The organism is Paracoccus aerius (assembly GCF_014656455.1).
In the GTDB taxonomy this organism is placed as follows: domain Bacteria; phylum Pseudomonadota; class Alphaproteobacteria; order Rhodobacterales; family Rhodobacteraceae; genus Paracoccus; species Paracoccus aerius.
The window spans coordinates 1-109973 of sequence record NZ_BNCL01000001.1 but is presented as its reverse complement, the minus strand read 5'-3'; the positions used below and the strand labels follow the sequence as shown (position 1 = coordinate 109973).

General features: G+C 65.9%; 115 protein-coding genes and 1 tRNA gene (1 of these 116 running past the window's edge). 76 read left to right on the top strand and 40 right to left on the bottom strand.

Annotated elements, in window-relative coordinates; all coding sequences use genetic code 11:
* Positions 1-495, top strand: partial view of a WecB/TagA/CpsF family glycosyltransferase gene (locus tag IE224_RS00580; protein WP_191307183.1) — the 3' portion only. 255 nt of this gene lie to the left of the window's left edge; 495 of the gene's 750 nt are visible here — the last part of the coding sequence; its start codon lies beyond the left edge, outside the window; the stop codon is at positions 493-495.
* Here IE224_RS00580 and IE224_RS00575 read toward each other — a convergent pair whose 3' ends face one another.
* Complete coding sequence (locus IE224_RS00575) at positions 496-1173, bottom strand: sugar transferase (protein WP_167621906.1); 678 nt, start codon at positions 1171-1173, stop codon at positions 496-498. It lies immediately after the preceding gene.
* A 341-nt stretch (positions 1174-1514) separates the two neighbouring features.
* On the opposite strand from IE224_RS00575, the gene IE224_RS00570 reads away from it, so the two are divergent.
* The 9 genes from IE224_RS00570 to lexA all read left to right on the top strand — a co-directional run bounded on the left by IE224_RS00570 (position 1515) and on the right by lexA (position 10353).
* On the top strand, positions 1515-2687 hold the full coding sequence (locus IE224_RS00570; protein WP_191307181.1) for a toxic anion resistance protein: 1173 nt from the start codon (positions 1515-1517) through the stop codon (positions 2685-2687).
* On the top strand, positions 2684-3718 hold the full coding sequence (locus tag IE224_RS00565; protein ID WP_229849182.1) for a DUF2927 domain-containing protein: 1035 nt from the start codon (positions 2684-2686) through the stop codon (positions 3716-3718). Before IE224_RS00570 ends, IE224_RS00565 begins: the two co-directional genes overlap by 4 nt.
* Positions 3719-3774: 56 nt before the next feature.
* Complete coding sequence (locus IE224_RS00560; RefSeq protein WP_191307180.1) at positions 3775-4884, top strand: SPFH domain-containing protein; 1110 nt, start codon at positions 3775-3777, stop codon at positions 4882-4884.
* Positions 4885-4887: 3 nt separating this feature from the next.
* Entirely contained in the window at positions 4888-6132 is a 1245-nt protein-coding gene (locus IE224_RS00555) for a TFIIB-type zinc ribbon-containing protein (protein ID WP_191307178.1), read from the top strand.
* Between the two features lie 9 nt (positions 6133-6141).
* On the top strand, positions 6142-7053 hold the full coding sequence (locus IE224_RS00550) for a carbohydrate kinase family protein (RefSeq protein WP_191307618.1): 912 nt from the start codon (positions 6142-6144) through the stop codon (positions 7051-7053).
* Between the two features lie 41 nt (positions 7054-7094).
* The gene (gene trpC / locus IE224_RS00545) at positions 7095-7886 is read left to right on the top strand and encodes an indole-3-glycerol phosphate synthase TrpC (RefSeq protein ID WP_191307176.1); all 792 of its coding nucleotides are present in this window, start codon (positions 7095-7097) and stop codon (positions 7884-7886) included.
* Positions 7883-8356: a cyclic pyranopterin monophosphate synthase MoaC gene (moaC, locus tag IE224_RS00540; protein WP_191307174.1), complete on the top strand. Its 474-nt coding sequence runs from the start codon at positions 7883-7885 to the stop codon at positions 8354-8356. The genes trpC and moaC overlap by 4 nt, the downstream gene beginning before the upstream one ends.
* Positions 8353-9531, top strand: a complete 1179-nt coding sequence (locus IE224_RS00535; RefSeq protein WP_191307172.1) for a molybdopterin molybdotransferase MoeA — start codon at positions 8353-8355, stop codon at positions 9529-9531. The genes moaC and IE224_RS00535 overlap by 4 nt, the downstream gene beginning before the upstream one ends.
* Positions 9532-9633: 102 nt before the next feature.
* Entirely contained in the window at positions 9634-10353 is a 720-nt protein-coding gene (lexA, locus tag IE224_RS00530) for a transcriptional repressor LexA (protein WP_167621899.1), read from the top strand.
* A gap of 15 nt (positions 10354-10368) precedes the next feature.
* On the opposite strand, the gene hemC is transcribed toward lexA, so the two are convergent.
* Positions 10369-11310 (bottom strand): hydroxymethylbilane synthase, encoded by a 942-nt coding sequence (gene hemC / locus IE224_RS00525; RefSeq protein WP_191307170.1) that lies wholly within the window; start codon positions 11308-11310, stop codon positions 10369-10371.
* Between the two features lie 74 nt (positions 11311-11384).
* On the opposite strand from hemC, the gene hemE reads away from it, so the two are divergent.
* Positions 11385-12413: a uroporphyrinogen decarboxylase gene (gene hemE, locus IE224_RS00520; protein ID WP_191307168.1), complete on the top strand. Its 1029-nt coding sequence runs from the start codon at positions 11385-11387 to the stop codon at positions 12411-12413.
* The gene (locus IE224_RS00515) at positions 12410-13288 is read left to right on the top strand and encodes an EamA family transporter (RefSeq protein WP_191307166.1); all 879 of its coding nucleotides are present in this window, start codon (positions 12410-12412) and stop codon (positions 13286-13288) included. The genes hemE and IE224_RS00515 overlap by 4 nt, the downstream gene beginning before the upstream one ends.
* 6 nt (positions 13289-13294) lie before the next feature.
* On the opposite strand, the gene hemF is transcribed toward IE224_RS00515, so the two are convergent.
* Positions 13295-14149, bottom strand: a complete 855-nt coding sequence (hemF, locus tag IE224_RS00510; RefSeq protein WP_191307164.1) for an oxygen-dependent coproporphyrinogen oxidase — start codon at positions 14147-14149, stop codon at positions 13295-13297.
* Positions 14150-14225: 76 nt separating this feature from the next.
* Here hemF and IE224_RS00505 point away from each other — a divergent pair, with 76 nt between their 5' ends.
* Positions 14226-14645: a hypothetical protein gene (locus IE224_RS00505; RefSeq protein WP_191307162.1), complete on the top strand. Its 420-nt coding sequence runs from the start codon at positions 14226-14228 to the stop codon at positions 14643-14645.
* Here the strand turns inward: IE224_RS00505 and IE224_RS00500 are convergent.
* From IE224_RS00500 to clpS, 3 genes are read right to left on the bottom strand one after another with little or no spacing between them, the layout of a single operon-like run.
* On the bottom strand, positions 14642-15448 hold the full coding sequence (locus tag IE224_RS00500) for an SDR family NAD(P)-dependent oxidoreductase (protein WP_191307160.1): 807 nt from the start codon (positions 15446-15448) through the stop codon (positions 14642-14644). The two genes, IE224_RS00505 and IE224_RS00500, sit on opposite strands and share 4 nt — an antisense overlap.
* Positions 15448-16452 carry a class I SAM-dependent methyltransferase gene (locus tag IE224_RS00495; RefSeq protein WP_191307158.1) on the bottom strand — a complete coding sequence of 335 codons (1005 nt, stop codon included), beginning with the start codon at positions 16450-16452 and terminating at the stop codon, positions 15448-15450. The genes IE224_RS00500 and IE224_RS00495 overlap by 1 nt, the downstream gene beginning before the upstream one ends.
* Before the next feature lie 2 nt (positions 16453-16454).
* Positions 16455-16772 (bottom strand): ATP-dependent Clp protease adapter ClpS, encoded by a 318-nt coding sequence (clpS, locus tag IE224_RS00490; protein ID WP_167621891.1) that lies wholly within the window; start codon positions 16770-16772, stop codon positions 16455-16457.
* Positions 16773-16988: 216 nt separating this feature from the next.
* On the opposite strand from clpS, the gene IE224_RS00485 reads away from it, so the two are divergent.
* The gene (locus IE224_RS00485) at positions 16989-18647 is read left to right on the top strand and encodes a D-alanyl-D-alanine carboxypeptidase family protein (protein WP_229849181.1); all 1659 of its coding nucleotides are present in this window, start codon (positions 16989-16991) and stop codon (positions 18645-18647) included.
* Between the two features lie 70 nt (positions 18648-18717).
* Here the strand turns inward: IE224_RS00485 and ccoS are convergent, their stop codons facing one another.
* The 4 genes from ccoS to IE224_RS00465 are packed head-to-tail and all read right to left on the bottom strand — an operon-like array spanning position 18718 to position 23099.
* Positions 18718-18879: a cbb3-type cytochrome oxidase assembly protein CcoS gene (gene ccoS / locus IE224_RS00480; protein WP_191307154.1), complete on the bottom strand. Its 162-nt coding sequence runs from the start codon at positions 18877-18879 to the stop codon at positions 18718-18720.
* A 12-nt stretch (positions 18880-18891) separates the two neighbouring features.
* A complete protein-coding gene (locus IE224_RS00475) occupies positions 18892-21078 on the bottom strand; it encodes a heavy metal translocating P-type ATPase (protein ID WP_191307152.1) in 2187 nt (728 codons plus the stop codon).
* A 1-nt stretch (position 21079) separates the two neighbouring features.
* The gene (locus IE224_RS00470) at positions 21080-21547 is read right to left on the bottom strand and encodes a FixH family protein (protein WP_191307150.1); all 468 of its coding nucleotides are present in this window, start codon (positions 21545-21547) and stop codon (positions 21080-21082) included.
* 1 nt (position 21548) lies between these two features.
* Positions 21549-23099, bottom strand: a complete 1551-nt coding sequence (locus IE224_RS00465) for an RdxA/RdxB/FixG family protein (protein ID WP_191307148.1) — start codon at positions 23097-23099, stop codon at positions 21549-21551.
* A 173-nt stretch (positions 23100-23272) separates the two neighbouring features.
* Between IE224_RS00465 and IE224_RS00460 the strand changes: the two genes are divergently transcribed.
* The 5 genes from IE224_RS00460 (at position 23273) to IE224_RS00440 (ending at position 27761) form a co-directional block, all read left to right on the top strand.
* A complete protein-coding gene (locus tag IE224_RS00460) occupies positions 23273-23932 on the top strand; it encodes a glutathione S-transferase family protein (protein WP_191307146.1) in 660 nt (219 codons plus the stop codon).
* 103 nt (positions 23933-24035) lie between these two features.
* The gene (parE, locus tag IE224_RS00455) at positions 24036-25994 is read left to right on the top strand and encodes a DNA topoisomerase IV subunit B (protein ID WP_191307144.1); all 1959 of its coding nucleotides are present in this window, start codon (positions 24036-24038) and stop codon (positions 25992-25994) included.
* A gap of 1 nt (position 25995) precedes the next feature.
* On the top strand, positions 25996-26829 hold the full coding sequence (locus tag IE224_RS00450; protein WP_191307142.1) for a thymidylate synthase: 834 nt from the start codon (positions 25996-25998) through the stop codon (positions 26827-26829).
* A gap of 3 nt (positions 26830-26832) precedes the next feature.
* A complete protein-coding gene (locus IE224_RS00445) occupies positions 26833-27312 on the top strand; it encodes a dihydrofolate reductase (RefSeq protein WP_191307140.1) in 480 nt (159 codons plus the stop codon).
* A 20-nt stretch (positions 27313-27332) separates the two neighbouring features.
* Complete coding sequence (locus tag IE224_RS00440) at positions 27333-27761, top strand: VOC family protein (RefSeq protein WP_191307138.1); 429 nt, start codon at positions 27333-27335, stop codon at positions 27759-27761.
* Positions 27762-27772: 11 nt separating this feature from the next.
* On the opposite strand, the gene IE224_RS00435 is transcribed toward IE224_RS00440, so the two are convergent.
* Together IE224_RS00435 and IE224_RS00430 are read right to left on the bottom strand one after the other, a co-directional pair.
* Positions 27773-28273, bottom strand: a complete 501-nt coding sequence (locus tag IE224_RS00435; protein WP_191307616.1) for a MarR family winged helix-turn-helix transcriptional regulator — start codon at positions 28271-28273, stop codon at positions 27773-27775.
* A gap of 127 nt (positions 28274-28400) precedes the next feature.
* The gene (locus tag IE224_RS00430; RefSeq protein ID WP_191307136.1) at positions 28401-28691 is read right to left on the bottom strand and encodes a succinate dehydrogenase assembly factor 2; all 291 of its coding nucleotides are present in this window, start codon (positions 28689-28691) and stop codon (positions 28401-28403) included.
* An 85-nt stretch (positions 28692-28776) separates the two neighbouring features.
* On the opposite strand from IE224_RS00430, the gene IE224_RS00425 reads away from it, so the two are divergent.
* Positions 28777-29979: a pyridoxal phosphate-dependent aminotransferase gene (locus tag IE224_RS00425; RefSeq protein ID WP_191307134.1), complete on the top strand. Its 1203-nt coding sequence runs from the start codon at positions 28777-28779 to the stop codon at positions 29977-29979.
* A 47-nt stretch (positions 29980-30026) separates the two neighbouring features.
* Entirely contained in the window at positions 30027-30410 is a 384-nt protein-coding gene (locus tag IE224_RS00420; RefSeq protein WP_191307132.1) for a baeRF12 domain-containing protein, read from the top strand.
* Positions 30411-30441: 31 nt separating this feature from the next.
* Here the strand turns inward: IE224_RS00420 and IE224_RS00415 are convergent, their stop codons facing one another.
* The gene (locus IE224_RS00415) at positions 30442-31224 is read right to left on the bottom strand and encodes a 3-hydroxybutyrate dehydrogenase (RefSeq protein ID WP_191307130.1); all 783 of its coding nucleotides are present in this window, start codon (positions 31222-31224) and stop codon (positions 30442-30444) included.
* Positions 31225-31516: 292 nt separating this feature from the next.
* Here IE224_RS00415 and IE224_RS00410 point away from each other — a divergent pair, with 292 nt between their 5' ends.
* Together IE224_RS00410 and IE224_RS00405 are read left to right on the top strand one after the other, a co-directional pair.
* A complete protein-coding gene (locus IE224_RS00410) occupies positions 31517-33352 on the top strand; it encodes an extracellular solute-binding protein (protein ID WP_191307129.1) in 1836 nt (611 codons plus the stop codon).
* 124 nt (positions 33353-33476) lie between these two features.
* Positions 33477-33818: a hypothetical protein gene (locus IE224_RS00405; protein ID WP_167621875.1), complete on the top strand. Its 342-nt coding sequence runs from the start codon at positions 33477-33479 to the stop codon at positions 33816-33818.
* Between the two features lie 11 nt (positions 33819-33829).
* Here IE224_RS00405 and IE224_RS00400 read toward each other — a convergent pair whose 3' ends face one another.
* Positions 33830-34156 carry a YnfA family protein gene (locus IE224_RS00400; protein WP_191307127.1) on the bottom strand — a complete coding sequence of 109 codons (327 nt, stop codon included), beginning with the start codon at positions 34154-34156 and terminating at the stop codon, positions 33830-33832.
* A gap of 117 nt (positions 34157-34273) precedes the next feature.
* Between IE224_RS00400 and IE224_RS00395 the strand changes: the two genes are divergently transcribed.
* Complete coding sequence (locus IE224_RS00395) at positions 34274-35161, top strand: cation diffusion facilitator family transporter (RefSeq protein WP_167621873.1); 888 nt, start codon at positions 34274-34276, stop codon at positions 35159-35161.
* On the opposite strand, the gene xth is transcribed toward IE224_RS00395, so the two are convergent.
* A complete protein-coding gene (gene xth, locus IE224_RS00390) occupies positions 35158-35943 on the bottom strand; it encodes an exodeoxyribonuclease III (protein ID WP_191307125.1) in 786 nt (261 codons plus the stop codon). The genes IE224_RS00395 and xth overlap by 4 nt on opposite strands.
* Positions 35944-36009: 66 nt before the next feature.
* On the opposite strand from xth, the gene IE224_RS00385 reads away from it, so the two are divergent.
* Positions 36010-36651 carry a hypothetical protein gene (locus IE224_RS00385; protein WP_191307123.1) on the top strand — a complete coding sequence of 214 codons (642 nt, stop codon included), beginning with the start codon at positions 36010-36012 and terminating at the stop codon, positions 36649-36651.
* Here IE224_RS00385 and IE224_RS00380 read toward each other — a convergent pair.
* Positions 36648-36971, bottom strand: a complete 324-nt coding sequence (locus IE224_RS00380; protein WP_167621870.1) for a HesB/IscA family protein — start codon at positions 36969-36971, stop codon at positions 36648-36650. The two genes, IE224_RS00385 and IE224_RS00380, sit on opposite strands and share 4 nt — an antisense overlap.
* A 77-nt stretch (positions 36972-37048) precedes the next feature.
* Between IE224_RS00380 and IE224_RS00375 the strand changes: the two genes are divergently transcribed.
* From IE224_RS00375 to IE224_RS00345, 7 genes are all read left to right on the top strand, one after another.
* A complete protein-coding gene (locus IE224_RS00375; protein WP_191307121.1) occupies positions 37049-38215 on the top strand; it encodes a deoxyguanosinetriphosphate triphosphohydrolase in 1167 nt (388 codons plus the stop codon).
* A gap of 76 nt (positions 38216-38291) precedes the next feature.
* Positions 38292-38714: an OsmC family protein gene (locus IE224_RS00370; RefSeq protein ID WP_191307119.1), complete on the top strand. Its 423-nt coding sequence runs from the start codon at positions 38292-38294 to the stop codon at positions 38712-38714.
* A complete protein-coding gene (locus IE224_RS00365; RefSeq protein WP_191307117.1) occupies positions 38714-39556 on the top strand; it encodes a transglutaminase-like domain-containing protein in 843 nt (280 codons plus the stop codon). The genes IE224_RS00370 and IE224_RS00365 overlap by 1 nt, the downstream gene beginning before the upstream one ends.
* Positions 39557-39613: 57 nt before the next feature.
* Positions 39614-40513 (top strand): dihydrodipicolinate synthase family protein, encoded by a 900-nt coding sequence (locus IE224_RS00360; protein ID WP_191307115.1) that lies wholly within the window; start codon positions 39614-39616, stop codon positions 40511-40513.
* Between the two features lie 74 nt (positions 40514-40587).
* Positions 40588-41982: a class II fumarate hydratase gene (gene fumC / locus IE224_RS00355; RefSeq protein WP_191307113.1), complete on the top strand. Its 1395-nt coding sequence runs from the start codon at positions 40588-40590 to the stop codon at positions 41980-41982.
* A gap of 65 nt (positions 41983-42047) precedes the next feature.
* Positions 42048-42239 carry a DUF4169 family protein gene (locus IE224_RS00350; RefSeq protein WP_167621864.1) on the top strand — a complete coding sequence of 64 codons (192 nt, stop codon included), beginning with the start codon at positions 42048-42050 and terminating at the stop codon, positions 42237-42239.
* Positions 42199-42462: a ribbon-helix-helix domain-containing protein gene (locus IE224_RS00345; RefSeq protein ID WP_229849180.1), complete on the top strand. Its 264-nt coding sequence runs from the start codon at positions 42199-42201 to the stop codon at positions 42460-42462. The genes IE224_RS00350 and IE224_RS00345 overlap by 41 nt, the downstream gene beginning before the upstream one ends.
* Before the next feature lie 112 nt (positions 42463-42574).
* Here the strand turns inward: IE224_RS00345 and pheT are convergent, their stop codons facing one another.
* Entirely contained in the window at positions 42575-44962 is a 2388-nt protein-coding gene (gene pheT, locus IE224_RS00340) for a phenylalanine--tRNA ligase subunit beta (RefSeq protein ID WP_191307111.1), read from the bottom strand.
* Positions 44963-45153: 191 nt separating this feature from the next.
* On the opposite strand from pheT, the gene IE224_RS00335 reads away from it, so the two are divergent.
* Both IE224_RS00335 and IE224_RS00330 read left to right on the top strand, forming a co-directional pair.
* Positions 45154-46437, top strand: a complete 1284-nt coding sequence (locus IE224_RS00335) for a PPC domain-containing protein (protein ID WP_191307109.1) — start codon at positions 45154-45156, stop codon at positions 46435-46437.
* Positions 46438-46522: 85 nt separating this feature from the next.
* Positions 46523-46840: a TM2 domain-containing protein gene (locus IE224_RS00330; protein WP_229849179.1), complete on the top strand. Its 318-nt coding sequence runs from the start codon at positions 46523-46525 to the stop codon at positions 46838-46840.
* Positions 46841-46916: 76 nt separating this feature from the next.
* Here the strand turns inward: IE224_RS00330 and infC are convergent, their stop codons facing one another.
* Positions 46917-47456 (bottom strand): translation initiation factor IF-3, encoded by a 540-nt coding sequence (infC, locus tag IE224_RS00325; protein WP_210254097.1) that lies wholly within the window; start codon positions 47454-47456, stop codon positions 46917-46919.
* 189 nt (positions 47457-47645) lie between these two features.
* Here infC and IE224_RS00320 point away from each other — a divergent pair, with 189 nt between their 5' ends.
* The 9 genes from IE224_RS00320 to IE224_RS00280 all read left to right on the top strand — a co-directional run bounded on the left by IE224_RS00320 (position 47646) and on the right by IE224_RS00280 (position 55219).
* Positions 47646-48332: a hypothetical protein gene (locus tag IE224_RS00320; protein WP_191307108.1), complete on the top strand. Its 687-nt coding sequence runs from the start codon at positions 47646-47648 to the stop codon at positions 48330-48332.
* Complete coding sequence (locus IE224_RS00315; RefSeq protein WP_191307106.1) at positions 48329-49198, top strand: glycosyltransferase family 2 protein; 870 nt, start codon at positions 48329-48331, stop codon at positions 49196-49198. The genes IE224_RS00320 and IE224_RS00315 overlap by 4 nt, the downstream gene beginning before the upstream one ends.
* 186 nt (positions 49199-49384) lie before the next feature.
* Positions 49385-50917: an acyl-CoA carboxylase subunit beta gene (locus IE224_RS00310; protein WP_191307104.1), complete on the top strand. Its 1533-nt coding sequence runs from the start codon at positions 49385-49387 to the stop codon at positions 50915-50917.
* Positions 50918-51122: 205 nt separating this feature from the next.
* Entirely contained in the window at positions 51123-51269 is a 147-nt protein-coding gene (locus IE224_RS00305; RefSeq protein ID WP_167621858.1) for a hypothetical protein, read from the top strand.
* A 99-nt stretch (positions 51270-51368) separates the two neighbouring features.
* Positions 51369-51788 carry a hypothetical protein gene (locus IE224_RS00300; RefSeq protein ID WP_191307102.1) on the top strand — a complete coding sequence of 140 codons (420 nt, stop codon included), beginning with the start codon at positions 51369-51371 and terminating at the stop codon, positions 51786-51788.
* A gap of 130 nt (positions 51789-51918) precedes the next feature.
* Complete coding sequence (locus IE224_RS00295) at positions 51919-52161, top strand: hypothetical protein (protein ID WP_167621856.1); 243 nt, start codon at positions 51919-51921, stop codon at positions 52159-52161.
* Between the two features lie 75 nt (positions 52162-52236).
* Complete coding sequence (locus IE224_RS00290; RefSeq protein ID WP_191307101.1) at positions 52237-52449, top strand: YMGG-like glycine zipper-containing protein; 213 nt, start codon at positions 52237-52239, stop codon at positions 52447-52449.
* A 98-nt stretch (positions 52450-52547) separates the two neighbouring features.
* A complete protein-coding gene (locus tag IE224_RS00285; protein WP_191307099.1) occupies positions 52548-54545 on the top strand; it encodes an acetyl-CoA carboxylase biotin carboxylase subunit in 1998 nt (665 codons plus the stop codon).
* Entirely contained in the window at positions 54542-55219 is a 678-nt protein-coding gene (locus IE224_RS00280) for a hypothetical protein (RefSeq protein ID WP_191307097.1), read from the top strand. The genes IE224_RS00285 and IE224_RS00280 overlap by 4 nt, the downstream gene beginning before the upstream one ends.
* A gap of 89 nt (positions 55220-55308) precedes the next feature.
* Here IE224_RS00280 and IE224_RS00275 read toward each other — a convergent pair whose 3' ends face one another.
* Positions 55309-55839, bottom strand: a complete 531-nt coding sequence (locus IE224_RS00275; RefSeq protein WP_167621852.1) for a DUF4174 domain-containing protein — start codon at positions 55837-55839, stop codon at positions 55309-55311.
* Between the two features lie 57 nt (positions 55840-55896).
* Here IE224_RS00275 and scpA point away from each other — a divergent pair, with 57 nt between their 5' ends.
* From scpA to IE224_RS00255, 4 genes are all read left to right on the top strand, one after another.
* Positions 55897-58032, top strand: a complete 2136-nt coding sequence (gene scpA / locus IE224_RS00270; protein WP_167621851.1) for a methylmalonyl-CoA mutase — start codon at positions 55897-55899, stop codon at positions 58030-58032.
* A gap of 194 nt (positions 58033-58226) precedes the next feature.
* Entirely contained in the window at positions 58227-59039 is an 813-nt protein-coding gene (locus tag IE224_RS00265) for a glycosyl transferase (RefSeq protein WP_191307095.1), read from the top strand.
* Position 59040: 1 nt separating this feature from the next.
* A complete protein-coding gene (locus tag IE224_RS00260) occupies positions 59041-59556 on the top strand; it encodes a hypothetical protein (protein WP_191307094.1) in 516 nt (171 codons plus the stop codon).
* Positions 59557-59711: 155 nt separating this feature from the next.
* Positions 59712-61016, top strand: coding sequence for a homoserine dehydrogenase (locus IE224_RS00255; protein WP_191307092.1), 1305 nt, complete (start codon positions 59712-59714; stop codon positions 61014-61016).
* A gap of 9 nt (positions 61017-61025) precedes the next feature.
* Here IE224_RS00255 and IE224_RS00250 read toward each other — a convergent pair whose 3' ends face one another.
* The gene (locus IE224_RS00250; RefSeq protein WP_191307090.1) at positions 61026-62129 is read right to left on the bottom strand and encodes a glycosyltransferase family 2 protein; all 1104 of its coding nucleotides are present in this window, start codon (positions 62127-62129) and stop codon (positions 61026-61028) included.
* A 174-nt stretch (positions 62130-62303) separates the two neighbouring features.
* Positions 62304-62933, bottom strand: coding sequence for a lytic transglycosylase domain-containing protein (locus tag IE224_RS00245; protein ID WP_167621847.1), 630 nt, complete (start codon positions 62931-62933; stop codon positions 62304-62306).
* Between the two features lie 185 nt (positions 62934-63118).
* On the opposite strand from IE224_RS00245, the gene ssb reads away from it, so the two are divergent.
* The gene (gene ssb, locus IE224_RS00240) at positions 63119-63604 is read left to right on the top strand and encodes a single-stranded DNA-binding protein (protein WP_191307088.1); all 486 of its coding nucleotides are present in this window, start codon (positions 63119-63121) and stop codon (positions 63602-63604) included.
* Positions 63605-63620: 16 nt separating this feature from the next.
* On the opposite strand, the gene aroB is transcribed toward ssb, so the two are convergent.
* Both aroB and IE224_RS00230 read right to left on the bottom strand, forming a co-directional pair.
* Entirely contained in the window at positions 63621-64736 is a 1116-nt protein-coding gene (gene aroB / locus IE224_RS00235) for a 3-dehydroquinate synthase (protein WP_191307086.1), read from the bottom strand.
* A complete protein-coding gene (locus IE224_RS00230) occupies positions 64733-65284 on the bottom strand; it encodes a shikimate kinase (RefSeq protein ID WP_191307084.1) in 552 nt (183 codons plus the stop codon). Before IE224_RS00230 ends, aroB begins: the two co-directional genes overlap by 4 nt.
* A 124-nt stretch (positions 65285-65408) precedes the next feature.
* Between IE224_RS00230 and IE224_RS00225 the strand changes: the two genes are divergently transcribed.
* The 6 genes from IE224_RS00225 (at position 65409) to IE224_RS00200 (ending at position 70943) form a co-directional block, all read left to right on the top strand.
* Complete coding sequence (locus IE224_RS00225) at positions 65409-65600, top strand: hypothetical protein (protein ID WP_191307697.1); 192 nt, start codon at positions 65409-65411, stop codon at positions 65598-65600.
* A complete protein-coding gene (locus IE224_RS00220) occupies positions 65597-67051 on the top strand; it encodes a hypothetical protein (protein WP_191307082.1) in 1455 nt (484 codons plus the stop codon). Before IE224_RS00225 ends, IE224_RS00220 begins: the two co-directional genes overlap by 4 nt.
* Positions 67048-67989, top strand: coding sequence for a site-specific tyrosine recombinase XerD (locus IE224_RS00215; protein WP_191307081.1), 942 nt, complete (start codon positions 67048-67050; stop codon positions 67987-67989). The genes IE224_RS00220 and IE224_RS00215 overlap by 4 nt, the downstream gene beginning before the upstream one ends.
* Positions 67990-68053: 64 nt before the next feature.
* On the top strand, positions 68054-68941 hold the full coding sequence (locus IE224_RS00210) for a DMT family transporter (RefSeq protein WP_191307079.1): 888 nt from the start codon (positions 68054-68056) through the stop codon (positions 68939-68941).
* Complete coding sequence (locus tag IE224_RS00205) at positions 68941-69813, top strand: lysophospholipid acyltransferase family protein (RefSeq protein ID WP_191307077.1); 873 nt, start codon at positions 68941-68943, stop codon at positions 69811-69813. Before IE224_RS00210 ends, IE224_RS00205 begins: the two co-directional genes overlap by 1 nt.
* Before the next feature lie 110 nt (positions 69814-69923).
* The gene (locus IE224_RS00200; protein WP_191307075.1) at positions 69924-70943 is read left to right on the top strand and encodes an LLM class flavin-dependent oxidoreductase; all 1020 of its coding nucleotides are present in this window, start codon (positions 69924-69926) and stop codon (positions 70941-70943) included.
* On the opposite strand, the gene IE224_RS00195 is transcribed toward IE224_RS00200, so the two are convergent.
* Both IE224_RS00195 and IE224_RS00190 read right to left on the bottom strand, forming a co-directional pair.
* Entirely contained in the window at positions 70940-71296 is a 357-nt protein-coding gene (locus tag IE224_RS00195) for a YigZ family protein (RefSeq protein WP_191307073.1), read from the bottom strand. The two genes, IE224_RS00200 and IE224_RS00195, sit on opposite strands and share 4 nt — an antisense overlap.
* A 6-nt stretch (positions 71297-71302) precedes the next feature.
* Positions 71303-71722 carry a Fur family transcriptional regulator gene (locus IE224_RS00190; RefSeq protein WP_191307071.1) on the bottom strand — a complete coding sequence of 140 codons (420 nt, stop codon included), beginning with the start codon at positions 71720-71722 and terminating at the stop codon, positions 71303-71305.
* Between the two features lie 111 nt (positions 71723-71833).
* Between IE224_RS00190 and IE224_RS00185 the strand changes: the two genes are divergently transcribed.
* From IE224_RS00185 to IE224_RS00170, 4 genes are all read left to right on the top strand, one after another.
* Positions 71834-72709, top strand: a complete 876-nt coding sequence (locus tag IE224_RS00185) for a metal ABC transporter substrate-binding protein (RefSeq protein ID WP_191307069.1) — start codon at positions 71834-71836, stop codon at positions 72707-72709.
* On the top strand, positions 72706-73551 hold the full coding sequence (locus tag IE224_RS00180) for a manganese/iron ABC transporter ATP-binding protein (RefSeq protein WP_191307067.1): 846 nt from the start codon (positions 72706-72708) through the stop codon (positions 73549-73551). Before IE224_RS00185 ends, IE224_RS00180 begins: the two co-directional genes overlap by 4 nt.
* An 88-nt stretch (positions 73552-73639) precedes the next feature.
* Positions 73640-74491, top strand: coding sequence for a metal ABC transporter permease (locus IE224_RS00175; RefSeq protein ID WP_167621834.1), 852 nt, complete (start codon positions 73640-73642; stop codon positions 74489-74491).
* Positions 74488-75312 (top strand): metal ABC transporter permease, encoded by an 825-nt coding sequence (locus IE224_RS00170; RefSeq protein ID WP_191307065.1) that lies wholly within the window; start codon positions 74488-74490, stop codon positions 75310-75312. Before IE224_RS00175 ends, IE224_RS00170 begins: the two co-directional genes overlap by 4 nt.
* Before the next feature lie 38 nt (positions 75313-75350).
* On the opposite strand, the gene IE224_RS00165 is transcribed toward IE224_RS00170, so the two are convergent.
* Positions 75351-75509, bottom strand: coding sequence for a hypothetical protein (locus tag IE224_RS00165; protein WP_191307063.1), 159 nt, complete (start codon positions 75507-75509; stop codon positions 75351-75353).
* Positions 75510-75646: 137 nt separating this feature from the next.
* On the opposite strand from IE224_RS00165, the gene IE224_RS00160 reads away from it, so the two are divergent.
* The 6 genes from IE224_RS00160 (at position 75647) to IE224_RS00135 (ending at position 80420) form a co-directional block, all read left to right on the top strand.
* Complete coding sequence (locus IE224_RS00160; RefSeq protein ID WP_191307061.1) at positions 75647-75811, top strand: apolipoprotein acyltransferase; 165 nt, start codon at positions 75647-75649, stop codon at positions 75809-75811.
* Complete coding sequence (locus tag IE224_RS00155) at positions 75811-76992, top strand: vWA domain-containing protein (protein WP_191307059.1); 1182 nt, start codon at positions 75811-75813, stop codon at positions 76990-76992. Before IE224_RS00160 ends, IE224_RS00155 begins: the two co-directional genes overlap by 1 nt.
* Before the next feature lie 39 nt (positions 76993-77031).
* A complete protein-coding gene (locus IE224_RS00150) occupies positions 77032-77712 on the top strand; it encodes a M48 family metallopeptidase (RefSeq protein WP_167621830.1) in 681 nt (226 codons plus the stop codon).
* Positions 77713-77770: 58 nt separating this feature from the next.
* Entirely contained in the window at positions 77771-78961 is a 1191-nt protein-coding gene (locus IE224_RS00145; RefSeq protein ID WP_191307057.1) for an alpha/beta hydrolase, read from the top strand.
* A complete protein-coding gene (locus IE224_RS00140) occupies positions 78958-80310 on the top strand; it encodes a cytochrome P450 (RefSeq protein ID WP_191307055.1) in 1353 nt (450 codons plus the stop codon). Before IE224_RS00145 ends, IE224_RS00140 begins: the two co-directional genes overlap by 4 nt.
* A gap of 34 nt (positions 80311-80344) precedes the next feature.
* Positions 80345-80420: transfer RNA gene (locus tag IE224_RS00135), tRNA-Ala, on the top strand.
* A 158-nt stretch (positions 80421-80578) separates the two neighbouring features.
* Here IE224_RS00135 and IE224_RS00130 read toward each other — a convergent pair.
* A complete protein-coding gene (locus tag IE224_RS00130; protein ID WP_191307052.1) occupies positions 80579-81985 on the bottom strand; it encodes a class II 3-deoxy-7-phosphoheptulonate synthase in 1407 nt (468 codons plus the stop codon).
* Between the two features lie 131 nt (positions 81986-82116).
* Between IE224_RS00130 and IE224_RS00125 the strand changes: the two genes are divergently transcribed.
* Entirely contained in the window at positions 82117-83094 is a 978-nt protein-coding gene (locus IE224_RS00125) for a GlxA family transcriptional regulator (protein WP_167621826.1), read from the top strand.
* Between the two features lie 53 nt (positions 83095-83147).
* Here IE224_RS00125 and IE224_RS00120 read toward each other — a convergent pair whose 3' ends face one another.
* From IE224_RS00120 to IE224_RS00095, 6 genes are all read right to left on the bottom strand, one after another.
* Positions 83148-83597 carry a F0F1 ATP synthase subunit epsilon gene (locus tag IE224_RS00120; RefSeq protein ID WP_191307051.1) on the bottom strand — a complete coding sequence of 150 codons (450 nt, stop codon included), beginning with the start codon at positions 83595-83597 and terminating at the stop codon, positions 83148-83150.
* A 9-nt stretch (positions 83598-83606) separates the two neighbouring features.
* Positions 83607-85031 carry a F0F1 ATP synthase subunit beta gene (gene atpD, locus IE224_RS00115; protein WP_167621824.1) on the bottom strand — a complete coding sequence of 475 codons (1425 nt, stop codon included), beginning with the start codon at positions 85029-85031 and terminating at the stop codon, positions 83607-83609.
* Positions 85032-85048: 17 nt separating this feature from the next.
* Positions 85049-85927, bottom strand: a complete 879-nt coding sequence (locus IE224_RS00110) for a F0F1 ATP synthase subunit gamma (protein WP_191307049.1) — start codon at positions 85925-85927, stop codon at positions 85049-85051.
* A gap of 12 nt (positions 85928-85939) precedes the next feature.
* On the bottom strand, positions 85940-87475 hold the full coding sequence (atpA, locus tag IE224_RS00105; protein ID WP_167621822.1) for a F0F1 ATP synthase subunit alpha: 1536 nt from the start codon (positions 87473-87475) through the stop codon (positions 85940-85942).
* On the bottom strand, positions 87475-88041 hold the full coding sequence (locus tag IE224_RS00100; protein WP_167621821.1) for a F0F1 ATP synthase subunit delta: 567 nt from the start codon (positions 88039-88041) through the stop codon (positions 87475-87477). Before IE224_RS00100 ends, atpA begins: the two co-directional genes overlap by 1 nt.
* A gap of 494 nt (positions 88042-88535) precedes the next feature.
* Positions 88536-89360, bottom strand: a complete 825-nt coding sequence (locus tag IE224_RS00095; protein ID WP_191307047.1) for a methyltransferase domain-containing protein — start codon at positions 89358-89360, stop codon at positions 88536-88538.
* A gap of 58 nt (positions 89361-89418) precedes the next feature.
* Between IE224_RS00095 and gloB the strand changes: the two genes are divergently transcribed.
* A complete protein-coding gene (gene gloB / locus IE224_RS00090) occupies positions 89419-90165 on the top strand; it encodes a hydroxyacylglutathione hydrolase (RefSeq protein WP_191307045.1) in 747 nt (248 codons plus the stop codon).
* 209 nt (positions 90166-90374) lie between these two features.
* Entirely contained in the window at positions 90375-92696 is a 2322-nt protein-coding gene (gene clpA, locus IE224_RS00085; RefSeq protein WP_167621818.1) for an ATP-dependent Clp protease ATP-binding subunit ClpA, read from the top strand.
* A gap of 122 nt (positions 92697-92818) precedes the next feature.
* Here clpA and IE224_RS00080 read toward each other — a convergent pair whose 3' ends face one another.
* Genes IE224_RS00080 through IE224_RS00065 form a run of 4 tightly spaced genes read right to left on the bottom strand, consistent with a single transcriptional unit; the run spans position 92819 to position 98606 of the window.
* Positions 92819-93454, bottom strand: a complete 636-nt coding sequence (locus IE224_RS00080) for an aminotransferase class IV family protein (RefSeq protein WP_229849178.1) — start codon at positions 93452-93454, stop codon at positions 92819-92821.
* A complete protein-coding gene (locus IE224_RS00075) occupies positions 93415-94542 on the bottom strand; it encodes an aminodeoxychorismate synthase component I (RefSeq protein WP_191307043.1) in 1128 nt (375 codons plus the stop codon). The genes IE224_RS00080 and IE224_RS00075 overlap by 40 nt, the downstream gene beginning before the upstream one ends.
* Positions 94539-97997 carry a transcription-repair coupling factor gene (gene mfd / locus IE224_RS00070; RefSeq protein ID WP_191307041.1) on the bottom strand — a complete coding sequence of 1153 codons (3459 nt, stop codon included), beginning with the start codon at positions 97995-97997 and terminating at the stop codon, positions 94539-94541. The genes IE224_RS00075 and mfd overlap by 4 nt, the downstream gene beginning before the upstream one ends.
* A 36-nt stretch (positions 97998-98033) precedes the next feature.
* Positions 98034-98606, bottom strand: a complete 573-nt coding sequence (locus tag IE224_RS00065) for a hypothetical protein (protein ID WP_191307039.1) — start codon at positions 98604-98606, stop codon at positions 98034-98036.
* 82 nt (positions 98607-98688) lie between these two features.
* Between IE224_RS00065 and hemB the strand changes: the two genes are divergently transcribed.
* Both hemB and IE224_RS00055 read left to right on the top strand, forming a co-directional pair.
* Positions 98689-99693, top strand: a complete 1005-nt coding sequence (gene hemB, locus IE224_RS00060) for a porphobilinogen synthase (protein ID WP_191307037.1) — start codon at positions 98689-98691, stop codon at positions 99691-99693.
* A gap of 110 nt (positions 99694-99803) precedes the next feature.
* Positions 99804-100463 carry a lipid-binding SYLF domain-containing protein gene (locus IE224_RS00055; RefSeq protein ID WP_167621812.1) on the top strand — a complete coding sequence of 220 codons (660 nt, stop codon included), beginning with the start codon at positions 99804-99806 and terminating at the stop codon, positions 100461-100463.
* Between the two features lie 9 nt (positions 100464-100472).
* Here IE224_RS00055 and IE224_RS00050 read toward each other — a convergent pair whose 3' ends face one another.
* Together IE224_RS00050 and IE224_RS00045 are read right to left on the bottom strand one after the other, a co-directional pair.
* On the bottom strand, positions 100473-101120 hold the full coding sequence (locus tag IE224_RS00050) for a GntR family transcriptional regulator (protein ID WP_167621811.1): 648 nt from the start codon (positions 101118-101120) through the stop codon (positions 100473-100475).
* Between the two features lie 31 nt (positions 101121-101151).
* Positions 101152-101850 (bottom strand): M48 family metallopeptidase, encoded by a 699-nt coding sequence (locus tag IE224_RS00045; protein ID WP_191307036.1) that lies wholly within the window; start codon positions 101848-101850, stop codon positions 101152-101154.
* Between the two features lie 112 nt (positions 101851-101962).
* Between IE224_RS00045 and IE224_RS00040 the strand changes: the two genes are divergently transcribed.
* Positions 101963-102277: an FYDLN acid domain-containing protein gene (locus IE224_RS00040; RefSeq protein WP_167621809.1), complete on the top strand. Its 315-nt coding sequence runs from the start codon at positions 101963-101965 to the stop codon at positions 102275-102277.
* Positions 102278-102316: 39 nt separating this feature from the next.
* Here IE224_RS00040 and guaB read toward each other — a convergent pair whose 3' ends face one another.
* Positions 102317-103765, bottom strand: a complete 1449-nt coding sequence (guaB, locus tag IE224_RS00035) for an IMP dehydrogenase (protein ID WP_167621808.1) — start codon at positions 103763-103765, stop codon at positions 102317-102319.
* Positions 103766-104013: 248 nt separating this feature from the next.
* Between guaB and IE224_RS00030 the strand changes: the two genes are divergently transcribed.
* From IE224_RS00030 to IE224_RS00005, 6 genes are all read left to right on the top strand, one after another.
* Positions 104014-105192, top strand: coding sequence for an OmpP1/FadL family transporter (locus tag IE224_RS00030; protein WP_191307034.1), 1179 nt, complete (start codon positions 104014-104016; stop codon positions 105190-105192).
* Between the two features lie 100 nt (positions 105193-105292).
* Positions 105293-106153: an ATPase gene (locus tag IE224_RS00025; RefSeq protein WP_191307032.1), complete on the top strand. Its 861-nt coding sequence runs from the start codon at positions 105293-105295 to the stop codon at positions 106151-106153.
* A 4-nt stretch (positions 106154-106157) separates the two neighbouring features.
* Positions 106158-107084, top strand: coding sequence for a homoserine O-succinyltransferase (locus tag IE224_RS00020; protein ID WP_167621805.1), 927 nt, complete (start codon positions 106158-106160; stop codon positions 107082-107084).
* 3 nt (positions 107085-107087) lie between these two features.
* On the top strand, positions 107088-107966 hold the full coding sequence (ppk2, locus tag IE224_RS00015) for a polyphosphate kinase 2 (protein ID WP_191307030.1): 879 nt from the start codon (positions 107088-107090) through the stop codon (positions 107964-107966).
* A gap of 9 nt (positions 107967-107975) precedes the next feature.
* Positions 107976-108698, top strand: a complete 723-nt coding sequence (locus IE224_RS00010; RefSeq protein WP_191307028.1) for an SDR family NAD(P)-dependent oxidoreductase — start codon at positions 107976-107978, stop codon at positions 108696-108698.
* A 94-nt stretch (positions 108699-108792) separates the two neighbouring features.
* Positions 108793-109833 carry an ABC transporter substrate-binding protein gene (locus tag IE224_RS00005; protein ID WP_191307026.1) on the top strand — a complete coding sequence of 347 codons (1041 nt, stop codon included), beginning with the start codon at positions 108793-108795 and terminating at the stop codon, positions 109831-109833.
* The last annotated feature ends 140 nt before the right edge of the window (positions 109834-109973 follow it).

The window sequence follows — 109973 nt, the reverse complement described above, 5'->3', positions numbered from 1 at the left end:
GGATCGGATCTGGTCGTTCCCCTGACCCAGCTTGCCGCGGCCGAGGATGTCGGCGTGGCCCTTGTCGGCACGACGGAAGCGGCGCTGACCGCCGCAGCCGACGAAATCGCCCGCCGCGCCCCCGGATGCCGGATCGTGGCCCGCATCGCCCCGCCCATGGGTTTTGATCCCGACAGCGAGGCTGCCCGAGATCTGCTGCTGCAAGTCCGCGACAGCGGGGCGCGGCTGTGCCTTCTGGCGCTTGGCGCGCCCAAGCAGGAACGGCTGGCAGCACGCGGCCGGTCCGTGGCGCCCGAAGTGGGCTTCGCCTCGATCGGCGCGGGCTTGGATTTCCTGGCTGGCAATCAGACCCGTGCACCGCGATGGGTCCGGCGGATCGCGATGGAATGGGCCTGGAGGATGGGGTCGGCACCCAAGCGCCTTGTCCCCCGCTATGCGAAATGCGCCGCCATCCTCCCGTCCGAGGCGATGGCGGCCTTCAGGCAGCGTCGCTGATCAGCAGCCCGTCCGCCCCAGGACAACCGACACTGTGCGGACCAGGATCGACAGGTCGCTTGCGAAGGACAGGCCGCGTTCGTAGCGGTCGTCATACCAGGCGCGGGCGGCGAAGGTGGTCTTGTTGCGACCGGCCGTCTGCCAGAAGCCGGTGATGCCGGGACGGAGGCGGTAATATCCCTCGCCCGAATACAGGACTTCCTGGTCCGGCATCATGGGACGCGGGCCGACCAGGCTCATGTCGCCGGAAACGACGTTCCACAGTTGCGGCAGTTCGTCCAGGGAACTGGCGCGCAGCATCTTGCCAAAGGCCGTGACGCGGGGATCGTCGCGCAGTTTCTGGGTTTCGTCCCATTCCTTGCGGGCCTGGGGGTTCTCGGACAGATAGGCTTCCAGGCGCTGATCTGCGCCCTGGACCATGCTGCGCAGCTTCCACATCCGGAAAACCCGGCCGTTCCTGCCGATCCGCTGTTGCGAATAGAAGGGATTCTTCCCGTCCATCATGACGATCAATGCCAAAAGCAGCACCAGCGGAAGAACCACCGGCGAACTGAGCAGGACGACAATCACGTCCAGCGGGCGCTTGACCAGGCTGCGATACAGCCAGGGACGCGAATTTTCAATGGAGGGGGCAGCCGCAACATGGGCCAGGGCAACAGACTGAGTCTTAACCTGCATCACTACCTGCACTAACACTTTTTAAAAATGCCCCCGAAAACACCAAGGGCGGCCACTGATAACGAGATCGACACTAGCATCCCTGCAACCGGATGGACATGCATAAAGTTTGATTTAACTGGGTTAATGACCTGACATTTTAGATAGGATGGACATGGCAAGGCCAATTTCGCCCGGCTTCGGCGACCAAATGCAGGCGAAGATTCGGGCCAGGAATCATCCATGCGGGCTGGCTGCACGGCGCTTTGCTATTTCTCCTGCTGTTTGGTTGAACTGCGCCGCGTTCAGCCTATGCTGCGCTGCAACATGCCTGCCCAAGCCGGGACAAGGAAGGAAACGCCATGACCGATGAAACACGCCGCCGTGCCGAAGACATCCGTAGCGAAATCGAGAAGGTGACTTCTGCGGTCCTGCCACAACCCCAGCCCGAACCCGTATCGGTTCGCGCCGCCGATCCCCAGCTTCAGGCCGAGATCAGGCGCCGGATGGACGAGATCGACCTGGGCGATTCCGGCTCGATCGTCCGTTTCGGCACCCGCGCCCAGGCCGGCTTGCAGGAAATCAGCCAGAAGATGCTGGCGGATGTCAAAAGCAAGGACGTGGGACCGGCGGGCGAAAGCCTGCGTGGCATCGTCACGACGATCCGCGGCTTCTCGACTTCCGAACTGGACATGCGGCGCACCCGAAGCTGGTGGGAAAAGCTGCTGGGCCGGTCCGCCCCCTTCGCGAAGTTCGTGGCGAATTACGAACAGGTCCAGACCCAGATCGACCGCATCACCGTCGAGCTTGAGCGGCACGAACAGACGCTGCTGAAGGACATCAAGGCGTTGGACCAGCTTTATGACCACACGCTGAACTTCTATGACGAACTTGCCCTCTACATCGCCGCGGGCGAGGAAAAGCTGCAGGAACTGGACAGTAAGGCCATTCCCGAACTGGAGGCGACCGTCGGCGCCGCGCCGGAGGACGACCAGGTGATGAAGGCCCAGGCCCTGCGCGATCTGCGGGCCGTTCGCGACGACTTGGAACGCCGGGTCCATGACCTGAAACTGACGCGGCAGGTGACGATGCAGTCCCTGCCCTCGATCCGGCTGGTGCAGGAAAACGACAAGTCGCTGGTCACCAAGATCAACTCGACCCTGGTGAACACCGTGCCGCTTTGGGAAACCCAGCTTGCCCAGGCGGTCACCATCCAGCGCAGCGCCGAGGCTGCCCGCGCCGTCAAGGAAGCCAGCGACCTGACCAATGATCTGCTGACGCGCAATGCCGACAACCTGCGGCAGGCCAATGTGCAGATCCGCACCCAGACGGAACGCGGCGTCTTCGACATCAACTCGGTCAAGGCGGCCAACGCCCAGTTGATCGCCACGATCGAGGACAGCCTGCGCATCGCCGACGAAGGCCGCGCCCGCCGCGCCGCCGCCGAAAGCGAGTTGACGAAGATGGAGGCCGACCTGCGCGACACCCTGGCTCGCGCGACTGCGCAGCGGCAGGAAGGACCCGCCCGGCGATGATGGCTGCACCGACCATGACCGGCTTCTGGCGCAGCTTGCCGCTGCTGGGCCTCTTGACCCTGGCCGCCTGCCAAGCGCCCGCGCCCGGTCCGCAGGCAACGCCCTCGCCCCGGCCGCAGCCCCGCCCCGAGGAGGCGGGCGCCAGCCAGGCCGAACTGCGCAAGGCCCGCGCGGAACGCAATCGCGCCGCCAATGCCGCCGCGGCCGAGGCGCTGACAAAGGCCAGTCTTGCCAGCAATGCCCAACGCGACTTCTATGCCCGGGCCGAGCTTGCCTTGCGCGACCGGGGCCGCCTTCGCCGCGACCGCGTGCCCCAGGACGCACCGATCGACGTGGAAACCCTGACCCGCAACTTCGTGGCCATCGCGCTGCGCGATGAATACGGATCGGGCGGGATGCGCGCGACAGGCGGCGGCGGTCCCGCGCCCTTGCGGCGTTGGGGTGAACCCGTGCGCCTGCAGATGGAGTTCGGCACGGTCGTCGATGTAGCCGCGCGCCGCGCCTATCGGGTCGAGGTCAGCCAGTTCGCAGCCCGCCTTGCCGGGGCCACCGGCCATCCCGTCTCGCTGGCGGAAGGCAACGGCAACTTCGTGGTGATGGTCCTGTCCGATGACGAACGCCGCGCCATCGGACCCAGGCTGGCGCAGTTGGTGCCAGGCATTCCCGCGCAGGACATCGCGGTGATGCAGGGGCTGGATCCCGACAATTTCTGCACGGTTTTCGCCTATTCGCGCGGGGCCGAGCCGGTCTATTCCAACGCCGTCGCCCTGATCCGGGCGGAACTTCCGCCCCTGCTTCAGACCTCTTGCATCCACGAGGAACTGGCCCAGGGCATGGGACTGGCCAATGACAGCCCGGCCGCGCGTCCCTCGGTCTTCAATGACGACGAGGAATTTGCCCTGCTGACGCGGCATGACGAACTGCTGCTGCAGATCCTTTACGACCCGCGCCTGCGCCCCGGCATGACGCAGGCCGAGGCCGAGCCGATCGTGCGCCAGATCGCCGGAGAGCTTCTGGCGCAAAGCATCTGACTTGCGCCCCGCCTGGCCTTGGCCGCATACATGACTGACATCCTGCGGAGGCGATCATGGCGATCTTCGACATTCTCGGCGGCGAATTCATCGAAGTCATCGAATGGACCGATGACACGCGCGACACGATGGTCTGGCGCTATCCCACCGTCGGCAACGCGATCAAATACGGCGCCAAACTGACCGTCCGCGAAGGCCAGTCGGCCGTCTTCGTCCATGAAGGCCAGCTTGCGGACACCTTCGGCCCTGGCCTCTACATGCTGGAAACGAACAACCTGCCGATCCTGACGCGGCTTCAGCACTGGGACCACGGCTTCCGCAGCCCCTTCAAGTCCGAGGTCTATTTCGTCAGCACGACGCGTTTCAACGACCTGAAGTGGGGCACCCGCAATCCGATCATGGCCCGCGACCCCGAGTTCGGGCCGGTCCGCCTGCGGGCCTTCGGCACCTATTCTATGCGCGTGACCGACCCCGCCCGCTTCATGACCGAGATCGTGGGCACAGACGGCGAGTTCACCCGCGACGAGATCGCCTTCCAGATCCGCAACGTGATCGTGCAGGAGTTTTCCCGCGTGATCGCCGGCTCGGGGATCCCCGTCCTCGACATGGCGGCCAATACCGGCGACCTGGGGAAGCTGGTTTCCCAGGCCATCGAACCCACCATCGCCGCCTATGGCATCTCGATCCCCGAGTTCTACATCGAGAATATCAGCCTGCCCCAGGAGGTCGAGAAGATGCTGGACAAGCGGACCTCGATGGGAATCCTGGGCGATCTCGACCGCTTCGGCCAATATGCGACAAGCGAGGCGATGGTGAACGCAAGCCAGAACCCCGGCGGCGCGGGTGCCGGCATGGGGGCCGCAATGGGCGCGGCGCTTGGCGCGGGGATGGCAAGCCGTCCCGTATCCGGACCTTGGGGCAGCATTCCGCAAGCTGGCGCAACGCCGCCCCCCTTGACGCAGGCCGATGCTGCCTGGCACGTGGCGCTGAACGGCAAGGCCGAGGGACCGTTCGACCGCGCGGGCCTGGAACGGCTGGCGTCCGAGGGACGGTTCGGCGCCGAGACCCTGGTCTGGACGGCAGGCCAGGATGGCTGGCGCAAGGCGGGCGACATTCCGGATCTTGCGCGCCTGTTTCCCCCGATGCCGCCGCCCCTGCCCGGATAGGCGATGCCCACGCCCCAGGCCGAACACCGCTATCCCTGCGAACAATGCGGGGCCAGCCTGCGCTTCCAGCCGGGCCAGCAGGTGCTGGTCTGCGACTGGTGCGGGCACCGTCAAGCCATCGGCGACGGTCCGACCCGCGCCCCTGCGCGTCAGCCTCACGGCGGGGCCGAGGCGGCGGATGCGATCCTGGCCGATCCCGAGACGGGCCGGGCGCTGCAATGGGATGCGGGGCACAAGTCGCCCGACCTGGCCGAGATCCCCTTGGAACATGGCCTGCGGCTAGAGGCGGGGTCCGACCTCGCGCAGACGGTCCGTCTGCTGTCCTGTCCGAACTGCGGCGCGCAGATCGAACGTGACGACGCGACCCATTCAAGCGCCTGCCCCTTCTGCGCAACGCCCGTCGTCACCGACACCGGCACAAGCCGCAAGATCAAGCCGCAGGGCGTCCTGCCCTTCCTCCTGACCGAGGATCAGGCCCACCGCGCCATGCAGGACTGGCTGGGAAGCCTGTGGTTCGCGCCGTCCGGCCTGACGGCCTATGCCAGGCGCGGGCGCAAGATGCGCGGCGTCTATTCGCCATACTGGACCTTCGATGCCCGCACGCGGTCCAGCTATGTCGGGCAGCGCGGCGATCACTACTATGAAACGGTCTGGGTCACGCAGCAGATCAACGGCCGCAGCCAGAGGGTGGCCCAGCAGGTCCGCCGCACCCGCTGGCGAGCCGCCTCGGGACAGGTCGCACGGGATTTCAACGATGTGCTGGTGCTGGCCTCGGCCTCGCTGCCGCGCAGGTTCGTGGACGCGCTGACCCCCTGGGACCTGTCGCACCTGCGCCCCTATCGCCCCGATTACCTGGCGGGCCTTGAGTCCGAGGCCTATACGATTCCCCTGGCGCAGGGCCACCAGACAGCCCGGGAACAGATGGCCGGGGTGATCCTGAACGATGCGCGCCGCGACATCGGCGGCGATGAACAGCGCGTCGACCATCTCCAGACGCAACACAGCGACGAGACGTTCAAGCACATCCTGCTGCCGATCTGGACCGCCGCCTATCGTTACAACGGCAAGGGCTACCGCTTTGTCGTGAATGGCCAGTCCGGCCGGGTCATGGGCGAACGGCCCTGGTCCGCCTGGAAGATCGCCATGGCCGTCATTGCCGCTCTGGTAGCGATAACGGCTTTCATGTATCTGGCCGAGGCAGGCGGCTATGTCGACCTGCAATTGGGGGATGTGGTCCAAGGTTACTAGGAGGGAATGATGATCCTGTGCGCGGGCGAATCGCTGATCGACATGGTGCCGGAAGACGGCGCGTTCCGCCCACTGGCCGGCGGATCGGTCTATAACACCGCCATCGCCCTTGGCCGGTTGGGCGAGGATGTCGCCTATCTCTGGCCGATCAGCCGCGACCCCTTCGGCGACGTCCTGCTGCGCCCCTTGTCGGAAGCAGGCGTCAACACCGACCTTTGCCCGCGAACCGACCGTCTGACCACGCTGGCCCTTGTGACGCTGAGCGGTGGCGAGGCGCGGTATTCGTTCTATGACGAAGGCTCGGCCGGGCGGATGCTGACGCCCCAGGACATTCCTGCCCTGCCCTCCAGCATCATGGCCTTGTTCGCAGGCGGCATCAGCCTTGTCCCCGATCCCTGCGGCGCCGCGATCGAGTCGCTGATCGCACGTGACGGCGACCGTCTGCCGGTGATGCTGGACCCAAATATCCGCCCGTTCTTCATAGCCGATCCGGCCTCGTACCGGGCGCGCCTGTCCCGGCTGATCGCAAGGGCCGATATCGTCAAGCTGTCGGGCGACGACCTGGAATGGATGTATCCGGACATGGCCCCTGCGGACGCGGCGCGGCAGGTGCTGGCCGAAGGGCCGCGCCTGGTCCTGCAAACGGGCGGGGCAGAAGGCGCGCGTGCGCACTGGGCAGGCGAAATGATCCAGGTGCCCGCGATCCGCACCACGGTGGCCGACACGATCGGGGCGGGCGACACGTTCAACGCCGCCGTCCTTGCCAGCCTGCGCCGCCAGGGCGTGTTGTCCAAGGCCGGACTTGCCTCGATCAACGGCGCTCAAATCGTCGCTGCCCTGACGCTGGGCGCCCAGGCTGCCGCGATCACCGTGTCACGGCCCGGTGCCAATCCGCCCTGGTCACACGAAATGCCGGGTTGAACGCACTTCCCCAACCGTTCCCACGGCGCTAGAACCGTCGCATGGATATTCTGGACAAGATCAAGGCCTACAAGCTGGACGAAGTCGCCGCCGCCAAGGCTGCCCGTCCCCTGGCCGATGTCGAGGCTGCGGCACGCGCTGCCTCCGCCCCCCGCGGCTTTGCACGCGCCCTGACGGCAAAGGCCGAGACCGGTCCCGCATTGATTGCCGAGATCAAGAAGGCCAGTCCCTCCAAGGGCCTGATCCGTCCGGACTTCGACCCGCCTGCCTTGGCCCGGGCCTATCAGGCGGGCGGCGCCGCTTGCCTGTCGGTCCTGACGGACGGTCCCAGTTTCCAAGGCTCGCCCGATTTTTTGACTGCGGCGCGCGACGCTTGCGACCTGCCTGTCCTGCGCAAGGATTTCCTTTACGACACCTACCAGGTCGCCGAGGCGCGAGGCTTGGGCGCGGACTGCATCCTGATCATCATGGCCTCGGTCGAGGATGGCCTTGCCGCCGAACTTGAAGACGCTGCGTTTCAATGGCGCATGGACGCCTTGCTAGAGGTCCATGACGCGCATGAACTTGACCGGGCGCTGCTTCTGAAATCGCCTCTTATTGGAATAAACAACCGTAATCTCAAGACCTTCGACCTTAGTCTTAATGTGACGCGTGAACTTGCGCCTCGCATTCCTGCGGGCCGTGACATTGTCTGCGAAAGCGGCCTGTTCACCAGCCAGGACGTGGCGTCGATGATGGCGGTCGGCGCGCGCCGGTTCCTGATCGGCGAAAGCCTGATGCGCCAAGCCGACGTGACGGCGGCGACGCGCCAGATCCTGGATTTGGCAGCATGAGCCTGACGCATTTCGACGCCAGCGGGCAGGCGCATATGGTCGATGTCTCCGGCAAGGACGTCACGGCGCGCGAGGCGGTGGCCGAAGGCTGCGTGATCATGTCGAACGAAGCCTTAAACCTTGCCCAAGGTGGCGCCGCCAAGGGCGACGTGACGGGCGTCGCTCGACTGGCCGGGATCATGGCGGCCAAGCGAACATCCGGCCTTATCCCGCTTTGCCACCCCCTGCCGATCAGCAAGGTATCGCTGGACCTTGTGCCCGACCCGGCCCTGCCCGGCCTGCGGGTCAGCGCAACCGTTCGAACAACCGGCCAGACCGGTGTCGAGATGGAGGCACTGACGGCAGTCTCGGTCGCCTGCCTTACCATCTATGACATGCTGAAGGCGGTCGAGAAATCGATGGTCATCACCAATATCCGCCTCCGCAGCAAAAGCGGCGGAAAATCGGGCGACTACGAGGCAGGCGAGTGATCTCGGTCGAGGAGGCGCTTGCCAAGGTCCTGGCGCTGGCCCCCGACTCGCAGCCCGAGGAGGTGCCTCTGGCAGAAGCCTGGGACCGCGTGCTGCTCAAGCCCGCGGTATCGCGCATGACGCAACCGCCCTTCGACGCCTCGGCCATGGACGGCTACGCGATCCGGAACGAGGACATTGGCCGGACCTTGACGGTCGTCGGCGAGGCTGCGGCAGGCCATCCCTATCCCGGAACCGCCTCACCCGGCACGGCGGTTCGCATCTTCACCGGCGCCCCCGTTCCCCCGGGTTTCGACCGCGTTATCATGCAGGAAAACGTCGTCCGGAACAAAGACGGCATCACCATTGCCGATCCGTCGGGTGGCAACAATATCCGGCCCGCGGGCGACGACTTCCACGAAGGCACGACCCTTGCGGCCGGCCGTCGTCTGCGCGCGGCCGACATCGGCCTTCTGGCCGCGATGAACGTGCCAAAGGTTACCTTGGCCAAGCGTCCGCGCGTCGCGATCCTGGCGGGGGGCGATGAATTGGTCCCGCCCGGCGCGATGCCCGGTCCGGGCCAGATCATCAGCTCGAACGACCTGGCGATCGCAGGTCTGATCCGGCAGGTTGGCGGTGATCCGGTGATCTTGCCCATTGCCCGCGACACCGAGGAGAGCATCCGGCAGGCGCTTCAAGGCGCGCAGGACGCTGATCTTCTGGTGACCATCGGCGGAGCATCGGTCGGAGATCACGATCTGATCGGAAAGGTGGCGGACGGTTTGGGCATGCAGCAGGCCTTCTACAAGGTCGCAATGCGTCCGGGCAAGCCGTTGATGGCCGGAATGCTGGCCCAAACGCCGATGATCGGACTGCCGGGAAACCCCGTTTCGGCAATGGTTTGCGGCATCATCTTCATGCAGCCTCTCATCATGCGAATGCAGGGCTTGCGCCACAGGACTGGCTTATTCCACGCCCGCCTCGCAACCGACCTGCCTGCCGAAGGGCCGCGCCAGCACTACCTTCGCGCCACGATTGAAGATGGTGATGGGCTTCCCCTGATCCGACCGTTTTCCAGCCAGGATTCGGCGCGCCTGTCCCTCATGGCCGATGCCGACGCCTTGCTTGTCCGCAAGCCAGGCGAGGCGGCGCGGAAGGCCGGAGACATCGTCGAGTTCCTGCCGCTGCGCGGTTGAGGGATTAACGAAATTTTCAGTTCCCCATGGTCTGTTCATTGACGCGATTCTGCTTGTGCGATAGAACATACACGGAACAATACGATGTCGGGGATGAACCAGATGCTGACCAAGAAGCAAATCCAGTTGCTGGATTTCATCCAGAAGCGTCTGGCACGCGACGGGGTGCCGCCCTCCTTCGATGAAATGAAGGAAGCACTGGACCTGCGGTCGAAGTCCGGCATCCATCGCCTCGTGACCGCGCTTGAGGAGCGGGGCTTCATCCGCCGCCTGCCGCACCGTGCCCGCGCGCTGGAGATCGTGCGGCTGCCTGATGCCTTGCTTGCCGAAACGAAGACCGAAGGCACATCGGCGGCGCAGGGCGGCTTCACCCCGCGTGTCATTGCCAACCCCAAGCCCGCTCGTCCACGCGGTGCGATCTCGATTGTCGACAGCCCTGCCGTCGAGTTGCCGCTGATGGGGCGGATCGCGGCGGGTGTGCCCATCGAGGCGATTTCGGAAGTGTCCCACCATGTCGCCGTTCCCGGAACGATGCTTTCGGGGCGCGAACACCACTATGCGCTCGAGGTGCAGGGGGATTCGATGATCGAAGCCGGGATCAACGACGGCGACGTCGTCGTGATCCGGGAACAGGACACCGCCGATAATGGCGACATCATCGTGGCCCTTGTGGACGGGTCGGAGGCGACGCTGAAACGCTATCGCCGCCGGGGCGGAATGATCGCGCTTGAAGCTGCCAATCCCGCTTATGAACCGCGCATCCTGCCCGAGGATCGGGTGCGCATCCAGGGCCGTCTGGTGGGGCTGATCCGCAGCTATTGAGGATCGGGGCGGGGATCAAAGGTGATCAAAGAACCCCGCGCCTGCCCTTCCCAGAAGTTCTTCGGCCAGATCGGCACCCATCTGCGGGCCGTCCTGCAACGTGCCTTCGCGATGTCCACTGATCGCGGCCGATCCATCCGGACGAAGGATCTCGCCCCGCAGCAGCAGCGTGCCATCCCTGATTTCGGCAAGCCCAGCAATCGGCGTCTGGCAGGATCCGTCCAGGCGGGTCAGGAAAGCGCGCTCTGCAGCAATGCGATCCCCGGTTGGTTGGTGATGAATGGGGGCCAGAAGGGCAGCCGCCGAGTCGTCATGCGCCCGACGCTCGATCCCGATGGCGCCTTGGGCGACAGCAGGCAGCATCTCGGCGGGATCGATGGGACTGCGGGCAACGTGCAGCATGTCCAGCCGGGATAGGCCTGCCATCGCAAGGAAGCTGGCCGTGGCCACGCCTTCCTCCAGCTTTCTCAGACGGGTCTGCACATTGCCGCGAAATTCGACCAACTGCAGGTCGGGTCTCCGATGCGCAAGCTGTGCCCTGCGGCGCAGGCTGGAACTGCCCACAACCGCGCCTGCCGGAAGCTCTGCAATGGACGCATGGATCGGGCTGACAAAGGCGTCGCGCACGTCCTCTCGCGGCAGCAGGCAGTCGATCAACAACCCGGTGGGCTGAAGGGTCGGCATGTCCTTCATCGAATGGACAGCGATGTCGATATCGCCCGACACAAGCGCATCCTCGATCTCGCGGGTGAACAGGCCCTTCCCCCCGATCTCCTTAAGGGGGCGGTCGGTGATCCGGTCGCCGGTCGTCTTGATGACCACGATCTCGAAAGCCTCGGGTGGCAGGCCGTGGGCTGCGGCCAGGCGGTCGCGGGTCTCGTGCGCCTGGGCAAGCGCAAGCATCGAGCCGCGCGTTCCGATCTTGAGGGGGCGAGTGGGGTCGGGCATCCGTGTCATGGCTCCGGCATAGCGACAGGCAGGCAGCTTGACAACGCCCCCCGCCTCGCCTTGAACGGGCCGCAGGAGGCCCCATGACCAAACTTCTGTTGCGCGCCCTGGCGGGTGAAAGCCTGCCCACCCCACCGATCTGGATGATGCGCCAGGCCGGCCGCTATCTTCCCGAATACCGGGCGACGCGGGCGCAGGCGGGGGATTTCCTGTCGCTCTGCTACAATCCCGATCTTGCGGCCGAGGTCACGCTGCAGCCGATCCGGCGCTTTGGCTTCGATGCGGCGATCCTGTTTGCAGATATTCTGCTGGTCCCGCAGGCGCTAGGCGCGGACCTTTGGTTCGTGACGGGTGAGGGTCCACGGCTGTCGACCGTGACGGGGCCCGAGGGCATGGCACGCCTGAAACCCGCCGATCAGATCCACGAACGCCTTGCACCGGTCTACGAGACCGTTCGGATCCTGGCGCGAGAGCTGCCGGGCGAGACGACCCTGATCGGGTTCGCGGGTGCGCCCTGGACGGTTGCGACCTACATGATTGCCGGGCGCGGGACACCCGACCAAGGCCCCGCGCACAAGCTGAAGGACCAGGACCGGACGACGTTCACCGCGCTGATCGAGCGCATCACCGAGGCCACGATCCTTTATCTTTCCGCGCAGATCGAGGCGGGGGCCGAGGCCGTCAAGCTGTTCGACAGCTGGGCTGGCAGCCTGAAAGGCGCGGATTTCGACGATTTCGCGGTGACCCCCACCCGGCGCATCATCGCAGCCCTGAAGGAACGCCATCCCACCATCCCGGTCATCGCCTTCCCGCGAGAGGCTGGCGAACGCTATATCGGCTTCGCCCGCGCCACGGGGGCGGATTGCGTCGCGATCGACAATTCGGTTAGCGCGGAATGGGCGGCGCAGCATGTCCAACCTGACGGATGCGTGCAGGGCAACATGGACCCGCGTCACATGGTCACGGGTGGCCCCGCCCTTGTGGCCGAGGCGCAGCGGATCACCCGCGCGCTGCGCGGCGGCCCGCATATCTTCAACCTGGGCCACGGCATCACCCCGGACGCCGATCCTGCCAATGTCGCCGCCATGATCGAGGCTGTTCGCACCGCATGATCTGGGTCGCGGCAACGCTGATCGCGGCCACCGCGCAGACCGCGCGCAATGCCGCACAGGCGGGTCTGACGCGGCAGGTCGGCACGATGGGCGCGACGGCCGTGCGTTTTGTCTTCGGCTTTCCTTTCGCGGCCGCCGCGCTTGGCCTTGCTGCGATCTGGCTGCCGATTCCTCGCCCCGACCTTTCCGTGCTGGGCTGGGCCACCCTTGGCGCCCTCGCCCAGATCGCGGCGACAGCCTTCATGCTGGTCACCATGCGCGGACAGGGCTTCGGCGTCGCGACGGCCTTGATGAAAACCGAGCCGGTGACGCTGGCGGTCATCAGCGCCATTGTTCTGGCCGAGCCGCTGGGCGCCGCCCGGATGGGCGCGATCGGGCTGGCGACGCTGGGCGTCGTCCTGGCATCCGGCGTAAGCTGGGGCCGCGCGGGCTGGGGATCGGTGGCGACGGGGGTTCTTGCCGGGGCGCTGTTCGGACTGTCGGCCATCGGCTTTCGCGGCGCGCTTCTGGCGCTGCCGGATGGGGGCTATGTCCTGCGCGCCGTGACGATCCTTGCGATTACGCTGGGGATCCAGTCGGCCGTGATGATGGCCTGGCTGGCCCTTCGCGACCGCCGCGGCCTGTCGGGGATCATGCGGGAATGGCGGGTCTCGCTGGGGGCAGGCTTCCTGGGGACCTTTGCCTCGCTGTTCTGGTTCATCGGCTTTGCGCTGACGCCCGCCGCCAATGTCCGGACCCTGGCCCTGGTCGAGGTGGTCATGGCGCAAGTTCTGTCAGGCAGGCTGTTCCGCCAAAGGGCCGCACCCCTGCAACTGCTGGGAATGGGCCTGATTCTGGCCGGAGTAGGCTGGCTGCTGGCGGTGGCCGCCGCCTAAGGGCCGTCAAACCCATTTCGCCAGCGGCGGCAGGCTCATCAGCACGGCATCGGCGTTGTGGCCTGTCTCAAGGCCGAACTTGGTGCCGCGGTCATAGACCAGGTTGTATTCGGCATAAAGCCCGCGATGGATCAGCTGCGTGTCGCGGTCGGCGTCTGTGAAGGGCGTCGTCATCCGCGCCTCTGCCAAGGGCAGGAAAGCGGGCATGAAAGCCTCGCCCACGGCGCGGGTAAAGGCGAAATCGTCCTGCCAGCTGCCGGTGTTCAGGTCGTCGAAGAAAATGCCGCCCACGCCCCGGGCACGGCCGCGGTGAGGGATGAAGAAATACTCGTCCGCCCAGGCCTTGAAGCGGTCGTAATAGGTCGTGTCATGGGCATCGCAGGCCGCGCGCAAGGTGGCGTGGAAATGCGCCGTGTCATCGGCATATTCGATGCAGGGGTTCAGGTCCGCCCCGCCACCGAACCACCAGGCGCCGGGGGTCCAGAACATCCGCGTGTTCATGTGCACCGCCGGGGCATGGGGATTCTGCATATGCGCGACAAGGCTGATGCCGCTGGCCCAGAAGCGCGGATCGCCGTCGATCCCCGGCACCCCGCGCGAGGCCATGGCCGCCTGCGCGCGCGGGGCCAGCGTGCCATGAACCTCGGACCAGTTGACGCCGACCTTTTCGAAGACGCGGCCGCCCCGCATGACCGACATCAGGCCGCCACCGCCGTCCTGGTCGCGCAGGGTCGGCGTCACCTCGAACCGGCCCGCAGATGCAGGGCCCTGCCCCCGGTCCTCGAGTTCTTCGAAAGCCGCAACGATCCGGTCGCGCAGGCTGCGGAACCATGCGGCGGCGGTGCTGCGTTCCTGTTCCATCGACGTTCCCCAAACTTGATTTGCCAGCCGTCGGGCGCGGCGCTAGCATCCACCACCCGCTGTAATGAGACAGGCCATGACCCGCAACACCGCCCTTGCCGCGACCCTTTCCCTGCCGCTTCTGATTGCGGCCTGCGGCACCCCCCAGGAACGCTGCATCAGCAACAATACCAGCGAATACCGGACGGTCAGCCGCCTTCTGGCCGAGGTCGAGGGGAACCTGGCGCGGGGCTATGCGTGGGAGGAGCGGCAGGTCGTGCGGGACCGGCTGACCCAGTGCCGGCGCGTCTGGCGCGACCGTGACGGGCGCGCGGTCGTGGGATACGAGCCGTGCTGGCAGGACTATGTCGAGACCGAACGATACCGGGTGCCGATCGACCCGGCTTCCGAGCAGCGCAAGCGCGACAACCTGGCAGGGCGGCAGGCCCAGTTGGCCGACCGGGCCGCATCGGTCGTCCAGGCTTGCAAGGCAGCCTTTCCCGAACAGCAGGGCTAGGCCGTCTGCACCGCCACGCGGTCGGCAAGGCTGCGCCCGCCATCGACGGTCACGATCTGGCCCGTGACGAAGCGCGCGGCATCGCTGACCAGGTAAAGCACCGTATCCACCAGTTCGTCCGCAGGGGCGATGCGGCCCATCGGGGTGGCCGCGATGATGCGGTCGCGCAGTTCGGGCTTGTCGCGCAGAGAATCCTTCAGTTCGTGCGACATGACGCTGCCGAAGCGGATGCCGTTCACGCGGATCCTATGGGGCGCAAGCGCCAGGGCCATGCCGCGAGTCGCCTGTTCCTGCGCGGCATAGGCGATGGAATAGCCCAGCATCGTCGGCACCGGATGCAGCGCAGCCAAGGTCGAGATGTTGACGATGGCGCCTGCCGTGCCCGAATCCGGCTCGGCCTCGGCCTGCTTGATCATTCGCTTGGCCACGATCTGCGTCATCCGCAAGCCGGCCATCATGTTCTGGCGAAGAAGCTGCTCCAGCACCTCAAGGTCGGTATCAAGGGGGTCAGACGCCTTTACCAGCCGGTGCGCGTTCACCAGGATGTCCACCCGGTCAAAGGCATCCAGCGTCGCCGACAGCAGATTCGCCGTGGCCAGCTTTTCCGTCATCCGCCCCGCGAAGCAGCGGACATGGGGATCACGCTCGTCATAATCCGACATAGCAGCGGCCAGGGCGGTCTCATCCGTGTCCGCAAACATGACATTGGCGCCGCGTTCGACGAAATAGCGCGCCACGGCCAGGCCGATGCCGCGCCCGGCCCCGGTGACGATGGCGGTCTTGCCCTGGATCGACAGGCCCATCAGCGGCGGCCCTTGCGCGCGGCGCCCCGGCCCGCGCCCGTTGCCTCGATCACCTTGAAGCGGTTGTCGCCCCGCAACTCGGTTACTTGCGCGAAATGCTGGGTCAGGACGGTTTCGTAAGGAAGATGTCGGTTGGCCACCATCCACAGCCGCCCCGCACCCGTCAGCAATCGGGCAGCAGCCGCGATGAAATCGCCCCCGATCCGGGGATCCGCCACGCGGCCGTCGTGAAAGGGCGGGTTCATGATGACGCCGTTCACGGGATCGGGCAATGTGAAGTCGCGCGCATCGGCCCAGTGGAAGACCGCACGCGGATCCGTGATGTTGTCCTTGGCGGACTCGAGGGCGGCATGGTCGGCCTCGACCAGGTGGATCACTTCGATGCCGGGGCGGGCAAGCGCCTGCGCCGACAACCAGCCCCAGCCCGCGCCCAGATCGACGATACGGGTGGGCAGCCGGTCGGGCAGCGCGGCCGCAAGCATGGCCGATCCGGGGTCGATGCCGTCGGCGGAAAAGACCCCGGGCCGGGTGACGAAGCCCGGCACCACCTCATGCGCCGCGCTGGCCCAGCCGGGTGGAAGCCAATCGCCCGACGGAATGGTCACGCGAAAGATCTTGCCGTGGGCCTTGCTGTAAACTTCGTTCACGGGGGCGAGCCTGCGCAATTCCTTCAGGACCGAATCGACGCCGTCCGTCTTTTGCCCGTCGATCCACAGGGGCGCATAGGGTGAAAGGCGCGCGGCGGCATCGGCGATCCGGGCATGAGCCTCGGCCTTGGCGCGGGGCAGGATCACAAGGGCCGCGTCGAACCGCCCCTCGACCACAGGCGCCACCTGATAGCCGCGCGCGGTCAGGGCGCGATGATCGGGAAAATGGCCCTGCTGGACGCGGGTTCGCGCAGGATCCAGGGGCGAAAGATCATCGGACCCCTTGGCGCCGATCACAAGAAATTCCCCTTCGGGCGCGTTCCCCGAAAGGGCAAGGTCCAGGCGTGTCGTTGTCACTGTTATTCTTTTTCCATGGTGCATTGCAGCGGATGTTGCTGCCGCCGCGCCAGTTCCATCACCTGCGCGACCTTGGTTTCCGCGACCTCGTGCGAAAAGACGCCGACAACCGCCACACCCTTGCGATGGACGGTCAGCATGATCTCGATCGCCTGGGCATGCGTCATGTTGAACAGCCGTTCAAGGACATGGACCACGAACTCCATCGGCGTGAAGTCGTCGTTCAACATCAGCACCTTGTACATCGGGGGGCGCTGCGTGCGCGTGCGCGGTTTGACAACCAGTTCAATCTGATCATCGGGTCCGTCGCCGTCTGTCATCCACTGCGCCATAGGTCCAGTCTGGTCATGCTGATCACGTTACGGACACAATATAATCCATTTCACCGCTGATGAAACCCCGCCCAAAGGTGAGCAGGGCAGGCAAAATACACCAAATCAGCGGTTACATGGCCGTGAATGTCATGCTATTATCCGAATATTAAGCAAGGGCATGCAACAAACGACATGCCGTCCCGAGGCAGAGAGACCGCGACAGTGATCCCAATTTCCCTGACAGCCCGGCTGTGGGCTTTTCTCCTGCTGGCCATCGTGGCCCCGGCCACAGTTACGGCGGCGCCCTTTGCCGCCTATGTGATCGACGCCCGCACAGGCCAGCCCATCTACAAGCAGAACGAGGATACGCGGCTGCATCCCGCGTCCCTCACGAAGATGATGACGCTCTACATGGCCTTCACGGCAATCGAGCGTGGACAGGTCCGGCTGGATTCCCAGTTCCCGGTCTCGACCAATGCCGCGTCCGAGCCTCCGTCGAAGCTGGGTCTGAAGGCGGGCCAGCGAATCGAGCTTCGCTATCTGATCCGCGCCGCCGCGATCAAATCGGCCAACGACGCCGCCACCGCCATCGGCGAGGGTCTGGCAGGGTCCGAGGAGGCCTTTGCGCAGCAGATGACCCAGATGGCGCGCGCCCTAGGGATGCGGAACAGTAATTTCCGCAACGCGCATGGCCTGACGCAGGAAGGGCACTATTCCTCGGCCCATGACATGACGATCCTGGGGCGGCGGCTGTTCTATGATTTCCCGCAATATTACAACATCTTCTCGCGCCGGTCGGCGGATGCGGGGATTGCGCAGGTATCGTCGACCAACAAGCGGTTCCTGGACGCCTACGAAGGCGCGGACGGGATCAAGACGGGCTATACTCGTGCGGCAGGCTTCAACCTGACGGCATCGGCGCAGCGCGGCAACAAGCGGCTGGTGGCCACGGTCTTCGGCGGCACCTCGACGGCGCATCGCAACCAGGTGATGGCGCAGTTGCTGGATTCGGGCTTTACCCGGGTGCCGAACCGCGTCCGCGAAGTCCGGCCCGAAGCGCCGCGCCTGCTGGCGCAGCGCGTGGTCCGTCGCGCGCAGGTCGAACCCACCGCCGCCGCGACGGCGCCGCAGACGCAGCGGTTGGTGCTGTCGGCATCTGCCCCCCCGGCGCGCGTCAGCCGTCCGGCCCAGGCCTCGACCGCAGCCGTTGCCCAAGCCCCGCAAGCGGCGCCCGAGGCTGTGGCCGTCGGCGGCCTGACCCTTGCCGCCAGTGTGCGGCCGGTCAGCAGGCGCGCGGAACCGGCAGTTGCCGAAGCCGCCGCCCCCGACGCAGCCCAACCGCAATCGGCAAGCCTTGCGGCGCCGGTCCTTGCTGCGTCGGCCCGCCCTGCCCCGGCGCCGCGTTCGCGCACGGCCAGCATCGCCGCCGTGGCCGAGGCGTCCGAGGCAGGCAATCCCGGCGCCGATCCCGAAGCGATCGCGCGCGCCGTGGCCGAGGCTGTGCCGCAGGCCGGGGGCGCCTCGATGTCGCTGCTGGCCTCGCCCGCGCCGAAGCCGCGGTCGGAAACGGTCATCTTGGCCGCGATGGGCGAAGGCGACCGTTCGAACCCCGAAGAGCTCGAGATCGTTTCGCGCCCCGCCAACAGCGGCCGCAGCTGGGGCGTGACGCTGGGCATGTTCTCGTCCAAGGCCGAAGCCGAAAAGCTGCTGCTGCGCAGCGCGCTGCAAGACGGCGCGATCCTGGGCGGTGCACAGCGCCATGTCGCGGACACGAAGCGCGGCTTCCAGCCCAGCTTCGCGAACTTGACCAAGGGCAATGCAGAACTGATTTGCGAACGCTTCCTCAGCCGGTCCCAGGAATGCCAGGTGGTCGGCCGCTGACCCTTTGGGAAAAGCAGAACAGGACAAAGGGGCGGGCAAGTTTCCGCCCCTTTTGCTTTCCAGATGTCGGTCAGTCGGGCTTCGGCCGGTCGTCCCACTTGTCGCTGAGGATCCGTTCGGCATCGCCTTTCGGATCCTCGAACTGCCGCGAGCGTAGGGCCCAGATGAACGCGACAAGGCCCGCCGTGCCAAGGCCCAGCGAAACCGGGATGAGGATCGAGAGCATCTCCATGGGGCCGTCCTTTCAATCGCGCAGCCGCAGCGCGTTCAGCGTCACCGTGATCGAGCTTAGCGACATCGCCAGCGCTGCGATCAGCGGCGTCACCATCCCTGCCACGGCCAGCGGCACCGCCACGATGTTATAGGCGATCGAGATCGCAAAGTTCTGCCGAATCCGCCGCGTCGCCAGCCGGGCCAAGGCGACCGCCTCGGCCACGGGCACCAGGTCGCTGCCGGTCAGCACCATGTCGCTGGCAACCCGCGCCGCATCCAGGGCACTTGCCGGAGAGATCGAGGCATGGGCCCGGGCAAGCGCCGCCGTATCGTTCAGACCGTCCCCCACCATCAGGACATGCCCGCCCTGTGCCGCAAGATCGGCCACCATCGCTTCTTTTCCCTGGGGATCGACCGCGGCGCGGTGGTCGTCGATGCCCAGCCGGGCGGCCAGATCGGCAACCGCCGCCGGCCGGTCGCCCGAGATCAGCAGCACCCGGAGCCCCGCCTTGCGAAGGCGCGCCACGCAATCGGCAGCGCCGGGGCGCAGCTCGTCGGTGAACTCCAACCGCACCGGGGCCTGCCGCTCGACCGCAAGCCAGGTCGCGCTTGTGGGGCGATCCTCGTGATCCGACACGCCCAGCCAATCGGCACGGCCCAGCCGGACTGGACGCCCCCCCCAGCGGGCCGAGACGCCGAAGCCCGGATGCTCGGTCACCTCCGACAGCTCGGCCGGTTCATCCGTCAGCGCCGCGGCAAGCGCGACCGACAGGGGATGAGCCGAGGCCTGCGCCAAGGCGCGCGCCACCGGGCGCAGATCGGCAGGCAGCGGATCGTCGCTGACCAGCGTTGGCCGGCCAAGGGTCAGGGTGCCCGTCTTGTCGAAGACGACGGTGTCGACCTCGGCCAGCCGCTCAAGCGCGGTGCCGTCCTTGATCAGCAGCCCGCGCCGGAACAGCCGTCCCGACGCCGCCGTCGCCACTGCTGGAACCGCCAGGCCAAGCGCGCAGGGGCAGGTCACGATCAGCACCGCCGCCGCGATGTTCACCGCCAGGCGCAAGTCGCCCGTCATCCACATCCAGCCGGCAAAGCTGCACAACGCCATCAGGTGAACGCTGGGCGAATAAAGCCGCGACGCCCGTTCCGCCAGCGAGGTATAGCGTCCGCGCGCGGCCTCGGCAGCCTCGACCAGGGTGGTCAGGCGGGCCAGCGACGAATCCCGCCCCGCCGCCGTCACCCTCAGGGTCAGGGGGCCGGTTAGGTTCACCTCGCCTGCCGACAGCATCTGGCCGGGCTGGGCCAGCACGGGCAGCGTCTCGCCGGTCAACAGGGCGCGGTCGATCTCGGACCGGCCCTCGACGATCTCGCCATCGGCGGGAATGCGCGCGCCGGGGCGGACCCGGATCAGGTCTCCGGGGCGCAGGCTGGCAACGGGAACGGTCTGTTCGGCCCCGTCCACCAGCAGCGCGGCGCGCGGAACCTCCAGCGCGGTCAGTTCGGCCGCGGCGGATCTGGCGATCGCGCGCGTGCGGTGGTCCAGATAGCGCCCGATCAGCAGGAAGAAGCACAGCATCGCCGCCGCGTCGAAATAGGCGTGGTGGCCCGATTCCATCGTTTCATAGACCGAGATCGCACTGGCCAGGATCAGCGCCAGCGAGATCGGCACGTCCATGCCCAGCCGTCCAACCCGGATCGCAGCCCATGCGCTGCGGAAGAAGGGCTGCCCTGCAAAGAATACGGTGGGCAGAGCAATGGCGCCGCTGATCCAGTGGAACAGGTCACGCGTCGCGGATTCGGCCCCCGACCAGACGGCCACAGACAGGATCATGATGTTCATCATCGCGAATCCCGACACGCCGATCCGCATCAGCAGGTCGCGCCCCTGACGGTCGGCCGTGGTGGCCGACAGGGCGTCGGGATCCAATTCATGCGCCTCGTATCCCACCCTCGCCAGAACGGGGATCAGGTCGTCGGCGGCAAGACCTGGCGCCTCCACCGTGACGCGACGCAGGGTCAGGTTGACGCGGGCGTTGCGAACGCCCGGATGAGCGGTCAGCGCGGTTTCGACATCGGTGATGCAAGTCGCGCAATGGGCGGTCGGCAGGGACAGGATCACCGTTCCCTGCGCCACCTCGGCCCGGTCCGCCAGACGTTGCGCCAAGGGCGCCGCGTCGCAGGCGGGACAGGCGCTGAAGCCCGATGCGGTCAGGTCGGCCATGTCAGTTCACCATCGCCCCGGCATAATGATCCAGCCGCTGCCGGAACGTGGTTCCATCCGGCGCGACTGCCTGGACGTGGATGTTCCAGACCCCCGGCTCCAGCACCAGGGGGGCGCGGTAGATGCCGCCGCCTGCAACTTCGAAATGCGGCGTCACATCCGCGCGCTTGTGCGTGGGGCGCCCTATGGTGGCCGTGAAATCCCGCAGGACAGGATGGGTGCCCTGCCCATCCACGATCTCGATCGTGATGCGGGCGCCGTCATAGCTGGCCCTGGCCGTCCAGCCCAGGCTCTCCTGCGCCTGCCGGTCCCGGTCGAAGTGCTGCGAGGCGACATAGCTGTTCTTCACCTCGAGCCCCGGGAAGCTGCCCACGGCCAGGAAAGCCATGACCAGGTTGACGGCGATGATGACGCCAAAGGCCGCCAGCGTGATCACCAGGACATGGCGTCCGGTCAGTTCCCGTGTCATCCTATTCATCCTTTCCGTGGAAGATCGTGCCGACCGATGCGGTCATTCCGTCGACTTCGTCACGCACGACCAGATTCAGGGGCGTCGTGGCCCTTGCGGCAAGATCGGATCCCGCCGGTGCAGTCACATAAAGCCTGCTGCCGAGGGTCTCGTCCGCGGGCACACGGACGATCCCCGCAGGCGCGCCCTCGACCGCGACGGTCAGGCCGTCCGCCCCTTCAACCGCAAAGCTGAAGTCGCAGTCATCATGCTGCTTGTTGCGCAGCCGCACCTCGTAGGTGTTGCGGATTGCCCCGTCCGACATGGTCACGAACAGCGGGTTGCGCACCGGCGAGACGTTCAGGTCGAAGGGGGACCGCATGAACAGCGCGACGATCAGCGCCACCCCGATCCCGGACCACAGCGTGAAATACAGGATCGTCCGTGGCCGGAAGATGTGCCGCCAGACCGACTTGGGCTGGGCGCCCGCGCGTTCGGCAGTCTCGTCCTTAAGCGCCATGTAGTCGATCAGCCCGCGCGGCTTGCCGATCTTGTCCATGATCTCGTCGCAGGCGTCGATGCATAGCGCGCAGGTGATGCATTCCATCTGCTGGCCCTCGCGGATGTCGATGCCCATCGGGCAGACATTCACGCAGGCCAGGCAGTCGATGCAGTCCCCGCCGGACATGGCGGGGATCGGTCCGCCGACGCCGGTAGGCAGGCCAGGATAGGGCGTGGGCGGATATGTGGCGCCTGCGGCCGGACCCGCGACCCTGCTGGTAACCTCGGCCGCAGCAGCGACGGCCGCCGGGCGGTGGCGGACGTTGGTCTTGCCGCGCGGCTCGCCCCGCCATTCGCGATAGGCGACGGTCAACGTGTCCTCGTCCATCATGGCGGCCTGGATGCGCGGCCAGGGGCAGGCATAGATGCAGATCTGTTCGCGGGCAAAGCCGCCGAAGAGGAAGGTCGTCGCGGTCAGGATCGTCATTGTGATGTAGGCTACCGGATGAGCTTGTCCCGCCAGCAGGTTTCCCAGCAGCGTCGGCGCGTCGGTGAAATAGAAGATCCAGGCGCCCCCCGTCAGCAGCGCGATCACCAGCCAGGCCGCCCATTTCAGCGCCCACAGCCGGATCTTCTGCGCGTCCCAGTGCTGGCGGTGCAGGCGGATGCGGGCGTTGCGGTCACCCTCGATCCAGCGTTCCACCAGGATGAACAGGTCGGTCCAGACCGTCTGCGGGCAGGCATAGCCGCACCACACGCGTCCCAAGGCACTGGTGAACAGGAACAGGCCCAGTCCGGCCATCACCAGAAGGCCCGCCACGAAATAGAATTCGTGGGGCCAGATCTCGATCCAGAAGAAGAAGAACCTCCGGTTGGCCAGATCGACCAGGACGGCCTGGTCCGGCATGGTCGGGCCGCGGTCCCACCGGATCCAGGGCAGGATGTAATAGATCGCCAGGCTTATGCCCATGACGATCCACTTGAGGGTCCTGAACCGCCCGGCGACACGCTTGGGGAAGATCGGCTCCCGCTTGGCGTAAAGGCTGGGATGGTCCAATTCGGGATTGGACATCTGAAGAATCGCTCCTGTTTCGCGGGTCCGGTCTAGACCCGGCGGCAGCGGGATTCCTTGACCTGCATCAAATGCGGCCGCCCGTCCCCGTCCCTCGCTTGCGTCACATCTGATGATCCGGCATTCCTGTCGCAGGAAGGTCGCATCCCGTCCGACCGGCAAAGGAGCTTCACATGCTGACCATCCACGGCGTCACCCGATCGCGCGCGTCCCGCATCATCTGGCTTTGCCACGAGATCGGGCTGGAGTTCCGCCAGAACCCCGTGATCCAGGCCTATCGGCTGGCCGATCCCGATGCGCCCGACGCCCCGCTGAACACCCATTCCCCGGCCTTCCTGGCCCTGTCGCCCGCCGGCACCATTCCCGTGATCGAGGATGACGGTCTGGTCCTGGGCGAGTCCCTGGCAGCGACCTTGTATCTGGCGCGCAAATACGGTGGCGATCTTGGCCCCGCCGATCTGGCCGAAGATGCCCAGATGATGCAGTGGAGCTTCTATGCCGCCACCAGCGTCGAACCCGACGCGCTGACGATTCTGTTCCTGCACGCGCCGTCCCGCCTCCAGTCCGGAGACGACCAGGCCATTGTCGCCAATTCCGCCGAACGGCTGGTCCGGCCCCTCAAGGTGATCGAGGGGCATCTTGCCACCCATGAACATCTGGTCGGGGGCCGCTTCACCGTGGCCGACCTCAACCTGGCCGAGATCCTGCGCTATGCCCAGGGCTACGGTGAGTTGATGGGGCAGTTTCCGGCGGTCATGGCATGGCTTGAACGCTGTCAGGCCCGCCCGGCCTTCCGCAAGATGTGGGACGCGCGCCTGGCCAAACCGGAATAGCCCCGGTCCCGGGACGACCGGCCGAATTGGCAGGCGGGGTTGGCAAAAGCCTTCGCCGCATGAGATAACCGCCGCATCCGCACCAAGAACAAGAGCAGAACCGATGGCCGACGACCTTCTTTCCGCAGTCGATGCGACCGACAGCTATTCCGCCGCCTCGATCGAGGTGCTGGAAGGGCTGGAGCCCGTGCGCAAGCGACCCGGCATGTATATCGGCGGCACGGACGAACGCGCGCTGCATCACCTGGTGGCGGAAATCCTCGACAACTCGATGGACGAGGCGGTGGCGGGCCATGCGACGCGGATCGAGGTAGAGCTTCTGGCCGACTACAGCGTCAGCGTCCGCGACAATGGCCGCGGCATCCCTATCGACCCGCACCCGAAGTTTCCGGGCAAGTCAGCGCTCGAGGTGATCCTGTGCACGCTGCACGCGGGGGGCAAGTTTTCAGGTGATACCTACCAGACCTCGGGCGGGTTGCACGGGGTCGGCGCCTCGGTCGTGAACGCGCTGTCGGACATCATGGTCGTGCAGGTCGCCCGCAACAAGGAACTGTTCGAGCAGCGGTTCTCGCGCGGGGTGCCGCAGGGGCCGGTGGCCAGGATCGGCGCGGCCCCGAACCGGCGCGGCACGACCGTGGTCTTCCACGCGGATGAAGACATCTTCGGCCATCACCGCTTCAAGCCGGCGCGGCTTCTGAAGATGGTCAAGTCCAAGGCCTATCTGTTCAGCGGCGTCGAAATCCGCTGGAAGTCGGAAATAGACGACGGCGAAACCCCGCGAGAGGCCACCTTCCATTTCCCCGGCGGTCTGGCGGATTACCTTGCCGAGACCCTGACAGGCGCCAGCACCTATGCCGACCGCCCCTTCGCGGGCAGCGTCGATTTCCGCCGCCAGGGCGCGCCGGGCAAAGTGGACTGGGCGATCAACTGGACGCCCTCCCGCGACGGATTCATCCAGTCCTATTGCAACACGGTCCCCACGCCCGAGGGCGGCACCCACGAGGCTGGCTTCTGGTCGGCGATCCTGAAGGGCGTGCGGGCCTATGGCGAGCGGATCAACAACAAGAAGGCCGCGCAGATCACCCGGGAAGACCTGCTGACCGGCGGCTGCGCGCTTGTGTCCTGCTTCATCCGAGAGCCGGAATTCGTGGGCCAGACCAAGGACCGCCTTGCCACGACCGAGGCCGCCCGCCTGGTCGAGAACGCCGTGCGCGACCACTTCGACACCTGGCTTGCGGCCGACACGAAATCGGCGGGCGCGATCCTGGACTTCCTGATCCTGCGGGCGGATGAACGCCTGCGCCGCAAGCAGGAAAAGGAAACCGCCCGCAAGACGGCGACGAAAAAGCTGCGCCTGCCCGGCAAGCTGGTCGATTGCAGCGCCACCAGCCGGGACGGCACCGAACTGTTCATCGTCGAAGGCGACAGCGCGGGCGGGTCGGCCAAGATGGCGCGCGACCGCACCAACCAGGCGCTGCTGCCGCTGCGGGGCAAGATCCTGAACGTGCTGGGCGCGGCCTCGACCAAGATGGGGGCCAACCAGGAAATCAGCAATCTTTGTCAGGCCCTTGGCGTCGGAATGGGATCCAAGTTCAAGGTCGACGACCTTCGCTATGACAAGGTCATCATCATGACCGATGCCGACGTGGACGGGGCGCATATCGCCAGCCTGCTGATGACCTTCTTCTTCACGCAGATGCGGCCGATGATCGACAAGGGCCACCTGTATCTGGCCTGCCCGCCGCTGTATCGCCTTACCCAAGGGGCGCACCGGATCTATGTGGCCGATGACGCCGAGAAGGAACGGATGCTGGCCAAGGGCTTGGGCGGGCGCGGCAAGATCGACGTGCAACGCTTCAAGGGCCTGGGTGAAATGGACGCCAAGGACCTGAAGGACACGACCATGAACCCCAAGACGCGCAAGCTGATCCGGGTCAGCATCGACGATGACGAAGGGGGCGAGACCGGCGACCTAGTCGAACGCCTGATGGGCAAGAAGCCCGAACTGCGCTTCGAATACATCCAGGAGAACGCCCGCTTCGCAGAAGAGCTGGACGTCTGAGATGCGGCAGTATCACGACGCCCTGCGCACGGTTCTGGAACAGGGCCAGGAAAGCACCGACCGGACCGGAACCGGCACGATCAGCCATTTCGGGCTGCAGTGCCGCTATCCGCTGGCCGACGGCTTTCCGCTGGTCACCACCAAGAAGCTGCACCTGAAGTCGATCATCCGCGAACTTTTGTGGTTCCTGTCGGGCGATACCAACATTCGCTATCTGCAAGAAAACGGCGTCTCGATCTGGGACGAATGGGCGGACGAGAATGGCGACCTTGGCCCGGTCTATGGCCGGCAATGGCGCCACTTTCCCAGGCTGGTGCCCAGCGGCCTGGACGCCGAGGGGCGCCCGCTGTTCTTTGCGGGCCATGTCGATCAGATCGCCGATCTGGTGGATGCGATCCGCAGGACGCCGGACTCTCGGCGCCTGATCGTGTCCGCGTGGAACCCCGGCGATGTGCCGGAGATGGCGCTGCCGCCCTGCCATACGCTGTGGCAGGTGCGGATCCTGGGGGGCAAGCTGCATCTGCAGCTTTACCAGCGGTCGGCGGACATGTTCCTGGGCGTTCCGTTCAACATTGCTTCCTATGCGCTGCTGCAGGTGATGCTGGCCCATGTGACGGGCTACCAACCGGGCGATTTCGTCCATTCCATCGGTGATGCACATATCTATTCGAACCATCTGGATCAGGTGCGCACGCAGCTTGCGCGTGACCCGAAGCCCCTGCCCCAGTTGCGGCTGCGACGCGAGGTCGAGTCGATCTTCGATTTCCGCTTCGACGACTTCGAAGTGCTGAACTATGACCCTGACCCGGCCATCAAGGCCCCGGTGGCGGTCTAGGCCATGCTGACATTGATCGCAGCACGCGACCGCAACGGCGCCATCGGCAAGAACAACACGATCCCATGGCACGCGCCCGAGGATCTGGCCTTCTTCCAACGGGAAACCACCGGCGGCGCGGTGATCATGGGCCGCCGGACCTGGGAAAGCCTTCCGTTCAAGCCGCTGAAGAACCGCCTGAACCTGGTGGTGTCCTCGGATCCCTCCGTGGCCGAACATGTCCATTCCACGCCAGAGGCAGCCGTCGAACACGCCCATCGCGCAGGCCACCGCCGCATCTATGGCATCGGGGGTTCCGCCGTCTACCAGGCGATGATGCCCCTGGCCGACCGGCTGCTGTTGACCGAGGTCGATCTGGCCGTCGAAGGCGCCGATGCCTTCTTCCCCCGGTTCGACGAAACAAGCTGGGATTGCCTTGGCCCAATCCTTCTGCGCGGCAATGAACCGCGCTGCACAGTCTTCGAATACCTGCGCCGCCGATAGATCATGACAGGAGGATCTTCATGAACATACGTTACCTGCACACGATGGTCCGGGTCGCCGACCTGGAAAAGACGATGGCCTTCTTCAAGCTGCTGGGGCTGGAGGAAACGCGCCGCATCGACAACGACAAGGGCCGCTTCACGCTGGTCTTCATGGCCCCTCCGGGCCAGCCGGAATGCCCGGTCGAGCTGACCTACAACTGGGACGGCGACGAAGGCCTGCCGTCGGACAGCCGGCATTTCGGCCATCTCGCCTATCGCGTCGGCAACATCTATGACCTCTGCCAGAAGCTGATGGACGCGGGCGTCACGATCAACCGTCCTCCGCGGGACGGGCACATGGCGTTCGTGCGCAGCCCGGACAATGTGTCGATCGAGCTTTTGCAGGAAGGCGATCACCTGCCCCCGGCGGAACCCTGGGCCAGCATGGAAAATACCGGCCACTGGTAAGCGTCCAGCCGTCAGTAGATGTAGCGGATCTGTTCAAGCCAGAACCGCTCGATCCGGCGGCTTTGCAGGTTGACCTGCTCAAGGGGCGGGTCTTCCAGCACGCCGGACATGGCCAGACCCTCGGCATGGCGCAGGAACAGGCGGTGGACCATGTCGCGGACCGCCTGTCCTTCCTCGGACAGCTTCACCCGGACCGAGCGGCGGTCCATGTCGCTGCGCTCGTGGTGGACATAGCCCATCGTCACCAGCTTTTTCAGGTTATAGCTGACATTCGATCCCTGATACATGCCGCGGGACCGTAGTTCGCCCGCCGACACCTCGGCCCCGCCGAGGTTATAGAGAATCATCGCCTGGACCGGGGTCAGGTCATGCTGGCCAAGGCGTTCGAATTCATCCTTGACCAGATCCAGCATCAGCCGGTGCAGCCGTTCCAAAAGCTGCAGGGATTCCAGATAGGCTTCCGTCGTGTCTGCCAGATCCGGCAGAGCCTGAACATCGGCCTGGGGGCGCATATCGCGCGGCGCGGGGGAAATCATAGCGTCTCGCGGTCCTGATTTGTTCGTCATGCCCCGACATTGGCGCAAAATCCGAAATCTTCAGTTAATGCGACGCAACTTCCGCAAGAGATTGGGGAAAATTTTAGCGAACCGGCTTCAGGCGTTCGGCAGCATGATCCGCGATCCGGTCAAGGACCATGCCAAGGTCGTCAGGACCGCGATTGGTCCCGCCATTGACCCGCGCGGTCACCCACAGATACAGATCCTGATCGTTCTCGTTCAACATGGCCTCATAGGCGTCAAGATCGGCACCATCCAGCAGGGCCAGCGGACCATCGGCGAAATGGCCCAGGATCAGGTCCATCTCCTTCATGCCCCTGCGCCAGCTGCGAATCCTGAGGCGGCGCAAAGGGGTTTCGGCGGCTTCGGTCATTCTGTCATCCTTCTGGCACGCTTGCCGATCTTTGGGCCGCAGACTAAGCCATGCAGGCACGACGTTCAAACCATGAAGGGCCGCCATGGACCTGTTGTCAGACCGCCTGAACCGCATCAAGCCATCGCCCACGATCGCCATGACGACCCGCGCGGCGGAACTGCGCGCCCAGGGCCGCGACATCATCAGCCTTTCGGCAGGCGAACCCGACTTCGACACCCCAATCAATATCCGCGAGGCCGCGAAGGCCGCGATCGATGGGGGCCATACGCGCTATACGGCCGTTGACGGGACCCCTTCGCTGAAGCGGGCGATCTGCTACAAGTTCTCGCGCGAGAACGGACTGGATTATGCGCCCTCGCAGGTCACCGTGGGCACCGGCGGCAAGCAGATCCTGTTCAACGCGCTGATGGCCACGCTGAACGACGGGGACGAGGTCATCATCCCGGCCCCCTACTGGGTCAGCTATCCCGACATGGTGCTGCTGGCGGGCGGCACGCCGGTGATCGTGGAATGCGGGCTGGAGCAGGGCTTCCGGCTGATGCCCGATGCGCTTGAGGCGGCGATCACCCCGCAAACGAAGTGGCTGATCCTCAATTCACCCTCAAACCCCTCGGGCGCAGGCTATGACCGCGCGGCGATGAAGGCGCTGACCGATGTGCTGATGCGCCATCCGCAAGTATGGGTGCTGTCCGACGACATCTACGAACACCTCGTGTTCGACGGCTTCGAGTTCGTTACCCCCGCCCAGGTCGAACCCGCGCTGAAGGATCGGACCCTGACCATGAATGGCGTCAGCAAGGCGTATGCCATGACCGGCTGGCGGATCGGCTATGGCGCGGCCCCCGAAATCCTTATCAAGGCGATGGCCAAGCTGCAGTCGCAATCGACGTCGAACCCGTCATCGATCAGCCAGTTCGCGGCCGAAGCGGCGTTAACGGGTCCGCAGGACTATATCAGGGAAAGCCGCGCGGTCTTTCAGCGCCGGCGTGATCTGGTGGTGGCCGGGCTGAACGCCTGCCCCGGCATCGACTGCCCAACGCCGCAGGGGGCGTTCTATGTCTATCCCTCGATCAAGGCGCTGATCGGCAAGACCTCGGCCGCAGGCGCCACGATCACGGATGACGAGGCCTTCGCGAATGCCCTGCTGGACGAAACCGGAGTGGCGGTGGTGTTTGGCGCGGCCTTTGGCCTGTCGCCACATTTCCGCATCTCCTATGCCACCAGCGACAAGCAGCTGGTCACGGCGATCGACCGCATCAGGCGTTTCTGCGAAAGCTGCAACTGACCTCTTCGACCACGCGTTCAAAGGCAGCACCGAAACAGGAGACAGGAATGCTGCCCCAAAACGCACTGGTCGTGGTCGCCGACAGCCATTCGGCTAGACTGTTCCGGAACAAGGCACAGTATGGACTGGAACTGAAGGAAAGCGAACAGGTTACGCCCGAAAGCTTGAATCAGCGTCAACCGGGCGAGGCCGCGGCCGAGATCCTTCCGGGCGGAGAGGATCCGCTGGCCTTCGTGGCCCAGCTTGCGGATTACCTGAACGCCATGGTCCTGAAGAACAAGGTCGACGACATCGCCGTGATCGCCGATCCCTCGACCTTGGGGATCCTGCGCAAGCGGTATCACAAGGAGTTGCAGTTCCGCCTGCGCAAGGAGATCGACAAGAACCTGACCAACTCGGACCTGCGCGCCATCGAGGACGCCTTGTCCTGACTGGCCGGGGCTGGCCGGGGCTGGGCGGTGCTTACAGGGCGGTCCAGCCTCCGTCGACGCTGATCGCCGTACCGGTGATCTGTGCTGCCGCATCGCTGCACAGGAAGACCGTGGTGTCGCCCAGTTGCTCGACCGTGACGAAGTCCTTGGACGGCTGTCGTTCCAGCATCACCTTCTGGATCACCTCTTCCCGCGACAGGCCGTATTCCTTCATCGTGTCGGGTATCTGCGCCTCGACCAAGGGGGTCAGGACATAGCCGGGGCATAGGGCGTTGCAGGTGATCGGCTCTTTCGCGGTTTCAAGCGCGGTGACCTTGGAAAAGCCGACGATCCCATGCTTGGCCGCGACATAGGCCGACTTGTAGGCGCTTGCCGTCAAGCCGTGGGCGGATGCCACGTTGATGATCCGCCCCCAGCCGGCCCCCCGCATCAGCGGCAGGGCCGCGGCCGTCGTGTGGAAGGCTGAAGTCAGGTTGATCGCGATGATGGCGTCCCATTTCTCGACCGGGAAGTCCTGGATGGCGGCGACATGCTGGATGCCTGCATTGTTGACCAGGATGTCGCAGCGGCCTGCCTGCGTGATCAGCGCGCGACATTCCTGGCCCTTCGACATGTCCGCCTTGATGTAGCGTGCGGTGACGCCGTATTCACGCGACAGCCTTTCGGCAAGCGCGTGATCCTCGTCCCGGTCGGTGAAGCTGTTCAGGACGACATCGGCCCCGGCAGCGGCAAGGCGGTGCGCGATCCCCAGCCCGATGCCCGAGTTAGAACCCGTCACGACTGCGGTTTTACCGGCTAGAAACTTCTGGAACATCGCCCCCCTCCTGACTGACGGCTTTAACCGGCCAATGTTGTTTCGCGGCCGTTTGCAGCTGCAGCATGATGAAAAAAAAGCGCCCGCACAAGGCGGGCGCAAGTCATGAGGCAGGTTTCATACAGGCAAGAAACCTATCGAGCAGTAAGTCATTTATACGCCAACCCCCGCCCGAGTCCAACCGAGAAGTTTGTCCTGCCATTGACGATCCCGATCCAAGTCAGTTGAATCTGAATCGAAAAGAAGAAAAGCAGGCAGGCGGACGATGAAAATCTTAAGAAACCTTAACGAAATGGCATGTATCCGCCCCTTGTGCCTGATTTTGGCTGGTTTTCTGGGTGTTGCATCAATGTCGCTTCCCGTTGGTGCCGAACCGGCCCATGCCATGGCCATGTATGGGGAGCCCGCTCTACCCCAGCGATTTTCCGCCTTGCCATACGTCAACCCTGACGCGCCGAAGGGCGGAATGATTCGTTTGGCCGAGCCGGGCGGCTTCGACTCGCTCAAGCCCTGGGTGCTCAAGGGCAATGCAGCATGGGGCGTGGGCAGCCATGTCGTCGAAACGCTGATGTACCGAACCTTGGACGAGCCCTTCACCCTCTACGGTCTTCTGGCCGAAAGCATGGAAACCAGCCCCGACCGCCGATGGGTCGAGTTCACGCTTCGACCCGAGGCGCGCTTTTCGGATGGCACCCCCGTCACCATCGAGGACGTGATGTGGTCTTATGAGGTGCTGGGGACGCAGGGCCATCCGCGCTATCACGGGGCATGGGCCAAGGTCACGAAGATGGAGCAGACCGGCGAACGCAGCATCCGCTTCACCTTCGCCGAGGACGACCGCGAATTGGCGATGCTGATGGGCCTGCGCCCGATCCTGAAAAAGGCCCAATGGGAAGGACAAGACTTCTCGGCCTCGGGCCTCGAGGCGCCGATCGGGTCCGGTCCCTATGTCGTGGACCAGGTCGATCCGGGCCGCATGATCACCTTCCGCCGCAACCCGGACTACTGGGGAAAGGACCTGCCGGTCAATCGCGGGCGCAACAACCTGGACGTCATACGCTACGACTATTTTGGCGATGCTAATGCCATGTTCGAGGCCTTCAAGGCGGGCCAGGTGACCGTCTGGCGCGAGCTGTCGGCGCATAAGTGGGACGGGGAATACGATTTCCCCCTGATGACGCGCGGCGATGCGGTCAAGGCCGAGATCCCCAATGGCCGGCCCTCGGGGATCATGGGGCTGGTGATGAACACCCGCAACCCGCTGTTCGCCGACTGGCGGGTCAGGCAGGCGATGATCGAGGCCTTCAATTTCCGCTTCATCAACGCCACCCTGAACGGCGGCAAGGATCGGCGCATTACCTCCTATTTTGCCAATTCTGGCCTGGCCATGCAGCCCGGCCCTGCGGCAGGCAAGGTTGCCGACCTGCTGGAACCCTTCGCGGCGGACCTGCCGCCGGGAACGCTTGAAGGATACACGCTGCCCGAAGGATCCGACCGCGTGCTGGACCGGACCGGGCTGCGCCGGGCCATCGCGCTGCTGTCAGAGGCGGGCTGGACGGTGCAGGAGGGCGTCTTGAAAAACGCCGAGGGCCGCCCCTTCGCCTTCGAGATCCTGCTGAACCAGTCGGGCACGTCGATGCGCACGGCATCGGAAACCCAGCAGATCGCCGACATCTATGTCCAGGCGCTGCGCAACCTTGGAATGCAGGTCCGCATCACGCTGCTGGACGCCGCGCAATTCGTGCAGCGCACCAACGAATTCCAGTTCGACATGACCTGGTATGAACGCGCGCTGTCGCTGTCGCCGGGCAACGAACAGCTGCTATACTGGGGATCGGATGCCGCCGACCAGCCGGGCAGCCGCAACTGGATGGGCATGAAAAGCCCGGCAGCCGAAGCCGTGATCGCCGCAATGGTCAATGCGCGATCGGAAGCGGATTTTACGGCGGCCGTGCGGGCCTTGGATCGAATTCTGACCGCGGGGCGTTACGTGATACCGGCAGGGTTCTCGCCGGTCTCGCGGCTGGCCCATGCTGCGGACCTGCGGTATCCTGCCGAAACAACGCCGCTTTACGGAGATTGGCCGGGCTTCATGCCCGAGCTGTGGTGGCAGGAGGCAGAGGAATGAGAGCAGTGATAGGCACATTGCTGGCCTGCATGGTGCTGGCTGGCTGCAACACGGTCGCCGGCGTGGGCGAAGACATAACGGGCATTGCCACTTGGGCACAGTCGTCGATGGGAGGCGGATACTGATGAAATGGAGCCATGTGCAGCAGAACTGGGCCGCATTCTACGATGCAATCGTGGAAAAATGGCCCGAGGTCGACGAGGCCGACCTGGACGAGATCGACGGCGACCAGCGTGCCTTCGTGTCCTATCTGGCCGAGGCGACCGGACAAGAACCGTCCGAGATCCGAGAGGAACTGCGCGAATGGCTTGCGGGCGAAATCCCGTCGGACGTCGTCATGGACCCCACGCATGACAACCACTCGATCGCGCTGAGCGCGAAGTATGTGGGCGAAGGCGAGGACGAATATTCGGACGATGCCCGGTTCGGTGACGACGACGAACACGAAAACGAAGGCGACCGATAATCGTTTGCAAATCAGGCGGCGCGCGGTCCCCACAGGATGATGGCCGCGCCCGCCAGGCAGACCAACGCGCCAATTGCGTCCCATTGATCGGGCCGCCGCCCCTCGGCCAGCCACATCCAGAACAGCGAGGCGGTGATGTAGATCCCGCCATAAGCGGCATAGGCCCGCCCCGCGTGATCGGCCGGGCTATGCGCCAGAAGCCATGCAAACAGCGCCAGCAGACCCAGTCCGGGCAGCACCCAGAAAGCCGATCGGTCCAGGCGGAGCCAGGCCCAGAAGGCAAAGCAGCCTGCAATTTCGGCGAATGCGGCGAACAGGTAGATGGCAAGGCTCTGCATCCCGCCTCGATACCCAAGCCGGCAGCCGCGGTCCACAGCGCCTTTCCAGTTGCAACTGGAAGGGGATTCTGTCAGACGACGCCCGACGGGAGCCCATGACGCAAAAGGACCGTCGCGATGAACCGCACCATCAAGATCGCACTGGGCAGCATCGTGATCGGGATCATCGTCCTTGGCCTAAAGACGGTGGCTTGGCAGATCACCGGGTCCGTTGCGCTTTTGTCCGATGCCTTGGAAAGCACCGTCAATGTCGCCACCGCGGTGGCCGCGCTGATTGCCATCCGCATCGCGCAACGCCCTGCCGACCGCAGCCACCCTTACGGCCACCACAAGGCCGAGTTCCTGTCGGCCGTGCTTGAAGGCGTGATGATCATCGTCGCAGCGCTGCTGATCCTTGAAGAAGCCTATCAGGGCATCCGCAACCCGCAGCCTCTAGATGCCCCGGTCAGCGGGCTGCTGCTGAATGGCTTTGCGGGCTGCATCAATGCGGTCTGGTGCATGGTCCTGATCCGGCAGGGCCGTCGCCTGAAATCCCCGGCCCTTGTGGCCGACGGCCAGCACCTGCTGTCCGACGTCATCACCTCGGCGGGCGTGATCCTGGGGGTCGTGCTAGCCATTGCCGCGGACCGTCCGATCCTGGACCCGATCCTGGCCGGTTTGGTTGCGGTCAATATCCTGTGGTCGGGCTGGAAGGTGATGTCGGCATCCCTGGGCGGGCTGATGGACAAGGCGGTGTCCGACGACCTGCTGCGCGACATCCGTTCGACCATCTCGGACCACGCGGATGGCGCGATCGAAGCGCATGACCTGCGCACCCGCCACGCGGGCCGCATGACCTTTATCGACTTTCACCTTGTCGTGGACGGGGACACGCCCGTGGCCCAGGCCCATGCGATCTGCGACCGGATCGAGGCCGCGCTGAAGAAGCGGCTGGACGACGCGCAGATCACGATCCATGTCGAACCCGAACACAAGGCCAAGCATTCGGGCGTGCTGGTGCTTTAGGCGGCCAGCCGCACCCACACGGGCACGTGGTCGCTGGGCTTTTCGGCGGCGCGGGCCTCCTTGTCGATGCCGGTTTCCACCAGAAGGTCGGCGGCCTGCGGCGACAACAGCAGGTGGTCGATGCGGATCCCGTCATCGCGCGACCAGGAACCGGCCTGATAATCCCAGAAGGTGAACGGCCCGCGCGTGGCCCAAGGGTCGCGGATCCGGACCGCATCGGTCCAGCCCTGGTTCACGATCCGCCGGAACGCCTCGCGGCTTTGGGGCAGGAACAGGGCGTCATCGACCCAGGCTTGCGGCCGGGCGGCGTCGCGCGGTTCGGGGATGATGTTGAAATCGCCCAGCATCACCACCGGAAGCTCGCTTTCCAGCAGTTCCGCGGCGCGCAGGCGCAAACGCTCCATCCAGGCCAGCTTGTAGTCGTATTTCGGGCCCGGGGCCGGGTTGCCGTTGGGCAGATACAGCCCTGCGATGCGCACCGCCGTGGAACCCACCACCGTCGCCTCGATATAGCGGGCCTGTTCGTCGGAATCGTCGCCAGGCAGTCCGCGCTGCACATCCTCCAGCGGCAGCTTGGACAGGATCGCCACGCCGTTGAAGCCCTTCTGGCCGTGCGTCTCGACGGTCCAGCCCAGATCCTCGAAATGGGCGCGGGGAAAGCCCTCGTCCACGGATTTGATTTCCTGCAGGACGACCAGATCCGCCCCCGATCCGGCCAGCCAATCGGTCAGCGCCTGGATCCGGGCCTTGACGCCGTTGATGTTGAATGTCGCGATTTTCATGGGCCGCATCTTTATCCGCCGCCCCGCGATTGGCAACCGGGGGCGGGGCAGATACGTTCTTCCCCCATGCGTCGCCTGATCGCCATTCTGCTGATGATGACCCTGGCCCTGCCCGCGCTGGCGCAGGATCGGCCGCGCGCGGGCCTGATGTGGAACCGCAGCGGGCTGCCTGCGACCCTTCCCCTTGTCGTCCAGACCCTGCCGGGGCGGGACTATGCGGTCTTCCTGTCACCGGAAACAGGGGGCGATCCGGTGATGGCGGGCTATATCCATGGCGGGCAGTTCTTCCGCCTGCTGGTGCCGCCGGGAACATGGGTCGTCCGCTTTGCCCACGGCGCCGACTGGCAAGGAGAGGATGCGCTGTTCCGTCCCGAGACCGAATGGACCGAGGTCGAGGAGCCGATGACCTTCGGCGCCTCGGTCGCGCGCAAGCATGGCTACATCATCCGCCTGATCGAGACCGAGGGGAAGGTCCGCGTGGCCGCGGCAGGGTCCCTGGACATCTGCCAGGGCCTGACCGTGACGACCGAGCTAGAGGAGCGCGACGAGAACGACCGCCGGGCGCTGAACCTTCTTCCCGCGCCGGGCCTTCAGGACCTGCGCGACGACTTCGACACCTTTGCCCGCAGCGACTTCAACCGCCTGCCGACCCCTGGCCTGCGCAGGCTGGATATCGACCTGGACACCCGCAGCCGGGTTTGCGGCTAGATCGAGAAGGAGGTGCCGCAGCCGCAACTGGACGAGGCATTGGGATTCTCGATCACGAAGCGCGCGCCGATCAGTTCATCTGCAAAATCAATCGTGGCCCCCGCCAGATAGGGCAGCGAAACCGGATCGACCACGACCTTCTGGCCCCCGCCCTCCAGCACAAGGTCATCCGCCTCGGCCTGGTCCAGTCGGATGTCGTATTGGAAGCCCGAACAACCCCCGCCTGCGACTGCGACGCGCAGCGGGCGGGTTTCCCCCGAATCGTTGATCTCGGCCAGGCGGGCGAAGGCGCGTTCGGTGACTTTGGGCGGCAGGTTCATGGGGCGTTCCCGTTTTCGTCTTGAGTGCCTAAATATAAGGTCCACCGCACCTGTTGCAAGGAAGGCCCTGCCCCCTGATGTCCAGTGCGATCGCGCCCTATGCCTGCCACCCCGAAGACAGCCGCGGGCGGCTGCACCCGGAACGCATGTCCACCTTCCGCAGTCCTTGGCAACGCGACCGGGACCGGATCATCCATTCCTCGGCCTTCCGGCGCCTGAAGCACAAGACCCAGGTCTTCGTCGAACATGACGGAGAGGCCTATCGCGGCGATTATTTCCGCACCCGCCTGACCCACACGGTCGAGGTCGCGCAGGTCGCGCGGACCATCGCCGGCGCGCTTGGCCTGAACACGGATCTGGCGGAAACGGTGGCGCTTGCCCATGACCTGGGCCATCCGCCCTTCGGCCATACGGGCGAAGATGCCCTGGCGGCGCTGATGCAGCCCTATGGCGGCTTCGACCACAATGCCCAGGCCCTACGGATCGTGACCCGGCTGGAACGGCATTATGCCGACTTCGACGGCCTGAACCTGACATGGGAGGCCTTGGAGGGCATTGCCAAGCACAACGGCCCGGTGACCGGCCCCCTGCCCTATGCCCTGGCCGAGGTGAATGCCGACTGGGATCTGGAACTGCACACCAATGCCAGTGCCGAGGCCCAAGTGGCCGCCGTTGCGGATGACGTGGCCTACAACCATCACGACCTGCACGACGGACTGCGGGCTGACCTGTTCACGGAAGATGAACTGGCCGAACTGCCGGTCGTGGGCCCCGCCTTTGCCGAGGTCGACCATCTTTACCCCGATCTGGACCCGACCCGCCGCCGTTACGAGGCGCTGCGCCGCGTCTTCGGCGTCATGGTCGAGGATGTGATCGCCGTGGCCCAGAACCGGCTGGCCGGGTTGCAGCCGCAATCGGCGCAGGAAATCCGCGACATGGACGGGCCGATCATCAGGTTTTCCAAGCCGCTTTACCAGAACATCAAGGCGATCAAGTCCTTCCTGTTCACGCGCATGTATCGCGCGCCCGCGGTCGTGGTTGAACGCACCAAGGTCACGGCTATGCTGAACGACCTGTTCCCGCTGTTCCTGCACGACCCGGGCCGGATGCCCGATCATTGGAGCGACCTGGCCCGCAAGGCGGGCGACGAAACCGCCTGCGCGCGGATCGTTCTTGATTACGTCGCAGGCATGACCGACCGCTTTGCCATCGCCGAACACCAGCGGCTGTTTCCGCGCCGCTGATATTTCCGCAGGCCGCGAACCTCTCTGCGTTCCATGCGTTCCGCTCGCCGAAGGATGAACGCAGAAAGGACAATCGATGTTCACACGCAGCGGATCGGCCACCTGGCAGGGCGGGCTGAAGGACGGCAATGGCACGGTCTCGACCCAGTCGGGCGCCTTGAACGAACTTTCCTATGGCTTCAACAAGCGGTTCGGCGACGAGCCTGGCACCAACCCCGAGGAACTGGTCGGCGCGGCCCATGCTGCCTGCTTCAGCATGGCGCTGTCGAACATGCTGTCCGGGGCAGGCATCGGCAATATCGACATCAAGACCACGTCCAAGATCACGCTGGAGAAGGACGGTGACGGTTTTACCGTGACCAAGGCGCATCTGGTGACCCAGATCTCGGCTGACGGCGACAAGGCGCAGATCGAGGAACTGGCGCAGAAGGCCAAGGCCGGCTGCCCGATCTCGAAGCTGCTGAACGCCGAGGTCACGATGGACGCAACGGTCGCCTGATGCGCATCCGGATCGGGCACGAGATGACGATCGAGGTGCCGCAGGACACGCCCCTGATCACCCTCACGACACCGGAAGAAGCGCGGCACCGCGACTTTGTCTTCCCTGAGGATGCGAGAACCATCCCCTCGGTCCCGGTCCAGAGCTATGTCGACCGATTCGGCAACATCTGCCGGCGCATGGTTGCGCCGGCAGGCATCTTCACGATCTTCAGCGACATCACCCTGAACGATCCCGGCACCTGGGACGAATCCGATGTCAACGCCGCCGAATGGCCTGTCGAGGCGCTGCCCCCCGAGGTTCTGGGCTACCTGACCGCCTCGCGCTATGTCGAGGTGGATCTGGTCAGCAACGAGGCCTGGCAGTTGTTCGGCCATGTCGCGCCCGGATGGAACCGTGTGCAGCATATCGTGGACCACGTGCACGGCAGCATGGTCTTCGACTACAAACTGGCCTCGCAGTTCCGCACGGCGGCAAGCGCCCGGCAGGACGGCGTGGCGGTCTGCCGCGATTTTGCCCATCTGGCGCTGGCCTATCTGCGGGCGCTGAACATCCCCGCCCGCTATGTCAACGGCTATGTTGGCGACATCGGCGTGCCTGCGGCCGCCGCGCCTATGGATTTCGCAGCCTGGATTGAGGTCTTCCTGGGCGGCAGGTGGTGGACCTTCGATCCGCGCAACAACCAGCGGCGGATCGGCCGGGTCGTCGTTGCGCGTGGCTTGGACGCGGCCGACGTGCCCCTGATCAACACCTTCGGCAACCATACGTTGACGGGGTTCCGTGTCTGGTGCCATGCCGTCGACGACTTCGGCAACGAACTGGACGGGATGCTGTTTGCCTGATCTTGCAACGGCTTGCCATCTGTGACCTCCTGCCCTTCATCAGGGCAGGATCGCATCATGACCGTCTTCAAGGGCCTTTCCGCATTCCCCATCACGCCCGCCGACGCCGAGGGCCGGGTCATCCTGCCGGACCTGTGGCGGATCCTGCAGCGTGTCGCGGACGGCCAGCCAGACTCGATCTGCGTGCTGGGCAGCACGGGGGCCTATGCCTATCTGGACCCCGACCAGCGTCGCGCGGTGGCCGAGGCGGCGATGGACCAGGTTGGCAGCCGCGTTCCGGTCATCGTGGGCGTGGGTGCGCTGCGCACCGACACGGCGGTGGACCTGGCTCGCCACGCCGCCCGGATTGGCGCCGCAGGGCTGCTGGTCGCGCCCATGTCCTATACCCCGCTGACCGAGGACGAGGTCTTTCACCACTTCGCAGCCATCGCCGCGGCCAGCGACCTGCCGATCTGCATCTACAACAACCCCGGCACGACGCATTTCACCTTCTCCACTGCGCTGCTGGCCCGGCTGGCGACGCTGCCGACCGTTAGGGCCGTCAAGATGCCGCTGGTGGCGTCGGGCGACTTCGCAGGCCAGATCGCCGAACTGCGCGCCGCCCTGCCCGATGGCTTCTCCATAGGCTACAGCGCCGACTGGGGCTGCGCCCCCGCGATGCTGGCAGGGGCGGATGCCTTCTACAGCGTCGCGGCCGGGCTGTGGCCCCATCCGATGCTGCGGATGGTCAGCGCGGCGCAGCGTGGCGACGCGGCAGAGGTCGGCCGGATCGACGCGGCTCTTGCGCCCCTTTGGGCCCTGTTCAAGACGCGCAGCAGCTTTCGCACCGTCCATCGCGCGGCGAACCTGCTGGAACTGACCACGGCACAGCCCCCGCGCCCCGTCCTGCCCCTGCCGGAGGCCGAAGACGACGCACTGCGCGCGGCCATCGCCACCCTGGACGCCCATCAGCATTAGCATACCGTTGCATACCGATTGCCTATCGGCCCCGCGCCGGATAGAACCGCGCGAAATTGCGAGGGAGCCTTTCGATGACCAAGACCCGCACCGAAACCGACAGCTTCGGCCCGCTGGAGGTTGACGCCAGCAAATACTGGGGCGCGCAGACGCAGCGTTCGATCCAGAACTTTCCCATCGGCTGGGAACGCCAACCGGTCGCGATCATCCGCGCCCTTGGCGCCATCAAGCTGGCGGCGGCGCGCGTGAACCAGGCCAATGGCGATCTGGACCCGGCCATCGGCAAGGCGATGGAACAGGCCGCGACCGAGGTTTTCGAAGGCAAGTTCGACGACAACTTCCCGCTGGTCGTCTGGCAGACGGGGTCCGGCACCCAGTCCAACATGAACGCGAACGAAGTCATCTCGAACCGCGCCATCGAGATCCTGGGCGGCGAACTGGGCTCGAAGAAGCCGGTCCATCCGAACGACCATGTCAACATGGGCCAGTCGTCGAACGACACCTTCCCGACCGCGATGCATGTCGCCATCGGCATGGTGGCCCGCGACACGCTGATCCCCGGCCTGGAAAAGCTGCACAAGGCGCTGCTGGCCAAGTCCGAGGAATTCAAGGACATCATCAAGATCGGCCGGACCCACACGCAGGACGCCACCCCCCTGACCCTGGGCCAGGAGTTCGGCGGCTATGCCCATCAGGTCCAGAAGGGCATCGAGCGGGTCAAGCTGGCGCTGACCGACATCTACGAACTGGCACAGGGCGGCACGGCGGTTGGCACCGGGCTGAACACCAAGAAGGGCTGGGACACGGCCATCGCGGCCGAGATCGCCAAGATCACCGACCTGCCCTTCGTGACCGCGCCCAACAAGTTCGAGGCCCTTGCCGCGCATGACGCGATGGTCTTTTTCTCGGGCGCGCTGAAGACGGTTGCTGCGTCCCTGTTCAAGATCGCCAACGACATGCGCCTGCTGGGATCGGGGCCTCGTTCCGGCCTGGGCGAACTGATCCTGCCCGAGAACGAGCCGGGTTCGTCCATCATGCCGGGCAAGGTCAACCCGACGCAGGCCGAGGCACTGACCATGGTATGCGCGCATGTCATGGGCAACGACGCGGCCATCGGTTTCGCCGGGTCGCAAGGGCATTTCGAGTTGAACGTCTATAATCCGATGATGTCCTATAACGTCATCCAGTCGATGCAGCTTCTGGGCGACGCGGCCGGATCCTTCACCGACAACATGGTTGTAGGCACCCAGGCCAACGTCGCGCGGATCGAGAAGCTGATGAAGGAATCGCTGATGCTGGTGACGGCGCTTGCGCCGACCATCGGCTATGACAACGCCACCAAGGTCGCCAAGACCGCGCACAAGAACGGCACTACCCTGCGCGAGGAAGCGATCGCCCTGGGCTTCGTGGATGGCGAGACTTTCGACCGCGTCGTCCGCCCCGAGGACATGATCAGCCCCAAGGGCTGATCGGACTTGACCTGACCGGGCCGGGGCGCGTTATCCTGACGCGGCCCGGCTTTTTCATTGGACCAATGACCAAGATCATCAACCTGCGCCAGGCCCGCAAGCAGCGCGCCCGCGACGACAAGCGCGCGTCAGGCGACGCGAACGCCGCCAGGTTCGGCGAGGCGAAGCCCCTGCGCGATGCCCGCCAGGCCGAGGCTGATCGCGCAAACCGCATCCATGACGCGCACCGGCTGGACGATCCGCAAGGCGATGATTGACCTGCCGCCGATGACGCCCCCGGCCAAGCGGTCGGTGACCATCGACGGGCACCGCACCTCGGTCTCGCTGGAGGACGCGTTCTGGCGCGGCATCGGGGATGCCGCCCGTGCGCGCGGGATGACCCGGGCGGAACTGATCGGCCGGATCGACCATGCCCGTCCGCCCGAAGTGGGGCTTGCCACCGCCCTGCGCCTGTTCGTGATCGCGGAGTTGCAGCGTTAGCGGGGGGCTGTCTGCCCCCGCTCGGGCCTGCCGGCCCCTTCCTCACTGAAAAAGGTCCACTGGACCTTTTTCCGGGCGTTCGGAAGCCCGAGGATATTTAGCCCAAGAAGGATCAGGCGCGCAGGGTACCGCCGGTCGCCTTCTGGACCTTGTCGATGATCTTCTGGCTGACGGCCTCGATCTCGGCATCCGTCAGGGTCTTGTCGCGCGGTTGCAGGCGGGCCGTGATCGCGATGGACTTCCGGCCGCCTTCAAGGCCCGTGAACTGGTCGAAGACGGTGACGCTGTCGATCAGCGCCTTGTCCGCGCCGGCGGCGGCGTTGACCAGGGTCAGCGCCTCGACCTGCGGATCGACCACGAAGGCGAAGTCGCGTTCGACCGCCTGCAGTTCGGAAACCGCAAGCGCGGGGCGGGTCGCGGTTTTCGCCTTGGGGAACGGGACATTGGCAATGCGGACGGTAAAGGCCACGGCAGCGCCCTTGATGTCGAAGGCGCGCAGGATGCGGGGATGGATTTCCCCGAAGGTCGCCAGCACGTTCGGGCCAAGGGCGATGTTGCCCGCGCGGCCCGGATGCCACCAGGCGTCCAGCTTTCGGTTGACCTGCACCTTGGCGGGCGCGCCGATGGCGGCCAGCACGGCCTCGGCATCCGCCTTGGCATCGTAAAGGTCCACCTTGCGGCGGCTGCCAAAGGGGTCGCGCGGCGCTGTGTTGCCGATCATCAGCCCGGACAGTTGTGTCGCCTGTTCACCCGGCTCGCCGCCCGGGAAGACCGGGCCCAGTTCAAACAGCGCCAGGTCGGCAAATCCGCGCGACTGGTTGCGCGCCGCGGCGGCCAGAAGGCCGGGCAGCAAGTCGGGGCGCAGATGGGTCATTTCGCTGCTGATGGGGTTTTCGACACGAACGGCATCCTGGCCGCCGCCGAACAACGCGGCCGCCGCGCTGTCAATGAAGCTGTAGGTCACGCATTCGTTGTAACCAAGCGCCGCAGTCTGCCGCCGTGCCGTCTTTTCGCGCACCTGGAGTGGCGTCAGCACCGGCTTCGGCACGCCGGGCTTCGGACGCGGCAGGGGCTGGCCCTGCAGCTTGGTCAGGCTGGCGATGCGGGCGATTTCCTCGACAAGATCGGCCTCGCCCAGCACGTCGGGGCGCCACGACGGGACATGGGCCATGTCGCCCTCCATCCGGAAGCCAAGCGCGGTCAGGGTGGCGCGCTGTTCATCCGCCGGGATGTCCAGGCCGACCAGGCTGGCGGTGCGGGCGGTGTCCAGGCGATAGGCGCGGGCGGTATCGGGAACGGCACCGGCCTCGACCACCTCGGACGGCTCTCCTCCGCACAGATCCAGGATCATCCGGGTCGCAAGTTCCAGCCCCTGGCGGGTGAAGGCCGGGTCCACGCCGCGTTCGAAGCGATAGCGGGCGTCGCTATTGATCTTCAGCGTGCGGCCGGTGGCCGCGATGGCGATGGGATCCCAATAGGCGCTTTCCAGGAAGACGTCGGAAGTGTCTTCGTCGCAGCCGGAATGTTCGCCCCCCATGATGCCCGCGATGCTTTCGGGGCCATTCGCGTCGGCGATCACCATGGCCCCTTCGGGCAGGGCATAGGTCTTGCCGTCAAGGGCCAGGATCTCCTCGCCCGCCTTGGCGGGACGAACCGAAAGATCGCCAGAAATTTTTGCGATGTCAAAGACATGCAACGGCCTGTTCAGGTCATAGGTGAACAGGTTGGTGATATCGACCAGGGTGTTGATCGGGCGCAGTCCGATCGCGCGCAGGCGCTGTTGCAGCCATTCGGGCGCGGGGCCGTTCCTGACGCCCCGGATCACCCGGCCTGCGAAATAAGGCGCCTTGTCGGCAATGGCCGGGTCAATGGTCACGCCGACAGGACTGGGGAAGCGCCCCGGAACCACGGTATCGGCCACGGGCTTCAGCACGCCCAGGCCACGCGCGGCCAGATCGCGGGCGATGCCATGAACGCCAAGCGCGTCGGGGCGGTTGGGGGTGATCTTGATGTGGATCATCGGATCGACCTTGTCCGGCGCGTTCTGCGCCAGCCAGTCCACGAACCGCTGCCCCACCTCGCCCGAGGGCAGTTCGATGATGCCGTTGTGTTCGTCCGAAAGTTCCAGCTCGCGCTCGGACGCCATCATGCCGTGGCTCTCGACGCCGCGGATCTTGCCTACCCCCAGCGTCACGTCGATGCCAGGAACATAGTCGCCGGGCTTGGCCAGCACCACAGTGATCCCTTCGCGTGCGTTCGGGGCGCCGCAGACGATCTGTTTCTCGCCCTCGTCCGTCAGCACGCGGCAGACGCGCAGCCGGTCGGCATCGGGATGCTGTTCCGCCTGCAGGATACGGGCCAGGGTGAAGCTGCGCAGCTTGGCCGCGGGATCGCGCACCTCCTCGACCTCGAGTCCCAGGTCGGTCAGCGCCTCGGCGATCTGATCCAGGGTCGCGTTCGTATCGAGATGCTCTTTGAGCCAGGAGAGGGTGAACTTCATGATCTCGCTTTCCGGTTTCGCCAGCACGGACGTTTGCCTGCGTTGAACCCATCCCGGGCCGGATGGTCAAGCGGCAAGCCGTTCCTGGGCAGCAAGGAAAACCGAAAATATCCCGCAGCCGATTGTCCAGGCCCGCCGCAAGTGCCAGAACTTGCGCGGATCCGGCGCATTCGCCGCAGAAGGAGTGGATCATGCCCCATCGCCACCGCCCCGCGCGGGCCAGCCTGACCATCACCGCCGCCTTGGCTCTGGCCCTGCCGGCGATGGCCCAGGACAAGGCGCCGTCATCGGCGCAGGACAACAGCCGGATGTGCGGCGGAACGGTTGAATGGCTTGGCGGAGAGGCCGGGGCAGAGATTTCGGCGGGTTCGGTTCCCTTGTCGGCGCAAGCGCAGGTCACTGGACCCGCGCGGTCGCTGTTCGCATTCCGCGTCGCCGCCGACAGCCAGGCCATCCGGGCCGAGGCACGGGCGGACGAAGGCGATCCGGCCATCGCGCTGCTGACCGAGGAAGGCGACGTGATCGCCGAGAACGACGACACGCCGACCTCGCTCAATTCCTCGGTTGAGACGAACGTGGGTCCGGGCACCTATTGCCTTGCCCTGTCGTCGGTCGGAGAAGGGGCGATGGCCGCTACCGTCCAGGTCTCTCGTCCCGACCAGCCTGCCCTGCTGGCAGCCGAGGGCGAGGGCAGCTCAGGGATCGAGGCGATCACCCCGTGCATGCCGGACACCCCGGCTGCTGCCCTTGCAGAAGGTTCGCTAGACGACCGGTTGGAACAAGGTCCGGTAAACGCCCGGCAGGACGCGACGCAGACGGGATATGTCCGCTTTTCCCTGACTCAGCCGACGTCGCTGACCCTGCGCGCGACCAGCCCTTCGCTGGACCCGGCGATACGGCTTTTCGATGCCCAGGGCGGGCTCTTGGCGGAAAATGACGATGCGGACGGGCTGAACGCCCGGCTCGACTTCGCCACGGCGCTTGCGCCCGGGGACTATTGCATCGGAGTCGGGGCGCTTGCACCGCAGCCGGGCGAACTGACCATTTCGGCCGAAAGACTGGATCCGCAGACCTTCCTGCGCAACGCCTATCGGAAGGGAGAGTTGAACCCACCGTCCGACGGCAGCTATCCGGTCCAGGATCTGGACCTGGCGACGCAGAAGCAGACGGTTGTCCTGCATGACGGCGCCGCGCAATGGGTGGGCTTTGACCTTGACCAGCCGACCGTGGTCATCATCAGCGCCTATGGCGGGCTGGTGGGCGCCGATCCGAAGCTGGTGCTGTTTGCCCCGAACGGAGCCCTTGCGGGCGAGAATGACGACAGCGATGGCGGAACAGATGCTCGCCTAGGTCCGATCCTGCTGCAGCCGGGCCGCCACCAGTTGGGCGTGATCGACGTGAACCGGAACGACGGCAGCACCGGCCCGATCCGTCCCATCGGCCTGATCTTCGAGCGCTTCCTGCGGGCCGAGTGAAAACGTCAGATCCTTGCACCGCGTCCAGGCCTTCCTATCTATCATCCGAACGGGCGGCCCCGCCGCCCCCCAGATGGAGAGGCCAGTGTCCGACAACGTCCAGCAACAGCTGCTGATCGAGCAACGCGTTGCAAATGAATCGAAATCCCAGTTGGTCGCCTATCTGCTGGCGATCCTGTTGTGGGGCTTCGGCGTGCATCGCATGTATCTGGGACGCTGGGCCAGCGGCATCATCATGCTGCTGATGTGGACCTTGGGGTGGCTGACCGCGCCGATCCTGATCGGCTGGGTTCCCATCGCCCTGGTTTGTGCCTGGGCCTTCATCGACCTGTTCCTGATCCCCGGCATGATCCGCAACGACCAGGCGGTCATCCGGCAGAGGCTGATGGCCGGCCGCTGGTAAACTGGCTGCACGACAACCAAAAAAGGGCTGCGCAGGCGATCCTGCGCAGCCCTTTCAATGTCGGAAGGACAAAAAACTATTTCGGGGCGATCATCATGACCATCTGCCGGCCTTCCAGCTTGGGCATCGATTCGACCTTGCCGGCCTCGCCCACGTCGTCGCGGACGCGGTTCAGCAGTTCCAGCCCCAGATCCTGGTGCGCCATCTCGCGGCCGCGGAAGCGCAGGGTGACCTTGACCTTGTCCCCCTCGCCCAGGAACTTCATGACCGAGCGCATCTTCACATCATAGTCATGGGTATCGGTTCCCGGACGGAACTTGATCTCCTTGATCTCGATGATCTTCTGCTTCTTGCGCGCCTCGGCCTCGCGCTTTTGCTGTTCGTACTTGAACTTGCCCAGGTCCATGACCTTGCAGACAGGCGGGACGGCGTTGGGCGAGATTTCGACCAGATCAAGCCCGGCTTCCTGCGCCATCTGCAACCCGACCGAGGGCGGGACCACGCCCACATTCTCTCCGTCGGCGCCGATCAGGCGGATTTCGGATACGCGGATGCGTTCGTTGACGCGGGGGCCGGTATCACGGGTGGGCGGTGCGTTATGCGGTCGGCGGGCTATGGCTGTGCTCCTTTGATAGCCAAATCGGAATAGACGGAAAATAAGCGTGAAGGCCGGGGAATTCAACCGGATTTGATATCCGCAACCGCCTTGTTCCGGCAATCCGTCCGCCCGATCCTGCGCCCATGCCTTTTCCGCGCCCGGCCCCTGTGCCATAGCTTTGCGGAAACATCTTCAAGGAAAGTCGTCATGCGCGTTGTTCTGGCCCTGGTTGTCGTCCTTGCCCTCGGCCTTGGGGGGTGGTGGGTCTGGCATGACGGCCAGGCCGCGCAGGACAGCCTGCCCCCGGCGCCCTCCGCCGAACTTGCCCCGGACGAAGCCCCTGCCCCGCAAGAACAACCCTCGCCCGCGCCGGCCGCCACCGAGCCTGCCGAGGATGCGGGTGCCGCGACCCAGGCCACGGAAGCCGCCGCCGACGCGGCAGCGGATGCGGCGGCCATTGCAGCCGACGTCGCCGCCGAAGCCGTCGAGGCGTCCGAGCAGACGGACCTTGCCCCCGTCAGCGATGCCGCGGCCGAGGCCGAGGCTGCCGCCGAGGCCGCGCTTGACGCCGCCGACCGCGCAGCGGATGCCGCGGCCCTTGCCACCAGCGGCGCCACCGCCCCCGTGGCGGAAGCCGCCGCCAATGCCGCAGAAGCCGCAAACGAGGCTGCCGCCGCCACCGACCAGGCCGCATCCGCCGCCGTCGCCGCGACCCGCATCCAGACGCTGCTGACGCCCGAGGGCTTCGACGCGGCCGAAGTGAACCGGATCATCGACGGCGCGGCCATTGGTGATACGCAAAAGGCCACCCTCAAGCGCCTTGTCGAGACGGCAGGGACGAATCCCGACCTGCTGCGCCAGGCCCTTGACCAGGTGAAGGCCGTGATGCCTTGACCTCGCATCCGTCGCTGACCGACTTCCTGGCATCCCGCCCAGCAGTGCTGGCCCGCGGGCCGCTGGCGATCATCCTGGTGGAAGACGACGCGGCGGTCCTTGAGACCCTGCGCCATCACCTGGACATCGGTTTCAGGCACATCCTAGCCCTGTCGCCCGACCCGATCCCCGTTGCGCCCGAGGACGCGCCGCGCGTCACGAACCTGCACTGGCAGACGCGCGACCCGCTGGCCCATCAGGGCGCCGTGAACGCGGTCATGACGGCGGTGCCTGCCGGGACCTGGCTCTATTACTGCTACAACGCCGAATTCCTGTTCTTCCCCTTTTCGGAAACCCGCAGCGTCGGAGAGCTTCTGGCCTTCCACGCCGAGGAACGGCGCGAGGCGATGCTGACCTATGTCATCGATCTCTATTCGCCGGATCTGACGCGGGATCCGAATGCCGTTAGCCTTTCCGACGCGATGTTCGACCGGGCCGGGTATTACGCCCTTGGCAGGCGCGGCACGGACGGCCAGCCGCTGGAGCGCCAGCTTGATTTCCACGGAGGCCTTCGCTGGCGGTTCGAGGAACATGTCGCCCCTGCCCGCCGCCGCATCGACCGGATCGGCCTGTTCCGCACCGCCCCCGGCCTTCGCCTGGAACCGGACCACCAGTTGAACGTGCCGGAATACAACACCTATGCCTGCCCGTGGCACCACAACCTGACCGCCACGATCACCTCGTTCCGGGCGGCGAAGGCCTTGGCCACCAATCCCGGTTCCCGGGAAGCAATCGGCAGCTTCCGGTGGAGGAACTCGGAGCCCTTCCAGTGGCGCGCGCAGCAACTGATGGACCTGGGATTGATGGAGCCGGGGCAGTGGTTCTAGCCAGAGGCGTCGTGGCCGACCTAGCCCCTGCCAACTAACCCGCGGGCGGCAGCACGCCCTCGCTGAAATTTGCAGTTTTTCAATTTTCTGCCGCCTCATCGCGCCCCGTTTGCAAATTTTCTCGTTTCTGCTTCCCCGGCTGGCAGCGCGTGGCTAGGCTGCGGTAAATGATCGGGGAAGGCTGCGATGAAGGACATTCTTCAGGAACTGGAAGACCGCCGGACGCAGGCTCGGCTAGGTGGTGGTCAGCGCCGGATCGATGCGCAACACGCGCGGGGCAAGCTGACGGCTCGCGAACGGATCGAGCTGCTGCTGGACGAGGGCAGCTTCGAGGAATTCGACATGTTCGTCACCCACCGCTCGACCGATTTCGGGATCGAGGCGGACCGCCCCTATGGCGACGGCGTCGTGACCGGCTGGGGCACGATCAACGGCCGCATGGTCTATGTCTTTTCGCAGGACTTCACCGTCTTTGGCGGATCGCTGTCGGAGACCCATGCCCAGAAGATCTGCAAGATCATGGACATGGCGATGCAGAACGGCGCCCCGGTGATCGGGCTGAACGATTCGGGCGGCGCGCGGATCCAGGAAGGCGTGGCCAGCCTTGCGGGCTATGCAGACGTGTTCCAGCGCAACATCATGGCGTCCGGCGTGGTGCCCCAGATCAGCGTCATCATGGGCCCCTGCGCGGGCGGCGCGGTCTATTCGCCCGCGATGACCGACTTCATCTTCATGGTGAAGGACACGTCCTACATGTTCGTGACCGGCCCTGATGTGGTCAAGACGGTGACAAACGAGGTGGTGACGGCCGAGCAGCTTGGCGGCGCATCCACCCACACGAAGAAATCCTCGGTCGCGGATGGCGCATTCGAGGACGACGTCGAGGCGCTGTCGGAGATCCGCCGCCTGTTCGACTTCCTGCCGCTGAACAACCGCGACAAGGCGCCGGTGCGCCCCTTCTTCGACGATCCCGCCCGGATCGAGGAAAGCCTGGACACGCTGATCCCCGACAACCCGAACCAGCCCTATGACATGAAGGAGCTGATCGTGAAGGTCGCGGACGAAGGCGACTTCTACGAGATCCAGAAGGACTTCGCGGGCAACATCATCACCGGCTTCATCCGCATCGAGGGCCGCACGGCTGGCGTGGTCGCCAACCAGCCGATGGTGCTGGCAGGGTGCCTCGACATCGACAGTTCCCGCAAGGCCGCGCGCTTCGTCCGCTTCTGCGACGCCTTCGAGATCCCGATCCTGACCTTCGTGGACGTGCCTGGCTTCCTGCCAGGCACGGGACAGGAATATGGCGGCGTCATCAAGCACGGGGCAAAGCTGCTGTTCGCCTATGGCGAGGCGACGGTGCCGAAGGTCACGGTCATCACCCGCAAGGCCTATGGCGGGGCTTATGACGTGATGGCGTCGAAACACCTTCGCGGCGATTTTAACTATGCCTGGCCCACGGCGGAAATCGCGGTGATGGGCGCCAAGGGCGCGGTCGAGATCCTGTATCGCAGCGAACTGGGCGATGCCGACAAGATCGCGGCCCGCACCAAGGATTACGAGGACCGCTTCGCCAATCCCTTCGTCGCGGCGCAGAAGGGCTTCATCGACGAGGTGATCCAGCCCCATTCGACCCGCAAGCGCGTTGCCCGGGCCTTTGCCAGCCTGCGCGGCAAGCAGCTGTCGAACCCCTGGAAGAAGCACGACAACATTCCCTTGTAAGGCGCGGGATTTCCATGCTGTTGCACAAACGCGTGAATGATGCAGGCCAGCCACAGGGCGCGGGACATTTGCCCCGCCCGGCGCGGCCCGCCTGTCTGCGCGGCGATGGCGCGGCTATCATGCCCGCCGGGGCGGTGCAGCAAGACATCCCCCTGAACCCGAGCAGACGGGCGCAGCCGCGCCCGCGTTACAGGAGCGTGACTACATGTCGAAGAAAATCATCCTCAGCCTCGTGCTGGTCTCGGCCTTCGCTGCGTGCCAGCGTCAGGCAGCCGAACCCGAAGTCTTTGTGCCCGCCCCGAACCCGGTCACGACCGAGCCGGTCTACCAGGGCAAATACGGCGCCAACTAAGCCGAACCGACTGACTTTGCGTGGGCGGTTCGGCTGCCCGCGCCTTCCCGGCCAGGTCCAGCCACGCCCCCGTCAACCTGACGCATCACGGGGCATATCATGCTGAAGCACCGAGGCTTTCCGGGTCGCCTTCCGGGCACCGACTTCCAGTTCGTCATCCGGCGCGAGAATCGCAAGAAGGGCGCGACGCCCATCACGCGGCGCGAACGCTTCCGCGACCGCAAGCCAGCCGACCGCCGCGCCGACGCGGGCTTCCTGGCCGCGCTGATCCAGCATTTCGGGGACGAGCCCTTTGTCCGCGGCAACCTGGACGCAGGCCGACTGGGCTGGCTGATCGGGCGCGAGGTCAAGCCCGTCGGCGCCTTCAATCCCGCCGATTACGAACAGTTGCTGCAGGTCGACATGGCCGCGGCAGAAGCCTCGTTCCCCGAGCTTTTCGCCACCGACAGCCCGCCCGATTTCGGCTGGGACGACGACGGCTGGGATGAGGGCGAGGACGAGGACGAGGCGGACCGCTGAAGATGCGCAATTTGCTGCCTAGGGCCTTGAAGTCACACCCATGTCAGTTTGACCTGGCCCTTGGCTATGCGATAGTCCGTCACCATCCATCACCGGCCGTTCACGCGGCCCACTATACAGGCAATCCCTTATGCAGACTTCGCTGTTCACCCGCGTCGCAGCCGGCGCTTTCGTTCTTCTCGGCCTGGCCGCCTGTGACCAGGGCTATGGTGCCGGCGGCATTTCGCCTGACGCGCAGCGTGCAGCGGGCGGCGCCGTCGCGGGTGCCGTCATCGCCAAGGCCCTGGACGAGGATCTGGCCACTGGCGCGGCCATCGGTGCCGTCGGCGGCGCGCTGTGCGACGACGCCGGCGTCTGCCAGCGTCGCTACTGATCGTTTCGGTTTATCCGAACCTGACCGGCTGGATCGGCGTTCCGGTCCAGCCTTTCACTTCATAGGAAGACAAGAATGTCCAAATTCATTGCCATTGCCGCGCTTGTCGGCACCACGGCCATCGCGGGCTGCACCCAGGGCATCAACCCGACCGACACCGACCGCGCGCTTATCGGCGCGGGCGTCGGCGCGACCGTTGCCAGCGTCAGCGGCGAAAACGTCCTCAAGGGTGCGGCCATCGGCGGCGCTGCCGGCGCGCTGTGCAACGACGTGCGTCTCTGCCAGTAACGACCTGATTTCGGCGCGCCCGTCGCGCCGCGTCACCTTTATCGCCGCCCGGGGCCTGCGCCCCTGGGCGGTTTTTTCATGACCGGCCGGGGGGGCCCATGTTCAAGAAGATCCTGATCGCAAACCGGGGCGAGATCGCCTGCCGCGTCATCAAGACCGCCCGCAAGATGGGGATCGCGACCGTCGCCGTCTATTCCGACGCCGACCGCAACGCGCTGCATGTGAAGATGGCCGAAGAGGCCGTCCATATTGGCCCGCCCCCCGCGAACCAGTCCTATATCGTGATCGACAAGATCATGGACGCGATCCGCCAGACCGGCGCCGAGGCCGTCCATCCCGGCTATGGCTTCCTTTCCGAGAACATGAAGTTCGCCGAGGCCTTGGAGCGTGAGGGCGTCATCTTCGTGGGGCCCCCATCCCCCGCGATCGAGGCGATGGGCGACAAGATCACCTCGAAGAAGATCGCGCAGGAGGCGGGCGTCAGCACCGTTCCGGGCTACATGGGCCTGATCGCGGATGCCGAGGAAGCCGCGCGCATCAGCGACCAGATCGGCTATCCCGTGATGATCAAGGCCTCCGCAGGCGGCGGCGGCAAGGGGATGCGCATCGCCTGGAACGCCGTGGAGGCGCGCGAAGGCTTCCAGTCATCGAAGAACGAGGCCGCCAGCAGCTTCGGCGACGACCGCATCTTCATCGAGAAATTTGTGACCCAGCCCCGCCACATCGAGATCCAGGTGCTGGCGGACAAGCATGGCAATGCTGTCTATCTGCACGAACGCGAATGCTCGATCCAACGGCGCAACCAGAAGGTCATCGAGGAAGCCCCTTCGCCCTTCCTTGACCCGGAAACCCGGCGTGCCATGGGGGAACAGGCGGTCGCGCTTGCCAAGGCCGTGGGCTATACCAGTGCGGGCACGGTCGAATTCATCGTGGACGGGCAGAAGAACTTCTACTTCCTGGAGATGAACACTCGGCTGCAGGTGGAACATCCGGTGACGGAACTAATCACCGGCATCGACCTGGTGGAACAGATGATCCGCGTGGCGGCCGGCGAACCCCTGCCCTTTGCCCAGGACGATCTGAAGATCAACGGCTGGGCCATGGAAAGCCGCCTTTATGCCGAGGATCCCTATCGTAACTTCCTGCCCTCGATCGGGCGGCTGACCCGCTATCGCCCCCCGGCCGAAGTGGCCACGGCCGACCATGTGGTCCGCAACGACACCGGCGTCTTCGAGGGGGGCGAGATCAGCATGTTCTATGACCCGATGATCGCCAAGCTGTGCACCTGGGCGCCCACGCGCCAGGGGGCGATCGAGGGGATGCGCGTGGCCCTTGACGAATTCGAGGTCGAAGGGATCGGCCACAACCTGCCCTTCCTGTCGGCGGTCATGGATCATCCGAAATTCGTGTCGGGCGACATCACCACGGCCTTCATCGCCGAGGAATATCCCGAGGGCTTCGGCGGCGCGACCTTGCCGGACGACGAACTGGCCCGCGTGGCCGCCGCGGCATCCGCCATGCACCGCGTCGCGGAAATCCGCCGCACCCGGATCAGCGGTCGGTTGGACAATCACGAACGGCGCGTGGGCGAGAACTGGGTGGTGTTCATCGGCAGCAGCGAAATCCCGGTCCGGATCCGGGCCGATCGCGACGGGGCCACGGTGACCGTGAACGGCCGCGACCTGCGCGTCGAAAGCGGCTGGAAGCCCGGCCAGTCGCTGGCGCATCTGATGGTCGACGGCCGCCCGCTGGTGCTGAAGGTCGACAAGATCCCCGCGGGCTTCCGCCTGCGCAGCCGGGGCGCCGACCTCAAGGTCCATGTCCGCCGCCCCCGCACCGCCGAACTGGCGCGCCTGATGCCGGAAAAGCTGCCGCCCGACACCTCCAGGTTCCTGCTGTGCCCGATGCCCGGGCTTGTTGTGAAGATCGCCGTGGCCCCCGGCGACGAGGTTCAGGAAGGCCAGGCCCTTGCCACCGTCGAGGCCATGAAGATGGAAAACATCCTGCGCGCCGAACGCAAGGCCGTGGTCAAGTCGGTCAATGCCGAGGCCGGACAAAGCCTTAAGGTCGATGACGTGATCCTGGAGTTCGAATGACCTTCGCCACCGCCCTGACCGACCCGCGCGTCGTGGCCGCCATGATCGGGGGCGCGGTGGTGGCGGGTGGCTGGGTGGTGACGCATCTTCTCAGCGCGCGGCGCGACCGGGCGGCGCGGGCCGAACGGGTCCGCGACGTGCAGGGCGCGCTTTATGCCGAAATCCGGGTCCATGTCGCGACGCTGAAGGGCCAGAACCTGCCCCGCTATGGCGCCGAGGTCGAGGCCCTGATCCTCAAGGACGACGGCTTCTTCCCGGTCATCCCGACCGAACACAACGATCGCCTGTTCAGCGCGATTGTCGAGGATATTCATGTCCTGCCCTTTCGCGTGGTCGATCCGGTGGTGCAATACTACAACCAGTTGTCCACGATCGGCGCGATGATCGCGGACCTGCGGGCGCTGAGGCTGGACAGCATGGGCGCGGTCCGCGCCGCGCGCATGTATCGCCATTACATCGAGATGAAGATCGAGGCGATCGCCCTGGGCGAGGAAGCGATGGCCTTTCTGGTGGCCCATCTGACCGGGGGGCGCGCGGCTGTCACGGCTTTGAGCGATTCGCTGCAAAAAGCCCGCCTTGCGGAAACCAAAGCGGGCGTCACATCATGGATCGAGGCTGAAAAAACGCGGCCTAGCGCAGGGAATAGCCCGGCATCGGGCCGGTTCGGCCAGTGATCGGGCGGGGGTTGTAGGATGTCGTGCTCATGTCGAACCTCCTTTTCCTTCGTCTTGAATATAGTCGGGTGCGCGGCCGTTTTCAATGCTCATGGCAAAAGCCCCGCCCGGCCGATCTCCTGGCGCCGCAGGGGCAGCCTGTCGATGGCGCGGCTGATCTCGCGCACGTCCCAGGGCAGCGGGCGGCGTTGCTTGACCTGTCCGTCCTTGTCGATGATGACCAGCGAAAAGCCGCGCGGATGCAACTGCTGCCGCCAGGAACTGGCCGACTGGGGATCGCTGTCGGTGATGACCACCACGTCCCGTTCCGCCAAGGCTTCGTTCCGCGCCGAAAGCACCTGCATCTGTTCGCGAAAGGCCGGATCGTCGGGCGTGTCGGCAAAGACGACAACCGGGCGGGCGTTCCACAGGAAATCGGCCGGGTCGGTTTCTGCCGCAGGCAGGATGCGCAACTCCGGGCGCGCGGGCTGGGGCCCAGGCTGGGGGTCTGCTACCTCTTCGGGGCTGGCGGGCTGCGGTTCGACCGCCGGGGGCGTCTCGTCCACAACGGGGGGCGGCGCCTCGCGCGCGGGGCCCATGGCGGCGACCAGCATCGCAACTATCAGCAATTTCAACTTCATCGGCACCCCTTCCTGCCTTGAATATAGGGCAGCCCGCGCCGTGCGAAAGGATGGATCATGACCAAACCCACACTGGACGACTGGCAGAAGCTGGCGGCAAAGGAACTGAAGGGTGCCGATCCTGACAGCCTGACCTGGAACACGCTGGAAGGCATCCCGGTCAAGCCGCTTTATACCGAGGCCGACCTGGAGGGCCTGGACCACCTGGGCAGCCTGCCCGGCATCGCGCCCTTTACCCGTGGCCCGCGCGCCACGATGTATGCGGGGCGCCCCTGGACCATCCGCCAATATGCGGGCTTTTCCACCGCCGAGGAGTCGAATGCCTTCTATCGCAAGGCGCTTGCCGCCGGGCAGCAGGGCGTGTCCGTCGCCTTCGACCTGGCGACGCACCGGGGCTATGACAGCGACCATCCGCGCGTGGTGGGCGATGTGGGCAAGGCAGGCGTCGCCATCGATTCGGTCGAGGACATGAAGATCCTGTTCGACGGCATCCCGCTGGACAAGGTGTCCGTATCCATGACCATGAACGGCGCGGTGATCCCGATCCTGGCGAACTTCATCGTGACCGGAGAGGAACAGGGCCATTCGCGCGCAGTCCTGTCGGGCACGATCCAGAACGACATCCTCAAGGAGTTCATGGTCCGCAACACCTATATCTATCCGCCCGAGCCTTCGATGCGGATCATCGCGGACATCATCGAATACACTTCGAACGAGATGCCCAAGTTCAACTCGATCTCGATTTCCGGCTATCACATGCAGGAAGCGGGCGCGAACCTGGTGCAGGAGCTGGCCTATACCCTGGCAGACGGGCGCGAATACGTCCGCGCGGCGCTGTCTGCGGGCATGGATGTGGACCAGTTCGCGGGGCGGCTGTCATTCTTCTTCGCCATCGGCATGAACTTCTTCATGGAGATCGCCAAGCTGCGCGCCGCGCGGCTGCTGTGGCACCGGATCATGTCGGAGTTCAACCCGAAGAAGGCGTCGTCGCTGATGTTGCGCACGCATTGCCAGACCTCGGGCGTCAGCTTGCAGGAACAGGATCCCTACAACAACGTGGTTCGCACGGCCTACGAGGCAATGTCGGCGGCGCTTGGCGGCACGCAGTCGCTGCACACCAACGCCCTGGACGAGGCCATCGCCCTGCCGACCGAGTTTTCGGCGCGCATCGCCCGGAACACCCAGCTGATCCTGCAGGAGGAAACCGGCATCACCCATGTCGTCGATCCCTTGGCCGGGTCGTATTACATCGAGAGCCTGACCGCCGAGCTGGCCGAGAAGGCGTGGGCCTTGATCGAGGAGGTCGAGGCAATGGGCGGCATGACCAAGGCTGTCGCCTCGGGGATGCCCAAGCTGCGGATCGAGGAAACCGCCGCCCGCAGGCAGGCCCAGATCGACCGGGGCGAGGAGGTGATCGTCGGCGTCAACAAGTACCGCAAGGACAAGGAAGACCCGATCGACATTCTGGACATCGACAACATGAAGGTGCGCGACGCCCAGATCGCGCGGCTGGAGCGTATCCGCGCCACCCGTGACCAGGCGGCCTGCGACGCGGCGCTGCTGGAACTGGGGCGGCGCACGGTCGAGGGCGGCAACCTGCTGGAAGCCGCGATTGAATGCGCCCGTGCCCGCGCCAGCGTCGGAGAGATCAGCCTGGCGATGGAAGGCACGTTCGGGCGCCACAGGGCAGAGGTGAGGACATTGGCCGGAGTCTACGGGGCCGCCTACGAGGGCGACGAAGGATTTGCCGCGATCCAGCGCGACATCGAGGATTTCGCGACCGAGGAAGGCCGCCGTCCCCGGATGCTGGTCGTCAAGATGGGCCAGGACGGCCACGACCGCGGCGCCAAGGTCATTGCCACGGCCTTTGCCGATATCGGCTTCGACGTGGATGTCGGTCCGCTGTTCCAGACGCCCGAGGAGGCGGCCCAGGACGCGGTGGACAACGATGTCCACGTCGTCGGCATCAGTTCCCAGGCAGCAGGCCACAAGACGCTTGCCCCAAAGCTGATCGAGGCACTGAAGGCCCAGGGGGCCGGGGATATCCTGGTGATCTGCGGCGGCGTCATTCCGCAGCAGGATTACGATTACCTGAAGAACGCCGGCGTGAAGGCGATCTTTGGGCCGGGCACCAACATCCCCTCGGCCGCAGCCGACATCCTGCGGCTGATCCGGGAAAACCGCGCGGCCTGAACCTTGCGTCCCGCGGCCACAGGGGGGCGTCCGCCCCCCAGCCTGCCGCATGACGACAGGCATTCGCCGCTGACAAAGGTCCACCGGCCCTTTTTCCGGGTGCGCCTCGCCCCCAAGGATATTTGAGCCAAGGCGAATGACATTGCCTTGGCTTTTCCGCTGTGAAACGGTGCGCCAAGCAAAGGGGAAGGCTGATGGACGCGCCGGACATCAAGCAGATCATCTGCATCAAGTGGGGCACGAAGTTCGGGCCGGAATATGTCAACCGCCTGCACGGCATGATCGCGCGCAACATCACGCCCCCTTTCCGGCTGTTCTGCTTCACCGACGACGGCAGCGGCCTGCATCCGGATGTCGCTGTCCGTCCGCTGCCAGAGTTCACTTATCAGGCGCCTGTCAGGACCAAGGGCAAATGGCCCAAGTCGCGGCTGTGGGGGGATCTTGGCGACGTGACGGGGGTGGTGCTGTTTCTCGATCTGGACGTGATCGTGACCGGCAACCTGGATCCCTTCTTCACCTTCGGCGATCCAGACGACACGATCCTGGGCCGCAACCCGAACACCCCTTTCGAAAAGCTGGGCCAGACCTCCGTCTATCGGATGCGCGTGGGCAAGCTGAAGCCGCTGCAGGACATCTTTCGTGCCGATCCCCAGGCCGTGGCGGACCGGTACAAATACGAACAGCGTTTCGTCACCCGCAACGCGCCCGGCGGCGTCAGGTTCTGGCCGCGCGGCTGGCTTGCGCATTTCCGGATGCACTCGGTCCCGCCCTTCCCGCTGAACTACATCCGCGAACCGAAGGTGCCGAAGAACAGCCGCATCGTGATCTTCGCGGGCAACCTCAACCCGCCGGACGCAATCGCCGGACGCTGGACCGAGGACGAGCAACACCGCCCGCCGCTGGATCACCTGCGGGCGACATTTGGCGGGCGGCGCGAAAGCCTGTCCAAGCATCTCCGCCACTACCTGCTGCCTGCCTCATGGGTCAGGGATCTGTGGCGGGAATAGCATGGCTGGGCCCGACGACCCGGAACGCCTGCCGGATGACATGGCGGCAGCCATCGGCCATGCCGTTTCCGCCTTCGGCTTTCTGGAAGAAGCCCTGAAGCGGGCGATCTTCTCGCTGACCCGCAAGCAGCTGGGCGAGGACGCGAACGAGCGGGATCTGCAGGCCTGGCTGCGCCGGATCGAGGACATTGCCGACGACACGCTGGGAACGCTGATCGACAGCTTCGCCGCCGCCATGCGCCAGGAACGGACCCCGGGACGCGATGCGCTTGCAGCCGATCTGCGCGCCATACGGCTGATGCGGAATCTTCTGTGCCATGCCTCGTGGCGGCCAGGCAGCCAGCCCGGCTTCTGGCACCCGACCTTCATCAATACCCGGGGCGAACGATACCCGGATGACATGAACCCTGCCGCCGTTCAGGCCGTCCATGCCGACACGATGCGGGCAGCGCGCCAGGTCCTGTCGATCATGCGCGGCACTGGCATCGACGGCGAATGGATCGGCCGGGACGGATGATGCCGCCGGCACAGGGCACGTCCGGCGGGTGGCCCGCCCGATGCGGGGGATCGATGCGTCGTCCATGCCGCGGCCTTTGCCGCACGGGCTTTTCGCGCGTTGCATGACGGCGCGGCCCGCGCTAACAGCAGGCGACCTTAGGACAAGAGGATTTCATGTCGTCCCTCCTTCGCCCCGATCCCCTGAGACTTGGCATCGCCGGGCTTGGCACCGTCGGGATCGGTGTCGTCAAGATCGTCCAGAAGCACGCCGACCTTCTGTCGCGCCGCACGGGCCGCCCCGTGGCCATCACCGCCATCTGCGCCCGCGACCGCATGAAGAACCGCGACGCCGACCTGTCGGCCTATCGTTGGGAAGACGATGCGATGGCGGTGGCCACCGCCAGGGACGTGGACGTGTTTGTGGAACTGGTGGGCGGCGACAGCGGCATCGCCAAGGACAGCATCGAGGCGGCGTTGCGGTCGGGCAAGGATGTCGTGACCGCCAACAAGGCGCTGCTGGCCGTCCACGGCCAGGCGCTTGCCGAACTGGCCGAAGGACTGGGCCGCACCCTGCGCTTCGAGGCGGCGGTGGCGGGCGGCATCCCCGTCATCAAGGCGATGACGGAATCGCTGGCCGGCAACGAGATCCGCCGGGTCATGGGCGTGATGAACGGCACCTGCAACTATATCCTGACGCGCATGGAAAGCGCGGGCCTGCCCTATGAGGCCGTGTTCGAGGAAGCCCGGCAACTGGGTTACCTCGAGGCCGATCCGACGCTGGACGTGGGCGGCATCGACGCGGGCCACAAGCTGTCGATCCTGTCCTCGATCGCCTTTGGCACTCAGGTGAACTTCAACGCGGTCGAGATCGAGGGGATCGAGCGCGTCAGCATCGACGACATCCGCCGCGCCGCCGACATGGGCTACAAGATCAAGCTGCTGGGCGTGGCGCAGAGGACCCCGCGCGGCCTGGAACAGCGCATGTCGCCCTGCCTGGTGCCCGCCGACAGCCCGCTGGGCCAACTGGTGGGCGGCACGAACATGGTGGTGGTCGAAGGCGACAGCGTGGGCCAGATCGTGCTGCGCGGCGCAGGTGCGGGCGAGGGTCCGACCGCAAGCGCCGTCCTGTCCGACATCGTCGAGGTTGCCCGCGGCGTCCGCCTGCCGGTCTTCGGCCAGCCCGCGACATCCTTGAAGGCTGCCCAGCCTGCCCGGACGGCCGTTCCCGCGGCCTATTACCTGCGCCTGGAATTGCAGGACAAACCTGGTGCGCTTGCCAAGGTGGCGACGGTGCTGGGCGATGCGGGGATTTCCATCGACCGGATGCGCCAATACGGCCAGCACAGCCCCGAAAGCGTCCCGGTCCTGGTCGTGACCCACAAGACCACGCCCGAAGCCATCGATTTCGCCATCGAGGCCCTGCCCCGCACCGGCGTCCTGGCGGGCGATCCGGTGGAACTGCGGATCGAGGAGGTTTGACGAGGTTAGTTAAGGACGTCTGAGAATATTCAGCTGAACAGAGACATACCAATCCGCAAGCTTGGCCTGGTCGGGAAAAGCCAGAATATCGCGGCTGATTGCCGCTGCCTTTCTGGCGGCCTTCAGTTGCGGCAGACGCCACCGCCGCGTCAGGCTGTCTTTCAGAAGTTCGGCTATCCTTCTGCGGGCCATCAACAATGCCAAACGACGACGGTCTCGATCAAGATCAGGGCTGTGCTTGCGCAACAGAAAGGCAGCATTGCAGATCGCCAGCACCAGTTCCTGTTCGCGCCGGATCCTGCTGGCTGCAACCTCATGGTGATAAATGCGCGCCGAGGGCACAGCGCAGATCACGCCGATGCGGCTAAGGCGATAGGACAGGTCGAAATCCTCGCCAGGGCAATAGCTGCGGAAGGCGGGCTCGAACATTTCTCGCATCAGCGCGCTGCGACGAACGGTCATGCGGCCGGCGCCAATGTGTATCGTGGGCACGATTTCCGGCTTGAACGAGGTTGCCCATTCCGGGATCGGCGAACCGAAGGGCCCGGCATAGGGAATGAAAGTCACCGCCCGCCCCATCAGGAACAGTTCCCGCCACAGGAAGCGACCCAGGCGCGACTCCTTGATCCTTTCAGCACGTGAAGACAGATCCGCAACCGGCTTAGTGGTGATGCCGCCGATCTCGAGGGGCGATGGGCCGCTGCCGGCTGAGATGGCGACGATTTCCTGATCCGCATCGGCTTCGTACACCTGCAATATGGTTTCCATGCAGTCGTTGTGCATCAAGCTGTCGTCGTCGATGAACGTGCAGATGTCCGCGCTGCATTCCGCAATCGCACTGTTGCGCTGAACGGCCGAGGATCGTTCCGTCGCGGGGCGATAGATCAGCGGCACCGTCCCGGCAACGATCCGCGCGATCCGGTCGCGATGCGATTGCCAATCGTCGCTGGCATCCACGATCACGATCTCGGCCGGAAGGCGCGTCTGGGCCAGCGCGCAGATCACGCACAGTTCCAGCATGTCGATACGGTTGAGCGTGGCGATGCACAATGCCCAAGTCAAACGGGCGCTGGCGGCAGCAGGAGACAAAGAGGATTCAATCCCGGACAACATAAAAACCCCGCACTATTCACAGGTGAAGCCGATCCACCCGAAAAAGGTGCAACTCGGCAGCAAATGTGTAGGGTTTTCCACTAGATCGGCGGAGAGAAAAGCTGTCTTTAAGTTTGGTTAATGCTACCGACATCCAGCCAGGCGGCTGCCGCCGCCCGGGATCAGAGGGCTGGATCAGCCCCCCGCGATGATCCGCACATAGTTTCGCGTTTCGCGGTAAGGCGGGATGCCCTTGTATTTCTGCACGGCACCGGGCCCGGCATTATAGGCGGCAAGGGCAAGGCGCCAGTTGCCGAACTGGTTGTACATCATCCGCAGATAGCGCGCGCCGCCATGCAGGTTCTGCACCGGGTCATGCGGGTTCACCCCCAGCTTGGCGGCGGTTCCCGGCATCAACTGTGCCAGGCCCGTGGCGCCCTTGTGAGACCTGGCGCGGGGGTTCCAGCCCGATTCCTGCTGAACCAGGCGCAGGAACAGATCCTCGGGGATGCCATAGCGGCGGGCGGCCTCTCGCGCGTGGGGGATGAAGTCGCTGCGCTTGCCGCGATAGGCGGGGATGTTGGCGGAAAGCTGGATATCGACCGAATTGTCGCCGCCGCTGCGGGCATTTGGCCGCAGGCGTGCCGATTGCTGATACTGGCCGGCCAGGCGCGAATCCATCAGCCGGGTCTGGCGGGCGAACTGCTCGGCCCGCGATTTGGACGAACTGCCCGACAGGCGAAGCCCTTCGGCCGCGGCAGGCAATGCAAGGCCTGCGATCACCATCGCGCACAGACCCGCCTTGATGGTAGGGATGATCTTCATTTTCCCTGTCCCTCGTTGTTGTGGGTTTTGACGGGACTATACAGAAAAGCCTGTCCGTCGCCAGTCTCGCTTTTCGGGCAGGTCGCACGTGGCGGCAAAGCGCCCACCGGCGGCGCAGATTCCCTTTTGCATCGCCGGGGACCCTGCTAGACCATTGGTCAAAGACACATTTGCAGGAAAACGTCATGGCAGGCAGCGTCAACAAGGTCATCCTGATCGGCAATCTGGGCCGCGACCCCGAAATCCGCACCTTCCAGAACGGCGGCAAGGTCGCCAACCTGCGGATCGCAACCTCGGAACAGTGGAAGGACCGCAACACGGGCGAGCGCAAGGAACGGACCGAATGGCACAGCGTCGCCATCATGTCCGAGGGCCTGGTCAACGTGGTCGAGCGGTTCCTGAAGAAGGGCAGCAAGGTCTATGTCGAAGGCCAGCTGGAAACCCGCAAATGGCAGGACCAGTCCGGCCAGGAACGCTACACGACCGAAGTCGTGCTGCGCGGCTTCAACGGCACGCTGCAGATGCTGGACGGCCGCGAAGGCGGCGCGGGTGGTGGCGGCCGCGACAGCGGCGGCGGCTATGACGATTACGAACGGGGCGGTTCGTCCTCGGGCGGCGGCAGCCAGGGCGGCGGCAGCCGCAGCGACTACGACGACGAAATCCCGTTCTGATCAGTCGTGGGGCGCCCTAGCGGGCGTCCCGCAGCACGGCGGCCAGCATACCGGCCTGCACATCGTCGCTGACGAAAGCCTCTCCGATGCCGCGCGCGAGCACGAAGCGCAGGCGGCCGTCGACCACCTTCTTGTCCTGCCCCATAAGCGCGATCAGCGCGGCATCGTCCGGCAAGGCGCCCGGAACATCGCGCAGCGCGGCAGGCATTCCCATGTCACGCAGATGCGCCAGCACGCGCGAAGGCGCCTCTTGGCTGCAAAGTCCCATGCGGGCAGACAGGTCGAAGGCAAGCGCGCAGCCGATCGCCACGCCTTCGCCATGCAGCAGCCGGTCGGAATAACCGGTCGCCGATTCGAGCGCGTGGCCGAAGGTATGGCCCAGGTTCAGAAGCGCCCGTTCACCCTGTTCGGTCTCGTCTCGGGTGACGATCCCCGCCTTCATTGCGACGGAATGGGCCACGGCGTGCTGGCGCAGCGCCATGTCGTCGCGCAGGCGGGGGGCGTTTTCCTCCAGCCATTCGAAGAAATCCGCGTCGCCAAGAAGCCCATACTTTGCGACCTCTCCGTAACCCGCCAGGAAGTCGCGCGGGCTCAGCGTGTCCAGCACCGCGATGTCGGCCAGCACCAGCGAAGGCTGGTGGAAGGCGCCGACCAGGTTCTTTCCATGCGGGCTGTTGATGCCGGTCTTGCCGCCGACGCTGCTGTCCACTTGCGCCAGAAGCGTGGTCGGTATCTGCGCGAAGCGCACGCCCCGGCGCAGGATCGCCGCTGCAAACCCCACCAGATCGCCGATCACCCCGCCGCCAAGGGCCACCACGACGTCACGCCGCTCAATGCGCTGTTCCAGCAACCATTCGACCGTGCGCGTCAGGTGGGGCCAGCTTTTCGTGGCCTCGCCCGCCGGCAGGACCAGGGCTTCGGACTGAATACCCTCGGCCTTCAGGGCCGCCTGCAGGCGGGGCAGGTGCAGGCGCGCCACGGTGTCATCGGTCACGATGGCCAGGCGCGAGCGGTGAAGCAGGGGCGCGATCTCGGTCCCTGCCCGATCGATCAGGCCAGGGCCGATGCGCACGTCATAGGCGCGATCGCCCAGGGGAACATGGACGGTGACGGGGTCGGCTTGGCTGGTCATGGCGTCTCGATCACAAGCTGGGGGTCGGCCGCGCGGATGGCGGCCAGAAGGCGGGTGGTGGCTGCATCGACGCTGTCGCCCGCGCGGGCGGGGAATGCCAATTCGGCCGTGGCATAGGTCGGGTTCCGTTCCGACAGAAGGCGGGCCAGCGTGCCCTTGGGGTCGGCGGTCTTCAGCAGGGGCCGGGTGCTGCGCTGCCGGACACGATGCCACAGCGTTTCCTGATCGCAATCCAGCCAGACCGACAGGCCGGACGCCCTGATCGCCGCGCGGTTGCGGTCCTGCATCCAGGCCCCCCCGCCGGTCGAGATGACGCGCGGCGTATCCTTGAGGATGCGCGCGATCACCTGCGCCTCGCGGTCGCGGAAGAAGGCCTCGCCGTCGCGGGCGAAGATCTCGGAAATGGACATGGCGGCCGCTGTCTCGATCTCGACATCCGAATCGGTGAAGGGGACATGAAGGCGGCGGGCCAGTTCCGACCCAAGCGCGGTCTTGCCCGCCCCCATCATTCCGATCAGCACGATATGGCGCCGCAGGCGCTGCCGCATGTCCGTCCCCCGATTTGTGGCCGACTGAATGGCGTGATCTTTCGGAAAATGCCATATATATTCCGGCCAGGCCGGCGAAAGACCGGCCGAACGACACGAACAACGAAGAAAACGAGGCGATTCGATGCGGCTGCTCAAGGTTCTGGTGGTGCTGATTCTGGCGGCTTTGATCGGCTTGGCGGGCTATGCCTATTTCGGCGACATGCAGCCTGTCCGGTCCGAGGTGCGCAGCCCCGTCAGTGGCACGCCCGCGCCCGCCGAACCCGCCCCGGCCACACCCGCCGAGGCCGCCGAAGCCCAGGCCGAGGCCCAGTGATCGCCCCGCGCCTGCTTTCCGTTGCCGTCGCGCTTGCCCTGGGCCTGCCCGCCCAGGCCCAACAGCCGCTGTCGGCCAGCGACTGGCTGTCGGGCAGCGTTCGGGGGCCCGACCGCGAAAGCTCTGCCTGGCGGCCCGGCGACAAGCCGCCCCCCGGCGTTCCTGGCGCAGGGCCCAAGCCCGTCGCGGAAAGCGGAGAGGTGGGTTCCGTCCAGGTGACGAGACTGGGCAACGGCAACCCCGACTCGGTCGGGCTGGTGACGCCGCGCAAGGCAGGCCTGCCCGCCAGCCTGTGGGAAGGCAGCGACAGCGCCACCCTGGCCGACCTGATCCTGCGGACCCCGGCACGCCTGCCCGCGATGAACGCGTTGCTGGACCGCGTCCTGACCACGCAGCTTCGCCCGCCCGCCAGCGGTGCGCCGCAAGGACAGCTGTTCCTGGCCCGGGCCGACCGGCTGCTGGATGGGGGCGCGGTGGACCGGGCACAAGCGCTGCTGACCACGGCAGGCCCCAGCAACCCCGAGATCTTTCGCCGCCTGTTCGACATCGCCCTGCTGGAAGGCGACGAGGGGCGGGCCTGCGACATCATGAACAACACGCCCGGCATCGCGCCCAGCTTTGCCGCGCGCATCTTCTGCCTGGCGCAGACGGGGGACTGGGCGGCAGCGGCAATCAGCCTGCACGGGGCCGAAAGCCTGGGCTTGCTGGACCAGCACCAGGCAGTGCTGCTGACGCATTTCCTGGACGACGCTTATGTGGACAGCGACCAGATGCTGCCCGCCGCGGACCGCATGACGCCGCTGGACTTCCGCATCCACGAGGCGATCGGCCAGCCGCTGCCCACCGCGTCGCTGCCCATCGCCTTCGCCCATTCCGACCTGCGGCCCAACAACGGCTGGAAGGCCCGTCTGGAAGCGGCCGAGCGGCTGGCAAGGGCCGGCGCCCTTCCCCCTGCCACGCTGCGCGCGCTTTACAGCGAGCAGAAGCCTGCGGCCTCGGGCGGGGTCTGGGAACGCGCGGGCGCTATGCGGACCCTCGAAGCGGCCCTTGCCGGCGGTGACCCCTCGCCCGCCCTGCCCCATGCTTTCGACCAGTTCCGGGGTGCCGGCATGGCCGATGTTCTGGCCGCAATGGTGGCCGCCGACCTGACGCAAACCGGCGAAGGCCGGTCGGGCGAGATCACGACATGGCTGCGCCAGTGGCAGGGCCTGCCAACGCCCACGCCGCTGAAGCTGGACCCCGCCCTGAAGGCCGATCCGGTCGAAGCCCCCGCCACCCAGCAGGGCGAGGCGCTGTTGACCGCGATGGCCGATATAGACGCGGGCCTTGACGGCGACCTGCCCCGCGCCGGACGCGGTCTTGCCATGCTGCGCGCGCTTGGCCTGACGGCCGAGGCCGACCTGGCCGCCGCGCAGCTTTCGCTGCTGCCGGTGATGCGGGCGGAGCCGTGATCGCGGATCACCGTGCCATATCGGCCTTTCTGGATGCAAAGGCCGCCGAATCCGGGTCCGCCCGCAACACCGTGCTTGCCTATGGCCGCGACCTGCGCGACCTGTCGGACTGGCTGTCCGGGCGCAGGCTGGCCCTGGCAGACCTGACGCGCGAACTGGTCGAGGATTACCTGGCCCATTGCGACGCGCAGGGCCTGTCGCGGGCGACGCGGGCGCGGCGGCTGTCCTCGATCCGGCAGTTCACGCGCTTTGCGCTCGAGGAAGGGTGGCGCGACAATGACCCGGCGATCCGCATCAGCGGGCCGGGCCGGTCCAAGCGCCTGCCCAAGACCCTGGACCAGGCCGAGATCGACGCGCTGCTGGCCTCGGCTTCCATGATCGGCCGGACGGATGCGGACCGGGCCCGCAACCTTTGCCTGATCGAGCTGCTTTACGCCACGGGAATGCGTGTCAGCGAACTGGTCTCGCTGCCTGCGGCCGCCTGCCGGGGCGACCCGCGCGTGCTGCTGATCCGGGGCAAGGGCGACAAGGAACGCATGGTTCCCCTGACGCCGCCCGCGCGCCGCGCACTGTCCGACTGGCTGGCGATCCGCGACACCGCGCACAAGGACAGCGCGCTTGGCCGCCTGGTCGCCGGCAAGGGTGCGCGGTGGCTGTTTCCCGCGCCGGGCGCTGCGGGCCACATGCCGCGCCAGACCTTTGGCCGGCTTCTGAACGACATGGCGGTCGCGGCCGGTGTAGCCCCGTCACGCGTGACGCCCCATGTCATCCGCCATGCCTTTGCCACGCATCTGCTGGAAGGCGGCGCCGACCTGCGCTCCATCCAGACGCTGCTGGGTCATGCCGACCTGGGCACGACCGAGATCTATACCCATGTGCTTGACGACCGGATGCGCGACCTCGTCCTGACGCATCACCCGCTGGCCCGGAAGGGCTGAGGGGGGCTTGGCCCCGGTCGATCCTGCCACTAGAGGTTGCGGGAACGCGAATGCGGGGAAGCAGATGACCGACCAGACAGCCTTGCGCCCGCCGGCCAATGCCCAGACGGCAGGCATCATGCTGCTGCTGGCCGCGATCCTGGGCTTCACGATGATGGACGCCACGGCCAAGCACCTGACGCAGACCTATCACCCTGCGCAGGTCGTCTGGGCGCGGTTCGTCGGCAACCTGGCGATCTTCGCGCTGATCTTCCGGGGCGGGATGTTCCCGCTGCTGCGCACCCGCCGCCCCGGCCTGCAGTTCGCGCGGGCCTTGATGCAACTGGCGTCGGTGGGGCTGTTCTTCACCTCGCTTCAAGTGATCGGGCTGGCCGAGGCAACCGCGATCATGGACCTGAACCCCGTCCTCATCACCCTTGGCGCCGCGCTGTTCCTCGGGGAACCGATCGGCCCGCGCCGGCTGGCGGGTATCGGCGTCGCGCTGATCGGCGCGCTGATCATCATACGGCCTGGCCTCGGTGTCTTCCAGCCAGCCGCGCTTTTGCCGTTGGCCGGGGCCTTCACCTATGCCGCAGGCGCGCTGCTGACGCGGATGGCGCGGTCGGATTCGGTCGCGACTTCGGTCATGTGGTCGGCGGTGGTGGGAACGGTCCTGACTTCGGCCGTGGTGCCGTTCTTCTGGCAGCCGATCGCCCCTGGCGATCTGTGGGCCTTTGCGCTGCTGGGCGTCTTCGGCACGCTGAGCCAGTATCTGCTGGTCCGCGCCTTTTCGGTGGCCGAGGCGGGGGTGCTGGCGCCCTTCGGCTATACCGGGCTGATCTGGGCGGGCTTGTGGGGCTGGCTGCTCTTCGGCCAGCTGCCTGATCTGTTTACGGTCGCGGGCGCTGCGCTTATCGTGGCTGCGGGGCTTTACGTCTGGTCCCGAGAAGCCCGCGCGGCCCGAAGGACCTGATGAGCCAACCTGATACCCCGCCCCTGTCCGATCGCATCGCCAATGCGGCCTTCCTTTCGGTCATCGGCCTTGCGCGGCTGCTGCCCTATGAAAGGCGCATCCCGGCAGTGGGCTGGCTGTTCGGCCACGTCCTTGGTCCGTTGGCCGGCTGGCGGCGGCGGATCCGTGAAAACCTGGCCCTGGCCCGGCCCGACCTGACGGCGGACGAGGTGAAGGCCCTGACCCGCGCCGTCCCCAACAATGCGGGCCGATCCGTGGCCGAGATCTATTCGGGCGAGGAGTTCACCAGCCGCATCCGCGACGCCGATCCGCTGGAAGGCCCCGGCCTGCCAGCCCTGGAAGCCGCCTTCGGCGCCCACCGCCCGGTCATCATCGCCTGCGCGCATTTCGGCAACTACGACGCCATGCGCACCGCACTTGCCGCACGCGGCTGGCCCGTCGGCGCCCTTTACCGCCCGATGAACAACGAAGCCTTCAACCGCCACTACATCCCCGCCATTACCGCCATCGCGGAACCACTGTTCCCGCGCGGCCGGTCGGGCCTGACCTCGATGCTGCGTTTCCTGAAGGGCGGCGGGTGGCTGGCGCTTGGCTTTGACCAGTATGACCGCCACGCGCCGGAACTGCGCTTCTTCGACCTGCCCAGCCGCACCGTCCTGACGCCAGCCGAACTGGCGATACGCTATGATGCGGCTTTGGTGCCGGTCCACGGCATCCGTTGCCCTGACGGGCTGCGCTTCCGTGTCCATGTGGGCGAGCCCGTCAAACACAGCGATCCGGCCACGATGATGCAGGCGCTGAACGACGACCTGGAAATGCTTGTGCGCCGCCACATGGATCAGTGGTTCTGGGTGCATCGCCGCTGGAAATAAGCCCCCGCTGTTTGTCCGCGCACAGGGCCTGCGCGCGGGCGATCCTTGCCTGACGGTGCGGCAAGACCCTATGTCCCCTGCAACGCGTCTGGCGCAGCAAAGGGATAACCATGAAGAAGATCGGCTTTCTGTCCTTCGGCCACTGGTCGCCGGAACCGGGGTCTCAGGTCCGCACGGCGCAGGACGTGCTGCTGCAATCCATCGACCTGGCCGTAGCTGCCGAGGAACTGGGCGCGGATGGCGCCTATTTCCGCGTCCATCACTTCGCTCGCCAGCTTGCCTCGCCCTTCCCGCTGCTGGCCGCCGTCGGCGCAAGGACCAGCCGGATCGAGATCGGCACCGGCGTCATCGACATGCGCTATGAAAACCCCCTGTATATGGTCGAGGATGCGGGCGCGGCCGACCTGATCTCGGGCGGGCGCCTCCAATTGGGCATCAGCCGGGGCAGCCCAGAGCAGGTCGTCGATGGCTGGCGCTATTTCGGCTATCAACCGGCCGAGGGAGAGAGCGACCAGGACATGGCCCGCCGCCATACCGAGGTCTTCCTGCAGCAGCTTGAAGGCCGGGGCTTCGCCCGCCCGAACCCACGCCCGATGTTCCCGAACCCGCCGGGCCTGTTGCGGCTGGAACCCCATTCCGAAGGGCTGCGCAACCGCATCTGGTGGGGTTCGGCCTCGAATGGCACGGCGGAATGGGCGGCGCAGATGGGCATGAACCTGCAAAGCTCGACCCTGAAGGTGGACGAAACGGGCGAGCCGTTCCACGTCCAGCAGGCCCGCCAGATCCGGACCTATCGGGAGGCATGGGCGGCGGCGGGGCACTCCCACGCGCCGCGCGTGTCCGTCAGCCGGTCGATCTTCGCGCTGACCTCGGACATGGACCGCCGCTTCTTCGGGCGCGGCGGCAAGGACAGCGACCAGATCGGCAACATCGACAATTATCGCGCCGTCTTCGGCCGCAGCTATGCCGACGAACCCGACCGCCTGATCGAGCAGTTGCGCGAGGACGAGGCCATTGCCGAGGCCGACACCTTGCTGCTGACGGTGCCGAACATGCTGGGCGTCGATTACAACGTCCACGTCCTCGACAACATCCTGCGCCACGTGGCCCCGGCGCTTGGCTGGCGCTAGCCCAGCCCGGTTTCGCGCAGGTAAAGCCTGACCGCATCCGCCACATGGCGGAAGCGGTCGCCGCCCAGTTGCTTGCCGCCATACCAGCGGGTCACGACCACCACGTGGTCGTGCAGCCCTGCACGCTCCAGCATCTGCAGGATCAGCGCGCCGGCGCCTGCCTCGCCATCGTCGTCCTTGACCGGCTCGCCCGACAGGATCGCGGCCCAGCTGTTGTGGGTGGCCTTCGCAAACCGCTTGTTGCGCTTCAATCCGGCCAGCAGCGCCGCCGCCTCGGCCCGCGTCGCGGCAGGCCCGCCGGCCACGGCATAGCGCGATCCGCGATCCGAGATGATCTTGTCAAAGACCTGCATTGCGGGTCAGGCGCCCCGCCGCCGCACATACAGTTCCAGCCGATGGTGGACGATCTCGTATCCCATCTCGGCCGCGATCTCGGCCTGCAACCGCTCGATCCGGTCGTTGATGAACTCGACCACCTCGCCCGTGTCCACGTCGATCATGTGGTCGTGGTGGCGCTGATCCGCCGCCTCCCACCGGGCAGGCTCGCCCTGAAACTCCAGCTTGTCGATCACGCCTTGGGTCTGCAGCGTGGTCAGCGTGCGATACACCGTGGCCAGCGACACGCCGGCACCCGCAGCCTCGGCCCGGCGATGCAGTTCCGCCGCGTCGGGATGATCCTCGCTGCCGGCGATCACCCGCAGCAGGGCTGCGCGCTGGCGCGTCACCCGCACTCCGGCATCCCGCAGGGCCTGCTCCAACTGAAGGGCACGATGATCCATGCAACCTTGATGCCCCACCGGACGTTCAGTTGCAACTAGTTCTCAACTATTGACAGTTGAGAACGGTTCGCACACTAATCATCCATCGACGGATGCTGGATATCGGAACCGATGAAACTGCCTTTGGTCGCCACCCTTGCCGCCCTTCTTGCCCTGCCTGCCCAGGCCGAACAGCTGAAGGTCGCCACGACCTTCACGATCATCGCGGACATGGCACGCAACGTCGCGGGAGAGGCCGCCACGGTGGAATCCATCACCAAGCCGGGGGCCGAGATCCACAACTACCAGCCAACATCGGGCGACCTGATCCGCGCGGCGGATGCGGACCTGATCCTGGTGAACGGCCTGAACCTGGAAAGCTGGTTCCAGCAATTCATCGACCAGTTGGGCGATGTTCCGGTCGCGGTGGTCAGCGACGGGATCCAGCCGATGTCGATCACCGGCGGCGATTACGACGGCAAGCCCAATCCCCATGCCTGGATGGCCCTGGACAGCGCCCTGGTCTATGTGGACAACATCGCCACTGCCATGGCCACGGCCGACCCGGACAATGCCGCGACCTACCTGGCCAATGCCGATGCCTACAAGGCGCAGATCACGCAGACCATCGCCCCCCTGCGCGATGCTGCCCGCGCCCTGCCCCCCGACCGTCGTTGGCTGGTCACATCCGAAGGGGCGTTCTCCTATCTCGCCCGTGATTTTGGGTTGCAAGAGCTCTACCTCTGGCCGATCAATGCCGATGCGCAGGGCACCCCGCAGCAGGTGCGCCACGTGATCGACGTGATGCGGCAGAACGACATCGGCGTGGTATTCTCGGAATCCACCGTTTCCGACCGCCCCGCCCGCCGCATCGCGTCCGAGACCGGCGCCGCCTATGGCGGCGTCCTTTACGTGGACAGCCTGTCCGAGGCTGACGGCCCCGTCCCGACCTACCTTGACCTGCTGCGCGTCACCTCGGAAACCATCGTGAACGGGCTTGGGGGATGAGCGAGGGGATCGACGTCCGGAACCTAACCGTAGCCTATCGCAACGGCGTCACCGCGCTGCAGGATGCCAGCTTCACTGTCCCGCAAGGTTCCGTCACCGCCCTGGTCGGCGTGAACGGTGCAGGCAAGTCGACGCTGTTCAAGGCGCTGATGGGTTTGTTGCCCCATGCCTCGGGGCAGGTCTGCATCATGGGCGGCACGGTGGACCAAGCCCTGTCCCGCAACCTTGTCGCCTATGTCCCCCAGGCCGAGGAGGTGGACTGGACCTTCCCCGTCCTGGTCGAGGACGTCGTGATGATGGGCCGATACGGCCACATGGGCTTCTTCCGCCGCGCCCGCGCGACCGACCGGCAGGCGGTTGAATCGGCCTTGGCGCGCGTCGGCATGACCGACTTCCGCCGTCGGCAGATCGGCGAACTGTCGGGCGGCCAGAAGAAGCGCGTCTTTCTGGCCCGCGCCATCGCCCAGGAAGCCCAGGTCATCCTGCTGGACGAACCCTTCACCGGCGTGGACGTGCAGACGGAACAGGCGATCATCGCGCTGCTCAAGGCGATGCGGGACGAAGGGCGGGTCATGCTGGTTTCCACCCACGACCTGGGCTCGGTCCCGGAATACTGCGACCGGGTCGTGATGGTGAAGGGCACCGTCTTGGCCCACGGCCCGACCGAGACGACCTTCACCCCGGAAAACCTGCGCCACGCCTTCGGCGGCGTCCTGCGCCACTTCGTCCTCGGCGGCGCCGCCCTTCATGACGATGCCGACCAGCGCAGCCTGGATGTCTTTACCGATGACGAACGCCCGCTGGTGTTCTACGACCAGCGCGCCCGCAGGAAGGACGAATGACCAAGGCCCCTTCATCTTGGCGAAAATATCCCGGGGGGTCCGGGGGGCTGGCCCCCCGGCCGTCGAGGGACGCAAGGGGCAGCGCCTGATGCTGGACACCCTGCTGGTCCCCTTCACCTATGGCTACATGACGAACGCCATCTGGGTTTCGGCCCTCGTGGGTGGAGTCTGCGCCTTCCTGTCGGCCTATCTGATGCTGAAAGGCTGGAGCCTGATCGGCGACGCCTTGTCCCATTCCATCGTGCCCGGTGTGGCGGGGGCCTATATGCTGGGCCTGCCCTTTGCACTTGGCGCATTCCTGTCGGGCGGACTGGCCGCGCTGACCATGCTGTTCCTGAACAGCCGCACGGGGCTAAAGGAGGACGCGATCATCGGCCTGATCTTCACCGGCTTCTTCGGGATCGGCCTGTTCATGATCTCGCTGAACCCGGTCTCGGTCGATCTTCAGGCGATCACGATGGGCAACATCCTGGCGATTTCGCCCGGCGATACGCTGCAACTGGCGATCATCGGCGGCGTGTCGCTGGTGATCCTGCTGGCAAAGTGGCGCGACCTGATGGTGGTCTTCTTCGACGAAAGCCATGCCCGCACCATCGGCCTGCATCCGGGGCGGCTTCGTATCCTGTTCTTCACGCTTCTGGCCGGATCCACGGTGGCCGCCATGCAGACCGTCGGCGCCTTCCTCGTCATCGCCATGGTGGTGACGCCAGGCGCCACCGCCTATCTGCTGACCGACCGCTTTCCCCGGCTGATCGCGCTCTCGGTCGCCATCGGCAGCCTGACCTCGGCAACCGGGGCCTATGTCAGCTTCTTCCTGGACGGCGCGACAGGCGGCATCATCGTCGTGTTGCAGACGCTGATCTTCCTTGCCGCCTTTGTCCTGGCCCCGCGCCACGGTATTCTGGCCAGCCGCCGCCGGGTCCGCGAGGCGACCGAATGACCTGGATCACCGCCCCCTTCGCCTTTCCCTTCATGGTCGAGGCCGCGCTGATCGCCGTGATCGTCGCGGTCCCCGCCGCCCTGCTTAGCTGCTTCCTGGTTCTGCGAGGCTGGGCGCTGATGGGCGACGGGATCAGCCATGCGGTGCTGCCGGGGATCGTGCTGGCCTATCTGGCCGGCATCCCGCTGCTGATCGGTGCCTTTGCCGCAGGGATGGTCTGCGCCCTGTCGGCGGGCTGGCTGGACGCCAACAGCCGCGTCAAGCCGGACACGGCCCTGGGCGTGGTCATGGCGGGCATGTTCGGGCTGGGCCTTGTCATCTACACGCAATTCCCGACCGACGTGCACCTCGACCATATCCTGTTCGGCAATATCCTGGGGATCGGTCGCGACGACTTCATCTCGGCCGGGTCGATCTCGGCCGTGGTGGGGCTGGTGCTGATCCTGAAATGGCGCGACTTCGCGCTGCTGGTCTTCGACCCGGTGCAGGCGCGGGTGGCGGGCCTCTCGATCCGCTGGCTGCATTACGGGATGCTGGCGATGATCTCGGCCGTGGTCGTGGCGATGCTGTCGGCGGTGGGGATCATCCTGTCGGTCGCGCTGCTGATTGCGCCGGGGGCCATTGCCTTCCTTGTCACCACGCGCTTGCAGGCAATGCTGGCCCTGTCGGTCCTGATTGCCACCGCATCAAGCCTTCTGGGCATCTGGATCAGTTTCTGGCTGGACAGCGCCCCCGCGCCCACCATCGTGGTGGTGATGACCGCGCTGTTCACGCTGGTCTTCTTCTGGCGGCAGACTGTCACCCGCAACGCCGTGACCTGAGCAGAACCGCAACGCCAGCCGCTGCGAGCCTCGACGAGTCAGCCGCCGCCGATCCCTGTCGTGACCTTGCCAGTGCCGCCGCATTCGGGACATTCCTTGCCTTCGGCCCGGCCGCTGCCCTCGCATTTGCGGCAGATGTTTTCGCCTGCGCCGGTTGTGCCGGGCGGAACGGCGTCGGGGTTTTCCTTGTCGGTCATGGCGTCCTCCTGGGCTTGGATGATCCAATCCAACCCGATGCCGTCGCGCATGTTCCATAGACATTCCCCTGCCCCTCGGTTGCGCCCTCCCCGGCCAGCGGCTATCTGAAAGGCCAGAAGCAAAGCCTGGGGCCTTCATGATCGTCATCGCCGCCGCCATTATCGGTGCATTCCTGGGCTGGCGCCGGGCCGGCAAGCTGGGCGGCACGTGGCGCGACCGCGCTCAATACGCGGCGGGCTTCGGCATCGCCTTTGCCCTGCTGGGCCTGTTCGCCACCGTCATCCTTGACCGGACGATGTGATGTTCATCCCGTTCCTGGACAGCTTGCGCCGGCAGGGGGTTCCGGTCTCGCTGCGGGAATGGCTGGACCTGATGGGCGGGATGCAGGCGGGCCTTGCCGACTGGTCCGTTGACGGCTTCTATCACCTGTCCCGGCTGGTGCTGGTCAAGGACGAACGCCACATCGATCGTTTCGACCGTGCCTTCGCCGAGGCATTCAGCGGCATGGAACAGATCCCCCTAGAGGCGCTTGTCACCGAACAGGCCATCCCCCGCGAATGGCTGGAAAAGCTGGCCGAGAAACTGCTGACCAAGGCCGAGAAGGCCGAACTTCAGGGCAGCGGCAGCTTTGACGAGTTGATGAAGAAGCTGCGTGAAAGGCTGGCCGAACAGCAAGGGCGCCACCAGGGCGGCAGCAAGTGGATCGGCACCGCCGGAACATCGCCCTTCGGCGCCTATGGCTTCAACCCCGAAGGCGTCAGGATCGGCCAGGACGAATCCCGCCACCGCCGCGCGGTCAAGGTCTGGGACAAGCGCGAATTCCGCGATTTCGACGACAATGTCGAACTAGGCACCCGCAACATCAAGGTCGCGCTGAAGCGCCTGCGCCAATGGGCGCGGCATGGGGCGGAGGACGAGCTGGACCTGCCCGCCACGATCCGCGCCACGGCCGATCACGGCTATATCGACGTGCAGACCCGGCCGGAACGGCGCAATGCCGTCAAGGTGCTGCTGTTTCTGGACGTGGGCGGGTCGATGGACGACCATATCCGCGTCGTGGACGAGCTGTTCTCGGCCGCGCGGGCCGAGTTCAAGCACATGGAGCACTTCTATTTCCACAACTGCCTTTACGAAGGCGTCTGGACGGACAACCGCCGCCGCTGGACGGAACAGACGCCCACCTGGGACGTGCTGCACCGCTTCGGGCGCGACTACAAATGCATCTTCGTGGGCGATGCGTCGATGTCGCCCTACGAGATCGCGGTGCCGGGCGGGGCCAACGAACACTGGAACCCCGAGGCAGGCGAGGTCTGGCTGCGCCGCGCGGTGGAGACCTGGCCCGATCACATCTGGCTGAACCCCGTCCCGCAGGCGCATTGGGGATACACCCAGTCCATAGCGATGATCGGGAATATCTTCGAAAACCGCATGATGCCCATGACGCTGGACGGGTTGACCCAGGCGATGCGGATCCTTGGCTGACCTCTGGCGCGGGGGCCGAGGCGGGGCCATATTGGTGCCATGAAATACCTGCCGATCATCCTGCTGGTTCTGTATCTGGCCGCCATGTGGTTCTTTTCCCTGTGGCGGCTGCGGCAGGAACTGAACCAGAAATCGACCCCGCTGAACCACCCCCGCCTGACGCCCATGCTGGAACGGCTGGGTCGGGCCATGGACCTGCCCCCCGTCAGCGCCCATGTCTATGAGGTGGACCCCGTCAACGGCCTTGCCGCCCCCGACGGGCGCATCTTCCTGACCCGCGGCTTCATCCGCAAGCTGGACGCGGGCGAGGTCACCCCCGAGGAACTGGCCAGCGTCATTGCCCATGAACTGGGCCATGTGGCCCACGGCCATGCCCGGCGGCGGATGATCGACTTTGCGGGGCAGAACGCGATCCGCATGGCGCTTGCCGGGATTTTGGGCCGGATCATCCCGGGGCTTGGTGCCTGGATTGCCGGGCTGATCGCCACCGCCGTCGCCGCCCGCCTGTCGCGCGACGACGAATTCGAGGCGGACCGCTTCGCCAGTGCCCTGATGATCCGGGCGGGATTGGGGACCGCTCCGCAGATCTCGCTGTTCCGCAAGCTTGAACGGCTGACAGGCAGCCGCTCTGGATCCGCCCCCGCCTGGCTTCTGTCGCATCCCCCCGTCGACCGCCGGATTGCGGCGATCGAGGCGCTGCAGAACCGCTGGCAGGGCTGAATCGCCTTGCGAGCTCGGCAGGCCTGCCTATTCTGGTCCGGCGCTTGACGGATTGCCCATGACACGACCCTTCCGCCGCCTGGTCCTGTATGTTCCGGGCTTTGACCCCATGCCCCCGCGCCGCTACCGAGAGTTGTATCGGCGCGAATCGCGCAAGCAGGCCGCGATCTGCGGCTATGATCTGGCGATGGAGCGGCATGGTGGCGCGGCGGGCTTCGGCTGGGCGACCCGCGCCTGCTTTCCCGAAGCCGAGGCGCAGTCGCAGGTCGAGGTTCTGGTCTGGTCCGATCTGGTCCAGGCCTCGATGCGGGCCGGGATCGGGGGCACCTACGGGCAGATGCTGCGGGTGGCCTGGGTCTATATCCGCTCGGGCGCGCTGCGGCGGCTGATGCGGCTGCGGCGGGGGCCGGTTCTGGCGGCGCTTTATCCGCTGGCGATGCTGCTGGCGCAGCTTCTGTGCGCGCTGACTGTGGCGGGACTGGCAGGCTGGGCTGTCACCGCCCTGACAGGGATCTTCTGGCTGGGCCTGCTGACCGCCGCCGGCTTGGCTTGGGGCGTTCTTGCCTTTGCCCGGTCCCAGGACCACCGCCTGTTCGCTTATTACCTGATGCACGACTATGCCTTCACTGCCAGCATGAAGGGTGCCTACCCGGCCGGGCTGGAAGAAAGGCTGAAGCGTTTCACCGACCGGCTGGCCCAAGCCGTGGACGACGAGCTGGACGAGGTCCTGCTGGTCGGCCATTCCTCGGGCGCCTATCTGGCCGTGTCGATGCTAGCCGATCTGCTACGCCGGGGCCGGAGGCCGAACGGCCCCGCCCTGTCGCTGATGACGCTGGGCCATGTCGTGCCAATGGCGGCCTTCCTGCCGCGCGCGCAGCGGCTGCGGGCTGATCTGGCCTATCTCTCCCAACAGACGGACATCTTCTGGGTGGACGTGACGGCGCCCGGCGATCCCTGCAGCTTCGCCTTGTGCGATCCCGTGGCGGTCACGGGCGTGGCGGGTGCGGATCAACGCTGGCCGCTGGTCCTGTCCGCGGCCTTCACGCACACGCTGTCGCCGCAGCAGCAGCGCGACATGCGGTGGCGGTGGTTCCGGCTGCACCTCCAATATCTCTGCGCCTTCGACCGGCCGGGCGACTATGACTATTTCGCCATCACCGCCGGGCCGCAGACGCTGGCTGACCGTTTCGCGGGCCGCAAGCATTCGCCCGGACGCATCGCCACCCCTGCCGGACCGGGCCTGCCATGATCCCGCCGCGCCCCCAGGCGACCGAGGGACGCGGCAGCGTCCTGCGCTTCGCCCGCGCATTCCGCCGCGACCTGCTTTCAGCCCTGCCCGACCGCCTGTACCGTGCCTGGATGGCCGAGTTCCGCAGCCCGCTGGTCCACAGCTTCCTCTGCAACGATCCCGCGCTGATCCGGCTGATCCTGAAGGACCGCCCTGGCGAGTTCCCGAAATCGAACCGGCTCCGCGCGGGACTGGCGCCGCTGCTGGGAAATTCGGTCTTCGTGACCAACGGGCCGGAATGGGCCGCGCAGCGCCGGATCATCGACCCGGCATTCGACGGCGGCAGGCTGCACGAAACCCTGCCCGCCATCTTCGAAGCGGCCGATGCCATGGTCGCGCGCCTGAAGCCCGGCCTCCAGGACATCGAGCCACCGGCCAGCCATGCCGCCGCCGACGTGATCTTCCGCGCGCTCTTCTCGATGCCCATCGAGCACGAGACGGCGACGCAGGTCTTTGCCGCCTTCCGCGCCCATCAGGAGGCACAGCCCGTCGTCAACCTGGCCGGCCTTCTGCCCTGGCCCCGCTGGCTGCCGCAGCCCCATTCCCGCCGCACCCGCCAGACGGCCACCCAGATCCGCGGGCTGATCGCCGATCTGGTCGCGGCCCGGATGCAGGCGATCCGCCGGGGCGATGCGCCGGACGATCTTGCCACGCGCATCATGACCACCCCCGACCCGCAGACGGGCCAATGCTTTTCGGAACCCCAGATGGTGGACCAGGTAGCGATCTTCTTCCTGGCGGGCCACGAAACAAGCGCATCCGCCCTGTCCTGGGCCCTGTGGCTGCTGGCCGCCCATCCCCAATGGCAGGAAGCCGTCGCGGCCGAGGCGGCGGCCCTGACCCCCGACATGGCCGGCGTCAATGCCCTGCGTGTCACGCGGGCGGTGTTTCGCGAAGCCCTGCGACTCTACCCCCCGGTCCCCATGATGGTGCGCGAGGCCGCCCGCCCGCAGAAGATGCGCGGTCGCCCCGTCCCGAAAGGTGCGCAAATGGTCCTGTCGCCCTGGCATCTTCACCGCCACAGGCGCCTGTGGGATGATCCCGACCGCTTCGACCCCGCCCGCTGGTCCTGCCCCGAAAGCCGGCCCAGCATCCGCGACGCGTTCATCCCCTTCTCGGCCGGGGAACGCGCCTGCCCCGGCGCGGGCCTTGCGATGATCGAAGGGGTGGTGATGCTGGCCCGCGTCCTGGACGCCTTCCGCCTGAGCCCTGGTCCCGTGCCGCCCATCCCAGTCGCGCGCCTGACCGTCCGCGCCCGCGACGGCATCGCCATCCACCTGACCCCGCGCAAGGCTGCATCATCCGCTTGACATTCCCCCGCTGGCCGGGAAAAAGGACGCCAGTGGGGCCGTAGCTCAGTTGGTAGAGCGCGTCGTTCGCAATGACGAGGCCAGGGGTTCGATTCCCCTCGGCTCCACCAGTTTCACCACAGGATCATCGTTGGCCGTCACATTTTGCGCCATGCCGGCCTATTTGAACCAACATCCGGCAATGCCTTGCAGAGCGGGCGTGTCCTGAACGCGAAAGCCTCCGCTGAAGAAAGCAGCCGCCCGATAAGGGCGGCTGCGGGTCGTCGGTTCAGACTGCCACGGCGTCCGGGGCCTGGACCGAAGCTTCGCGCCGGTTGCGCAGTTCCTCGGCCACCAGGAAGGCCAGTTCCAGCGACTGGCTGGCGTTCAGGCGCGGGTCGCAGGCGGTGTGATAGCGGTCGGACAGATCCTCGTCCGTGACGGCGCGGACGCCGCCCGTGCATTCCGTCACGTCCTTGCCGGTCATCTCGAAATGCACGCCACCGGGGATCGTGCCCTCGGACTTGTGGACTGCAAAGAACTCCCGCACCTCGCGCAGGATCGAATCGAAGGCCCGCGTCTTGTATCCGGTCGAGGACTTGATGACGTTGCCGTGCATCGGGTCGCAGGACCAGACGACATTGGCGCCCTCGGCCCGGACGGTCTGGATCAGGCGCGGCAGGTGGTCGCCCACCTTGCCCGCCCCGAAGCGCGCGATCAGGGTCAGCCGGCCCGGTTCGTTTTCCGGGTTCAGCTTGGCCATCAGGACCTTCAGATCCTCGGCCGTGGTGGTCGGGCCGCATTTCAGGCCGATGGGGTTCTGGACGCCACGGCAGAATTCGACATGGGCGCCGTCTACTTGCCGGGTGCGGTCGCCGATCCAGATCATGTGGCCCGATCCCGCCACCGGCAGGCCGGTCGTCGAATCGACGCGCGCCAGGGCTTCTTCGTATTCCAGCAGAAGGGCTTCGTGGCTGGTGTAGAAATCGACCTTGGACAGTTGGTGCGCGGTGTCCGAGTTGACGCCCGCCGCCTGCATGAAGGCCATAGCATCGCTGATCCGGCCGGCGATGTCGCGGTATTTCGCGGCCTCTGGCCCGCCCACGAAATCCGCGATCCAGCTTTGGACGCGGTGCATGTCCGCGAACCCGCCGGTCGAGAAGGCCCGGAGCAGATTCAGCGAAGCGGCTGCCTGGGTATAGGCCGCCAGCATCCGCTGGGGATCGGGGATCCGCGCCTCGGCCGTAAAGTCGAAGCCGTTGATGATGTCGCCGCGATAGCTGGGCAACTCGACCCCGTTCAGGACCTCGGTGGGCGCGCTGCGAGGCTTGGCGAACTGGCCTGCCATCCGGCCGACCTTGATGACCGGAAGCTGCGCGCCCCAGGTCAGGACCACCGCCATCTGCAGCAGCACCTTGAAGGTGTCGCGGATGTTGTCTGCGCTGAACTCGGCAAAGCTTTCGGCGCAGTCGCCGCCCTGCAGCAGGAAGGCGCGGCCTGCCGCCGCCTCGGCCAGATGGGCCTTCAGGCGGCGCGCTTCGCCCGCGAAGACCAGGGGCGGATAGCGGCGCAGCTGCGCCTCGACCCCTGCAAGCGCGGTCTGGTCCAGATAGTCCGGCATCTGCACACGGGGATAGGCGCGCCAGCCGGCCTTGTCCCAGGCTTGGGTGGCGGTCTTGCGGTTCTCCTGCGTCATGGCACGGACTCCTTGGAAAAATGGTCGGGCAGATATAGACGGGAATGGCGCCGGGGGGAAGGTGGCGGATCCCCTTGCGGCAGCCGTTATTTCCTGATGATGTCGCCCGATCTCGCGCGAAGACTGCCCTCATGACATCCGACAAGCCCCGCCGCTTCACGTTCCTGCTGCTGGACCGTTTCACCATGCTGCCCTTTACCGCGGCGATCGAGCCGCTGCGGCTGGCCAACCGCGCCGCCGGGCGGCAGCTTTATTCCTGGCGGTTGGTCGGACCGGGCAAGGAATGGGCCGCCTGTTCCAACGGCACGCGCGTGGCCCTGGATGCGGGACTCGATGCCGATCCGGCCCCCGAGCGTGAGGACGTGATCATCGTCTGCGGCGGCACCGACATCGCGCGCGAGGCATCGAAGCCTGTCCTGAACTGGCTGCGCAAGCAGGCCCGCAGCGGCCCGACCCTGGGCGCCGTCTGCACCGGCACCTGGATCCTGGCCGAGGCCGGTCTTCTGGATGGCCGCAAGGCCACGATCCACTGGGAAAACCACGACGGCTTCGCCGAGGCCTTTCCCCAGGTGGACCTTTATCGGTCGGTCTTCGTCAATGACGGCAACCGGCTGACCGCGGCGGGGGGCACCTCGTCCATCGACATGATGCTGAACCTGATTGCCGAGGCGCAGGGAGACGCCATCGCGACCGAGGTCGCCGACCAGATGCTGCACACCACGATCCGCACCAACCAGGACCGTCAGCGCCTGTCGATCCCCACGCGGATCGGCGTCCGTCACCCGCGCTTGGCCGCGATCATCGCACGGATGGAGGGCAACCTGGAGGATCCGATCAGCCCCGCCCGCCTGGCAGAAGACGCCGGCATGTCGACCCGCCAGCTTGAACGGCTGTTCCGCCGCTATCTGAACCGCAGCCCCAAGCGGTATTACATGGAAACCCGGCTAGCACGCGCGCGCAACCTGCTGATGCAGACCGAGATGTCGATCATCGAGATCGCGCTTGCCTCGGGGTTTTCCAGCCCTTCGCATTTCTCGAAATGCTACCGGGCGCTCTACGGCAGCACGCCCTATCGCGAACGGGGCACCGGACGCCCCCCCCAGGCATAGAAAAACCCCGGCACGACTGTCGCACCGGGGCAATTCTTGCGCTGACGCCGTTCTCAGTTGGGAACGGTGGACTGGTTCGGATCTAGGCCGATATGGGTGCCCATGGCCTCCATGTCGGCCAGCAGCTTGGTGGCCGCGGTGACAATGTCATCGCCAACCGTGTCGCGCTTGGCTTCCGCACTGCGGCGGCGGCGATGAGCCTCGGCCATCATGTCGTTGAAGACGTCCTGGGTCATCTCGTCGCGCGCATGGCCGCGTTCGGCCAGCAGGCTGACCGAATCGGGGCCGATCTCGACAAAGCCGCCGGTGACGGCAAACTCGGTCTGCGATCCGTCGGCCGCCACCACCGTGACCAGACCGGGCCGCAGCGTGACGATGGTCGGCGCGTGGCCGGGCATGGCGGTCAGGTCGCCATCCGTGCCCGGCAGGCGAACCTCGCGCACGGGAACGGAGGCGAGGCTCCGTTCCGGCGACACGAGGTCGAACTGCATGGTATCGGCCATCTCGCCCCCTTACGCGGCTTCTGCCGCGAGACGCTGGGCTTTCGCCTTCACGTCCTCGATGTCGCCAACCATGTAGAAGGCGGCTTCCGGCAGGTGGTCGTATTCACCCGCGACCACGGCCTTGAAGGACGCGATGGTCTTTTCCAGCGGCACCTGGACGCCATCGGAACCGGTGAACACCTTCGCCACGTCGAAGGGCTGGGACAGGAAACGCTGGATCTTCCGGGCGCGGGCCACGGTCAGCTTGTCCTCCTCGGACAGTTCGTCCATGCCCAGAATGGCGATGATGTCCTGCAGCGACTTGTACTTCTGCAGGATGCCCTGAACGTCGCGGGCGACCTGATAGTGCTCTTCGCCAACGACAGCCGGGTCGAGGATACGGCTGTTCGAATCCAGCGGGTCCACGGCCGGATAGATCCCCAGTTCCGAGATCGCGCGCGACAGAACGGTCGTGGCGTCCAGGTGGGCGAAGGTCGTGGCGGGCGCCGGGTCGGTCAGGTCGTCGGCCGGAACATACACGGCCTGGATCGAGGTGATCGAGCCGTTCTTGGTCGAGGTGATGCGTTCCTGCATCGCGCCCATGTCGGTGGCCAGCGTCGGCTGGTAACCCACGGCGGAGGGGATGCGGCCCAGCAGCGCCGACACTTCCGAACCGGCCTGCGTGAAGCGGAAGATGTTGTCCACGAAGAACAGGACGTCGGTGCCGGTGGCGTCGCGGAACTGCTCGGCCACGGTCAGGCCGGTCAGGGCGACGCGCATCCGCGCCCCGGGAGGCTCGTTCATCTGGCCGTAAACCAAGGCCACTTGGCTTTCCGCCAGGTTGTCCGGCTTGATTACGCCCGATTCCACCATCTCGTGATACAGGTCGTTGCCCTCGCGGGTCCGTTCGCCAACGCCCGCGAACACGGAATAGCCCGAGTGCACCTTGGCGATGTTGTTGATCAGTTCCATGATCAGAACGGTCTTGCCGACGCCTGCGCCGCCGAACAGGCCGATCTTGCCGCCCTTGGAGTACGGGGCCAGCAGGTCGATGACCTTGATGCCGGTGACCAGGATCTCGGACGAGGTCGCCTGCTGCGAGAACTCGGGCGCGGGCTGGTGGATCGCGCGGCGCTCGGACACAGCCAGCGGCTCGCCTTCGTCCACGGGCTCGCCCACGACGTTCAGGATGCGGCCCAGCGTCACGTCGCCGACCGGAACGGTGATCGGGCCGCCGGTGTCGGTCACACGCTCGCCGCGGACCAGACCTTCGGTCGAATCCATGGCGATGGTGCGGACGGTGTTCTCGCCAAGATGCTGGGCCACTTCCAGGACCAGCTTCTTGCCGTTGTTGGTGGTTTCAAGCGCGTTCAGAATCGCGGGCAGGTGATTGTCGAACTGCACGTCAACGACGGCGCCGATCACCTGCGTGATTTTACCATTGGCCTCTGCCATGTCTCTACCCCTACGTGTCAGAGCGCCTCGGCGCCCGAGATGATTTCGATGAGTTCCTTGGTGATCGCAGCCTGGCGCGAGCGGTTGTACTCGGTCGTCAGTCGGTCGATCATGTCGCCCGCGTTGCGCGTGGCGTTGTCCATGGCCGTCATCCGCGCCCCCTGTTCGGAAGCCGCATTTTCCAGAAGCGCCGCAAAAATCTGCGTCGCGACCGAACGCGGCAGCAGGTCGGCCAGGATGGCCTCCTCGCCGGGTTCGTATTCATAGAGGTCGGACCCGCCGCCAGCCGCTTCGCCTTCGGGCACTTCGGCCGGGATGATCTGGCGCGCGGTCGGAACCTGGCTGATCACCGATTCGAAGCGGTTGTAGAAGATCGTTGCCACATCGAAATCGCCGGCCTCGAAGCGGTCCAGCACGTCCTCGGCAATGGCGCGGGCATTGTCATAGCCGACGCGCTTGACCTCGGACAGGTCGACATGGCTGACGAACAGGCTGCCGTATTCACGCTTCAGCTGTTCACGGCCCTTCTTGCCGACGGTCAGGATCGCGACTTCCTTGCCCTCGCCGCGCAGGCGGTCGGCGTGCAGCCGCGCCAGCTTGACGATGGAGCTGTTGAAGCCGCCGGCCAGCCCGCGCTCCGAGGTCATGACGACCAGCAGGTGCTTGCGGTCGGCGCCCGTCCCGGCCAGCAGGCGCGGCGCCGAGGACGAACCGGCCGCATTCGCGGTCAGTCCGGCCATCACCACCGCCATCCGGTCGGCATAGGGGCGCGCGGCTTCCGCCGCATCCTGCGCACGGCGCAGCTTCGCGGCGGCGACCATCTGCATCGCCTTCGTGATCTTCCGCGTGTTCTTGACGCTTCCGATCCGGTTCTTGAGATCCTTGAGACTGGGCATCTATTCCCCCTCTCAGGCGCGGGTCTTGTTGTATGCGTCCAGAGCGGCCTTGATCGCGTCTTCCAGATCGCCCGAAACCTTGCGGTCGTTGCGGGTCATGTCGTCCAGCAGGTCGGCCTTCTGGTTGCGCAGGAACTGGATCAGCCCGTCTTCCCAGGCAACGACGTCGCGCACCGGCACGTTGTCGATATAACCCTTGGTGCCGGCATAGATCACGATCACGATCTCGGCGTTGGTCAGCGGACGATACTGCGGCTGCTTCATCAGTTCCGTCAGGCGCGAACCGCGGTTCAGCAGGCGCTGCGTCGCCGCGTCGAGGTCGGACCCGAACTGGGCGAAGGCGGCCATCTCGCGGTACTGGGCCAGCTCCAGCTTGACCGGACCGGCGACCGACTTCATCGCCTTGGTCTGGGCGGCAGAACCCACACGGGACACGGACAGACCGGTGTTCACGGCGGGGCGGATGCCCTGGAAGAACAGTTCCGTTTCCAGGAAGATCTGGCCGTCGGTGATCGAGATCACGTTGGTCGGGATATAGGCCGATACGTCGCCCGCCTGCGTCTCGATGATCGGCAGAGCGGTCAGCGAGCCTGCGCCATTGGCTTCGTTCAGCTTGGCCGAACGCTCCAGCAGGCGCGAGTGCAGGTAGAACACGTCGCCGGGATAGGCTTCGCGGCCGGGCGGACGGCGCAGCAGCAGCGACATCTGGCGATAGGCCACGGCCTGCTTGGACAGGTCGTCATAGATGATCAGCGCGTCCATGCCGTTGTCGCGGAAGTATTCGCCGATCGCGGTGCCCGAATAGGGCGCCAGGAACTGCATCGGCGCCGGGTCGGAGGCGGTCGCGGCGACGACAGTCGTGTAGGCCATGGCGCCGGTTTCTTCCAGCTTCTTGACCAGCTGGGCCACGGTCGAACGCTTCTGGCCGACGGCGACGTAGATGCAGTGGAGCGTCTTCATGCCCTCGGCCTCGCGGCCGTTGTAGTTCTGCTGGTTCAGGATCGTGTCCAGAACGATCGCGGTCTTGCCGGTCTGGCGGTCGCCGATGATCAGTTCGCGCTGGCCACGGCCGACCGGGATCATGGCGTCGACGGACTTGAGGCCGGTCGCCATCGGCTCGTGCACCGACTTGCGCGGCATGATGCCGGGGGCTTTCACGTCGGCGATGCGGCGCTCGGTGTACTCGATCGGGCCCTTGCCGTCGATCGGGTTGCCAAGCGCGTCCACCACGCGGCCCAGCAGGCCCTTGCCGACCGGCACGTCCACGATGGAGCGGGTGCGCTTGACGGTATCACCTTCCTTGATGTCGCGGTCGTCGCCGAAGATCACGATGCCGACGTTGTCGGTTTCAAGGTTCAGCACCATGCCCCGGACGCCGCCCGGAAACTCGACCATCTCGCCGGCCTGCACCTTGTCGAGACCGTAGACGCGGGCAATGCCGTCACCGACGGACAGCACCTGGCCCACTTCGGCCACTTCGGCTTCCTGACCGAAATTCCTGATCTGATCCTTGAGGATGGCCGAAATCTCGGCTGCCTGGATTCCCATTATCCGACCTCTTTCATAGCATTCTGGAGGGAAGCGAGCTTCGAGCGGATCGAACTGTCGATCATCTGCGAACCCAGCTTGACAATCATGCCGCCGATAAGAGCCTCATCGACGCGGGTGTTCAGTTTCACTTTCTTGCCCGACTTCTGCGCCAGGGTGTCGCGCAGGCGGGTCTGCTGGTCGTCGGTCAGGGCCACGGCGCTTGTCACCTCGGCGGTGACTTCGCCCCGCTCCTCGGCGATCAGCGCCTGCAACTGGCGCGCCAGTTGCGGCAGCACGAACAGGCGGCGGTTACGGGCCATCAACTGCAGCGTGTTGGCCAGCACCGGCGACAGGCCCATCCGCTGCGACAACGCCGCGATCGCGCGCGACTGGTCGTCACGGGTATAGATGGGAGAGCTGATCAAGGCGCGCAAGTCAGCGCTGTCCTTCAGCGCCGATCCCAGATCCTCGGTCTGCTGAGCCAGGGCGTCCAGGCCCCCGTCTTCCTTGACGATGTCGAAGACGGCCTGCGCATAGCGCCCGGCGATGCTCTGGGACATGGAAACAGAGTTGGCCACGGTCATCCTTTACGGTTTGCGCAAACCCCACTGGCGGGCCGGTTTGCTGCCGGTCTGTCGCGGGGTGCGGGTCGCATTCGCACGGCTTATGGAGGGCCGTTCGGAAATCTGCGGCGTCTCTAGCAGGTGAATGCGGGCCGGGCAACCGGATAGCGCACGGAAATGAGAGGGTTGCGACCTTCGGATCCGGCCCCGGCCGATCGCCGCGCATGGCAGGCCCGGCAGGGTGCGACAGGCTGTCGCAGCGCACTCCGGCCAGGCCCTTCCGGACCATGCTGAACGCAGCGCAGACGGGCGCCACGGGACTTTGCAATTACATGAAAACCGCCCGGCGCAGGGACCAGCCAAAGACTGCCCCCATGCGCCGGGCGCAACTGGGAACGATACTTGGACGACTTTCCGCCACGCCGATAGGGAACGGAGGGCGGAGCGACACAAAAAGCAGCGAACTCGTTACCCCTAAGGCTATAGGCCAGATGGGCGCCCTCCGTCAGTTCACCTTATGGACAGGTGGACACGATTCGAGACGGGTCCTGCTTTCCGTCCCGCAGATGCTGCACGTTCCGCCCCAAGGGGGCACGCGCCGGGCGCGGGCCGACGACGCCGTCCAGGATCTCGCGCGGGCTGGGCACGTGGACGCGCATCTCGGGGCCGATGGGGGCGCGGACCTGCTTGGACAGTTCGATCAGGACCACGCCCGCGATCAGGACGCGGCTGATGCGCTTTCCCGTCCGTTCCCACATCTGGGCGCTGCCCAGCCAGAAGCGGCGGTCGGATGGCGGGATGTAGACGGCCGATCCGTGCCATTCGGGGACAAAGCCCGCCCGCCGGGCCTGGGTCTCGATCTGGCCGGCGGTATAGCTGCGGCCAAGGCCGAAGGGCGTGCGGTCGGACGCAGCCCAAAGCCCCGCCCTGTTCGGGACCATCACGATCATCCGCCCACCCGGCCCTAGCACACGCCAGGCCTCGGCCAGAAGGGCCTTGGGATCGTCGCTGGTCTCCAGGCCGTGGAGGATGACAAGCCGGTCCACGCTGCCGGCTTCCAGCGGCCATGCGGACTCGTCGCACAGGACGCTGTGGTTCGGCATCCCGGCGGGCCAGGCCATGACCCCCTGGGGGCCGGGCATCAGCGCCGTGACCCGCCGCGCCGTCGCCAGATAGGGGCGCAGCATCGGCGCCGCAAAGCCGAATCCTGCCACGGTCATTCCCGTGCAGCCACCCGGCGGCCAGCGGGTGACAAGCCGGTCGCGCAGGATCCGCTGAACCACGCGGCCCAGGGACCGCTGGTAATAGAACTGGCGAAGGTCGGTAATATCGTGGTGCATTGCGCCCCGGCCCGGGTTTTGACAGGCTCGACCACATCACAGGAAAGGGACTTTGCCAATGCCGCTGGAACTGGTCACGCTGCGCTGCCTGAAGGACAACTATGCCTATCTGCTGCACGGCGAGGAAGGCACTGTCCTGATCGACGCCCCCGAGCCGATGCCAATCCTGCGCGAACTGGCCGCCCGCGACTGGGGCCTGTCTGCGATCCTGCTGACACATCACCATTCGGACCATGTGGACGGCGTGGCCGAGATCGTGGCCGGAACCGGGGCCATGGTAATCGGCGCCGCCGCCGACGCGCACCGCCTGCCACCGCTGGACCTCCGCGTGGCCCCCGGCGAGCCGCTGGAGGTGCTGGGCGAGCCGGTCGAGATCATCGACGTGTCCGGCCACACCGTCGGCCATGTCGCCTTCCACCTTCCGCAGTCCGGCTTTGCCTTCACCGCCGACAGCCTGATGGCCTTGGGCTGCGGCCGGCTGTTCGAAGGCACGCCGCAGATGATGTGGGCCAGCCTGTCGCGCCTGAACGCCCTGCCCCCGGAAACGCTGATCTGCTCGGGCCATGACTATTGCGCGGGTAACGGAGCCTTCGCCCTGTCGGTTGATCCCGACAACCAGGCCCTGCGCGACCGGCTGGAGGCCGTGCAGATGAAGGAACAGCCCTGCGCCCCCGCGCCCCTTTCGCTGGAACGCGAAACGAATCCCTTCCTGCGCGTCAGCCATCTCCGCGCCAGCCTGGGCATGGAAGATGCGCCCGATGCCGAGGTCTTTGCCCGCCTTCGCGCGATGAAGGACAGCTTCTGAAGGCAAGCGAAATCGTCGCCCCCATCGCCGCGCTTGAAATCCGCACGGCGAGGCATCACATCTGCCTCAACCGTGGGAAAAACGCGGCATGTGGACGAAAAACCACTTGATGCCAGCCGAAATCCACCAAATCTTAACTGTATCGTGACAGTCTGGGCAGGTGGGCACAAGATATGCCCATACCGCCAGTCGACTGACAGGAGACGACCGTGCCAAGCTTCTCGACCTCACTGGAACAGGCCATTCACCAGGCGCTTGCCCTGGCGAACGAACATCGACACGAGCTTGCCACGCTCGAACACCTTCTGCTGGCCCTGACCGAGGAACCGGACGCGGTCAAGGTGATGCGGGCCTGCAATGTCGACCTGGACGAACTGCGCAAGCTGCTGATCGACTTCATCGAGGACGATCTTTCCACGCTGATCACCGACGTGGAAGGGTCCGAGGCCGTGCCGACCGCCGCCTTCCAGCGGGTGATCCAGCGTGCCGCCATCCATGTCCAAAGCTCGGGCCGGCAAGAGGTGACGGGCGCCAATGTGCTGGTCGCGATCTTTGCCGAACGCGAATCCAACGCGGCCTTCTTCCTGCAGGAAATGGACATGACCCGTTACGACGCGGTCAACTTCATCGCACATGGCGTGGCGAAGAACCCGTCCTTCAACGAGAATCGCAAGGTTGTGGGGTCGGACGAGCCCGAACAGAAGCAGGCCGAGGCCGCGCCCGAAGCCAAGGATGAAACCGCCCTTGGCAAGTACTGCGTGGACCTGAATGCCAAGTCCAAGAAAGGCGACATCGACCCGCTGATCGGCCGCGAGGCCGAGGTGGAACGAGCGATCCAGGTCCTGTGCCGCCGCCGCAAGAACAACCCGCTTCTGGTGGGCGATCCCGGCGTGGGCAAGACCGCCATCGCCGAAGGTCTTGCGCTGAAGATCACGCGTGGAGAAACCCCCGACGTGCTGGCCGGTGCCACGATCTTCTCGCTCGACATGGGCGCGCTGCTGGCGGGCACCCGCTATCGCGGCGATTTCGAGGAACGGCTGAAAGCCGTCGTGAAGGAGTTGGAGAACCACCCGGACGCGATCCTGTTCATTGACGAGATCCACACCGTCATCGGTGCGGGCGCGACCTCGGGCGGGGCGATGGATGCGTCGAACCTGCTGAAGCCCGCCCTGTCGGGCGGCAAGCTGCGCTGCATGGGCTCGACGACGTATAAAGAGTTCCGCCAGCATTTTGAAAAGGACCGCGCCCTGTCGCGCCGGTTCCAGAAGATCGACGTGAACGAGCCCACCGTGGCCGACACCATCAAGATCCTGATGGGGCTGAAGCCGTCTTTCGAAAAGCATCACGACCTGCGCTACACCAATGACGCGATCAAGTCGGCGGTGGAACTGGCCAGCCGCTATATCAACGACCGCAAGCTGCCCGACAGCGCCATCGACGTCATCGACGAGGCGGGTGCGGCCCAGCACCTGGTCAGCGAAAGCAAGCGGCGCAAGACGATCAGCCCCAAGGAGATCGAGGCCGTCGTGGCCAAGATCGCCCGCATCCCGCCGAAGAACGTCAGCAAGGACGATGCCGAGGTTCTGCGCGACCTGGAGACGACCCTCAAGCGCGTGGTCTTCGGCCAGGACGCGGCGATCACCGCCCTGTCCTCGGCCATCAAGCTGGCCCGGGCGGGTCTGCGCGAACCTGAAAAGCCCATCGGCAACTATCTGTTTGCCGGGCCAACGGGCGTCGGCAAGACCGAGGTTGCCAAGCAGTTGGCCTCGACCCTGGGCGTCGAACTGCTTCGCTTCGACATGTCGGAATACATGGAGAAGCACGCGGTTTCCCGCCTGATCGGCGCGCCTCCGGGCTATGTCGGTTTCGACCAGGGCGGGATGCTGACCGACGGCGTGGACCAGCACCCGCATTGCGTGCTGCTGCTGGATGAGATCGAGAAGGCGCACCCGGATGTCTACAACATCCTGTTGCAGGTGATGGACCACGGCAAGCTGACCGACCACAACGGCCGGCAGGTGGATTTCCGCAACGTGATCCTGATCATGACCTCGAACGCCGGCGCGTCGGACATGCAGAAGGCCGCGATCGGTTTCGGCCGCGACAAGCGCGAGGGCGAGGATACCGCCGCCATCGAGCGGACCTTCACGCCCGAGTTCCGCAACCGCCTGGACGCGATCATCAGCTTTGCCGCGCTGTCGCGCGACGTGGTGGTCCATGTGGTCGAGAAGTTCGTGCTGCAACTGGAAGCGCAGCTGATGGACCGCAACGTCCATATCGAGCTGACCCCCGAAGCCGCCGACTGGTTGGCCGAAAAGGGTTACGACGACAAGATGGGCGCCCGTCCCCTGGGCCGCGTGATCCAGGAGCACATCAAGAAGCCGCTGGCCGAGGAACTGCTGTTCGGCCGGCTGACCAAGGGCGGCGTGGTCCGCGTCAAGATCGAGGACGACAAGCCCGCCTTCGACATTACCGGCCCCGATGCCCCGCGGATCGGCAAGTCCAAGACGCCGTTGCTGACCGCCGACTGATCGGCCTGACAGGAACGAAGCCCCGCCCGACCCAGTCGCGGCGGGGCTTTCCTTTTGCGGCGGGCGGCAAGCCGAAGGCTTGGTGTTTCCGGCCCCCTCGACGGGGGCGGGAAACGCTGGCCCTAAAGCAGCCGCGCCGGGATCAGCCCGCGCAGGGCATTGCCCATCAGGATCTCTCCGTCGCGCAGATCGTCGGGCATCAGCCGCGCCTCCTCGGCCCGACCCGCTTCGAGCAGCGACCGGCGCAGCACGCCGGGCAGCAGCCCGCAGGACAGCGGCGGAGTCAGCAGACGGCCCCCGCGCCGGAGGAACAGGCTGGTGATCGTGCCCTCGCAGACCTCCCCGCCTTCGTTCAGCAGGATCGCCTCGTCCACCCCTGCGGGAAGGGCCACACGGGCGCGCTCATAGACCGGCCGGTGCGATGTCTTGACCCGCAGCCAGGGATCCCCGCTGTCCAGCCGGTGATCCGAGAGGATGACCTGCCAGACCTCGGGGTTCGGCGGCAATGGCTGATGAGTCAGCGCGACCTGGCCCGCCGCATCCACCGCCAGCCGCGCCCGCAGCACCCGGCTGCGCGGCAGCCTGGCCAGGACCGCCATCACCCGCGCGTCGTCAAGGGCAAAGCCCACCGCCGCGCAGCCCGCCCGCAGCCGGTCCAGATGCAGCGGCCACAGCGCGATGCGCCCGTCGGGTTCGGCGCGCATGGTCTCGAAGACAGTCAGGCCTTCGGGGACAGGTCCAGGAATGCGGCCTTGCACAATGCTTCCTCCCATTCGGAACCGGCACGGCTGTCATGGGTAATGCCGCCGCCGACATTCAGCCGCAGCCGGTCCGGCGCCTCCAGCACCGGCGAGCGGATCGCGACCGAGAAGCGCATGGGCCCCGCCGGGTCCATCCAACCGATTGCGCCGCAATAGACGCCGCGCGGCGCCCCTTCCAGTTCGGCGATGATCTCCATCGCGCGGATCTTGGGCGCCCCGGTGATCGAGCCACAGGGAAAGATCGCCCGCAGGATGTCCGCAAATCCGGCACCAGGCGCAAGCTGCCCCGTCACGGTCGAGGTCATCTGGTGAACCGTGGCATAGGTTTCGACATGGAACAGTTTCGGCACGCGGACGCTGCCCGGCAGGCAGATGCGCGACAGGTCATTGCGCAGAAGGTCCACGATCATCAGGTTCTCGGCCCGGTTCTTTTCCGAGGCCGGCAGGCTGCGGGCATTGCCCTCGTCCTCGGCGGGATCGGGGGACCGCGCGGCGGTGCCCTTCATCGGGCGCGTCTCGATCATGCTTTCGGCATCGACGGCGAAGAACAGTTCCGGGCTGCGCGACAGGACCGCCGGCCCGCCCAGATCGACAAAGGCGCCCTCGCCTACTGGCTGTCGCGCGGCAAGGGCCGCATAGATCGCCAGCGGATCGCCCGCGACCTCGGCCAGCATCGGAAAGGTCAGGTTGATCTGGTAACAGTCGCCCGCCGCGATATAGGCCCGCACCGCGTCGATGGCCGCGTCATAGCGCGCCCGCGACCACAGCGGCCGGGCCGGTCCTATCCGCACGCCGGCCGGTTCGGGCAAGGCGGGCGCGGGGAGCGGGCGGTCGAAGACGCCCATCAGGATCAGCGGGCAGCCCCGCTGGGCAGGCATCAGGGGGGCAAGCTTCGGCGTCAGCGCGTGGCCCAGTTCATAGGACAGGTATCCCGCGACCCACAGGCCCTGCGCCCGCGCGGCCTCGATCGCCAGCAGCGCCGGCCCGACGCCCACAGGGCTGTCCGCGCGGATCACCATGCGGGGGGCGGCAAACAGCGTCCCGCCCGGCAGCGGCCCCCGATCGAACCGGACCTGTTCCGTCACCTTGCGGCCTTGGCCTTGGCGGCCAGATCGCGGGCGACGGCGAAGGCGCCCTTGATCCGGTCCGCGTCGGACTTCCAGTCGTCCGCGACAAAGATCTTGTTGCCGGTGATCTTCGCCCGCGAGCGATTGTCGTTCATGAACTCGACCAGGCCCGCGGGGTTCGGGAACTTGTCCATGTGGAACTGCACCGTGGCACCCTTCGGCCCGGCATCCAGGCGCGAGATGTTGGCCCGCTTGGCCATCGCCTTGATGCGGATCACCAGCAGCAGGGTGTTCACCTCTCGCGGAAGCGCCCCGAAACGGTCGATCAGCTCGGCCGCGAAGCCCTCAAGCTCGACCTTGGTGGTCAAGCCGGACAGGCGGCGGTAAAGGCCAAGCCGCACGTCCAGGTCGGGGATATAGCTTTCGGGGATGGTGACCGGGACGCCCAGGTTCAGTTGCGGTGCCCATTCGTCCTCGGGCGTGCCCTCGATCTCGCCGGATTTCAGCTTGGCGATGGTTTCCTCCAGCATCTGCTGGTAAAGCTCGAACCCGACCTCCTTGATATGGCCCGATTGTTCCTCGCCCAGCAGGTTGCCCGCGCCGCGCAGGTCCAGGTCCTGCGAGGCAAGATTGAAGCCTGCACCCAGGCCGTCGATGCTGCCCAGGAACTTCAGCCGCCGCATGGCCTGGGGGGTCAGCGGCTGGCGGGGCTTGGTCGTCAGATAGCAATAGGCGCGGGTCTTCGACCGGCCCACGCGGCCCCGGATCTGATAAAGCTGCGCCAGGCCGAACATGTCGGCGCGCCAGACGATCATGGTGTTGGCGGTCGGGATGTCCAACCCGCTTTCCACGATGGTCGTCGCCAGCAGAACGTCGTGGCTGCCGTCGTAGAAGGCGTTCATCCGGCTGTCTAGATCGCCCGCCGCAAGCTGGCCGTGGGCGACGAGGTAGTTCAGTTCCGGCATGTTCTCCTTCAGCCAGTGTTCCACATCGGGCAGATCTGCCAGGCGCGGGACGACGAAGAAGCTTTGCCCGCCGCGGTATTTCTCGCGCAGCAGGGCTTCGCGCACGGTGACGCTGTCGAATTCGCTGACATAGGTGCGGATCGACAGGCGGTCCACCGGCGGGGTTCCGATCACTGACAGGTCGCGCACGCCGGTCAGCGACAGTTGCAGCGTGCGCGGGATGGGCGTCGCGGTCAGCGTCAGGACGTGGATGTCGCTGCGCAGTTCCTTCAGCCGTTCCTTGTGGGCCACGCCGAAATGCTGTTCCTCGTCGATGATCAGCAGGCCGAGGTTCTTGAAGCGCACGCCCTTGGCCAGCACCGCATGGGTGCCCACGACGATGTCCACCGAGCCATCGGACAGCCCCTCGCGGGTCTTGGCGGCGTCCTTGGCCGACACGAAGCGCGACAAGGGGCGCACGCAGATCGCGGTGCCGCGGAAGCGTTCGGCGAAGGTCTTGAAGTGCTGGCGGGCCAGCAGCGTGGTCGGTGCCACGACCGCCACCTGCATCCCCTGGCTGGCGGCGATGAAGGCCGCGCGCATCGCTACCTCGGTCTTGCCGAAGCCCACATCGCCCACGATCAAGCGGTCCATCGGGCGCCCTGCCGCCAGATCCTCGGCCACGTCCTCGATGGCGGACATCTGGTCCTCGGTCTCGGAATAGGGGAAGCGGGCTGCGAAGGCCTGCCAGTCGTGGTCCTCTGGCTCCAACACGGGGGCGGGACGCAGCAGGCGTTCGGCGGCGACGCGCATCAGCTTGTCGGCGATCAGCTTGATGCGTTCCTTGAGCCGCGCCTTCCGCGCCTGCCAGGCCCCCCCGCCCAGCCGGTCCAGCAAGCCTTCCTCGTGCCCGTAACGGGACAGCAGTTCGATGTTCTCGACCGGCAGGTACAGCCGGTCGCCGCCCGCATATTCCAAGGCCACGCAGTCGTGCGGCACGCCCATGGCCTTGATCGTCTCAAGCCCCGTATAGCGCCCGATGCCGTGTTCGACATGGACCACCAGATCGCCCGGCGTCAGGCTGGTGGTGTCCTTCAGGAAGTTGTCGGCCTTTCGGCGCTTCTTGGCGCCCCGGATCAGCCGGTCGCCCAGCACGTCCTGTTCGGAAATCACCGCCAGTTTGCCAAGGGCCTGCCCATCCGCGACAAAGCCCTCGTCCAGCGGCCAGACGGCCAGACCCACTGCGCCGGGCTGGTCGGAAAGGTCGCGAAGATCGCCAATCGGCCTCGCACCCGTCAGGCCTTCGTCGGCCAGAAGCCCCGACAGACGCTCTCTTGCGCCGTCCGAGAAGCTGGCGACGACCACCCGGTGGTCCTTCGACAGCGCCTTCACATGATCGGCCAACGCCCTGAACAGGTTTACGCTTTCGGACTGACGCTCGGGCGCGAAGTTGCGGCCCACGCGCCCGCCCGCATCCAGCACGCCCGGTCCCGGCGGCTGCGGCAGCACCGCCAGCCGCAGCACCCGATGCGCGGCCAGCCAGGACGCCCATTCCCCTTCAGTGGGGAACATCGCGTCAGGCGGCACGGGCTTGTAGACCGTATCGCTGCGACCCTTGGCGGCCATCGCGGCCCTTCGGGCCTCGAACTGTTCGCGGATCATGCCGCGGCGGGCGTCGATTACCTGCCCGATGTGGTCGTCCAGCACGACCGAGGCGCCGGGCAGATAGTCGAACAGGCTTTCCATCCGGTCGTGGAACCAGGGCAGCCAATGCTCCATCCCCGCCGTCTTGCGGCCCGCGCTGACGCTTTCATACAACGGATCGTTGGTCCCGCCGCCATATTCCGTGCGGTAATTCTGGCGGAAGCGGGTGATCGCGTCCTGATCCAGGATCACCTCGGACATGGGGGCAAGCTCGATCCGCGACAGCTTCTCGGTGGTGCGCTGCGTCTCGGCATCGAACCGGCGGGCGCCGTCCAGCACGTCACCGAACAGGTCCAGCCGGATCGGGCCGGATTCGCCGGGCGGGAAGATGTCGATGATGCCGCCGCGCACGGCGTAGTCGCCGGGTTCCGTCACAGTAGGCGACTGGGTAAAGCCCATGCGCACCAGAAAATCGCGCAAGGCACCCTCGTCGATGCGGTCGCCCACGCGGGCCGTGAAGCTGGCCGCGGCCACCAGATTGCGCGGGGGCACCCGCTGCATCACCGCGTTCAGCGTGGTCAGCAGCACGAAGGGCCCCTTGACCGCCCCCTGCGCCAGCCCGGCCAGCGTCGCCATCCGCGCCGCCTGGATATCGGGCGAGGGCGAGATGCGGTCATAGGGCGTCGTGTCCCAGGCCGGGAAATCCAGCACCGCAAGGCCCGGCGCCAGAAAGGCCAGGGCCGCGCGCATCGCCGCCATGCGCCGGTCGTCGCGGGCGATGTGGATCACGGGCTTGGCGTTGTTTTCGGGACGCGCAGCCTCGCGCGCGATCAGGGCGGCGTCATAGCCCTCGGGCGCGCCGGAAAGGATCAGGTGTTCGGCCATGGGGGTGAGGTAAAGCGCCGCGCGGCGGTGTCAAGGTCAGAAGCCATAGGGATGGATCACCGACCACAGCGCCCCCCATATCGCGGTGATGGCCACGGCCAGCATCGACAGCAGCGTGACCAGCCGACGGTGGATCACCATGCGGCGCACGGCCTCGGCTGCGGCTTCGGGGACCGGGCGGGTGCCCTGTTCAGCGGCGGCCAGCAGGGGCATCAGGCGGCGGGCCAGCAGCACCCGCATCCAGAACAGGATCGCCAAGGGAAGCAGCAGCAGGAAGGCCGCAAGCGCCAGTTCCAGCCCATAGCCGATCCCCATGATGGCAAGCGAGGTCAGCCCGAAGCCCGTCACGGCCAGAAGCACCGCGCCCTCGCGACCCCCAAGCTGCCAGCGGGGCAGCACAAGCGACAGCCAGTCCAGCAGGTGCAGCACGACCGGCGCGTCGGCCTTGCCCTCGGCCAGGGCGGTGCGCGCGCGGCCCAGGACTTCGACCGGGACGCCGATGATGGCGCGGCCGGTAAAGGACCACAGGCCGATCACCATCAGCCAATACCAGACCGTGCCAAAGGACCGGCTGTCCAGAAAGCCGACCAGGCTATCGAATTGCGGCACGAGGGCTTCCTTGTCCTTGATCGCGCGCGACCTTAGAACGGCTGTTGCCGAAGGAAAAGCCGCCCCGAAAAGGAAGCCCGCCATGCCGACGCCGATCATCGCCCCCTTTCCCGCCGCACGCCTGCGCCGGTTGCGCCGGACGCCCGCGATCCGCGCGATGGTGTCGGAATGCGACGTCACGCCCGCGAACCTGATCTGGCCGATCTTCGTGACCGAGGTTCCGGGGGCCGAAGGGGAGATCACCTCCATGCCCGGCGTGGAACGGCTTACGCTGGACGGGGCCAAGCGGGCGGCCGAACGGGCGGCCCGGCTGAACATCCCGGCCATCTGCATCTTTCCCCATTCCGACCAGGATCTTAAGACGGAAACCTGCGAACGCGCATGGGATCCCGACAATATCGGCAACCGCGCCATCCGCGCCGTCAAGGAGGTCGCGCCGGACCTGGCGGTGATGACCGACATCGCGCTGGATCCCTACAACGCCAACGGCCATGACGGCATCGTCGTGAACGGCGAAATCCTGAATGACGAAACGGTCGAGGCCCTGGTCCGCATGGCCCTGGCCCAGGCGGAAAGCGGCGCCGACATCCTGGGGCCGTCTGACATGATGGACGGCCGCATCGGGGCGCTGCGGTCGGCCCTTGAACAGGCGGGCCACAAGCACACGGCGATCCTGTCCTATGCGGCCAAGTTCGCGTCAAGCTTCTATGGGCCGTTCCGGGACGCGGTAGGTGCCTCGGGTCGGCTGGTGGGCGACAAGAAGACCTATCAGGTCAATCCCGCCAACCGGGGCGAGGCGATCCGCTGCGTGGCCCGCGACTTGGCCGAGGGCGCGGACATGGTCATGGTCAAGCCCGGCCTGCCCTATCTGGACATCTGCCGCGCCGTGAAGGACCAGTTCGGCGCGCCCACCTTCGCCTATCAGGTCAGCGGCGAATACGCGATGCTGGAAGGCGCGATCCGCAACGGCTGGCTGTCGCGCGATGCGATGTTCGAAAGCCTTCTGTGTTTCAGGCGCGCGGGCTGCGACGGCATCCTGACCTATTTCGCGCCGCTTGTGGCCGAGGCGATCGCGGCCCGCGCCTGAGCGCAGGCGATCCGTCGCCCGTCCCCATCGGGGCGGGTGACAGGACGCGTCATATCCCCTACATTCGCCGAAAAATGCCGGGCATCCGGCGCGACACGTGGGGACAAGTGATGAGCAGCCTTTTCCAGACCAGGATCGACCGACGCTTGCTGTTGAAGGGCGCGGCCGGCACCGCCGCCCTGGCGCTTGCCGGGTGCAGCAACGCGGTCGGAACCAACGCAGGGGCGCAACTGGATGCGCGGGTGGATGAGACGCATAACTACCTGATCCAGAACTATCCTTCTGCACAGGCTTTGGTGCAGAACGCGCGCGGCGTCCTGTACATGCCCCTGATGACCGAGGCCGCGCTTGGCGTGGGCGGCGCCTATGGGCAAGGCGCGCTGCGGATCGGCGGGGCGACGGTGGATTACTATTCCGCCACCCGCGCGACGGTGGGCTTTCAGGCGGGGGCCCAGCAATATGCGCATGTGCTGATCTTCCAGACCGACGGGGCGCTTGCATCCTTCCGTGCCTCGCCCGGCTGGCTGGCCGGTGCCAACGCCTTCTACGCGATCCCGCAGGGCGGCATGGCGCTTGGCGCGGACACGATCACCGCACAGCTTCCGGTCGTGGCGATGATCTTCGGCCAGGCGGGCCTGATGGCCGGCGCGTCGATCGAGGGCACGAAATACACCCGCATCATCCCGTCCGAGATCCCGACGCTGGGCTTCGGCGGGTTGGGCCTGCCGCAGATGCCGCAGATGCAGATGCCCCAGATGGGCCGCAGTTAGCCCACGATCCTAGCCAGAAGTCAGGTGCCGCAGACCGTGCGTGACATCGGCGCGCACGGCCAGCCGCAGGGCGGGTTCGTCGCCCGCCCGCAGCGCCGCCAGGATCATGCGGTGGTGACGCGGAGGCTCGTTCCGCTTCACTCGGCCATAAAGGGCGCGCATCGTCGGCCCCAGTTGCAGCCAGATCGTTTCCAGCATCGCCAGCATCGCCGGCGCCTGCGCCCGCAGATACAGCATCCGGTGAAAGTCCAGGTTGCAGCGGATATAGCCCACGGCGTCGTGGTTTTCCACGGCATCGGCGATGCGGGCGTTCATCTGCGCCAGCCGGTCGATCAGCGCGAAATGCGCGCGCGGCAGGGCGCGGGCGGCCAGTTCGGGCTCGATCAGGGCGCGCAGGGCGGCCAGTTCCTCGATCCTCTCGTCCGATAGGGCGGGCGTGGTCACCCGGCCCGATGCCGACAGGGTCAGCGCGCCTTCGGCCACAAGGCGGCGCACGGCCTCTCGCGCGGGGGTCATGGACAGGTGGTATTCGCGGGCGATGCCCCGCAGTGTCAGCGGCTTGCCGGGCGGAAGCTCGCCCAGCATGATCCGGCTGCGCAGGTTGCGATACAGCTTTTCATGGGCCGAAGGATCGGTGGATCGGGCGGGGGCGTTCATAGAGCGGTTGTGATCACAAACCCGGCCCTCGTCAATCCCCGGCAGGCTCACGGAACCGCCAGGCTATCAGATCCGCCCCATGCCGCTTCAGCCAGTCGCGGTGCCGCGCGTAATCCGGCATCAGCCCGGCCACCGCTGTCCAGAAGCGCGGGGAATGATCCATATGCAGCAGATGCGCGACCTCATGCGCGGCGACATAGTCCAGCACCGCAGGCGGCGCCATCGCCAGCCGCCAGGAAAACATCAGCCGCCCGTCCGAAGTGCAGCTTCCCCATCGGGACCGCGTATCGCGCAGCACGATGGCATGATAGCGACGGCCAAGCGCCTTGGCATGGCGGTCGCAGGCGGCGCGCAGGTCGGCCAGCGCCCGGTGCTTCAGGTAAGCCTGAACGACAGGCCCTGCCGGCCGGCTGGCGGGCAGAAGCAGGGCCTCGCCCTCGATCGACGCGGCGCGCACCGCCCCAGGGGTCAGCACCAGCAGAACCCCTGCAACCGGCAGGACCGCGCCGTGTCGAACGATGCTGGGCGCAGGGCGCCGCTGGGTCGCCTGCATCAGCCAGGCCGATTTCGCCTCGGCGAAGGCCGCGCCATCGGACAGCGCGACATGGGCAGGCAGCGTCAGCACCACCGGCCCGCCGTCGCGCGGCACCCGCAGCACCATGCGCCGCGCCCGGGCCGACCGGCGCAGCGTGATCCGCAACCCATTGGCGATGGTGAACGCCTCGGCCATCCGCCTGCCCTTGCCCTGCCCCGCCGTCCCTGTCAGAAAAGCCTTTGACACCCCCCCGCGCCTGTGGCAGGGGGACCACCGATTTCCCTAAACGCGGCGGAAGGAGAAAGCCATGCCCAAAGAGGAATGGGGCACGAAACGCCTGTGCCCGCACTGCGCGACGCGCTTCTATGACCTGCGCGCCAATCCGATGACCTGCCCCGCCTGCGGGAACACGTTCACGCTGGAAAGCCTGACCGATAGCCGCGGCAAGACGCTGGTCACCGAAAAGACCGCCGTTCGCGACGACGAGGATCTGGTCGACGATGACGAGGATCTGGGCGATGATGCGGGCGAACTGGACGACGACCTGCTGGAAGAAGACGATGACGACGGCGACGTGTCGCTGGACGACATCGCGGACGTCGCCGATAACGACGAGGAATAAGAAGAAAGGCCGGTCAAGCGACCGGCCTTTTCCATATCGTCAGCCCATCCTGTAATTCGGGCTTTCCCGCGTGATCTGCACGTCGTGGACGTGGCTTTCCTTCAGCCCCGCGCCGGTGATGCGCACGAACTGGCAGTTCCGGCGCATCTCCTCGACCGTGGCGCAGCCGGTATAGCCCATCGCCGCGCGCAAGCCGCCCACCAGCTGGTGGATGACGGCATTGGCCGTGCCCTTGTAGGGCACCTGCCCCTCGATTCCTTCGGGGACCAGCTTGTCGGTCGCGGCGTCCTTCTGGAAATAGCGGTCGGCCGAACCGCGCGCCATGGCGCCAAGGCTGCCCATGCCGCGATAGGACTTGAAGCTGCGGCCCTGGTACAGGATCACCTCGCCCGGCGATTCATCCGTGCCGGCGATGGCGCTGCCCACCATGGCGCAGCTTGCGCCCGCAGCGATGGCCTTGGCGAAATCACCCGAGAACTTGATCCCGCCATCCGCGATGATCGGCACCTCGCCCGCGGCCGATGCTGCATCCATGATCGCCGTCAGCTGCGGCACGCCGACGCCCGCGACGATCCGCGTGGTGCAGATCGACCCCGGCCCGATGCCCACCTTGACCGCGTCGGCGCCCGCGTCGATCAGCGCCCGAGTGGCCTCGGCCGTGGCGACGTTGCCCGCGACCACCTGCACCTCGTTCGAGAACATCTTGACGCGTTCCACCGCCTTGGCGACGCCGGCCGAATGGCCATGGGCGGTGTCGATCACCACCATGTCTACACCAGCCTCGATCAGTGCCTGGCTGCGCTCGAACCCTTCGTCGCCGACGGTGGATGCGGCGGCGACCCGCAGACGCCCCAGGTCGTCCTTGCAGGCCAGCGGGTTCAGCACCGATTTCTCGGTATCCTTCAGGGTCAACAGGCCGGTCAGCTTGCCATGGCCGTCGGTGATCAGCAGCTTCTCGATCCTGCGTTCCTTCATCAGGCCGATGGCCTGCTGCCGGTCGGCGGGTTCGGTCAGCATGGCCAGGTTGTCGGCGGTCATGACGGCCCGCACCGGGGTGCGGTCGTCGCTGGCAAAGCGCATGTCGCGGTTCGTCACGATGCCCACGACGCGGCCCTGTTCGTCCACGACCGGAAAGCCCGTGACATTGAAGCGTTCCTGGAAGGCCCGCGCATCGCCGACGGTCTGATCGGCCCGCAGCGTGATCGGGTTATAGACGATGCCGGATTCAAAACGCTTGACGCGGCGGACCTCGTCGGCCTGCTGATCTGCGGTCAGGTTGCGGTGGATCACGCCCATGCCGCCCGCCTGCGCCATCGCGATCGCCATGCGGCTTTCGGTGACCGTGTCCATGGCCGAGGACAGAAGCGGGATGTTCATCGCGATGGCGCGGGTCACCCGCGTCGTCACATCGGCGGTCGAGGGCATGACCGTGGATGCGGCGGGAACCAGAAGCACATCGTCGAAAGTAAGCGCCTCACGAATCTGCATGGGAGGTATCCTTGCGTCAATTTCGTTTGGCAGTTTCCCCTTTCACGCGCCGGGCGGCTTGTCCAGTGCGGGCCGGTGAAAATCTTCACCTTCGCCCCCGGCCCACCGCAACCGAAAGTTGCCGCAATGCCACTAGCGCACGCCGCATGAGGTCCGGACGCCGCGTCATATTGCACCCTCAATTGATTCGAAGAACATCGGCGGTAAGCTCGAATCCAGCGGTCGAATGGCTGCCAAGGGAGGAACCTATGAAAAAAATAATGTCCGGCAGCGCGGTTCTGCTGATCACCGCTTCCCCGCTGGTCGCCGGCGGCATCGAACGCGCGCCCCAGTCGCTGGCCGTGCTGTTCGAGCAAGGGAATTATGCGGAATTGAGCTTCGGGGGCGTCGATCCGACCGTTGAAGGCCGTGATGTCGCCGGCTTCAACACCGGTGACGTGGCGCAGGGCTATGGCTTTGTCGGGCTTTCCTACAAGCACCAGTTCAACGACAACCTGTCGGCCGCTTTCATCGTTGAGCAGCCTTTCGGTGCGGATATCCTCTATCCCACTCAGCCGGGCCCGCTTCCCAATCCTGCAGTTGACGCATCGCCGGTTCTGGGCGGGACGCGGGTCGAGGTGAATTCGACCACCCTCACGGGACTCGCTCGCTACAAGTTTGAGAACAACTTTTCGGTCCATGGCGGGATTCGCGCATCCAGAGCCGATGGCGGCGTGACGCTGAATGGTGCAGGATACAGCAGGATAAGCCCGCCCTATAATCTGGAGATCAATGATGAATGGGGAATGGGTTATGTCCTCGGCGCAGCCTACGAGATACCGGAAATTGCTGCCCGGGTCTCTCTGACGTACAATTCGCCTATCGAGCATGATTTCGAGATGACCGAGACCGGCGATATCGTCCTTGCTGCCACCCGTGGTCTCACGGATACGATTTCGGGAACATATACGGTCAAGACACCGCGTAGTTGGACTCTCGAAGGACAGACCGGCATTGCGCAGGACACCCTGGTCTTCGGTTCGATCCGCTGGGTGAAGTGGTCAGAGTTCATCGTGGACAACGCCGTCTTTCCGATCGCTACTCCGACAGGGGGAACCGTGCCGCTGGTCGAGGTCGAGGATACGACAACCTATACGATCGGTATCGGGCGCAAGTTTACTGACAATTGGTCCGCGTCCCTGTCGTTCCTCTACGAACCCAGCGAAGGCGATACGGTTTCGCCACTTGCCCCAACCAACGGGCGCAAGGGTGTCACCCTGGCTGGCATCTACACGATGGACAACATCAAGATCACGACCGGCATCAACTACACCCGGCTGGGTGGCTCCGACGTGGGCATCGGGGAAACGGGCAACAAGACGACTGTCGCCACCATGGACGACAACCACGCCTGGGGCGTCGGCGTGCGGATCGGCTACAGCTTCTGATCCTTGCCCACTTGCGACACTGGCAAGGCCTCGCTTCGGCGGGGCCTTTGCTTTTCACGGACCCCGCATTACCTATGCGCCCGAAACGAGGGAACATCCGATGATCTATCGCAGCGGCAGCGACTGGCTGGGGGCAAGCGCCAAGCGCGTCGTGCTGTTCGGGATGTCGGGCCTGGGCAAGACCTTTCTGGCCAACATGCTGCGCGAGGCGGGCGACTGGTTCCACTACAGCGTCGATTACCGCATCGGCACCCGCTACATGGGCGAGTTCATCGCCGACAACTTCAAGCGCGAGGCGATGAAGGTCCCCTTCCTGCGCGAGCTTCTGCTGTCCGACAGCGTCTATATTGCCTCGAACATCACCTTCGACAACCTGGCGCCCTTGTCCACCTATCTGGGCAAGCCCGGCAGCCCGTCGCGCGGGGGCCTGCCTTTTGACGAATACTGCCTGCGCCAGAACCAGCACCGGCGGGCGGAAATGGCGGCGCTGCTGGACACGCGGCACTTCATGGACCGCGCCCGCGACATCTACGCCATCCCGCATTTCGTCTGCGATTCAGGTGGGTCCATCTGCGAGGTCGTGGATCCCGAAGACCCAGCCGACCCGGTCCTGTCGGCGCTTGAACGCGACCTTCTGATGGTCTGGATCAAGGGGTCGGACGCCCATACCGCCGAACTGGTGCGCCGCTTCGACCGTGCGCCCAAGCCCATGTATTACCAGCCCCAGTTCCTGGAAAAGGCCTGGATCGCCTATCGGGTCGAAAAGGGCCTGGACGGGGACGAGGTCAATCCCGACGACTTCATCCGCTGGACCTATGCGCGCGCCCTGGCCCATCGCCAGCCGCGCTATCAGGCGATGGCGCGGCGCGGCGTCACCGTCCTGGCCGAAGAGGTGGCCGAAGTCCGCAGTCCGGCGGATTTCGACGCCCTGATCGCCCGCGCCATAGACCGCAAGGAATAAGCCGATGCCCATCACCCTGAACGAGAACCTGCCCGCCTATCGCATCCTGTCGGACGAAGGCGTGATGGTCATGTCTCCGGGCCGGGCCGCGACGCAGGACATCCGGCCGCTGCGGATCGGGCTTCTGAACCTGATGCCCAAGAAGATCCAGACGGAAAACCAGTTCGCCCGGCTGATCGGCGCCACGCCCCTGCAGATCGACTTCCAGTTGATCCGCATGTCGGACCATGAAAGCCGCAACACGGCGGCCGACCACATGGAAAGCTTCTATCGCCCCTTCCGAGAGGTCGAGGCCACGGGCGAAAAGTTCGACGGCCTTGTCATCACCGGCGCCCCGGTGGAACTGCTGCCCTTCGAGGATGTGACTTATTGGGATGAACTGACCCGCGTCTTCGACTGGACGCAAAGCCATGTCCATTCGACCTTCGGCGTCTGCTGGGGGGGCATGGCGATGGCCTGGCATTTCCACCGGCTGGAAAAGCACCCGCTGGAGCACAAGGCCTTCGGCTGCTTCCGCCACCGCAACCTCGCCCCGGCCTCGCCCTATCTGCGGGGCTTTTCCGATGACGTGCTGGTGCCCGTCAGCCGCTGGACCGAGATCCGTCAGGCCGACGTTGACGCCCGCCCCGCCCTGCGCACACTGCTGGCCAGCGACCAGTGCGGCCCCTGCCTGCTGGAGGATCCGGGCCATAGGGCGCTGTATATCTTCAACCATTTCGAGTATGACAGCACGACCCTCAAGGAGGAATACGATCGCGACGTCGAGGCTGGAAAGCCGATCAACGTGCCCTTGAACTATTACCCCGACGACGATCCGGCGCGGGCGCCCTCGAACCGCTGGCGCAGCCATGCGCATCTGCTTTACGGTAACTGGATCAACGAGATCTATCAGACGACCGAATACGACCTGTCCCGCATCGGCGAAGGATAAGTGATGGCGGAAATCCCGGACCTGCCCCTGGTCGGCAAGATCACCGAGGCGCTGAAGGCCGCGCCCAGGGACATCAGGAAAGCCCTGGAGAATGCAGCCAAGGATCAGGTCCTGGACCCGACCTATCCTTACCGCGCCGAGATGGACAAGAAGTCCTACGAGGCGCAGATGGACCGGCTGCAATTGCAACTGGTGCGCCTGATGCATGACGTGGCGGCGACCGGCAAGCGGCTGGTCGTCCTGTTCGAAGGCCGCGACGCCGCCGGCAAGGGCGGCACCATCGAACGCACGCGGGAAAACCTGAACCCCCGTTCCGCTGCCATCGTCGCGCTGCCCACGCCGACCGAGCGCGAGGCGGGCCAGTGGTATTTCCAGCGCTATGTCGATTGGCTGCCCGCCAAGGGAGAGATCGCGCTGTTCGACCGCAGCTGGTACAACCGCGGCATCGTCGAGCGCGTCTTCGGATTTTCCACCGAACATCAGCGCAATGCCTTCTTCCGCCAGCTACCCGATTTCGAACAGATGCTGGTCGATGACGGCATCATCCTGGTCAAGCTGTGGCTGGACGTGGGCCGGGCCGAACAGCTGCGCCGCTTCCTGGACCGAGAGGCCGACCCGCTGAAGCAGTGGAAGCTGTCGCGGATCGACGTGGACGGCCTGGCGAAATGGGACGACTATACCCATGCCATTCGCGACACGCTGAACCGGTCCCATTCTCCCATCGCGCCCTGGACGGTCATCCTGTCCGACGACAAGCGCCGGGCGCGGCTTGCCGCGATCCAGACGATCCTGAACGCCGTCGATTTCGCGGGCAAGGACGCGGACGCCATCGGCATCCCCGATCCGGCCATCACCGGCGGGCCGGAATTGCTGGACAGATAGGGAGGCAACATGGACCTGGGAAACAGCCGCGCCATCGTCACCGGCGGCGCTTCGGGCCTGGGGGCCGCCACGGTCGACTGGTTCCGCAGCCAGGGCGCGCAGGTCGTCGTCTTGGACCGCGCGGCAAGCGATGATGCGCACCATCTGCAGGCCGATGTGACATCCGCCGACAGCACGGCTGCGGCCATCGCCCAGGCAGTTGGGATCATGGGCGGGATCGACGTCTGCGTGAACTGCGCGGGCGTCGTGATCGGCGAAAGGACCGTGGGACGGAACGGCCCGCACGACCTTGACGCCTTTCGCCGCGTGATCGAGGTGAACCTGGTTGGCAGCTTCAACGTGCTGCGGCTTGCGGCAGCCGAAATGGCCCGGAACGGACGCCCGGAAAACGGCGTGATCGTGAACACGGCCTCGATAGCGGCCTTCGACGGGCAGAAGGGCCAGGCGGCCTATGCCGCGTCCAAGGCGGGAATCGCCGGCATGACCCTGCCGCTGGCGCGCGATCTGGCCGGGCAGAACATCCGCGTCTGCGCCATCGCGCCGGGCATCTTCGCCACGCCCATGCTGCGCGGGTTGCCGCAGGACGTGCAGGACAGCCTTGCGGCTGAGGTGACCTTTCCTGCCCGCCTCGGCGATCCGCAGGAATTCGCCCGCATGGCCGCCCATATCGTCGAGAATGCCTATCTGAACGGCGAGGTGATCCGGCTGGACGGCGCGTTGAGGATGCGCTGATCAACGGTCCTTGACCGGCGCGCGATGCCCTTGCGCGACGGTTATGCCGCCGCTAGCGTTCGGATCAAACCGCCCAACAGGAAGGCCCGAAATCATGCGCTTGCTGATCACCACCGCTCTCGTCTCTGTCACGGCCCTGCCGGCTCTGGCGGCGGACCCGGAACTGACCGTCTTCGACTGGGCGGGGTTCGAGGAACCGTCGATCTTCCAGGGCTATATCGACAAGCACGGCGACAGCCCGACCTATGCCTTCTATGGCGACGATGACGAGGCTTTCCAGAAGATCGCCTCGGGCTTCAAGGCCGACGTGGCCCACCCCTGCAGCCAGATGGTCAGCAAGTATCGCGACGCCGGGCTGATCGAGCCTTGGGACACGTCGAAGATCCCGAACTTTGACAAGATCGACCCGCAGTTCCTCGCCTCCGAGGTGTTCAAGGACGACGAGGGCGTCTGGTACATCCCGACCGACTGGGGCGCGACGGCCATCGCCTATAATCCCGAAACGGTTCCGGCCGAGGACGTGTCCACGCTGCAGGTCTTCGTCGATCCGAAGTACCAGGGCCGCACCTCGCTGCCGGATTCCTCGGACGATGTCTGGGCGCTTGGCTATCTGGCAACCGGGACGACCGACTGGACCAATGTGACCGACGAACAGTTCCAGGCCGCCGCCGACTGGCTGCGCCAGGCGCATCAGAACGTCGCCGCCTACTGGGCCGATCCGTCGGAACAGGCGCAGTTGATGGCGTCCGGCGCGGTGGACATTGCCTGGTCGTGGAACGACGGCGTGGTCTATCTGCAGAACGACAACTATCCCGTCGCCTTCCAGCGGGCGCCCAAGGAAGGGTCGTCCACCTTCTTCTGCGGATACATCAACCTGAAGGACGGGCCGGGCAACGAGGAAAAGGCCTATGACTTCATCAACGCCTGGCTGGAGCCTTCGGCGGGCAAGGCGCTGCTGGACACGATCGGCTATGGCCACACCTCGACCGAGGCGATGGCGACCATTGCCGAGGAACCTGCGGTGAAAGAGGGTCTGTCCGAGGTCGATGCCCCCATCCTGGCCCAGACGCCGAACGATCCGGCGCAGCGCGAAAAGCAACTGGCCGAGTTCGAGAAGATCAAGGCCGGGTTCTGAAACGAAGCGCCGGGGGCTGTCTGCCCCCGGACCCCCGAGGATATTTGGATGAAGAAGAAAGGACGCTGCCGCCTAGGGCGTGTTGCGTTTGATCGGTTTCATATCCGGCGGCTTTGAAGAAATTGTAGCATTCCCCATCG

Excerpts from the sequence above, each read along its gene's own strand:
- xth (WP_191307125.1), bottom strand. The coding sequence starts at position 35,943 with ATGAAAATCGCGACATTCAACATCAACGGCGTCAAGGCCCGGATCCAG.
- IE224_RS00040 (WP_167621809.1), top strand. The coding sequence starts at position 101,963 with ATGCCCAAAGAGGAATGGGGCACGAAACGCCTGTGCCCGCACTGCGCG.
- IE224_RS00280 (WP_191307097.1), top strand. The coding sequence starts at position 54,542 with ATGACCTTCGCCACCGCCCTGACCGACCCGCGCGTCGTGGCCGCCATG.
- IE224_RS00435 (WP_191307616.1), bottom strand. The coding sequence starts at position 28,273 with ATGCGCCCCCAGGCCGATGTTCAGGCTCTGCCGGATCTGGCAGACACG.
- IE224_RS00145 (WP_191307057.1), top strand. The coding sequence starts at position 77,771 with ATGACACGACCCTTCCGCCGCCTGGTCCTGTATGTTCCGGGCTTTGAC.
- IE224_RS00130 (WP_191307052.1), bottom strand. The coding sequence starts at position 81,985 with ATGACGCAGGAGAACCGCAAGACCGCCACCCAAGCCTGGGACAAGGCC.
- lexA (WP_167621899.1), top strand. The coding sequence starts at position 9,634 with ATGCTGACCAAGAAGCAAATCCAGTTGCTGGATTTCATCCAGAAGCGT.
- IE224_RS00365 (WP_191307117.1), top strand. The coding sequence starts at position 38,714 with ATGCGCATCCGGATCGGGCACGAGATGACGATCGAGGTGCCGCAGGAC.
- IE224_RS00210 (WP_191307079.1), top strand. The coding sequence starts at position 68,054 with ATGACCGACCAGACAGCCTTGCGCCCGCCGGCCAATGCCCAGACGGCA.
- IE224_RS00450 (WP_191307142.1), top strand. The coding sequence starts at position 25,996 with ATGCGGCAGTATCACGACGCCCTGCGCACGGTTCTGGAACAGGGCCAG.
- IE224_RS00155 (WP_191307059.1), top strand. The coding sequence starts at position 75,811 with ATGTTCATCCCGTTCCTGGACAGCTTGCGCCGGCAGGGGGTTCCGGTC.
- IE224_RS00550 (WP_191307618.1), top strand. The coding sequence starts at position 6,142 with ATGATCCTGTGCGCGGGCGAATCGCTGATCGACATGGTGCCGGAAGAC.
- IE224_RS00445 (WP_191307140.1), top strand. The coding sequence starts at position 26,833 with ATGCTGACATTGATCGCAGCACGCGACCGCAACGGCGCCATCGGCAAG.
- IE224_RS00025 (WP_191307032.1), top strand. The coding sequence starts at position 105,293 with ATGATCTATCGCAGCGGCAGCGACTGGCTGGGGGCAAGCGCCAAGCGC.
- gloB (WP_191307045.1), top strand. The coding sequence starts at position 89,419 with ATGCCGCTGGAACTGGTCACGCTGCGCTGCCTGAAGGACAACTATGCC.
- IE224_RS00255 (WP_191307092.1), top strand. The coding sequence starts at position 59,712 with ATGTCGTCCCTCCTTCGCCCCGATCCCCTGAGACTTGGCATCGCCGGG.
- IE224_RS00290 (WP_191307101.1), top strand. The coding sequence starts at position 52,237 with ATGTCCAAATTCATTGCCATTGCCGCGCTTGTCGGCACCACGGCCATC.
- IE224_RS00430 (WP_191307136.1), bottom strand. The coding sequence starts at position 28,691 with ATGACCGAAGCCGCCGAAACCCCTTTGCGCCGCCTCAGGATTCGCAGC.
- IE224_RS00110 (WP_191307049.1), bottom strand. The coding sequence starts at position 85,927 with ATGCCCAGTCTCAAGGATCTCAAGAACCGGATCGGAAGCGTCAAGAAC.
- IE224_RS00370 (WP_191307119.1), top strand. The coding sequence starts at position 38,292 with ATGTTCACACGCAGCGGATCGGCCACCTGGCAGGGCGGGCTGAAGGAC.
- fumC (WP_191307113.1), top strand. The coding sequence starts at position 40,588 with ATGACCAAGACCCGCACCGAAACCGACAGCTTCGGCCCGCTGGAGGTT.
- IE224_RS00500 (WP_191307160.1), bottom strand. The coding sequence starts at position 15,448 with ATGGGCCTGTCGATCCAGGGCAAGACCGCCATCGTCACCGGGGCCGGG.
- IE224_RS00470 (WP_191307150.1), bottom strand. The coding sequence starts at position 21,547 with ATGACACGGGAACTGACCGGACGCCATGTCCTGGTGATCACGCTGGCG.
- IE224_RS00250 (WP_191307090.1), bottom strand. The coding sequence starts at position 62,129 with ATGTTGTCCGGGATTGAATCCTCTTTGTCTCCTGCTGCCGCCAGCGCC.
- IE224_RS00100 (WP_167621821.1), bottom strand. The coding sequence starts at position 88,041 with ATGACCGTGGCCAACTCTGTTTCCATGTCCCAGAGCATCGCCGGGCGC.
- IE224_RS00020 (WP_167621805.1), top strand. The coding sequence starts at position 106,158 with ATGCCCATCACCCTGAACGAGAACCTGCCCGCCTATCGCATCCTGTCG.
- IE224_RS00425 (WP_191307134.1), top strand. The coding sequence starts at position 28,777 with ATGGACCTGTTGTCAGACCGCCTGAACCGCATCAAGCCATCGCCCACG.
- IE224_RS00095 (WP_191307047.1), bottom strand. The coding sequence starts at position 89,360 with ATGCACCACGATATTACCGACCTTCGCCAGTTCTATTACCAGCGGTCC.
- IE224_RS00140 (WP_191307055.1), top strand. The coding sequence starts at position 78,958 with ATGATCCCGCCGCGCCCCCAGGCGACCGAGGGACGCGGCAGCGTCCTG.
- IE224_RS00305 (WP_167621858.1), top strand. The coding sequence starts at position 51,123 with ATGTCGAAGAAAATCATCCTCAGCCTCGTGCTGGTCTCGGCCTTCGCT.
- IE224_RS00300 (WP_191307102.1), top strand. The coding sequence starts at position 51,369 with ATGCTGAAGCACCGAGGCTTTCCGGGTCGCCTTCCGGGCACCGACTTC.
- IE224_RS00350 (WP_167621864.1), top strand. The coding sequence starts at position 42,048 with ATGACCAAGATCATCAACCTGCGCCAGGCCCGCAAGCAGCGCGCCCGC.
- IE224_RS00385 (WP_191307123.1), top strand. The coding sequence starts at position 36,010 with ATGCGTCGCCTGATCGCCATTCTGCTGATGATGACCCTGGCCCTGCCC.
- IE224_RS00440 (WP_191307138.1), top strand. The coding sequence starts at position 27,333 with ATGAACATACGTTACCTGCACACGATGGTCCGGGTCGCCGACCTGGAA.
- IE224_RS00335 (WP_191307109.1), top strand. The coding sequence starts at position 45,154 with ATGCCCCATCGCCACCGCCCCGCGCGGGCCAGCCTGACCATCACCGCC.
- IE224_RS00120 (WP_191307051.1), bottom strand. The coding sequence starts at position 83,597 with ATGGCCGATACCATGCAGTTCGACCTCGTGTCGCCGGAACGGAGCCTC.
- ssb (WP_191307088.1), top strand. The coding sequence starts at position 63,119 with ATGGCAGGCAGCGTCAACAAGGTCATCCTGATCGGCAATCTGGGCCGC.
- IE224_RS00380 (WP_167621870.1), bottom strand. The coding sequence starts at position 36,971 with ATGAACCTGCCGCCCAAAGTCACCGAACGCGCCTTCGCCCGCCTGGCC.
- IE224_RS00275 (WP_167621852.1), bottom strand. The coding sequence starts at position 55,839 with ATGAAGTTGAAATTGCTGATAGTTGCGATGCTGGTCGCCGCCATGGGC.
- hemB (WP_191307037.1), top strand. The coding sequence starts at position 98,689 with ATGCCGACGCCGATCATCGCCCCCTTTCCCGCCGCACGCCTGCGCCGG.
- trpC (WP_191307176.1), top strand. The coding sequence starts at position 7,095 with ATGGATATTCTGGACAAGATCAAGGCCTACAAGCTGGACGAAGTCGCC.
- IE224_RS00320 (WP_191307108.1), top strand. The coding sequence starts at position 47,646 with ATGCGCGTTGTTCTGGCCCTGGTTGTCGTCCTTGCCCTCGGCCTTGGG.
- IE224_RS00460 (WP_191307146.1), top strand. The coding sequence starts at position 23,273 with ATGCTGACCATCCACGGCGTCACCCGATCGCGCGCGTCCCGCATCATC.
- hemC (WP_191307170.1), bottom strand. The coding sequence starts at position 11,310 with ATGACACGGATGCCCGACCCCACTCGCCCCCTCAAGATCGGAACGCGC.
- IE224_RS00405 (WP_167621875.1), top strand. The coding sequence starts at position 33,477 with ATGAAATGGAGCCATGTGCAGCAGAACTGGGCCGCATTCTACGATGCA.
- IE224_RS00030 (WP_191307034.1), top strand. The coding sequence starts at position 104,014 with ATGAAAAAAATAATGTCCGGCAGCGCGGTTCTGCTGATCACCGCTTCC.
- hemF (WP_191307164.1), bottom strand. The coding sequence starts at position 14,149 with ATGGAACAGGAACGCAGCACCGCCGCCGCATGGTTCCGCAGCCTGCGC.
- IE224_RS00045 (WP_191307036.1), bottom strand. The coding sequence starts at position 101,850 with ATGGCCGAGGCGTTCACCATCGCCAATGGGTTGCGGATCACGCTGCGC.
- atpD (WP_167621824.1), bottom strand. The coding sequence starts at position 85,031 with ATGGCAGAGGCCAATGGTAAAATCACGCAGGTGATCGGCGCCGTCGTT.
- clpS (WP_167621891.1), bottom strand. The coding sequence starts at position 16,772 with ATGACAGACGGCGACGGACCCGATGATCAGATTGAACTGGTTGTCAAA.
- IE224_RS00180 (WP_191307067.1), top strand. The coding sequence starts at position 72,706 with ATGAGCGAGGGGATCGACGTCCGGAACCTAACCGTAGCCTATCGCAAC.
- IE224_RS00230 (WP_191307084.1), bottom strand. The coding sequence starts at position 65,284 with ATGCGGCAGCGCCTGCGGCGCCATATCGTGCTGATCGGAATGATGGGG.
- IE224_RS00565 (WP_229849182.1), top strand. The coding sequence starts at position 2,684 with ATGATGGCTGCACCGACCATGACCGGCTTCTGGCGCAGCTTGCCGCTG.
- IE224_RS00575 (WP_167621906.1), bottom strand. The coding sequence starts at position 1,173 with ATGCAGGTTAAGACTCAGTCTGTTGCCCTGGCCCATGTTGCGGCTGCC.
- IE224_RS00225 (WP_191307697.1), top strand. The coding sequence starts at position 65,409 with ATGCGGCTGCTCAAGGTTCTGGTGGTGCTGATTCTGGCGGCTTTGATC.
- IE224_RS00395 (WP_167621873.1), top strand. The coding sequence starts at position 34,274 with ATGAACCGCACCATCAAGATCGCACTGGGCAGCATCGTGATCGGGATC.
- IE224_RS00050 (WP_167621811.1), bottom strand. The coding sequence starts at position 101,120 with ATGAACGCCCCCGCCCGATCCACCGATCCTTCGGCCCATGAAAAGCTG.
- IE224_RS00475 (WP_191307152.1), bottom strand. The coding sequence starts at position 21,078 with ATGGCCGACCTGACCGCATCGGGCTTCAGCGCCTGTCCCGCCTGCGAC.
- hemE (WP_191307168.1), top strand. The coding sequence starts at position 11,385 with ATGACCAAACTTCTGTTGCGCGCCCTGGCGGGTGAAAGCCTGCCCACC.
- guaB (WP_167621808.1), bottom strand. The coding sequence starts at position 103,765 with ATGCAGATTCGTGAGGCGCTTACTTTCGACGATGTGCTTCTGGTTCCC.
- IE224_RS00555 (WP_191307178.1), top strand. The coding sequence starts at position 4,888 with ATGCCCACGCCCCAGGCCGAACACCGCTATCCCTGCGAACAATGCGGG.
- IE224_RS00260 (WP_191307094.1), top strand. The coding sequence starts at position 59,041 with ATGGCTGGGCCCGACGACCCGGAACGCCTGCCGGATGACATGGCGGCA.
- IE224_RS00345 (WP_229849180.1), top strand. The coding sequence starts at position 42,199 with ATGACGCGCACCGGCTGGACGATCCGCAAGGCGATGATTGACCTGCCG.
- IE224_RS00005 (WP_191307026.1), top strand. The coding sequence starts at position 108,793 with ATGCGCTTGCTGATCACCACCGCTCTCGTCTCTGTCACGGCCCTGCCG.
- IE224_RS00165 (WP_191307063.1), bottom strand. The coding sequence starts at position 75,509 with ATGACCGACAAGGAAAACCCCGACGCCGTTCCGCCCGGCACAACCGGC.
- IE224_RS00420 (WP_191307132.1), top strand. The coding sequence starts at position 30,027 with ATGCTGCCCCAAAACGCACTGGTCGTGGTCGCCGACAGCCATTCGGCT.
- aroB (WP_191307086.1), bottom strand. The coding sequence starts at position 64,736 with ATGACCAGCCAAGCCGACCCCGTCACCGTCCATGTTCCCCTGGGCGAT.
- moaC (WP_191307174.1), top strand. The coding sequence starts at position 7,883 with ATGAGCCTGACGCATTTCGACGCCAGCGGGCAGGCGCATATGGTCGAT.
- IE224_RS00200 (WP_191307075.1), top strand. The coding sequence starts at position 69,924 with ATGAAGAAGATCGGCTTTCTGTCCTTCGGCCACTGGTCGCCGGAACCG.
- IE224_RS00170 (WP_191307065.1), top strand. The coding sequence starts at position 74,488 with ATGACCTGGATCACCGCCCCCTTCGCCTTTCCCTTCATGGTCGAGGCC.
- atpA (WP_167621822.1), bottom strand. The coding sequence starts at position 87,475 with ATGGGAATCCAGGCAGCCGAGATTTCGGCCATCCTCAAGGATCAGATC.
- IE224_RS00295 (WP_167621856.1), top strand. The coding sequence starts at position 51,919 with ATGCAGACTTCGCTGTTCACCCGCGTCGCAGCCGGCGCTTTCGTTCTT.
- ccoS (WP_191307154.1), bottom strand. The coding sequence starts at position 18,879 with ATGGAGATGCTCTCGATCCTCATCCCGGTTTCGCTGGGCCTTGGCACG.
- IE224_RS00360 (WP_191307115.1), top strand. The coding sequence starts at position 39,614 with ATGACCGTCTTCAAGGGCCTTTCCGCATTCCCCATCACGCCCGCCGAC.
- pheT (WP_191307111.1), bottom strand. The coding sequence starts at position 44,962 with ATGAAGTTCACCCTCTCCTGGCTCAAAGAGCATCTCGATACGAACGCG.
- IE224_RS00465 (WP_191307148.1), bottom strand. The coding sequence starts at position 23,099 with ATGTCCAATCCCGAATTGGACCATCCCAGCCTTTACGCCAAGCGGGAG.
- IE224_RS00310 (WP_191307104.1), top strand. The coding sequence starts at position 49,385 with ATGAAGGACATTCTTCAGGAACTGGAAGACCGCCGGACGCAGGCTCGG.
- scpA (WP_167621851.1), top strand. The coding sequence starts at position 55,897 with ATGACCAAACCCACACTGGACGACTGGCAGAAGCTGGCGGCAAAGGAA.
- IE224_RS00175 (WP_167621834.1), top strand. The coding sequence starts at position 73,640 with ATGCTGGACACCCTGCTGGTCCCCTTCACCTATGGCTACATGACGAAC.
- IE224_RS00285 (WP_191307099.1), top strand. The coding sequence starts at position 52,548 with ATGTTCAAGAAGATCCTGATCGCAAACCGGGGCGAGATCGCCTGCCGC.
- IE224_RS00125 (WP_167621826.1), top strand. The coding sequence starts at position 82,117 with ATGACATCCGACAAGCCCCGCCGCTTCACGTTCCTGCTGCTGGACCGT.
- IE224_RS00570 (WP_191307181.1), top strand. The coding sequence starts at position 1,515 with ATGACCGATGAAACACGCCGCCGTGCCGAAGACATCCGTAGCGAAATC.
- IE224_RS00375 (WP_191307121.1), top strand. The coding sequence starts at position 37,049 with ATGTCCAGTGCGATCGCGCCCTATGCCTGCCACCCCGAAGACAGCCGC.
- IE224_RS00190 (WP_191307071.1), bottom strand. The coding sequence starts at position 71,722 with ATGGATCATCGTGCCCTTCAGTTGGAGCAGGCCCTGCGGGATGCCGGA.
- IE224_RS00245 (WP_167621847.1), bottom strand. The coding sequence starts at position 62,933 with ATGAAGATCATCCCTACCATCAAGGCGGGTCTGTGCGCGATGGTGATC.
- IE224_RS00150 (WP_167621830.1), top strand. The coding sequence starts at position 77,032 with ATGAAATACCTGCCGATCATCCTGCTGGTTCTGTATCTGGCCGCCATG.
- IE224_RS00560 (WP_191307180.1), top strand. The coding sequence starts at position 3,775 with ATGGCGATCTTCGACATTCTCGGCGGCGAATTCATCGAAGTCATCGAA.
- IE224_RS00410 (WP_191307129.1), top strand. The coding sequence starts at position 31,517 with ATGGCATGTATCCGCCCCTTGTGCCTGATTTTGGCTGGTTTTCTGGGT.
- IE224_RS00515 (WP_191307166.1), top strand. The coding sequence starts at position 12,410 with ATGATCTGGGTCGCGGCAACGCTGATCGCGGCCACCGCGCAGACCGCG.
- IE224_RS00160 (WP_191307061.1), top strand. The coding sequence starts at position 75,647 with ATGATCGTCATCGCCGCCGCCATTATCGGTGCATTCCTGGGCTGGCGC.
- IE224_RS00195 (WP_191307073.1), bottom strand. The coding sequence starts at position 71,296 with ATGCAGGTCTTTGACAAGATCATCTCGGATCGCGGATCGCGCTATGCC.
- ppk2 (WP_191307030.1), top strand. The coding sequence starts at position 107,088 with ATGGCGGAAATCCCGGACCTGCCCCTGGTCGGCAAGATCACCGAGGCG.
- IE224_RS00055 (WP_167621812.1), top strand. The coding sequence starts at position 99,804 with ATGAGCAGCCTTTTCCAGACCAGGATCGACCGACGCTTGCTGTTGAAG.
- mfd (WP_191307041.1), bottom strand. The coding sequence starts at position 97,997 with ATGGCCGAACACCTGATCCTTTCCGGCGCGCCCGAGGGCTATGACGCC.
- IE224_RS00010 (WP_191307028.1), top strand. The coding sequence starts at position 107,976 with ATGGACCTGGGAAACAGCCGCGCCATCGTCACCGGCGGCGCTTCGGGC.
- IE224_RS00265 (WP_191307095.1), top strand. The coding sequence starts at position 58,227 with ATGGACGCGCCGGACATCAAGCAGATCATCTGCATCAAGTGGGGCACG.
- IE224_RS00400 (WP_191307127.1), bottom strand. The coding sequence starts at position 34,156 with ATGCAGAGCCTTGCCATCTACCTGTTCGCCGCATTCGCCGAAATTGCA.
- IE224_RS00185 (WP_191307069.1), top strand. The coding sequence starts at position 71,834 with ATGAAACTGCCTTTGGTCGCCACCCTTGCCGCCCTTCTTGCCCTGCCT.
- parE (WP_191307144.1), top strand. The coding sequence starts at position 24,036 with ATGGCCGACGACCTTCTTTCCGCAGTCGATGCGACCGACAGCTATTCC.
- IE224_RS00205 (WP_191307077.1), top strand. The coding sequence starts at position 68,941 with ATGAGCCAACCTGATACCCCGCCCCTGTCCGATCGCATCGCCAATGCG.
- IE224_RS00415 (WP_191307130.1), bottom strand. The coding sequence starts at position 31,224 with ATGTTCCAGAAGTTTCTAGCCGGTAAAACCGCAGTCGTGACGGGTTCT.
- IE224_RS00505 (WP_191307162.1), top strand. The coding sequence starts at position 14,226 with ATGACCCGCAACACCGCCCTTGCCGCGACCCTTTCCCTGCCGCTTCTG.